At 61.7% G+C, this 111304-nt stretch carries 105 protein-coding genes, 3 tRNA genes and 2 pseudogenes (1 of these 110 only partly in view); 50 read left to right on the top strand and 60 right to left on the bottom strand.

What is annotated here, in order from left to right; genetic code table 11:
• Positions 1-213 precede the first annotated feature (213 nt).
• Complete coding sequence (locus tag ACF8RA_RS16770) at positions 214-684, top strand: Rsd/AlgQ family anti-sigma factor (RefSeq protein ID WP_021782559.1); 471 nt, start codon at positions 214-216, stop codon at positions 682-684.
• Between the two features lie 8 nt (positions 685-692).
• Here the strand turns inward: ACF8RA_RS16770 and ACF8RA_RS16765 are convergent, their stop codons facing one another.
• Complete coding sequence (locus tag ACF8RA_RS16765) at positions 693-1331, bottom strand: FKBP-type peptidyl-prolyl cis-trans isomerase (RefSeq protein WP_392519372.1); 639 nt, start codon at positions 1329-1331, stop codon at positions 693-695.
• Positions 1332-1509: 178 nt separating this feature from the next.
• Here ACF8RA_RS16765 and ACF8RA_RS16760 point away from each other — a divergent pair, with 178 nt between their 5' ends.
• Positions 1510-2544, top strand: coding sequence for an AlgP family protein (locus ACF8RA_RS16760; RefSeq protein ID WP_392519371.1), 1035 nt, complete (start codon positions 1510-1512; stop codon positions 2542-2544).
• On the opposite strand, the gene ACF8RA_RS16755 is transcribed toward ACF8RA_RS16760, so the two are convergent.
• Complete coding sequence (locus ACF8RA_RS16755) at positions 2523-3002, bottom strand: TIGR02444 family protein (protein WP_176685281.1); 480 nt, start codon at positions 3000-3002, stop codon at positions 2523-2525. The two genes, ACF8RA_RS16760 and ACF8RA_RS16755, sit on opposite strands and share 22 nt — an antisense overlap.
• Positions 3003-3052: 50 nt before the next feature.
• On the opposite strand from ACF8RA_RS16755, the gene ACF8RA_RS16750 reads away from it, so the two are divergent.
• From ACF8RA_RS16750 to ACF8RA_RS16740, 3 genes and pseudogenes are all read left to right on the top strand, one after another.
• The gene (locus tag ACF8RA_RS16750) at positions 3053-4963 is read left to right on the top strand and encodes an ATP-binding cassette domain-containing protein (protein ID WP_176685280.1); all 1911 of its coding nucleotides are present in this window, start codon (positions 3053-3055) and stop codon (positions 4961-4963) included.
• Positions 4963-5546, top strand: a pseudogene (locus ACF8RA_RS16745) (mechanosensitive ion channel domain-containing protein). The gene ACF8RA_RS16750 and the pseudogene ACF8RA_RS16745 overlap by 1 nt, the downstream one beginning before the upstream one ends.
• A gap of 194 nt (positions 5547-5740) precedes the next feature.
• Entirely contained in the window at positions 5741-6373 is a 633-nt protein-coding gene (locus ACF8RA_RS16740) for a LysE family transporter (RefSeq protein WP_021782565.1), read from the top strand.
• 45 nt (positions 6374-6418) lie between these two features.
• Here ACF8RA_RS16740 and ACF8RA_RS16735 read toward each other — a convergent pair whose 3' ends face one another.
• Positions 6419-7171, bottom strand: coding sequence for a slipin family protein (locus ACF8RA_RS16735; protein WP_176685279.1), 753 nt, complete (start codon positions 7169-7171; stop codon positions 6419-6421).
• Between the two features lie 2 nt (positions 7172-7173).
• Positions 7174-8520: a nodulation protein NfeD gene (locus ACF8RA_RS16730; protein WP_176685278.1), complete on the bottom strand. Its 1347-nt coding sequence runs from the start codon at positions 8518-8520 to the stop codon at positions 7174-7176.
• A gap of 99 nt (positions 8521-8619) precedes the next feature.
• On the opposite strand from ACF8RA_RS16730, the gene ACF8RA_RS16725 reads away from it, so the two are divergent.
• From ACF8RA_RS16725 to ACF8RA_RS16715, 3 genes are all read left to right on the top strand, one after another.
• On the top strand, positions 8620-9078 hold the full coding sequence (locus tag ACF8RA_RS16725) for an aminoacyl-tRNA deacylase (RefSeq protein ID WP_049588045.1): 459 nt from the start codon (positions 8620-8622) through the stop codon (positions 9076-9078).
• A 61-nt stretch (positions 9079-9139) separates the two neighbouring features.
• Entirely contained in the window at positions 9140-9382 is a 243-nt protein-coding gene (locus ACF8RA_RS16720) for a DUF2789 domain-containing protein (RefSeq protein WP_103470272.1), read from the top strand.
• 69 nt (positions 9383-9451) lie between these two features.
• Entirely contained in the window at positions 9452-10090 is a 639-nt protein-coding gene (locus ACF8RA_RS16715) for an NADH:ubiquinone oxidoreductase subunit N (RefSeq protein WP_176685277.1), read from the top strand.
• A gap of 6 nt (positions 10091-10096) precedes the next feature.
• On the opposite strand, the gene ACF8RA_RS16710 is transcribed toward ACF8RA_RS16715, so the two are convergent.
• The 3 genes from ACF8RA_RS16710 to ACF8RA_RS16700 all read right to left on the bottom strand — a co-directional run bounded on the left by ACF8RA_RS16710 (position 10097) and on the right by ACF8RA_RS16700 (position 12673).
• A complete protein-coding gene (locus ACF8RA_RS16710) occupies positions 10097-10534 on the bottom strand; it encodes a CBS domain-containing protein (RefSeq protein WP_176685276.1) in 438 nt (145 codons plus the stop codon).
• 169 nt (positions 10535-10703) lie between these two features.
• A complete protein-coding gene (locus ACF8RA_RS16705) occupies positions 10704-12434 on the bottom strand; it encodes a dipeptidase (protein ID WP_392519370.1) in 1731 nt (576 codons plus the stop codon).
• 162 nt (positions 12435-12596) lie between these two features.
• Positions 12597-12673: transfer RNA gene (locus tag ACF8RA_RS16700), tRNA-Arg, on the bottom strand.
• Between the two features lie 30 nt (positions 12674-12703).
• Between ACF8RA_RS16700 and ACF8RA_RS16695 the strand changes: the two genes are divergently transcribed.
• From ACF8RA_RS16695 to ACF8RA_RS16680, 4 genes are all read left to right on the top strand, one after another.
• On the top strand, positions 12704-12922 hold the full coding sequence (locus tag ACF8RA_RS16695) for an aryl-sulfate sulfotransferase (RefSeq protein ID WP_392487997.1): 219 nt from the start codon (positions 12704-12706) through the stop codon (positions 12920-12922).
• 219 nt (positions 12923-13141) lie between these two features.
• On the top strand, positions 13142-14584 hold the full coding sequence (gene gabD / locus ACF8RA_RS16690; protein WP_176685274.1) for an NADP-dependent succinate-semialdehyde dehydrogenase: 1443 nt from the start codon (positions 13142-13144) through the stop codon (positions 14582-14584).
• A 182-nt stretch (positions 14585-14766) separates the two neighbouring features.
• Complete coding sequence (gene gabT, locus ACF8RA_RS16685; protein ID WP_110744842.1) at positions 14767-16044, top strand: 4-aminobutyrate--2-oxoglutarate transaminase; 1278 nt, start codon at positions 14767-14769, stop codon at positions 16042-16044.
• A gap of 138 nt (positions 16045-16182) precedes the next feature.
• Positions 16183-17442, top strand: a complete 1260-nt coding sequence (locus tag ACF8RA_RS16680; protein WP_392460620.1) for an HDOD domain-containing protein — start codon at positions 16183-16185, stop codon at positions 17440-17442.
• A 144-nt stretch (positions 17443-17586) separates the two neighbouring features.
• On the opposite strand, the gene ACF8RA_RS16675 is transcribed toward ACF8RA_RS16680, so the two are convergent.
• Positions 17587-18573: a sensor domain-containing diguanylate cyclase gene (locus ACF8RA_RS16675; protein WP_176685272.1), complete on the bottom strand. Its 987-nt coding sequence runs from the start codon at positions 18571-18573 to the stop codon at positions 17587-17589.
• Between the two features lie 141 nt (positions 18574-18714).
• On the bottom strand, positions 18715-19899 hold the full coding sequence (gene desA / locus ACF8RA_RS16670; RefSeq protein WP_010951599.1) for a delta-9 fatty acid desaturase DesA: 1185 nt from the start codon (positions 19897-19899) through the stop codon (positions 18715-18717).
• 146 nt (positions 19900-20045) lie between these two features.
• Between desA and dibA the strand changes: the two genes are divergently transcribed.
• Entirely contained in the window at positions 20046-21941 is a 1896-nt protein-coding gene (dibA, locus tag ACF8RA_RS16665; RefSeq protein ID WP_339443434.1) for a phosphodiesterase DibA, read from the top strand.
• Positions 21942-21968: 27 nt separating this feature from the next.
• Here the strand turns inward: dibA and ACF8RA_RS16660 are convergent, their stop codons facing one another.
• From ACF8RA_RS16660 to tcyJ, 9 genes are all read right to left on the bottom strand, one after another.
• Entirely contained in the window at positions 21969-22613 is a 645-nt protein-coding gene (locus tag ACF8RA_RS16660) for a methionine ABC transporter permease (RefSeq protein ID WP_252461681.1), read from the bottom strand.
• A complete protein-coding gene (locus ACF8RA_RS16655) occupies positions 22603-23712 on the bottom strand; it encodes a methionine ABC transporter ATP-binding protein (protein WP_339443435.1) in 1110 nt (369 codons plus the stop codon). The genes ACF8RA_RS16660 and ACF8RA_RS16655 overlap by 11 nt, the downstream gene beginning before the upstream one ends.
• Position 23713: 1 nt before the next feature.
• On the bottom strand, positions 23714-24514 hold the full coding sequence (locus ACF8RA_RS16650; RefSeq protein ID WP_392487995.1) for a MetQ/NlpA family ABC transporter substrate-binding protein: 801 nt from the start codon (positions 24512-24514) through the stop codon (positions 23714-23716).
• The gene (locus tag ACF8RA_RS16645; protein ID WP_176685267.1) at positions 24507-25892 is read right to left on the bottom strand and encodes an LLM class flavin-dependent oxidoreductase; all 1386 of its coding nucleotides are present in this window, start codon (positions 25890-25892) and stop codon (positions 24507-24509) included. The genes ACF8RA_RS16650 and ACF8RA_RS16645 overlap by 8 nt, the downstream gene beginning before the upstream one ends.
• Positions 25892-27073 (bottom strand): SfnB family sulfur acquisition oxidoreductase, encoded by a 1182-nt coding sequence (locus ACF8RA_RS16640; RefSeq protein ID WP_392519368.1) that lies wholly within the window; start codon positions 27071-27073, stop codon positions 25892-25894. The genes ACF8RA_RS16645 and ACF8RA_RS16640 overlap by 1 nt, the downstream gene beginning before the upstream one ends.
• Positions 27074-27214: 141 nt before the next feature.
• Positions 27215-28456 carry an SfnB family sulfur acquisition oxidoreductase gene (locus ACF8RA_RS16635; protein WP_176685265.1) on the bottom strand — a complete coding sequence of 414 codons (1242 nt, stop codon included), beginning with the start codon at positions 28454-28456 and terminating at the stop codon, positions 27215-27217.
• Between the two features lie 318 nt (positions 28457-28774).
• Complete coding sequence (gene tcyN, locus ACF8RA_RS16630) at positions 28775-29533, bottom strand: L-cystine ABC transporter ATP-binding protein TcyN (RefSeq protein ID WP_172287944.1); 759 nt, start codon at positions 29531-29533, stop codon at positions 28775-28777.
• A 2-nt stretch (positions 29534-29535) separates the two neighbouring features.
• Entirely contained in the window at positions 29536-30204 is a 669-nt protein-coding gene (gene tcyL / locus ACF8RA_RS16625) for a cystine ABC transporter permease (protein WP_176685264.1), read from the bottom strand.
• Positions 30201-30995, bottom strand: a complete 795-nt coding sequence (gene tcyJ / locus ACF8RA_RS16620) for a cystine ABC transporter substrate-binding protein (RefSeq protein ID WP_176685263.1) — start codon at positions 30993-30995, stop codon at positions 30201-30203. The genes tcyL and tcyJ overlap by 4 nt, the downstream gene beginning before the upstream one ends.
• A 241-nt stretch (positions 30996-31236) precedes the next feature.
• On the opposite strand from tcyJ, the gene epsC reads away from it, so the two are divergent.
• The 10 genes from epsC (at position 31237) to ACF8RA_RS16570 (ending at position 42009) form a co-directional block, all read left to right on the top strand.
• Positions 31237-32169, top strand: coding sequence for a serine O-acetyltransferase EpsC (gene epsC, locus ACF8RA_RS16615; RefSeq protein ID WP_176685262.1), 933 nt, complete (start codon positions 31237-31239; stop codon positions 32167-32169).
• A 311-nt stretch (positions 32170-32480) separates the two neighbouring features.
• A complete protein-coding gene (gene betT / locus ACF8RA_RS16610) occupies positions 32481-34442 on the top strand; it encodes a choline transporter BetT (protein ID WP_176685299.1) in 1962 nt (653 codons plus the stop codon).
• A gap of 484 nt (positions 34443-34926) precedes the next feature.
• Positions 34927-36273: an OprD family porin gene (locus tag ACF8RA_RS16605; RefSeq protein WP_392519367.1), complete on the top strand. Its 1347-nt coding sequence runs from the start codon at positions 34927-34929 to the stop codon at positions 36271-36273.
• Positions 36274-36438: 165 nt separating this feature from the next.
• A complete protein-coding gene (locus tag ACF8RA_RS16600; protein WP_003255836.1) occupies positions 36439-37077 on the top strand; it encodes a peroxiredoxin in 639 nt (212 codons plus the stop codon).
• A gap of 219 nt (positions 37078-37296) precedes the next feature.
• Positions 37297-37890 carry an NADPH-dependent FMN reductase gene (ssuE, locus tag ACF8RA_RS16595; RefSeq protein WP_392519366.1) on the top strand — a complete coding sequence of 198 codons (594 nt, stop codon included), beginning with the start codon at positions 37297-37299 and terminating at the stop codon, positions 37888-37890.
• Between the two features lie 85 nt (positions 37891-37975).
• Positions 37976-38941, top strand: coding sequence for a sulfonate ABC transporter substrate-binding protein (locus ACF8RA_RS16590; RefSeq protein ID WP_392519365.1), 966 nt, complete (start codon positions 37976-37978; stop codon positions 38939-38941).
• Positions 38942-39000: 59 nt separating this feature from the next.
• A complete protein-coding gene (gene ssuD / locus ACF8RA_RS16585; protein WP_392519364.1) occupies positions 39001-40149 on the top strand; it encodes an FMNH2-dependent alkanesulfonate monooxygenase in 1149 nt (382 codons plus the stop codon).
• A gap of 10 nt (positions 40150-40159) precedes the next feature.
• Positions 40160-40957, top strand: coding sequence for an aliphatic sulfonate ABC transporter permease SsuC (gene ssuC / locus ACF8RA_RS16580; RefSeq protein WP_176685257.1), 798 nt, complete (start codon positions 40160-40162; stop codon positions 40955-40957).
• On the top strand, positions 40954-41766 hold the full coding sequence (ssuB, locus tag ACF8RA_RS16575) for an aliphatic sulfonates ABC transporter ATP-binding protein (RefSeq protein WP_176685256.1): 813 nt from the start codon (positions 40954-40956) through the stop codon (positions 41764-41766). Before ssuC ends, ssuB begins: the two co-directional genes overlap by 4 nt.
• A gap of 27 nt (positions 41767-41793) precedes the next feature.
• Positions 41794-42009, top strand: a complete 216-nt coding sequence (locus tag ACF8RA_RS16570) for a molybdopterin-binding protein (protein WP_008095172.1) — start codon at positions 41794-41796, stop codon at positions 42007-42009.
• 43 nt (positions 42010-42052) lie between these two features.
• On the opposite strand, the gene ACF8RA_RS16565 is transcribed toward ACF8RA_RS16570, so the two are convergent.
• The 4 genes from ACF8RA_RS16565 to ACF8RA_RS16550 form a co-directional block, all read right to left on the bottom strand.
• Entirely contained in the window at positions 42053-42685 is a 633-nt protein-coding gene (locus tag ACF8RA_RS16565; RefSeq protein ID WP_176685255.1) for a TetR/AcrR family transcriptional regulator, read from the bottom strand.
• Positions 42685-44277: a glutamate--cysteine ligase gene (gene gshA, locus ACF8RA_RS16560; protein ID WP_392487991.1), complete on the bottom strand. Its 1593-nt coding sequence runs from the start codon at positions 44275-44277 to the stop codon at positions 42685-42687. Before gshA ends, ACF8RA_RS16565 begins: the two co-directional genes overlap by 1 nt.
• A gap of 138 nt (positions 44278-44415) precedes the next feature.
• A complete protein-coding gene (locus ACF8RA_RS16555; protein ID WP_021782595.1) occupies positions 44416-44799 on the bottom strand; it encodes a PaaI family thioesterase in 384 nt (127 codons plus the stop codon).
• Positions 44799-47123, bottom strand: a complete 2325-nt coding sequence (locus tag ACF8RA_RS16550; RefSeq protein ID WP_176685253.1) for a Tex family protein — start codon at positions 47121-47123, stop codon at positions 44799-44801. Before ACF8RA_RS16550 ends, ACF8RA_RS16555 begins: the two co-directional genes overlap by 1 nt.
• Before the next feature lie 217 nt (positions 47124-47340).
• On the opposite strand from ACF8RA_RS16550, the gene ompR reads away from it, so the two are divergent.
• Positions 47341-48081: a two-component system response regulator OmpR gene (gene ompR / locus ACF8RA_RS16545; protein WP_176685252.1), complete on the top strand. Its 741-nt coding sequence runs from the start codon at positions 47341-47343 to the stop codon at positions 48079-48081.
• A gap of 13 nt (positions 48082-48094) precedes the next feature.
• The gene (locus ACF8RA_RS16540; RefSeq protein ID WP_176685251.1) at positions 48095-49408 is read left to right on the top strand and encodes an ATP-binding protein; all 1314 of its coding nucleotides are present in this window, start codon (positions 48095-48097) and stop codon (positions 49406-49408) included.
• A gap of 90 nt (positions 49409-49498) precedes the next feature.
• On the opposite strand, the gene rimK is transcribed toward ACF8RA_RS16540, so the two are convergent.
• Together rimK and ACF8RA_RS16530 are read right to left on the bottom strand one after the other, a co-directional pair.
• Positions 49499-50404 (bottom strand): 30S ribosomal protein S6--L-glutamate ligase, encoded by a 906-nt coding sequence (gene rimK, locus ACF8RA_RS16535; RefSeq protein ID WP_021782598.1) that lies wholly within the window; start codon positions 50402-50404, stop codon positions 49499-49501.
• Complete coding sequence (locus ACF8RA_RS16530; protein WP_028697326.1) at positions 50401-50883, bottom strand: ATP-dependent zinc protease; 483 nt, start codon at positions 50881-50883, stop codon at positions 50401-50403. The genes rimK and ACF8RA_RS16530 overlap by 4 nt, the downstream gene beginning before the upstream one ends.
• Positions 50884-50992: 109 nt before the next feature.
• Here ACF8RA_RS16530 and ACF8RA_RS16525 point away from each other — a divergent pair, with 109 nt between their 5' ends.
• Positions 50993-51394 carry an RNA-binding S4 domain-containing protein gene (locus tag ACF8RA_RS16525; RefSeq protein WP_176685298.1) on the top strand — a complete coding sequence of 134 codons (402 nt, stop codon included), beginning with the start codon at positions 50993-50995 and terminating at the stop codon, positions 51392-51394.
• A 27-nt stretch (positions 51395-51421) separates the two neighbouring features.
• Here ACF8RA_RS16525 and ACF8RA_RS16520 read toward each other — a convergent pair whose 3' ends face one another.
• Entirely contained in the window at positions 51422-52216 is a 795-nt protein-coding gene (locus tag ACF8RA_RS16520; protein ID WP_176685250.1) for a phosphatase PAP2 family protein, read from the bottom strand.
• A gap of 119 nt (positions 52217-52335) precedes the next feature.
• Between ACF8RA_RS16520 and hslO the strand changes: the two genes are divergently transcribed.
• The 3 genes from hslO to ACF8RA_RS16505 all read left to right on the top strand — a co-directional run bounded on the left by hslO (position 52336) and on the right by ACF8RA_RS16505 (position 55678).
• Positions 52336-53235, top strand: coding sequence for an Hsp33 family molecular chaperone HslO (gene hslO / locus ACF8RA_RS16515; RefSeq protein WP_103443305.1), 900 nt, complete (start codon positions 52336-52338; stop codon positions 53233-53235).
• A gap of 179 nt (positions 53236-53414) precedes the next feature.
• Entirely contained in the window at positions 53415-54956 is a 1542-nt protein-coding gene (locus tag ACF8RA_RS16510) for a phosphoenolpyruvate carboxykinase (protein WP_392460613.1), read from the top strand.
• Between the two features lie 281 nt (positions 54957-55237).
• Positions 55238-55678 (top strand): thioesterase family protein, encoded by a 441-nt coding sequence (locus ACF8RA_RS16505; RefSeq protein WP_176683646.1) that lies wholly within the window; start codon positions 55238-55240, stop codon positions 55676-55678.
• Positions 55679-55730: 52 nt separating this feature from the next.
• On the opposite strand, the gene ACF8RA_RS16500 is transcribed toward ACF8RA_RS16505, so the two are convergent.
• From ACF8RA_RS16500 to fdhD, 3 genes are all read right to left on the bottom strand, one after another.
• On the bottom strand, positions 55731-56213 hold the full coding sequence (locus ACF8RA_RS16500; protein ID WP_104960602.1) for a glycine zipper domain-containing protein: 483 nt from the start codon (positions 56211-56213) through the stop codon (positions 55731-55733).
• Between the two features lie 196 nt (positions 56214-56409).
• Positions 56410-58755, bottom strand: coding sequence for an FdhF/YdeP family oxidoreductase (locus ACF8RA_RS16495; RefSeq protein ID WP_176683645.1), 2346 nt, complete (start codon positions 58753-58755; stop codon positions 56410-56412).
• Positions 58756-58760: 5 nt separating this feature from the next.
• Complete coding sequence (gene fdhD / locus ACF8RA_RS16490) at positions 58761-59591, bottom strand: formate dehydrogenase accessory sulfurtransferase FdhD (protein WP_176683644.1); 831 nt, start codon at positions 59589-59591, stop codon at positions 58761-58763.
• Between the two features lie 175 nt (positions 59592-59766).
• On the opposite strand from fdhD, the gene lysM reads away from it, so the two are divergent.
• Positions 59767-60207 (top strand): peptidoglycan-binding protein LysM, encoded by a 441-nt coding sequence (gene lysM / locus ACF8RA_RS16485; protein ID WP_176683643.1) that lies wholly within the window; start codon positions 59767-59769, stop codon positions 60205-60207.
• 50 nt (positions 60208-60257) lie between these two features.
• On the opposite strand, the gene yrfG is transcribed toward lysM, so the two are convergent.
• The gene (gene yrfG / locus ACF8RA_RS16480) at positions 60258-60920 is read right to left on the bottom strand and encodes a GMP/IMP nucleotidase (protein ID WP_176683642.1); all 663 of its coding nucleotides are present in this window, start codon (positions 60918-60920) and stop codon (positions 60258-60260) included.
• A gap of 64 nt (positions 60921-60984) precedes the next feature.
• Between yrfG and nudE the strand changes: the two genes are divergently transcribed.
• Positions 60985-61551 (top strand): ADP compounds hydrolase NudE, encoded by a 567-nt coding sequence (nudE, locus tag ACF8RA_RS16475; protein WP_003255794.1) that lies wholly within the window; start codon positions 60985-60987, stop codon positions 61549-61551.
• Entirely contained in the window at positions 61548-62366 is an 819-nt protein-coding gene (cysQ, locus tag ACF8RA_RS16470; protein WP_176683641.1) for a 3'(2'),5'-bisphosphate nucleotidase CysQ, read from the top strand. The genes nudE and cysQ overlap by 4 nt, the downstream gene beginning before the upstream one ends.
• Positions 62367-62469: 103 nt before the next feature.
• Here the strand turns inward: cysQ and ACF8RA_RS16465 are convergent, their stop codons facing one another.
• From ACF8RA_RS16465 to rfbC, 4 genes are read right to left on the bottom strand one after another with little or no spacing between them, the layout of a single operon-like run.
• A complete protein-coding gene (locus ACF8RA_RS16465; RefSeq protein ID WP_176683640.1) occupies positions 62470-62925 on the bottom strand; it encodes a YiiD C-terminal domain-containing protein in 456 nt (151 codons plus the stop codon).
• A complete protein-coding gene (locus ACF8RA_RS16460; protein ID WP_176683639.1) occupies positions 62925-64331 on the bottom strand; it encodes a sigma-54 dependent transcriptional regulator in 1407 nt (468 codons plus the stop codon). Before ACF8RA_RS16460 ends, ACF8RA_RS16465 begins: the two co-directional genes overlap by 1 nt.
• Positions 64328-66142, bottom strand: a complete 1815-nt coding sequence (locus ACF8RA_RS16455) for an ATP-binding protein (RefSeq protein WP_176683638.1) — start codon at positions 66140-66142, stop codon at positions 64328-64330. The genes ACF8RA_RS16460 and ACF8RA_RS16455 overlap by 4 nt, the downstream gene beginning before the upstream one ends.
• Before the next feature lie 42 nt (positions 66143-66184).
• Entirely contained in the window at positions 66185-66730 is a 546-nt protein-coding gene (rfbC, locus tag ACF8RA_RS16450; protein ID WP_176683637.1) for a dTDP-4-dehydrorhamnose 3,5-epimerase, read from the bottom strand.
• A gap of 277 nt (positions 66731-67007) precedes the next feature.
• Between rfbC and aguA the strand changes: the two genes are divergently transcribed.
• Positions 67008-68114, top strand: a complete 1107-nt coding sequence (gene aguA, locus ACF8RA_RS16445; RefSeq protein ID WP_019438876.1) for an agmatine deiminase — start codon at positions 67008-67010, stop codon at positions 68112-68114.
• A 193-nt stretch (positions 68115-68307) separates the two neighbouring features.
• Positions 68308-68505 (top strand): hypothetical protein, encoded by a 198-nt coding sequence (locus tag ACF8RA_RS16440; protein WP_252461657.1) that lies wholly within the window; start codon positions 68308-68310, stop codon positions 68503-68505.
• 67 nt (positions 68506-68572) lie between these two features.
• On the opposite strand, the gene ACF8RA_RS16435 is transcribed toward ACF8RA_RS16440, so the two are convergent.
• Positions 68573-70642, bottom strand: a complete 2070-nt coding sequence (locus tag ACF8RA_RS16435) for a TonB-dependent receptor (RefSeq protein ID WP_392460610.1) — start codon at positions 70640-70642, stop codon at positions 68573-68575.
• A 474-nt stretch (positions 70643-71116) separates the two neighbouring features.
• On the opposite strand from ACF8RA_RS16435, the gene ACF8RA_RS16430 reads away from it, so the two are divergent.
• Positions 71117-72436: an OprD family porin gene (locus ACF8RA_RS16430; protein ID WP_392460609.1), complete on the top strand. Its 1320-nt coding sequence runs from the start codon at positions 71117-71119 to the stop codon at positions 72434-72436.
• A gap of 151 nt (positions 72437-72587) precedes the next feature.
• On the opposite strand, the gene ACF8RA_RS16425 is transcribed toward ACF8RA_RS16430, so the two are convergent.
• The 3 genes from ACF8RA_RS16425 to ACF8RA_RS16415 all read right to left on the bottom strand — a co-directional run bounded on the left by ACF8RA_RS16425 (position 72588) and on the right by ACF8RA_RS16415 (position 76515).
• The gene (locus ACF8RA_RS16425; RefSeq protein WP_392460608.1) at positions 72588-74258 is read right to left on the bottom strand and encodes an FMN-binding glutamate synthase family protein; all 1671 of its coding nucleotides are present in this window, start codon (positions 74256-74258) and stop codon (positions 72588-72590) included.
• Positions 74259-74426: 168 nt separating this feature from the next.
• Positions 74427-75794, bottom strand: a complete 1368-nt coding sequence (locus ACF8RA_RS16420; protein WP_392487985.1) for an ATP-binding protein — start codon at positions 75792-75794, stop codon at positions 74427-74429.
• Between the two features lies 1 nt (position 75795).
• The gene (locus ACF8RA_RS16415; RefSeq protein ID WP_176683632.1) at positions 75796-76515 is read right to left on the bottom strand and encodes a response regulator; all 720 of its coding nucleotides are present in this window, start codon (positions 76513-76515) and stop codon (positions 75796-75798) included.
• Positions 76516-76655: 140 nt separating this feature from the next.
• On the opposite strand from ACF8RA_RS16415, the gene ACF8RA_RS16410 reads away from it, so the two are divergent.
• Complete coding sequence (locus tag ACF8RA_RS16410) at positions 76656-78953, top strand: TonB-dependent siderophore receptor (protein WP_176683631.1); 2298 nt, start codon at positions 76656-76658, stop codon at positions 78951-78953.
• 165 nt (positions 78954-79118) lie between these two features.
• Here the strand turns inward: ACF8RA_RS16410 and ACF8RA_RS16405 are convergent, their stop codons facing one another.
• Positions 79119-79325: a DUF3079 domain-containing protein gene (locus ACF8RA_RS16405; protein WP_176683630.1), complete on the bottom strand. Its 207-nt coding sequence runs from the start codon at positions 79323-79325 to the stop codon at positions 79119-79121.
• A gap of 58 nt (positions 79326-79383) precedes the next feature.
• Here ACF8RA_RS16405 and ACF8RA_RS16400 point away from each other — a divergent pair, with 58 nt between their 5' ends.
• On the top strand, positions 79384-79875 hold the full coding sequence (locus tag ACF8RA_RS16400) for a type II toxin-antitoxin system HigB family toxin (RefSeq protein WP_256122343.1): 492 nt from the start codon (positions 79384-79386) through the stop codon (positions 79873-79875).
• Positions 79876-79916: 41 nt separating this feature from the next.
• Positions 79917-80390 carry a type II toxin-antitoxin system HigA family antitoxin gene (locus ACF8RA_RS16395; protein ID WP_176683629.1) on the top strand — a complete coding sequence of 158 codons (474 nt, stop codon included), beginning with the start codon at positions 79917-79919 and terminating at the stop codon, positions 80388-80390.
• Between the two features lie 4 nt (positions 80391-80394).
• Here the strand turns inward: ACF8RA_RS16395 and ACF8RA_RS16390 are convergent.
• The 4 genes and pseudogenes from ACF8RA_RS16390 to ACF8RA_RS16375 all read right to left on the bottom strand — a co-directional run.
• Positions 80395-80646: pseudogene (locus tag ACF8RA_RS16390) on the bottom strand (hypothetical protein); the annotation flags it as partial.
• Positions 80647-80699: 53 nt separating this feature from the next.
• Entirely contained in the window at positions 80700-81023 is a 324-nt protein-coding gene (locus ACF8RA_RS16385) for a helix-turn-helix domain-containing protein (protein WP_176683628.1), read from the bottom strand.
• A 287-nt stretch (positions 81024-81310) separates the two neighbouring features.
• Positions 81311-81386: transfer RNA gene (locus tag ACF8RA_RS16380), tRNA-Thr, on the bottom strand.
• A gap of 98 nt (positions 81387-81484) precedes the next feature.
• A complete protein-coding gene (locus ACF8RA_RS16375) occupies positions 81485-81733 on the bottom strand; it encodes a hypothetical protein (protein WP_176683589.1) in 249 nt (82 codons plus the stop codon).
• A gap of 524 nt (positions 81734-82257) precedes the next feature.
• On the opposite strand from ACF8RA_RS16375, the gene ACF8RA_RS16370 reads away from it, so the two are divergent.
• Positions 82258-82548 carry a DUF3077 domain-containing protein gene (locus tag ACF8RA_RS16370; protein WP_003255753.1) on the top strand — a complete coding sequence of 97 codons (291 nt, stop codon included), beginning with the start codon at positions 82258-82260 and terminating at the stop codon, positions 82546-82548.
• Between the two features lie 292 nt (positions 82549-82840).
• Here ACF8RA_RS16370 and ACF8RA_RS16365 read toward each other — a convergent pair whose 3' ends face one another.
• The 5 genes from ACF8RA_RS16365 to ACF8RA_RS16345 all read right to left on the bottom strand — a co-directional run bounded on the left by ACF8RA_RS16365 (position 82841) and on the right by ACF8RA_RS16345 (position 87131).
• Positions 82841-84046 carry a methyltransferase gene (locus ACF8RA_RS16365; protein ID WP_176683588.1) on the bottom strand — a complete coding sequence of 402 codons (1206 nt, stop codon included), beginning with the start codon at positions 84044-84046 and terminating at the stop codon, positions 82841-82843.
• A 111-nt stretch (positions 84047-84157) separates the two neighbouring features.
• Entirely contained in the window at positions 84158-84847 is a 690-nt protein-coding gene (locus ACF8RA_RS16360) for an ABC transporter permease (RefSeq protein ID WP_014589362.1), read from the bottom strand.
• Positions 84844-85539, bottom strand: a complete 696-nt coding sequence (locus ACF8RA_RS16355) for an ABC transporter permease (protein WP_103443351.1) — start codon at positions 85537-85539, stop codon at positions 84844-84846. Before ACF8RA_RS16355 ends, ACF8RA_RS16360 begins: the two co-directional genes overlap by 4 nt.
• Before the next feature lie 54 nt (positions 85540-85593).
• On the bottom strand, positions 85594-86346 hold the full coding sequence (locus tag ACF8RA_RS16350; RefSeq protein WP_176683587.1) for an ABC transporter substrate-binding protein: 753 nt from the start codon (positions 86344-86346) through the stop codon (positions 85594-85596).
• An 11-nt stretch (positions 86347-86357) separates the two neighbouring features.
• Positions 86358-87131 (bottom strand): ABC transporter ATP-binding protein, encoded by a 774-nt coding sequence (locus tag ACF8RA_RS16345; RefSeq protein ID WP_176683586.1) that lies wholly within the window; start codon positions 87129-87131, stop codon positions 86358-86360.
• A gap of 630 nt (positions 87132-87761) precedes the next feature.
• Here ACF8RA_RS16345 and gabP point away from each other — a divergent pair.
• Positions 87762-89147, top strand: coding sequence for a GABA permease (gene gabP / locus ACF8RA_RS16340; protein ID WP_176683585.1), 1386 nt, complete (start codon positions 87762-87764; stop codon positions 89145-89147).
• A 242-nt stretch (positions 89148-89389) separates the two neighbouring features.
• Here the strand turns inward: gabP and ACF8RA_RS16335 are convergent, their stop codons facing one another.
• A complete protein-coding gene (locus ACF8RA_RS16335) occupies positions 89390-89833 on the bottom strand; it encodes a hypothetical protein (RefSeq protein ID WP_021782628.1) in 444 nt (147 codons plus the stop codon).
• A 239-nt stretch (positions 89834-90072) separates the two neighbouring features.
• Between ACF8RA_RS16335 and ACF8RA_RS16330 the strand changes: the two genes are divergently transcribed.
• A complete protein-coding gene (locus tag ACF8RA_RS16330) occupies positions 90073-90300 on the top strand; it encodes a hypothetical protein (protein ID WP_176683584.1) in 228 nt (75 codons plus the stop codon).
• A gap of 189 nt (positions 90301-90489) precedes the next feature.
• On the opposite strand, the gene ACF8RA_RS16325 is transcribed toward ACF8RA_RS16330, so the two are convergent.
• From ACF8RA_RS16325 to ACF8RA_RS16310, 4 genes are all read right to left on the bottom strand, one after another.
• Positions 90490-90565, bottom strand: a tRNA-Phe gene (locus ACF8RA_RS16325).
• 90 nt (positions 90566-90655) lie between these two features.
• Positions 90656-90928, bottom strand: a complete 273-nt coding sequence (locus tag ACF8RA_RS16320) for an oxidative damage protection protein (RefSeq protein ID WP_003255742.1) — start codon at positions 90926-90928, stop codon at positions 90656-90658.
• Positions 90925-91992, bottom strand: a complete 1068-nt coding sequence (gene mutY / locus ACF8RA_RS16315; RefSeq protein WP_064615102.1) for an A/G-specific adenine glycosylase — start codon at positions 91990-91992, stop codon at positions 90925-90927. The genes ACF8RA_RS16320 and mutY overlap by 4 nt, the downstream gene beginning before the upstream one ends.
• Positions 91989-94235, bottom strand: a complete 2247-nt coding sequence (locus tag ACF8RA_RS16310) for an AsmA family protein (protein WP_339534212.1) — start codon at positions 94233-94235, stop codon at positions 91989-91991. Before ACF8RA_RS16310 ends, mutY begins: the two co-directional genes overlap by 4 nt.
• A 268-nt stretch (positions 94236-94503) precedes the next feature.
• Between ACF8RA_RS16310 and ACF8RA_RS16305 the strand changes: the two genes are divergently transcribed.
• From ACF8RA_RS16305 to hisF, 6 genes are all read left to right on the top strand, one after another.
• Positions 94504-96165, top strand: coding sequence for an OFA family MFS transporter (locus tag ACF8RA_RS16305; protein WP_392519361.1), 1662 nt, complete (start codon positions 94504-94506; stop codon positions 96163-96165).
• Positions 96166-96350: 185 nt separating this feature from the next.
• Positions 96351-96944, top strand: coding sequence for an imidazoleglycerol-phosphate dehydratase HisB (gene hisB / locus ACF8RA_RS16300; RefSeq protein ID WP_003255736.1), 594 nt, complete (start codon positions 96351-96353; stop codon positions 96942-96944).
• Complete coding sequence (hisH, locus tag ACF8RA_RS16295; RefSeq protein WP_176683582.1) at positions 96945-97583, top strand: imidazole glycerol phosphate synthase subunit HisH; 639 nt, start codon at positions 96945-96947, stop codon at positions 97581-97583. It abuts the gene before it with no gap.
• Complete coding sequence (locus ACF8RA_RS16290) at positions 97584-97844, top strand: DUF2164 domain-containing protein (protein WP_021782634.1); 261 nt, start codon at positions 97584-97586, stop codon at positions 97842-97844.
• Between the two features lie 27 nt (positions 97845-97871).
• The gene (gene hisA / locus ACF8RA_RS16285; RefSeq protein ID WP_003255731.1) at positions 97872-98609 is read left to right on the top strand and encodes a 1-(5-phosphoribosyl)-5-[(5-phosphoribosylamino)methylideneamino]imidazole-4-carboxamide isomerase; all 738 of its coding nucleotides are present in this window, start codon (positions 97872-97874) and stop codon (positions 98607-98609) included.
• A gap of 10 nt (positions 98610-98619) precedes the next feature.
• Complete coding sequence (gene hisF / locus ACF8RA_RS16280) at positions 98620-99390, top strand: imidazole glycerol phosphate synthase subunit HisF (protein ID WP_176683581.1); 771 nt, start codon at positions 98620-98622, stop codon at positions 99388-99390.
• 117 nt (positions 99391-99507) lie between these two features.
• Here hisF and choV read toward each other — a convergent pair whose 3' ends face one another.
• From choV to ACF8RA_RS16265, 3 genes are all read right to left on the bottom strand, one after another.
• Positions 99508-100686 carry a choline ABC transporter ATP-binding protein gene (choV, locus tag ACF8RA_RS16275; protein WP_176683580.1) on the bottom strand — a complete coding sequence of 393 codons (1179 nt, stop codon included), beginning with the start codon at positions 100684-100686 and terminating at the stop codon, positions 99508-99510.
• Positions 100683-101531 (bottom strand): choline ABC transporter permease subunit, encoded by an 849-nt coding sequence (choW, locus tag ACF8RA_RS16270; RefSeq protein WP_176683648.1) that lies wholly within the window; start codon positions 101529-101531, stop codon positions 100683-100685. The genes choV and choW overlap by 4 nt, the downstream gene beginning before the upstream one ends.
• 81 nt (positions 101532-101612) lie before the next feature.
• Positions 101613-102560: a choline ABC transporter substrate-binding protein gene (locus ACF8RA_RS16265; protein ID WP_176683579.1), complete on the bottom strand. Its 948-nt coding sequence runs from the start codon at positions 102558-102560 to the stop codon at positions 101613-101615.
• Between the two features lie 453 nt (positions 102561-103013).
• Here ACF8RA_RS16265 and ACF8RA_RS16260 point away from each other — a divergent pair, with 453 nt between their 5' ends.
• Complete coding sequence (locus tag ACF8RA_RS16260; protein WP_176683578.1) at positions 103014-104390, top strand: L-serine ammonia-lyase; 1377 nt, start codon at positions 103014-103016, stop codon at positions 104388-104390.
• Positions 104391-104891: 501 nt separating this feature from the next.
• The gene (locus ACF8RA_RS16255) at positions 104892-105998 is read left to right on the top strand and encodes a GlxA family transcriptional regulator (RefSeq protein ID WP_176683577.1); all 1107 of its coding nucleotides are present in this window, start codon (positions 104892-104894) and stop codon (positions 105996-105998) included.
• Between the two features lie 119 nt (positions 105999-106117).
• On the opposite strand, the gene ACF8RA_RS16250 is transcribed toward ACF8RA_RS16255, so the two are convergent.
• Positions 106118-106375: a hypothetical protein gene (locus ACF8RA_RS16250; RefSeq protein WP_003255717.1), complete on the bottom strand. Its 258-nt coding sequence runs from the start codon at positions 106373-106375 to the stop codon at positions 106118-106120.
• Between the two features lie 338 nt (positions 106376-106713).
• Here ACF8RA_RS16250 and ACF8RA_RS16245 point away from each other — a divergent pair, with 338 nt between their 5' ends.
• The gene (locus ACF8RA_RS16245) at positions 106714-108294 is read left to right on the top strand and encodes a zinc-dependent metalloprotease family protein (RefSeq protein ID WP_392519359.1); all 1581 of its coding nucleotides are present in this window, start codon (positions 106714-106716) and stop codon (positions 108292-108294) included.
• A gap of 99 nt (positions 108295-108393) precedes the next feature.
• Here the strand turns inward: ACF8RA_RS16245 and ACF8RA_RS16240 are convergent, their stop codons facing one another.
• From ACF8RA_RS16240 to choX, 4 genes are all read right to left on the bottom strand, one after another.
• Positions 108394-108864, bottom strand: a complete 471-nt coding sequence (locus tag ACF8RA_RS16240) for a thioesterase family protein (protein WP_176683575.1) — start codon at positions 108862-108864, stop codon at positions 108394-108396.
• Positions 108865-108874: 10 nt separating this feature from the next.
• A complete protein-coding gene (locus tag ACF8RA_RS16235; protein WP_020193114.1) occupies positions 108875-109840 on the bottom strand; it encodes an L-carnitine dehydrogenase in 966 nt (321 codons plus the stop codon).
• 162 nt (positions 109841-110002) lie between these two features.
• The gene (locus ACF8RA_RS16230; protein WP_339444654.1) at positions 110003-110887 is read right to left on the bottom strand and encodes a 3-keto-5-aminohexanoate cleavage protein; all 885 of its coding nucleotides are present in this window, start codon (positions 110885-110887) and stop codon (positions 110003-110005) included.
• Between the two features lie 123 nt (positions 110888-111010).
• A protein-coding gene (choX, locus tag ACF8RA_RS16225) for a choline ABC transporter substrate-binding protein (protein ID WP_014589378.1) crosses the window boundary here: on the bottom strand, positions 111011-111304 show its 3' end. Its footprint extends 651 nt past the window's final position; only the last 294 of its 945 coding nucleotides appear in the window; its start codon lies beyond the right edge, outside the window — the gene reads right to left on this strand; it ends in the stop codon at positions 111011-111013.

Here is a 111304-nt window from a genome sequence, read left to right as displayed (position 1 = left end):
CATTAGCGCGACCAATGGTGATGTAACAGGGTATTAAACGCTTGTATGAACTTTGTGTGCTGCGTACCTTGAAGGGCAGCACGCGCGGGAATAATCTCCCAGCACGCATACCGGAAAAACAACTGCTCGATGCCGTCCTGCTGATGTCACCTTTGTGCTGCGCGGTCGTAGTACGAGGTGCAGCGGCATCTACCCAGAAGGGAAGAGATCGCCATGCTCGATAGTTGTCAGAACGCCCAGGAACGCTGGGGTGGGGTTCACAAGCTGATCGACCGTTGGCTGGAGGAGCGCCAGGAACTGGTGCAAGCTTTTCGCGCCCTGCGCGATGTGAAGCCAGCCTTCGCCGACAAGGACACCAACGGGGACTTTTGCTCACTTCTGGTCGACTACGTTTCGGCGTGGCACTTCGAAGTCTGCGAGCAACTGGTCAGCGAGGCCAAGGCGTTCGGAGACGAGAAGGCGCTGAAGCTGGCCGAAGAGATCAACCCACGGATCAACGACAGCACTCAGATCGCACTGGCCTTCAATGACCATTGCGCCAAAGGGGAGTGCAAGGACACCGAACGCTTTGCCGAGAAGCTGGCCAAGTTGGGCGGGCTGTTGCATGAGCGCTTCGAGCTCGAAGACTGCCTGATCGAAGTGCTGCACAACGCGCACAAGGAAGAGGGTGCAGTGCAGGCCTGAGGTTGGCGTCAGTCGCCAACCGCCAGCAGTTCGATCTCGAATACCAAGGGGGTGTAGGGTGCAATCAGGTCTCCCGCCCCCTCGGCGCCATAGGCTTGCGCTGAAGGAATTACCAGGCGCCATTTGGCGCCGGTGTGCATTTTCGGCAAGGCGACCTGCCAGCCTTCGATAACCGAATCCAGGTTGAACCATTGGGGGGTCTGGTTCTGGTCGAATATTGAGCCGTCCGGCAATCTGCCCACATAGCGCACTTGCACTTTGCCGCCCGCTTTTGGCTGTGCACCCGTGCCTGCCTGCAATTCGCTGTACAGCACACCTTCCGTTAGTTCGTGCACCCCATAACGCCCACGTTCATTAGCCATGAAACGCGTTTCGGCGGCCTGCAGCTTTTGCGCAGCGGCGTCACCTTCCTGGGCTTCATGCTGCTGCAGCACTGCCTGCATGTGTGCCTTGTCGAGCTTGAGGGGTTGCCCCTGATAGGACTGTTTCAGGCCTTCGACCAGTGCATCCAGTTGCAAGCCCGGCATCTCCTGGCGCAGGCGTTCACCCAGGCTGGCACCCAGGCTGTAGGCCAAATCGTGGTCGTCGTTGTCGGCCAAGGCGAGGGAGGCCATCAGGCATAAACCTAAAACAAGATATCGAGGCAACGCCTGACTCCCAAATGCCAGCAATGATTAATTCAGCAACTACACTTTCACGCAGCTGCAAGATAACAACTTTGCCCAGGCATGCAACGCGGCGTAAATGTTACGGTCAACATGCCCTAGCGGCGGTAGCAGCAGAAGCATAGTATGAGCCGCAATCTCGTCAGCCAGGAGGTAAACCATGTCGGCCAAAAAGAAGCCAGTAAGTACGCCGTTACACCTGCTCCAGCAACTTTCGGGCAGCTTGCTCGAGCACTTGGAAGAGGCCTGCTCGCAAGCGCTGGCTGATGCGGAAAAACTGCTGGCGAAGTTGGAAAAGCAGCGTGGCAAGGCGCAGGAAAAACTGCACAACGGTCGCCTGAAACTGCAAGACGCGGCCAAGGCAGGTAAAGCCAAGGCGCAAACCAAGGCGCAAAAAGCCATCGGTGAACTTGAGGAACTGCTCGATTCTCTCAAGGAACGTCAAACCCAGACTCGCTCTTACATTCAGCAACTCAAACGCGATGCACAGGACAGTCTCAAGCTGGCCCAGGGTGTAGGCAAGGTACGCGAAGCTGCAGCCAAGGCCCTTGATCAGCGTGCAGCCAAACCGGCTGCCAGGGCGACCGCTGCAGCCAAGTCTACGGCCAAACCAGTTGCCAGGGCGACCGCTGCCGCCAAGCCTGCGGCCAAACCAGCTGCCAAGTCGACCGCTGCCGCCAAGCCTGCGGCCAAACCGGCTGCCAGGGCGACCGCTGCCGCCAAGCCTGCGGTCAAACCAGCTGCCAAGTCGACCGCTGCCGCCAAGCCTGCGGCCAAACCGGCTGCCAGGGCGACCGCTGCCGCCAAGCCTGCGGCCAAACCAGCTGCCAAGTCGACCGCAGCAGCCAAACCTGCGGCCAAGCCAGCTGCCAGGGCGACCGCTGCCGCCAAGCCTGCGGCCAAACCGGCTGCCAAGTCGACCGCTGCAGCCAAACCTGTGGCCAAGCCAGCTGCCAGGGCGACCGCTGCCGCCAAGCCAGCGGCCAAACCAGCTGCCAAGTCGACCGCCGCAGCCAAACCTGCGGCCAAGCCAGCCGCAAAACCAGCTGCCGCCAAGGCACCTGCACGCACGGCCGTCAAACCTGCCGACGCCAAAGCTGCTACGCCAGCCGCCGCCACCAACTCGGAGAGTCCGGCCCCGGCAGCACCGTCTGCACCTTTGAGCAGTCCGGCTCAGGCACCTTCGGCGTCCTGAAGCGCAGCGGCCGCGACGCGCAACTGAACTAGCGCGTCATGATGTAGAGCCTGGTCCGGTGCCAGCCGGGCCAGCCAGTCATCCGCGGGCTCATGGGAGCCCGCGGGCCACTGTCGCGAGCGCTCCTGCAAGCGCTCCAGCAGAGTTTTTTCTGCCCGCAATTCCAACCCTTTCACCTGTTCACGCAACGCCGCCAGTTGTGCATCATCCGATGCTTTCGCTCGCCATTGCTGGCGCAGGCTGCGTAGTGGGGCGACCACTTCACGTTGCCAGGGCTCGGCAAGTTCTTGCAGTGCTTGCGCGCGTTCGCCCAGTACGGCCACGCCACGTGCTTGCAGCCAAGTTGCGCACAGCAGCAGGCAGACATCACCGCCCAGTGCCTGCAGTTCAAGGCAGGCGGCTTGCACGCCGGGCCTGGCATACAGGGTCAGGGCGTAATTCCACAGGTCGGTGTGCATGGTTCCACTCGCGCTATGGGCCGAGGAAGCTGGTAGACTCCGCGACCATCATGATCAGACTATCCAACCTCACTTTACAGCGTGGTCCGCAGCGCTTGCTAGAAGGCGCCGAGATGACCCTGCACGCCGGTCACAAGGCCGGCCTGATCGGCGCCAACGGCGCCGGAAAATCCAGCCTGTTCGCCTTGCTGCGCGGTGAGCTGTCGCCCGATGCCGGTGACTGCCAACTGCCCGGCGACTGGCGCATCGCCCATATGCGCCAAGAGGTCGACACCCTCGATCGCCTGGCTGTGGACTATGTGCTTGATGGCGACGTGCGCCTGCGCAAGGTCCAGGCCGAATTGGCCGCGGCCGAGCAGGCCCACGACGGCACCGCCCTGGCGCGCCTGCACAGTGAGCTGGAAAGCGCCGACGGCTATACCGCCGACGCCCGTGCGCGCAAGTTGCTGGCTGGGCTGGGCTTCACCAACGAGCAGATGGACCGCCGTGTCGGCGATTTCTCTGGTGGCTGGCGGATGCGCCTGAACCTGGCCCAGGCACTGATGTGCCCGTCCGACCTGTTGCTGCTCGACGAGCCCACCAACCACCTCGATCTCGACGCTATCCTGTGGCTGGAAGACTGGCTCAAGGGCTACCCCGGCACGTTGTTGCTGATCTCTCACGACCGTGACTTCCTCGATGCCGTGGTCGACCATGTGCTTCACGTCGAGCAGCGCAAGCTCAACTTGTACAAAGGCGGCTATACCGCCTTCGAGCGCACCCGTGCCGAGCGCCTGGCGCAGCAGCAGCAGGCCTACGAAAAGCAGCAGGCGCAGCGCGCGCACATGGAAAAGTACATTGCCCGCTTCAAGGCTCAGGCCACCAAGGCCCGTCAGGCGCAAAGCCGGATCAAGGCCTTGGAGCGCATGGAAGAGCTGTCGGCGGCGCATGTCGATTCGCCGTTCGACTTTGTCTTCCGTGAATCGCAGAAAATTTCCAGCCCGTTGCTGAGCCTTTCCGAAGGTTGCCTGGGTTATGGCGACAAGGCCATCCTCGACAAGGTCAAGCTGCAGCTCACCCCGGGTGCTCGTATTGGTCTGCTCGGGCCCAACGGCGCCGGCAAGTCGACCCTGATCAAGAACCTTGCAGGTGAGCTGGCGCCGTTGTCGGGCCGTCTGGTTCGAGGCGAGAACCTGGCTGTAGGCTACTTTGCCCAGCATCAGCTGGACTCGCTGGACGACAAGGCCAGCCCGCTGCTGCACCTGCAGCGCATCGCCCCTACCGAGCGTGAGCAGACGCTGCGCGACTTTCTCGGCGGCTTCGATTTCCACGGTGCCCGTTGCGACGAGCCGGTGGTGAACTTCTCCGGTGGCGAAAAGGCTCGCCTGGCACTTGCGCTGATTGCCTGGGAGCGGCCAAACCTGCTGCTGCTTGACGAACCGACCAACCACCTGGACCTGGAAATGCGTCTGGCACTGACCATGGCCTTGCAGGAGTTTGCCGGTGCCGTGGTGGTGGTATCCCACGACCGTCATTTGCTCAAGAGCACCACGGATGACTTCCTGCTGGTGGCCGACGGCAAGGTCGACACCTTCGACGGTGACCTGGAAGACTACAGCCGCTGGTTGGTCGAGTACCGCCAGCGCAGCGCGCCGGCCAGTACTGCACCGGCCAACCCGGACAAGACCGACAAGAAAGCCCAGCGCCAGGCTGCCGCAGCCTTGCGCCAGCAGTTGGCACCGCACAAGAAGGCTGCCGACAAGCTGGAAGCCGAGCTTAACCAGGTGCACGCACAATTGGCCGAGATCGAGACCGCGCTGGGTGATGGTGGCCTTTACGACGCGGCGCGCAAGGACGAGTTGCGCGACCTGTTGGCGCGCCAGACCCGGCTCAAGCAACGCGAAGGCGAACTGGAAGAGGCCTGGATGGAAGCGCTGGAAACCCTTGAAAGCATGCAGGCCGAACTCGAGGCCTTGTCCTGATGGAGGAACTGCGTTCGCTGCTGCCAGGGCAATGGATGGACACCTTCTGGCTGGGCTTGCAGATCCTCTTGATCCTGGTAGCGGCGTTCATCCTGCAGCGTATCGTCGCCCGTGGGCTTGGCCGACTCGGCCAGCGTTACCCGTTGCCGCCGGAGTTGCTGGTGCCCGTTCGCGGTGGCCTGCGCTGGCTGATCATGGGCAGCGCGCTGCTGTTCGTGCTGGAGCGCCTGGGTGTTTCGGCGACTGTGTTGTGGACAGCACTTTCCGGCTTCGTCGCGGTAGCGGCGGTGGCCTTCTTCGCCATGTGGAGCGTGCTGTCCAACCTTGCGCGGTGTTGATCTTCACGGTTGGGCCGTTTCGCATCGGCGATGTGGTCGAGCTGGTCGACACCCTCGACAAGCCCGGCGTGAAAGGCCGGGTGATCGCCATCAACCTGCTGTTCACCACGCTGCTGGAAATGCCCGAAGCGGGTGGGGCGCTTGTGCAGGTGCCCAATAGCCAGTTCTTCCAGAAGTCGGTACGACGCTGGCGCGGGGCCGAAGTACAGGCCCTGCACAAAGAAACAGCTGCCGAAGCTGACTGAACCTGTACTGGCCCCTTCGCGGGCGCGCCCGCTCCCACAGGTATCCCACCGTCTGAAGATGCACTGGGCGTGGGAGCGGGCGTGCCCGCGAAGAAGTCAGGTCAGACACCACAAATCCATCAGAAATCACTGGTTATTTTTTCGCCAAAACCTTAGCTTAACGTTTTGCAACAAATGTTCGAGCGAGGTGTGTGATGTCGATGGAAGTATGGTTGGGCTTCTTTGCTGCCTGCTGGGTGATCAGCCTTTCACCTGGTGCCGGGGCGATTGCCTCGATGTCCAGCGGCCTGCAATACGGCTTCTGGCGTGGTTACTGGAACGCCTTGGGCCTTCAGCTGGGCCTGATCATGCAGATCGCCATCATCGCCGCCGGCGTCGGTGCCATCCTGGCCGCCTCGGCCACGGCGTTCCAGGTCATCAAGTGGTTTGGCGTCGCCTACCTGGTGTACCTGGCCTACAAGCAATGGCGTGCACTGCCGATGGACATGAGCGATGAATCAGGCGTGCGCCCGATCGGCAAGCCGCTGAGCCTGGTGTTCCGTGGTTTCCTGGTCAACGTCAGCAACCCCAAGGCGCTGGTGTTCATGCTGGCGGTGCTGCCGCAGTTCCTTAACCCGCATGCGCCGCTGCTGCCGCAATATGTGGCGATCACCGTGACCATGGTCACTGTCGACCTGCTGGTGATGGCGGGGTACACCGGGTTGGCTTCGCATGTGTTGCGCATGTTGCGCACACCCAAACAGCAGAAGCGTTTGAACCGCACTTTTGCCGGGTTGTTCATTGGTGCGGCCACCTTCCTCGCTACCTTGCGCCGTGCGCCGGTCTGACAGACCGTATACGGGCCAATCGCGGAGCCCGCGATTGGTCCATCACTATTTCTCCTTGCCAACCAACCCTTTCAGCAAATCTATCGGCAGCGGGAAGACGATGGTCGAGCTCTTGTCACCGGCAATCGTCCCCAGCGTCTGCATATAGCGCAACTGCATCGCCCCCGGCTCCTTGCTCAGCATTTGCGCGGCCTGCATCAGTTTTTCCGACGCCTGCAGTTCACCCTCGGCATGAATCACCTTGGCCCGACGTTCGCGCTCGGCCTCGGCCTGGCGGGCGATGGCGCGCACCATCGACTCGTTCAGGTCAACGTGCTTGATCTCGACGTTGGCCACCTTGATGCCCCAGGCATCCGTCTGTGCATCCAGCACCTGGCGGATGTCCAGATTCAGTTGCTCGCGTTCGGCCAACAGCTCATCCAGTTCGTGCTTGCCCAGCACCGCTCGCAGGGTCGTCTGGGCCAACTGGCTGGTCGCCACCAGAAAATCCTCGACCTGAATGATCGCTTTCTGCGGGTCGAGCACGCGAAAGTACAGCACTGCATTGACCTTGACCGAAACGTTGTCGCGGGTGATCACATCCTGCGGCGGCACATCCAGTACCACTGTACGCAGGTCGACCCGTACCATTTGCTGAATCACCGGGATCACCAGGATAAGCCCCGGCCCTTTGACCTGCCAGAAGCGCCCCAGCTGGAACACCACGCCGCGCTCGTATTCGCGCAGGATGCGAAACGCCGACAGTACCAGCATGGCCAGCACGATCAGCACAGCGCCGAAACCGAATTGCATGAACATGGTCATTCTCCTTGCGTCGCAGGGGCGGCGGCGCTCACTTCCAGCATCACGCCATGGCGCGCGGTCACCCGTACGTTCTGGCCAGTTTGCAGCGGCGTTGCGCACCGCGCTTGCCATGGCTCGCCCTGAGCCAGCACGACGCCACAGAATGGGTCGCTTGCCATCACCTGGGTGACGGTGACCAGGCTGCCGACCAGGCCGGCGTCGCCACTGACCAGTGCCCGTTGGCGGGCCTTGAGAGCCATGCCCAGCACGCCACCGATCAGTAATGCCGAGAGCAGCGCCAGGGTGCCGATCAAGGCCAGAGGGATGCCGAAACCGGGAGCGTCGGTGTCGATCAGGATCAACGCGCCGACCACAAAGGCAACGATGCCGCCGAAGCCGACCACGCCGAAACTGGGCAAGAAGGCTTCGGCGATCATGAAGGTAATGCCAAGCAGGATCAGCGCCACCCCGGCGAAACTCACCGGCAATAGCTGCAGCGCATACAGCGCCAGCAGCAGGCAGATACCTCCGACCACACCACCCACCGCAGAACCGGGGTTCATGAATTCGAACAACAGGCCGTAAACGCCGATCATGATCAGGATCAGTGCCACGCTGGGGTTGGTGATCACTGCCAGAACCCGTGTGCGCCAGTCCGGCAGATGCTCGATCACGCTGGCGCCTGCGGTCTGCAACTGGCGTGGCTGGCCGGCCACCTGGAGCGTTTTGCCGTCGAGCTTGCGCAGCAGGTCAGGCAGGTCATCGGCTACCTGATCGATCACGTTCAGCCGCAAGGCCTCGCTGGCGGACAGGCTGACCGCCTCGCGCACGGCCTTCTCCGCCCAGTCGGCGTTGCGGCCGCGCATTTGCGCCAGGCCACGGATGTAAGCGGCGGCGTCGTTGACCTGTTTGCGTGCGAGGGCTTCATCGTCGCCGCCTTTGGCCTTGTCCTCATCGGGCGTGCCAGGCGGGCCGCCGATCCGCACCGGTGTGGCAGCACCCAGATTGGTCCCGGGCGCCATCGCCGCAATATGGCTGGCGTAGAGAATATAGGTGCCGGCGCTGGCGGCGCGGGCTCCGCTGGGGGCAACGTAGCTGGCGACCGGTACAGGGCTGGCGAGAATTGCCTTGATCATCTGGCGCATGGCGCTGTCCAGCCCGCCCGGGGTATCCATGCGGATAACCACCAGTTGCGCGCCTTGTGCCTGGGCCTGGCCGAGGCTGCGTACCAGGTAGTCGGCGCTGGCCGGGCCGATGGCGTCGTCGATGCCCAGCACCCACACCGCGCCGGGCGCGGCCTGGCCACTTGGCGTGATGCCAAGCAACAACAGCAGCAACAGCCAGCGCGAGCAGTGGGCGATCACCTGTCGTCACCTCATTTGCGCGTATTTACACAAGTTTAGCCCCGACCACTCGTACCCGGCCTAAAATTGAAAATTGGGGGGCGAAACCGGAGGTGCATCATGCGTATGGCAAAGACCCTGCAGGCCAGCCTGGACAAGGCCAACTGCGACTACGACATCATTCCCCACCCACATTCGGCCACCAGCCTGGAGTCAGCCCGTATGGCCGGCGTGCCCGCAGAGCGGGTCGCCAAGGCGGTGATGGTCGATGATCGTCACGGCAACTACATCATGGCCGTGCTACCGGCCAACCGGCATCTGGACATGGACAAGGTGCGTATGTCCGGGGCCTGGCATCTGACCCGTGAAAGCGGTCTGCCGAGCCTGTTCAATGACTGCGAGCGCGGTGCCGTGCCGGCCCTTGGCGATGCTTACCAGATAAAAATGCTGCTCGACCCGAGTCTCACCCGCCAAGGCGATGTCTACCTGGAGGCGGGTGACCACGATCACCTGATTCACATGAGCATGGAGCAGTACATGAAACTGGTGCCGCACGCCGAAGTGCGCGAGCTGTGCTGATGTTTTCAAACCAATGCCAGGCGGGCGTCGTGGACGGCTTGCCTGGCGCTCAGGAGGAACCATGGAAGCGCCGATCCATCCCTTTGCCGAGCTGTTCAAGCAGCTGGGCTTGCCCGACGATCCCAAGAGTATCGATCAGTTCATCACCAGCCATTCCCCGCTGAAGAACGAGATCAAGCTGGTGGATGCGCCGTTCTGGAACGACTCTCAGCGTGCATTTCTCAAGGACAGCATCATTGAAGATTCCGATTGGGCTGTGCCCTTCGATCAACTCAACGAAGCATTGCGCCGCCCCCGAAAATAAAGCGCCGAGTGGCACCTGACGAGTGATCGGCCGTTGCTATGCTCAGGAAAACAATAAGGGGATAGCGCGATGAAAGATCCCTACGCACCAGGTTTCTGGTGTTCCGTGACGATCCTGGGCACTCTGACGGCCAGTTACTTCTATGGCATCAGGCAGACGCAACAGATGACCCAGGCGGTGCATTTCCTGTATGCCGCTGCCGCGGTCACTGTGGCGGTTGCACTGGTGGCGCTGACATGGATCGCCTGGCAGCAGCTGCGCCTGAACAAGCGCGAAGTGGTGCAGGGGCGAACGTTGCTGACCATCTGGAACACCAAGGTTGCACTACGCCGCGTCGAGACGGTTTTCGACCGCTATTTCTGGGGCAGCTACTGGCATTCGGGGCGTACTTTCGAAGAGGTCATGGGCGAGCTCAGGGGTACACCGCTGGAGCAGAGCCTGGATGCGCTTAAGCGCCAGTGCCGGGTGCTCGACCGCGAAATCCATGACCGCCAACACCACTGGCTGGCCAATGCTCGCGACCTGTCCAGCGTGGCCCAGGCTATGGCCCGTGAACGCTACCAGCTGGACCTCGGTGAGCCGACGCACAGCGGGCACGGCAATACGGCAGTGCTCAACCGTGACCTGGAAGTGCTGGTGTACACCTGGTCGGCGCGCTTGCGTAGCTTCGACCATCAGCTGGACGAGCTGGAGCGCGCCTACCATTGAGGCGCTTCATTCGCCGCGGATGTACTGCTCCATTTGCTTGATCAGGCTGGCCTGTTCGGCGATGGTTTCCTTGACCAGGTCACCGATCGACAGCAGGCCGAGCAATCTGCCGTTTTCGACCACCGGCAGGTGACGCAGGTGGCGGTCGGTCATCAGGTTCATGCAGAAATCGAGCTTTTGCTTGGGGGCCACGGTGACCACCGGTTCACTCATTATTTCGCGCACCGGCGTGGCCGCGGAAGAGCGGCCCTTGAGGACCAGTTTGCGCGCATAGTCCCGTTCGCTGACGATACCCACTACCTGGCCACCCTCGACGACAGGCAGCGCACCGACGTTTTTCTCCGCCAGCATTTTCAGGGCGTCGAGCACCGAGTCATCCGGGCCGATGGTGTAGACGGTCTGGTGCTGGGACTTGGTCTTGAGGATTTGTTCGACGGTCTTCATACGGGCCTCTGCGGGTGAAAAAAGCACTGTCTCGGAGTAACTAAAGCATCCGGTACGGCGCTCTGCACGGCAATGCAGGAAACGGCATGGAGGCGATTGAAAAACGTCATTGCTGTTCGCTTGTAGCGGCCTTTTCGCGGCTAAAGCCGCGAAGAGGCCGTACTGCCCATCAAAGCTTCGGCATCTGCCCGAGCCGCGCCACCATCTCGCTCACTATCTGCAGGTCCAGCATGAACTGTTCCACGGTCTTGAACTCGTTGTCGTTGTGCCCGGTGTACTTCACGTCCGGCATCGCCAGGCCAAATTGCACACCGTTGGGAAGATCGTGCACCGAAGTCGCGCCGGCCGAGGTACCGAACTCATGCTTCATACCCAGGTTCTCGGTGGCCACGGCGAGCAGGGCCTGGACCCATTCGCCTTCAGGGTTACGGTACATCGGTTCGTCCAGGCTGTAATCGAACGCCACCGAGGTGTTGCTTTGCCGGGTCCATTTGCCCAGTTTGTCGGCCAGTTCGTCTTTGATCGTGGCGATCGGCTTCCCCTTGGGTATGCGCAGGTTTACCGCCAGCTTCAAGCCTTTGTCATCCACCCCGACAAAGGTCAGCGAAGTGGTCAGCGGGCCCATGAACGGGTCCTTGAAGGCCACGCCGAGCTTGTTGCCCAGGTAGTCCAGGCCCCAGTTGTCTGCGGCATAGCGGGCAGCGTCGGTAAAGTGGTTGTGCTTGAGCGACACCTGCTGGCCGAGGCCATTGATGAAGTCGAGCATACGCGCCACCGGGTTGATGCCGGATTCCGGCTCCGAAGAGTGTGCGGAAACACCGGTCACGGTGAGCAAGACTTGCTTGCCGTCGGCCTTGGCGTCGATGCTGAAGTCGCCTCCATACTGCTTCACATATCTGGCGCCGGCTTGCTGCAGGTGCTTGGCCAGCTGTGCCGGGTTGTCAGAAATCAGGGTCGCTACCGAAGTTGTCGGGATCTGGTTGGTCGCCAGGCCACCGGTCAGGTTGACGATCTCGGTACCCTTGCCGCTGGCCGGGCGCTTGTTGAAGCTGGCCATGACCGTGCCGTAGCCTTTCTCGGCAATCACTACCGGGTAGCCGCCGTCGAGGGCCAGGTTGTAATCGGGCGTAGGGTTGCGCTCGAAGTAGTAGGGAATGGCATCACCGCTGGTTTCTTCGGTGGTGTCGATCAGCAGCTTGAACTGCCGGGCGAGCGGCAGGTTTTCGTCCTTGGCCACTTTCAGCGCGTACATCGCCACCACGATGCCGTTCTTGTCGTCCTCGGTGCCGCGGCCGTACATGCGGTCACCCACCAGGGTGACCTTGAACGGGTCAAGGCGCGTACCATCGGCCAGCTTCCAGTTGTCCGGGTTGACCGGCACTACGTCAGCGTGGGCATGGATGCCGATCACTTCCTTCCCGCTGCCCAGCGAGATCTCGTACACCCGGTTGTCGATGTTACGGAAGGCCAGGCCGAAGCTGTCGGCCAAGGCCTTGATCCTGTCGGCGATCTTGAGGAATTCAGGGTTTTCGTACTGCGGCGTACCCTCGACGTTGAAGGTGGGGATGGCTACCAGTTCACGCAGGGTTTCGGTAGCGGCCTTGCCATACTTGATGCGGGTATACAGGCCGAGCAGGCGGTTGATCTCGTCTTGTTGCCCGGCGGCCAATGGCTTGTTGGCCAGGTAGGCGTCGACGGTTGCCTCGAGGTTGTCGGCCTTGCCCAGGTCGCTGCCTTTGAGCTTGCCGAGGAATTGCTTGAAGTCGCTTGGGTCGCTGCCGTCGAAGGCTTTGACGATAGCTGCGGACTGCTGTTGGGTGAGGTTGGCCTGGGCAGGCTGGGTGAACAGGCCGATGCTGGCCAGCAACAGGGTGGTGGCGGTGAGTTTTCTCAGGTGCATGGTTGTGCGCATTCCTTCGCCAATCATTGTTATGGGTTACCCGTTCGGAGAACGGGAAGACGCCCACGCTAACATCAATGACCCGTGGCACGGGAGTACCAGAAAGGTGACATGGCGCACAAACGAAAAAGCCCCGGGCTCAGGCCCAGGGCTTTCTTGATATGGCGCACTCGGCGGGATTCGAACCCACGACCCCTGCCTTCGGAGGGCAGTACTCTATCCAGCTGAGCTACGAGTGCAACGCGCACGCATGATACCCATCTGTATCGTTGACGTCCATCGCCTTGATCTGTAGCTGTTTTTACCGTGTTGGCTGTGCAGATCCCCGGGGCCGGATACACGACAATACCGATCAAACTGTCGGCCAGGGTGGAACCGGCCGTAACTGGACCCACGTCAATGCCGTCGATTACGCTGCCGATGGCGACAGCATCATCGTTTCAGCCCGCCATCAAGGTGTGTTGAAGATTGGCCGTGACAGGCAGTGAAACGAACTTTGGCTTCGCCCCGCGTCCAGCCGCAGCATCGTCTACCCTTTAGCGGCCATTCTGCGGGCGATTTCAGATGGGCTGTTCAACCATTCGTTCTTTTTTTCGAACAGCCTATTGTCCAACACCCCAGCAGCCGCTTAGCATTCGTTTGAGATTTCAAACGCTCGATGCCCTGCCTTGGGCGCTTTTCAACAATCAACAATTCGGGAAGCCGACATGCAGCTCAAAGACGCTCAGTTGTTCCGCCAGCAAGCCTATATCAATGGTGAGTGGCTGGATGCGGACAACGGCCAGACCATCAAGGTGACCAACCCGGCCACCGGCGAAGTCATCGGTACCGTGCCGAAGATGGGCACCGCGGAAACTCGCCGTGCCATCGAAGCCGCCGACAAGGCCCTGCCGGCCTGGCGCGCCCTGACTGCGAAAGAGCGCTCGGCCAAGCTGCGTCGCTGGTTCGAACTGATGATCGAGAACCAGGACGACCTGGCTCGCCTGATGACCACCGAACAGGGCAAGCCGCTGGCCGAAGCCAAGGGCGAAATCGCCTACGCCGCCTCGTTCATCGAGTGGTTCGCCGAAGAAGCCAAGCGCATCTACGGTGACACCATCCCGGGCCACCAGCCAGACAAGCGCCTGATTGTCATCAAGCAGCCAATCGGCGTTACCGCGGCCATCACTCCGTGGAACTTCCCGGCCGCCATGATCACCCGTAAAGCCGGCCCGGCCCTAGCCGCTGGCTGCACCATGGTGCTCAAGCCGGCTTCGCAAACCCCTTACTCCGCTCTGGCCCTGGTCGAGCTGGCCCACCGTGCCGGCATCCCGGCTGGCGTGCTGAGTGTGGTTACCGGCAGCGCCGGCGAAGTGGGCGGCGAGCTGACTGGCAACTCCCTGGTACGCAAGCTGTCCTTCACCGGCTCGACCGAAATCGGTCGCCAGCTGATGGAAGAATGCGCCAAGGACATCAAGAAAGTTTCCCTGGAACTGGGTGGCAACGCCCCGTTCATCGTGTTTGACGACGCCGACCTGGACAAGGCGGTCGAGGGCGCGATCATCTCCAAGTACCGTAACAACGGCCAGACTTGCGTTTGCGCCAACCGTATCTACGTGCAGGACGGCGTCTACGACGCGTTCGCCGAGAAGCTGGCCGCTGCAGTTGCCAAGCTGAAGATCGGTAACGGCCTGGAAGACGGCACCACCACTGGCCCGCTGATCGACGGCAAGGCTGTCGCCAAGGTCCAGGAGCACATCGAGGACGCTGTCAGCAAAGGTGCCAAGGTGCTGTCCGGTGGCAAGCTGATCGAAGGCAACTTCTTCGAGCCGACCATCCTGGTTGACGTACCGAAGACCGCTGCTGTCGCCAAGGAAGAGACGTTCGGCCCACTGGCGCCGCTGTTCCGCTTCAAAGACGAAGCCGAAGTCATCGCCATGTCCAACGACACCGAGTTCGGCCTGGCCTCGTACTTCTACGCCCGTGACATGAGCCGTGTGTTCCGTGTCGCCGAAGCCCTGGAGTACGGCATGGTGGGTATCAACACCGGCCTGATCTCCAACGAAGTGGCGCCGTTCGGTGGTATCAAGGCTTCGGGCCTGGGCCGCGAAGGTTCCAAGTACGGTATCGAGGACTACCTCGAAATCAAATACCTGTGCATCAGCGTCTGATCGCACGGTAAAGGCTTTACCTCTGCCAGCGGGGCGCGAGAGCGACGTCTCGCTGGCCTTTTTTACATTGCAGTACCTGGTGGCCAGGGCGTTCACGACAGTCGATCAACGAATACTGTTCGCGAGCACTCCCAGCCACCCCCGAATAAAAGCGCCATTCCTGACGGCGCAATGAGGGCATTATGAGCAAAACCAACGAATCCTTGATGCAACGTCGTGTAGCTGCCGTCCCACGTGGCGTCGGCCAGATCCACCCGATCTTCGTCGACACCGCGAAGAACTCGACCGTGATCGACGTTGAAGGCCGCGAACTGATCGACTTCGCCGGCGGCATCGCAGTACTGAACACCGGCCACCTGCACCCGAAAGTGGTTGCAGCCGTGCAAGAGCAGCTGACCAAGGTCAGCCACACCTGCTTCCAGGTGCTGGCTTACGAACCCTACGTAGAGCTGTGCGAAAAGATCAACAAGCTGGTCCCAGGCGACTTCGACAAGAAGACCCTGCTGGTCACCACCGGCTCCGAAGCCGTTGAAAACGCCGTCAAGATCGCTCGTGCTGCCACTGGCCGCGCTGGCGTCATCGCCTTCACCGGCGGTTATCACGGCCGTACCATGATGACCCTGGGCCTGACCGGCAAGGTCGTGCCGTACTCCGCTGGCATGGGCCTGATGCCAGGCGGCATCTTCCGCGCCCTGTTCCCGAGCGAACTGCACGGTATCAGCGTTGACGACGCCATTGCCTCGGTCGAGCGCATCTTCAAGAACGATGCCGAGCCGCGCGACATCGCCGCGATCATCCTCGAGCCAGTACAAGGCGAAGGTGGCTTCCTGCCTGCGCCGAAAGAGCTGATGAAACGCCTGCGCGCCCTGTGCGACCAGCACGGTATCCTGCTGATCGCCGACGAAGTACAAACTGGCGCTGGCCGTACCGGCACCTTCTTCGCCATGGAACAGATGGGCGTTGCGCCTGATCTGACCACCTTCGCCAAATCCATTGCTGGCGGCTTCCCGCTGGCCGGTGTGTGCGGCAAGGCCGAGTACATGGACGCCATCGCTCCAGGCGGCTTGGGCGGCACCTACGCCGGCTCGCCGATCGCTTGCGCCGCGGCCCTGGCCGTGATCGAAGTGTTCGAAGAGGAAAAACTGCTGGACCGCAGCAAGGCTGTGGGTGAGCGCCTGACCGCTGGCCTGCGCGAAATCCAGAAGAAGCACCCGATCATCGGCGACGTCCGTGGTCTGGGCTCGATGATTGCCGTCGAAGTCTTCGAGAAAGGCACTCACACCCCGAATGCTGCTGCTGTTGGCCAGGTTGTCGCCAAGGCTCGCGAAAAGGGTCTGATCCTGCTGTCTTGCGGCACCTACGGCAACGTCCTGCGTATCCTGGTTCCACTGACCGCCGAAGACGCGCTGCTGGACAAAGGCCTGGCCATCATCGAAGAGTGCTTCGCTGAAATCGCCTGATGTGACGTGCTTCAGAAAAAACCCGCCCAGGCGGGTTTTTTTTATGCCCAGCAAAGCCATGTGGCGCTATGGTTATCGAAGGACTGGCTTTGGAAGCTGCGACGGACTGTGTGTCAGGGTATTCAGGAGTAGTTGGCGATGAGCGCTGCAGCCCCCGCCCCACCAAACGTACTGATTGTCGAAGGCGATCCTTGGGTACGGGACATGCTCAGCGAGATGCTGCTCAGCGTGCGCTGTGACGCCCGCCTGCAGGTTTGCGCTGACGGCTCGCAGGCGTTCAGTGCCTTGTCCAGCAAGCCTGACCTGATCATCGCCGCCCGCGAGCTGGCTGGTGTCGATGGCCTCGACCTGCTGCGCGAGGTACGCGCCAAAGGGCCAGGGGTGCCGTTCATTCTCATGAGTAACCGCAATGACAGCGCCAGTGTGCGCGAAGCGCTGCCCTTGCACCCCACTGCTTACCTGAGCAAACCGTTGAACCTGGATAACCTGCGTAAGCGCCTGGAAGAGTTACTGCTGGGCGTTGGCGAGGAGGTTGCCTGCCCGGTACCGGCGTTGCAGGCGGGGGCCAGCCTGCCAGCCTACCTTGAGCAGCGCCGCGCCAGCGCCGATGGCGGGCCGCTGCTGGCCGATGTGCAGGTAGCGATCAATCGAGCGCTCAACCCCCAGGGCCTGAACCTCAGGGTGCTCGAAGAGGAGGTGTCTAACGACCCGCAAGTCACGGCGGTGCTGATCGCTGCCGCCAATAGTGCGGCACTGCACCGTGAAGCCCCGGTGCAGACGTTGCTGCAGGCCCTGAACAAGCTTGGCAGTACCCAAAGCATGAACCTGATCCTGGGTATGACTCTCAAGCGCAGCGCACGCCTCAGTGACCCGCTGTTGGCGGAGCACGCGACCCGTTACTGGGACCTGTCACTGCACACTGCCGAATATGGCCGCACCTTGGCGCGCATGCTCGAGCTGGACGAGGGGCGTTGTTATTGCGCGGGCTTGCTGCATTGCCTGGGCGACCTGGCGGTGTTGCGCTGCCTGCAAGAGTGGCGGTTGGCCGGGGGAGATCTGGACGAGCGCAATGTGCAGCAATCGCTGGAGGAGTTTGGTGCGGCGTTCGGCTCGGCGCTGCGTACTCGCTGGCGTTTGCCGCTGGCACTGCGCGAGTTGATCGCTGCGATCTACCAGTTGGGTGGTGGAGTTTACTCGCTGGAGATCCTGGCCATGAACCTGGCTGGGCAGTTGTCGCGGCTGCCGGCCGGGCAGGGGCTGGAGAAGGTGGCCAGCGGCAAGACGGCGCGCCTGCTCAAGCTTGGCCTGCCGGAGCTGAGCCGGCTGCGCAAGGTGGAGAGCCCGGAAGTAAAGCCGCAGGAAGAACCGCCAGCGGCTGAGGCCGAGGTTTCCAGCTGAGATTCCGGGGCCGCATTGCGGCCCTTCGCGGGCTTGCCCGCTCCCACAGGTGTGGCGCCGGGCCCGCGAAATGTGCGGTTTCTGTGGGAGCGGGCGAGCCCGCGAATACCGGCCAAAGCCGGTGCCCTACTCCGTGCCGCCTGATCAGCCGCGGACGATCTGGTTCTTGCCCTGGCGCTTGGCCCTGTACATTGCCGCATCGGCCCGCGCATACAGGCTGTCCAGCGTCACATCCTCATCGGTCAGCCCGGTCAGCCCCTGGCTCACAGTCACCCCGTACGTCTGCTGCCCATGGCTGAAGCTCAAGTGCTGAATCTGTCGCTGCAAGCGCTCGGCGATCTGCTCCGCGACCTGGGCGTTGCAGCCCGGAAAAACCGCCGCAAATTCTTCGCCGCCAATGCGCCCGAACAGGTCGCCCCGGCGTAGTACGGCCTTGCCGCTGTCGGCGATGTGTTGCAGCACCTGGTCGCCTTCCTGGTGGCCATAGCTGTCATTGATGCGTTTGAAGTCGTCGATATCCAGCAGCAGGAAAGCCAGCGGTGTACCGTCCTCGCGAGCACTGTCGAAGGCTTGCTGAGCACATTCGAAGAAGTGCCTGCGGTTACTGCTTTGGGTCAGCACGTCGGTGGTGGCCAGGCGCTGCAGTTCGCCTTCAAGCTGCTTCTTCTCGGTGATGTCTTCGGCGATACCGACAATGATTACCCGGTCGCTATCGTGCTGCTGGTTGATGTAGCACTTGTCGCTCAGCCAGCGTATTTGCCCGTCGGCATTGAGGATGCGGTACTCGCGGTCTTCCACCGCACCCTTGAGCAGGACCTGGGCCAGGCTACGCTCGGCGAACTCGAGGTCGTCGGGGTAGATGCTGTCACGCCATTCGTTGTAGTCAGCCAGCACCAGGCTGACCGGGCGGCCGAAGATGCGCTCGTAGGCTGGGCTCACGTACAGCACCTGACGGGTTTCCCAGTCGAAGGCCCAGAGCACAGCGTTGACGCTGTCGAGCAACGAGCTGAACAGCTGATCGCGCTCGCTCAGGCGGGCAACCTCGCCTTGGGCGTGGAGTAACGCCAGCAAGGTCTGGGCGGCTTCGGGAGGAGGGGTACCGGGAAATATCGTTGGAATGTTCTTGGCCATGTGCACGGAGCAGGTCTCAACGTGAAGGCGTGCGGCCAGCGTCCGGCCCGCCACGCAGGCGATATTCCAGATTCGAGTGGAGCGGTGGGGGCTAAGTTCCGAACGGCACGCCCCGCTGAGAGGCGTGCCGATCAACGGCGGTCAGGCGCCGGTCGGGCGCAGCGAGTAAGTCTTGAGTTGTGCTGCGAAGTCACGCAGTGCCTGGATGCCGCTGGTTTCGGCCTCGTGTACCCAGTCTTTCATGGCCGCCAGCATGTCGTGGCCGTTGGCGCTGGTGCGCGCCCAGATCTGCTGCAGGGCCAGGCGCTTTTCGTAGATGGTTTTCAGTGCCTGGCTGTGCGCGAGCATGGACTCGATGCGCACGTGGTGGCGATCTTCCAGCAGGCTGGTTTCGCGCGAGAGCAGCCGTTTGGCACGGCGGAAGCGGTGGCGCACCGAGGCGTCGACGCGGGCCAGTTCCTGTTTCACCAGCGGACCGATCACCAGCTTGCGGTACTGGGCCATGATCTGGAAGCGGTTGTTGAGGATGGCCATGGCGGTGTCCATGTCCAGGCTGGCCTTGCCGGCCACCCGGTGGGCGATGGGCGCCACGCGCTGCACCTTGGCCAGACGCAGCAGGCAGAACAGGCGGATCCACGCCCAACCCATGTCGAACTCCCAGCGTTTGACCGAGAGCTTGGCCGAGTTGGGGTAGGTGTGGTGGTTGTTGTGCAGTTCTTCTCCGCCGATGACGATGCCCCATGGCACCAGGTTGGTCGCAGCGTCGCGGCATTCGAAGTTGCGATAGCCCAGGGCATGGCCCAGGCCGTTGACCACACCGGCGGCCCAGAACGGAATCCACATCATCTGCACCGCCCAGATGGTGATGCCTATAGTGCCGAACAGCAGCAGGTCGATCACCGCCATCAGTGCGATACCGCCCAGTTTGTAACGCGAGTACAAGTTGCGCTCGATCCAGTCATCCGGGCAGTTCTTGCCATAAATGCGCAGGGTTTCGGGGTTGCGCGCCTCTTCACGGTACAGCTCGGCACCTTTGCGCAGCACTGTGCCCAGGCCCTTGTAAACCGGGCTGTGAGGGTCGTCGGGGGTTTCGCACTTGGCGTGGTGCTTGCGGTGGACGGCGGTCCACTCGCGGGTGTTCTGCGCCGTGGTCAGCCACAGCCAGAAGCGGAAGAAGTGCTTGAGCGCGCCGTTGAGCTCCAGGGCCCGGTGCGCGGAGTAGCGATGCAGGTAGACCGTGACGCTGACAATGGTCACGTGGGTCATCAACAGAGTGATGCCGACCAGTTGCCAAGCCGACAGGTCGAGCAGGCCGTTATACCACATAGGTGCAAATACCCTCGAAATGCAGGGGGAAGGGCTGATTATCCCTTGGCGGGGAAATAAAACCAGTCAACCGTTGAGATAGGAGGTCACGACATGTTTCAGCCTTTATAATGCCCACTCCTTTTTGATGGCCTTTCCCACCCGACATGTCTGTTTCCGTTCGCGACGCCTTGCGCATGGCTGCGCTGTATGTGGTGCTCTCGATCCTCTGGCTTGCGCTGGCGGAGGTGATGCTGCACAGCATGACTGACGACCCCTTGGCACTGACCGTGGGGCGGCAGATCAACGTGGTGGTCTGGGTGCTGCTCAGTGCCGTGCTGATCTACGTGTCGCGCGTGCGGCTGCTCAATTTCATCGGCCATGGCGCGCGTTTGCGTTGTGAAGACCGTGAACGGCTGCGCATGGCTGCCGCAGTGTTCGACAGTACCCTCGAAGGTGTGCTGGTGACCGACCGCCAGGGCCTGATCGTGCACGTCAATCGTGCCTTCATGCGCATCACCGGCTACCAGCAGGATGAGGTCATCGGCCAGCGCCCGAGCAAGTTCAAGTCCGGCCACCATGGCCTGGCCTTCTACCAGCAGGTTTTCGCCACCCTGGCCGAGAAGGGCGAGTGGAGCGGTGAAATCTGGAACCGGCGCAAAAGCGGTGAAATCTACCCGCAGTGGCAGACTATTTGCGCCATTCGCGATGACGAAGGTGAGCTCAGTCATTACGTGGCGGTGTTCAGTGACATCAGCGCCATCAAGCATTCGGAACAGGAACTTGCCTACCTGGCCCACCACGACCCGCTGACCGGCCTGCCCAACCGCCTGCTGTTTACCGACCGGGTAGAGCAGGCATTGGCGGCGGCGCAGGCCAACAAGCGCGGTTGCGCCTTGTTGCTGCTGGACCTGGATCATTTCCAGAGCATAAACGACGGCCTGGGCCATACCATTGGCGACCAGTTGTTGAAGCTGGTGGGCGAGCGTCTGGGCGAGGTGTTGGGTAATGGTATGACCCTGGCGCGCCTGGGCGGCGACGAGTTCGGCGTGCTGGCCGAGAACTGCCAACAGGTCGGCCAGGCGGGCAAGCTGGCGCAGTGCATCATCGAGCGCATGCGTGAGCCGTTTCAGTTCGAGGGCAATCGCCTGTTCATCAGCGCCAGCGTCGGAATCAGCCTGTACCCCAGCGATGCCTTGGGTGCCGAGCAGTTACTGCGCAATGCCGACTCGGCGTTGTACAAGGCCAAAAGCAACGGGCGGGCCTGCTATGCCCTGTACACCGAAGAGCTGACCGCCCATGCACAGCATCGGGTCGAGACCGCCGCTGAATTGCGTCGGGCCCTGGAGCAGGATGAACTGCGGGTGTACTTCCAGCCGGTACACGACCTGGCATCAGGCCGACAGGTCGGGGTCGAGACGCTGGTGCGCTGGCAGCACCCCAGGCGTGGCCTGGTACCGCCGGGTGAGTTCATCCCGATAGCCGAACGCACCGGCCTGATTGCCGAGATCGATACCTGGGTGCTGCGCCAGGCCTGCCGGCAAATGGTGCAGTGGCAGGCTGAAGGCCGGCAGCTGGCATTTGTGGGGGTGAACATCTCCAGCCGCCTGTTTGGCCAGCACGAACTGTATCAACAGGTAGCCGAAGTGCTGCACGACACCGGCCTGGCTCCGGCCTTGCTGGAGCTGGAAGTGACCGAAAGCGCGGTGATGGAAGACGCTGAAGTGGCACTGGAGCAACTGCACCGTTTGCGCGAGCTGGGGGTGACCCTGGCCATCGACGACTTTGGCACCGGGTATTCGTCACTGCTGCGGCTCAAGCGTTTGCCGGTGCAGAAGTTGAAAATCGACCAAGGGTTTGTAGCTGGGTTGCCACTGGATGAGGATGACATCGCAATTGTGCGGGTGATCATTGCCTTGGCCCGTAGCATGGGTATGCAGGTGCATGCCGAGGGCATCGAGCAGGCGGAACAGGCTACCTTCCTGTTGCAGGAGGCGTGCCAGTTGGGTCAAGGGTACTGGTTCGGGCGGCCAGTGCCGGCTGAGGATCTTCGCTGGGATTGAGAGCGGGCTGCAAAGCAGCCTCAGACCTCAACGCTTGTTCAAACCCTTCGCCAGGCGGTCCCCGCCCAACTGGATCAACGCCACTAACGCTACCAGCATGGCGATCACGGTCAGCATGATCTGGCTGTCGAAACGCTGGTAGCCATACCGATAGGCGATATCCCCCAGCCCGCCGGCACCAATCGCCCCGGCCATCGCCGACGAGTTGATCAAGGTCACCAAGGTAATGGTGAAGCCCCCGACGATCCCCGGCAGCGCCTCGGGCAACAGTACATGCCAGACGATGTGCCTGCGCCGGCAGCCCATGGCCTGTGCGGCTTCCACCAGACCATGATCGACTTCACGCAGGCTCACCTCGGCAATCCGCGCAAAGAACGGTGTGGCGGCAATGGTCAGCGGCACCACGGCCGCCCACACGCCATAAGTGGTCCCCACGACCAAGCGGGTGAAAGGAATCAGCGCAACCATCAGGATCAGAAACGGAATCGAGCGGAACAGGTTGACGAAGGCGCCCAGCACCCGGTTCAGCAGCGGCGCCTCGAAGATCCCGCCCTTGTCGCTGGTGACCAGCAGCACCGCCATGGGTACACCCGCCAGCAGGGCGATCAGTGACGAAACCCCAACCATCAGCAGCGTATCGAGCAAGCCTTCCAGCAGGCGATCAAACCACATGGCCCAGTACCTCCACGTCTTCGGCCCAACGGCGGGCACGTTCCTGCAATTGATGGGTGTCGTGCGGCGAATGTTGCACCGAGAGGATGAGTTGCCCCAAAGCCTGTTCGCCGATGGTTTCCACGCTGCCCTGCAGCAGACGCACACGCCCGCCGAGGTCGGTGAACAGGGCAGACAGCTCTGGTTCACCGAGCACAGTCAGTTTTAGCACTACGGCGCTGTTGCGGCTCGCCGCGCTGGCCTGGAGGCTGGCTTGCAGTGCGGCGGGTAGCTTGGCCTGCAAAGGGGCGAGCAGGGTGCGGGTGACCTCATGACGGGGTGAACCAAACACCCGCCAGACCTCGCCCTGCTCGACCACTGCGCCGCGTTCCAGCACCACTACCCGGTGGCAGATGTCGCGAATCACCGCCATTTCGTGGGTGATCAGCACGATGGTCAGGCCCAGGCGCTGGTTGATATCGCGCAGCAGCTCCAGGATCGAGGCGGTGGTTTCCGGGTCCAGCGCTGAGGTGGCCTCGTCGCACAGCAGGATCTCGGGGGTGTGCACCAGTGCCCGGGCAATGCCCACGCGCTGTTTCTGCCCGCCGGACAGTTGCGCCGGGTACACGTGATGTTTTTCCTGCAGGCCGACCAGTTCCAGCAACTCGCGCACCTTGCGCTGGCGCTCGGGCTTGGCCACGCCGGCCACCTTCAAAGGCAGTTCAACGTTCTGCCACACGGTCTTGGCCGACATCAGGTTGAAATGCTGGAAGATCATGCCGATGCGCCGGCGCAGGGCCACAAGGTGGTCCTTATCGAAAGGCGCGATATCCACCTGGTCGATCAGTACGCGGCCCTGGCTGGGTTGCTCCAGGCGGTTGATGGTGCGCAGCAGTGATGATTTGCCGGCGCCGCTGCGGCCGATGATGCCGAAAATCTCGCCATGGCGGATGTTCAGGTCGATGCCTTGCAAGGCCGGTTGCGCCTGGCCCGGGTAGGTCTTGCCCAGGCCTATGAAACGCACATGGGCTTCATTGACCTCGGGGCGCAGGGCCTGCTCCGTGGCCGTTGGCGGCAGTGCTTGTGGTGTAGGCGCGCCGAGCGCGCTGGCCTGGCTCATGTCAGCCTTCCCAGCCGGCTTGGTAGAGCTTGCCGTGAGCGTTGTCCAGCGCAGCGCGTACCGCTGGTGAATGCTGGTAGATGTCGACGAACTTGGCCAGGCGTGGATCGTCCTTGCTTTGCGGGCGAATGACGAACTGGATCACGTACTCCTTGTTTTCCAGCCCGTCGAACAGCAACGCCGAGGTGGCATCGAAGGTATTGGCCAGGCGGATGTAGGCCGGGTAACCCTGCACCAGGTCGGCGTCGTCGTAGGCACGTACCAGTTGCACCGCCTCGACCTGAAGGATCTTCAGCTTTTTAGGGTTGGCGACGATGTCATCCTCGGTGGCCTTGTAGCCCACGCCTGGCTTCAGGGTGATCAACCCGGCCTTGGCCAGCAGCAGCAGGCCACGGCCGCTGTTGATCGGGTCGTTGGCGATGGCCACGCTGGCGCCTTCGGGCAGCTCGGCAAAGCTTTTGTACTTTTTCGAGTACAGGCCAACGTTGTTGATGATGCCCGGGGCGTAAGGCACGAGGTCGAAGCCTGCAGCAGCCTTGGCGTTTTCCAGGAACGGGATGTGCTGGAAGTAGTTCACGTCGATGTCGCCGCTGTTGAGGCTGACATTGGGCGCAATCCAGTCGCTGAACTCGATCAGCTTCACTTCCAGGCCTCGCTTGTGGGCTTCCTCCACTGCGGCTTCCAGCGGAATGGCAAAGGCCGAGGTGGTACCGATCTTCAACGGTTCGGCAGCAAGGGCTCCGGCGCACAGGCCGAGGGTGGTGGCCATGGCCGCGACGGGCCGGAACAGTTTCTCAAGCATGGTGCAGGGCTCCAGTCGGGGTAGGGGTAAAGCGGTAAGCCGAGCCAGGGTGGTCGGCGGGTAAGTGCGGGTGGTCGGTATGGAACAGTTTTTCGCGCAGGGTGCCTTCGGTGTAGGCCGTCTTGTAGCGGCCACGCTGCTGAAGTTGCGGGATGACCAGCTCTACGAAGTCCTCGAAGCTTTCCGGGGTGACGGTGCGGGTCAGGTTGAAACCGTCCAGGCCGGTTTCATCGATCCACGCGATCAACTGCTTGGCCACCTGTTCAGGCGCGCCGACCAAGGTTACGTAGCGGCCGCCCAGGGCGTGCTGCTGCAACAGGCGCCGGCGGGTCCAGGCGCTGTCTTGCAACTGGCGCGTGGCTGACTGGATGGCGTTGCCCTGGCTGAAGGCAATGGGTTGGTCCAGTTCATAGGCGGCGAAGTCGATGCCCGTGGACGCGGCGAAGTGCGCGACCCCCGCTTCGGCGCTGGCGTGACGCAGGTATTCGGCGTGTTTGGCCTGGGCCTGCTGCTCGGTGGCCGCAACAATCACCGTGATGCCCATGAACACTTTGACTGCCTGCGGGTCGCGGCCGGCGGCCTGGGCGGCCGCGCGAACCTTGTCGACCTGGGCGCGGGTGGCCGCCTTGTCTTGGCCACTGATAAACACGCATTCGGCATGGTTGCCGGCGAAGGCCAAGCCACGCTGCGAGCTGCCGGCCTGGAACAGCACCGGAGTGCGCTGCGGGGAGGGCTCGCACAGGTGGTAGCCTTCGACCTTGTAGAACTCGCCCTGGTGCTGAACCTTGCGCACCTTGTCGGGCGTGGCATAGACGCGATGCTGGCGGTCGGCGACCACTGCATCATCGGCCCAGCTGCCTTCCAGCAGCTTGTACAACACCTGCAGGTATTCATCGGCCTGGTCGTAGCGGCGATCATGCGCCGGTTGCTGCGCCAGGCCCATGGCCCGGGCGGCGCTGTCGAGGTAGCCGGTGACGATGTTCCAGCCCACTCGGCCATTGCTCAGGTGGTCGAGTGTGGAAAGTCGCCGGGCGAACAGGTACGGCGCCTCGTAGGTGAGGTTGGCGGTAAGGCCAAAACCCAGGTGACGGGTGACCGCAGCCATGGCGGACACCAGCAGCAGCGGGTCGTTGACTGGCAGCTGGATCGACTCCTTGAGGGTGACGTCCAGTGACTGGCCGTAGATGTCGTAGGTACCGACGATGTCGGCAATGAAAAGCCCGTCGAACAGACCGCGCTCCAGCAGGCGTGCCAGGTTGGTCCAGTAGTCCAGGGTCTTGTACTGGGTCGAAGTGTCCCGTGGGTGGGTCCACAGGCCGTGGTTGATGTGTCCGACGCAGTTCATGTTGAAGGCATTGAGCAGAATCTGCTTGGCCATCAGATGGTCCCCCGGCGTGGCGGGTTGGCATCGTTGAGGTAGTAGTTGCCGATGGCGTGGTACTTCCAGCGCACCGGGTCGTGCAGGGTGTGCACGCGAGCGTTGCGCCAGTGGCGGTCGAGGTTGTGTTCGGCCAATGTTGCCTGGCTGCCGCCCAGTTCGAACAGGGTGGTACCGGCGGTGAGGGAAATTTCGGTGCTGATGGCGCGTGCTTCGGCCACGGCAATGGAGGCGGCGGCCACGTTGTCGGCAATGCTGTCGTCGCGGGCGCGGTCGAGGTATTCGCCTGCACGCTCCAGCAGGGCTTCGGCCGCATGCAAGCGGACCGCCAGATGGCCGAAGCTTTTCAGCGTCAGCGGGTCATCCGTGGCGTTGTCCAGGCCGGAGTCGACCCACGGACGGCTGCGGGTGCGCACGAAGTGCTGGGCGTCTTCATAGGCGGCGCGGGCAATGCCGGTGTCGATGGCGGCATGGAGGATCTGCGCCAGCGGGCCGACCGGGGTGGGGCGCTCGAAGGCGCTCTGGAACGGCACCACGTCGGCTGCGCTGACGTACACGTTATCGAACACCACCGAACCGCTGCCGGTGGTGCGCTGGCCGAAGCCGCTCCAGTCGTCGATCACCTGCAGCCCCTGGCTGTCGGCCTGGACGAAAGCCAACTGCTGGATGCCTTGCTCATCCACGACTGAGGTTGGAATGCGCTGGGCATAGATGGCGCCTGTGGAATAGAACTTGCGCCCGTTGATGCGGAAACCGTCGCCGTCACGGCTCAGGCGGGTGGTGCGCTCGTGGGCGGTCTTGGTGCCCAGCTCGGCCAGGGCATTGCCGAAACGGCGGCCGGCCAGTACCTCGGCGTACAGGCGCTGTTTCTGTTCGGGGCTGCCGTTTATCCGCAGCACTTCCAGACCGTAGAAATGATTCTGCGGAATCTGCCCGAGCGAACCGTCGGCCTGCGCGATACAGGCGATGACCTTGGCCAGGGTGACGTTGGACACGCCGGCACCGCCGAAGGCTTTGGGCACGCTGATGGCCCACAGGCCGGAACGGGTGAACAGCTCGAGTTCGGCGAGCGGCAGGCGGCGCTCGCGGTCGCGCAAGGCGCTGTCGCGGCGCAGTTGCTGGGCGATGTCTTCGGCGACGGCCAGGGCTTGGGCGTCGCTGGTGATGATAGCGATTGTCATGGAGTTCTCCGGGGGCCGCTTCGCGGCCCTTCGCCGGCTTGCCCGCTCCCACAGGTAAAGTGATGCCAGTTCAGGCGGTGGCAATCCTGTGGCAGCGGGCAAGCCCGCGAAGGGCTGCGCAGCAACCCCAAAGGCAGCAAATCAGATCCAGGAATGCCGTGCAGGCAGGGTGCCGTTAAGGTGGTAAGCGCCCACCGCGTGGTACTTCCAGCGCACCGGGTCGTGCAGGGTGTGCACCCGGGCATTGCGCCAGTGGCGGTCGAGGTTGAACTCGGCAAGGGTGGCGCGGCTGCCGGCCAGCTCGAACAGCTTTTCGCTGGCCTGCAGGGCAATCTCGGTGGTCAGCACCTTGGCTTCCGCCACCGCAATCGAGGCACGTGCCGCGCTGGCTGCGTCGATAGGCGCAGCATTGACCTCGTCGAGTACCCGAGCAGCTTTGCGCAGCAGCGCTTCGGCGGCGTGCTGCTCGAGTTTCAGGCGGCCGATGTCGGCAATTACATAAGGGTCGTCACTGGCACGGTCGACGTTGGCGTCAATCCACGGCCGGGACTTTTCGCGCACGAACGTGATCGCATCATCGATAGCTGCTTCGGCGATGCCGGCGTCGATCGCCGCCTGGATCAGCTGCGAAGCGGCGCCCTGAGTGTTGGGGATATCGCGCTGGCGCCAGTTGTCGATCACCAGTTCCGCGTCTACCGGCACCTGGTCCAGCAGCACGGTACCGCTGGCGGTGGTGCGCTGGCCGAACCCGGACCAGTCATCGACAATGCGCAACCCCGGGCTCCCCCGGCGCACGAATGCCAGGCGCTGGCGGCCTTCGTCGTCGAGGGCTTTTACCGTCACCCAATGGGCGAACAAGGCACCGGTGGAGTAGAACTTCTCGCCACTTATGCGGTAGCTGTTTCCGGCGCGCGTGATTCGGGCCTTGAGGGTGAGGGTGTCCTTGGTGTCACGCTCAGGCCCGGCATTGCCGATGCGCCAGCCGTCGAGCACGCTGCGGAAGATCAGCGCTTGCTGCGCCTCGCTGGCCGTCAGGCGCAGCAGCTGCAGCATGCCGAACTGGTTCTGCGGGATCTGCCCCAGGGCGGGGTCGGCGGCGCTGATCAGGCGGAACACTTCGGCGACGGTTTCGAACGACACGTCGGCGCCACCGTAGGCCTTGGGTACGCTGATGCTGCCCAGACCGCTGCGGGTAAACAGTTCGATTTCGGCCCAGGGCAGTTTGCGTTGCTGGTCGCGGCGGGCAGCGTGTTCGCGGGCGACCTTGGCCAGTTCGCGGGCGGCTTGCAGGGCTTCGGCGTCGTTGCGCAGTACCTTGGCCGGCAGCAGCGGGGGCGAGCTGTCGAGATCGCTATGGAATTGGGTGTTGGCTTGGCTGGGCATCAGTACCGCTCCTTGGCTGCACTCAATGCCCTGGCGCTACGCACTGGGGTGATCGTGATCCTGACCATTCCTGACCTCACAAAAATAATGATGTCGCTGCAGTTGATTGCGACAGATGTGTGCTGGTCCGGTGGTCCGGTTTATATACCCTAATGATTTATAAAAATTTTATGAACTAACTTTTTGGAATATTTATAGAAGGAGGGATTTGTTACGGGCGTGCCGGCCTCTTCGCGGGTAAACCCGCTCCTACAGATGCCTCAGGATCTGTGCATTCACTGTAGGAGCGGGTTTACCCGCGAAAGGGCCGGGACAGGTCTACTCGGAGGCAGCAGTCCCGAGGAACTTGCGCAGGAACTGCCGCGTACGCTCTTCCTTTGGCGCCGCAAACAGGGCCTTGGCCTCGCCCTGCTCCACGATCACGCCCTTGTCGAAGAAGATCACCCGGTTCGCCACATCCCGGGCAAAGCTCATCTCGTGTGTGACGATGATCATGGTGCGCTTTTCCTCGGCCAGGCCGCGGATGGTCGCCAATACTTCACCGACCAGCTCCGGGTCCAGCGCCGAGGTCGGCTCGTCGAACAGGATTACCTCCGGTTCCATGGCCAGGGCACGGGCGATGGCCACCCGTTGCTGCTGGCCGCCGGACAGGCGCCGTGGGTAGGCGTCTTCCTTGCCCGCCAGGCCGACTTTGGCCAGCAGGCGCCGGCCAAGCTCGATGGCCTGCTCGCGAGGCGTCTTCTTGACGATCACCGGTCCCTCGATCACGTTCTCCAGGGCGGTGCGGTGGGGGAACAGGTTGAAGTTCTGGAACACGAACCCGGCCTGCTGGCGCAAACGGCGAATCGCACTCTGCTGCCCGCCCAAAGGGCGGTTGGCATCGATGCTGATGGCGCCGATCTGGATCTGCCCGGCATCGGGAGTTTCCAGCAGGTTCAGGCAGCGCAGGAAGGTGGTTTTACCCGAGCCACTGGGGCCGATGATGGCCACCACTTCACCGGGCCGCACGGTCAGGTCGATACCGTTGAGCACGGTCTGGCCCTTGAACCGCTTGGTCAGGCCTTTCACTTCAATCATGCTCAATGCTCCTGGTCATGCTGGTTGACCCGCGCTTCCATGCGGTTCTGGAAGTGCGCAAGGATGCTGCACAGCACCCAATAGATGACCGCGACCGCCACGTACATGGTGAACACTTCGAACGTGCGCGCGGTAATCAGCTGGGCTTGGCGGAACAGCTCGGGCACCTGGATGGTTGCCGCCAGGGCGGTGTCCTTTACCAGCGAGATGAAGCTGTTGCCCAGCGGTGGCAACGCGGTGCGCAGGGCCTGTGGCAGGATCGCCCGGCGCATGGCTTGCACGCGAGTCATGCCGATGCTGGCGGCTGCTTCCCACTGGCCGCGGTCGATCGAGGAAATCGCTGCGCGCAGGATCTCGCAGATGTAGGCCGCCATGTTCAGCGACAGGCCGATCAGTGAAGCGGGGATCGGGTCCAGCTCGATGCCGATTTGCGGCATGCCGAAATAGATCACGAACAGCTGCACCAGCAGCGGCGTGCCGCGGAAGAACGACACGTAGACCCGCGCCAGCCAGTTCAGCGGCAGAATCTTCGACAGCCGCATCAGTGCCAGGGCAAAGCCCAGCACCAGGCCGAAGAACATGCCGCCGACACTGAGCAGCACTGTATAACCCGCGCCCTTCAGCAGGAAGGGTGCGGAGTCGATAACGAGTTGCAGGCTTTCAGCAATCATTTGGTGACATCGGCACCGAAGTACTTCTCGGACAGCTTGGCCAGCGTGCCATCAGCTTTGAGCTTGTCGATGGCCTTGTTGATGGCTGCCAACAGTTCCGGCTCACCCTTGCGCATGGCCACGCCGCTTTCCAGGCGCGAGAAGGCATCGCCGGCAAGTTCGGTGTCCTTGGCTTTTTGCGCGTATTCCAGCGCGGCCAGGCGGTCGATCAGAATGGCGTCGATACGGCCGTTGCGCAGGTCAGCGAACTTGCTTGGGTCGTCTTCATAGGTGCGCACATCGGCTTGCGGTACGTCCTTTTTCACCCACTGCTCGTAGTTGGTGCCAAGGCCTACGCCGACCTTTTTGCCGGCCAGGTCCTGCGCGCCCTTGATGTTCAGCTGCTCGGCTTTCTTCTTCAGGATCAGCGCCTGGATGCCGGAGATAGTGTAGGGCTCGGAGAAGTCGTACTTTTTCTTGCGCTCTTCGGAAATGGTCACCTGATTGACCACCACATCCAGGCGCTTGGATTCCAGCGCGGCAAGGATGCCGTCCCACTTGGTCGGCTGGATCTTGGCCTTGACCCCCAGCTCCTTGGCCAGCAGCTCGGACAGCTCCACTTCGAAGCCGGTCAGTTTGCCGTTTTCGTCCTGGAAGCTGAATGGCGGGTAGGTGCCCTCTAGGCCGACGTTGATGACGCCTTTTTCCTGGATGGTCTTCAATTGCTCGCCGGCGAACGCCTGGCTGAGCAGGCCGGCACCCAGCAGGAGGGCCAGGCTGGCGTTGAGTAGCGGTTTGGCGAATTTCGACATTTCAGAGCCCCGCGCGTGTTGTCTAGGTAGTGAGGTGGCGACTATAGGATTGGCTGCTTTGAGGGTAGGTGACGATCCCCACCCCGTCATCGCGGCTTATGCCTGACTTAGCGCAGGATGGAATAAAGCGTTGTTTTTTCCAAGCCTTGGATTTGCCGTAAAGTGGACTGCATGTAGGCAGGTTCGGTCCTTTCGCGGGCCTGGCGACAAAATCAGATGGCCTATACGGCAGGAGAAAACCGTGAGCGAACAACCTTCATCCGCGCATTGGCAGTTGCAGAGCATTGTCACTGGCCTGCGCGGGGCCCGTGAGCAATGGCGCACCCGCAATGGCCGCAGCATTGGCGAGCAGGGCGGGCGCGAACTGCCGTCGCGCGAAGCGATGCGGCAAATTCTGGAGCAACTGTGCGGCGCGCTGTTCCCCATGCGCCTGGGGCCAGTCGACCTGCGCGAAGAAAGTGAAGACTTCTACGTCGGTCATACCCTGGATGCCGCGCTGACCGCCCTGCTGGCCCAGGCTCGTCTTGAACTTCGCTATGCGGCACGACAGAGCAAGGCTGAGCTGGCTGGGGTCGACGCCCGTGCGCTGGGCCTGATCCAGGGCTTTGCCGCTGCGCTACCGGAACTGCGTGTACTGCTCGACACCGATGTGCTGGCCGCCTACCACGGTGACCCGGCGGCGCGCAGCGTCGATGAAGTGCTGCTGTGCTACCCGGGCATCCTGGCGATCATCCACCACCGGCTGGCGCACCACCTGTACCAGGCTGGCCTGCCGCTGCTGGCGCGGATCAGCTCTGAGCTGGCGCATTCGGCCACCGGCATCGACATTCACCCGGGCGCGCAGATCGGCCCGAGCTTCTTCATTGACCACGGCACCGGTGTGGTCATTGGTGAAACCGCGATCATCGGCGAGCGCGTGCGCATCTACCAGGCGGTGACCCTGGGCGCCAAGCGTTTCCCCAGCGATGAGTCGGGGACTCTGCACAAAGGCCTGCCACGGCACCCGATCGTCGAGGATGATGTGGTGATCTATGCCGGGGCCACGGTGCTGGGGCGCATCACCATCGGCAAGGGTTCGACCATTGGCGGTAATGTGTGGCTGACCCGCAGTGTGCCGGCAGAAAGCAACATTACTCAGGCCAACCTGCAGCTGGATTGCCAGGACAAGAACTGATCCCGCATTGCAATTGCCTGTGCTGGCCTCTTCGCGGGCAAACCGCTCCTACAAAGAACATACCAATGTAGGGGAGGGCTAACCCGCGAAAAGGCCGGAGCAGGACGACACCAATCAGCGCCCCAATTCGCATTGAAATCCGATCCATGTTTAACTTGAACGCTTGTTCAATGAAAAAACGCTGGTCCGCTGCCGGTGTTCAACAGGAGGATTCCTTTGCTGAACCCGTTCATTCCGAACCTCACGTCATTCGACGAGGTGCACGCCCGATGAGTGCACCGAACCCTTCCCTTGCCAATGGCAAGATCCGCATGAACCCCCCGGTGTTCTACTTTGCGGCGAGTTTCATCCTTATCTTTGGCCTGGTAGTCATCTCCAACCCGCAAGCCGCAGGTGACTGGTTGCTGGCGGCGCAGAACTGGGCGGCCAACACGGTCGGCTGGTACTACATGCTGGCGATGACGCTGTATCTGGTCTTCGTGGTGGTCACCGCCTTGTCTGGCTACGGCAAGATCAAACTCGGTGCCGACCACGACGAACCCGAGTTCAGCTACCTGTCGTGGGCCGGCATGCTGTTCGCCGCCGGCATCAGCATCACGCTGTTCTTCTTCTGTGTCTCCGAACCGCTCACCCACATGCTGCAACCGCCCCAAGGCGAAGCAGGCACGGTCGAGGCCGGGCGCCAGGCGATGCAGATCCTGTTCCTGCACTGGGGCCTGCATGGCTGGGGGGTGTTTGCCTTCGTCGGCATGGCATTGGCCTATTTCGCCTACCGGCACAACCTGCCACTGGCTTTGCGTTCGGCGCTGTACCCGTTGATTGGCAAGCGCATCAACGGCCCGATCGGCTATGCGGTGGACGGCTTCGGCATCATCGCCACGGTGTTCGGCCTGGGTGCCGACATGGGCTTTGGGGTGCTGCATCTGAACGCGGGCCTGGACTACCTGTTCGGCATCAGCCACAGCCAGTGGGTGCAGGTGATCCTCATCACCCTGATGATGGGCGCGGCTGTGGCCGTCGCCGTGGCCGGGGTGGAGAAGGGCGTGCGGGTGATGAGCGATATCAACCTGTTCCTGGCCTGTGCGCTGCTGCTGTTCGTGCTGTTTGCCGGGCCTACCCAGCACCTGTTCAACACGCTGATCCAGAACCTGGGCGACTACCTGGGTGCATTGCCGCGCAAGAGCTTCGACGTGTATGCCTATGGTGAAAACCGTGGCTGGCTGGGCGGCTGGACCGTGTTCTATTGGGCCTGGTGGATTGCCTGGGCGCCGTTCGTGGGCCTGTTCATCGCCCGCATTTCCCGGGGCCGCACCATTCGCGAGTTCGTCTTTGGCGTGTTGCTGATCCCGCTGGGCTTTACCCTGGCGTGGATGTCTATCTTCGGCAACAGCGCCCTGGACCAGGTGATCAACCACGGCATGACCGCGCTGGGCCAATCGGCGCTGGATAACCCGTCGATGAGCCTGTACCTGCTGCTGGAAACTTACCCCTGGAGCAAGGCGGTAATCGCCACCACGGTGTTCATCAGCTTCGTGTTCTTCGTCACCTCGGCCGACTCGGGTACCGTGGTGCTGTCGACCTTGTCGGCCAAGGGTGGGGGAGCTGATGAGGATGGGCCGAACTGGCTGCGTATCTTCTGGGGGGCGATGACTGCGCTGATCACCAGTGCGCTGTTGTTCGCTGGCAGCATCGATTCGCTGAAGTCGGCAGTGGTACTGACTTCGCTGCCGTTCTCGCTGATTCTGCTGTGCATGATGTGGGGGCTGCACAAGGCGTTCTACCTGGAGTCGCAACGGCAGATCGCGCAGATGCACTCGCTGGCCCCGTTTGCCCAGTCACGCCGCGGCCGTGGCGGCTGGCGCCATCGCCTGAGCCAGGCGGTGCACTTCCCGTCGCGTGATGAGGTGTACCGCTTCATGGATGATGTGGTGCGCCCGGCGATTGCCGATGTGCGTGAAGTGTTCGAGCAGAAGGGCCTGGCACTGATTACCCAGGACGACCCTAGCCATGACAACGTCAGCCTGAAGATTGGCCATGGCGAGGAGCAGCCGTTCATTTACCAGGTGCAGATGCGTGGCTATTTCACACCATCGTTCGCCTTGGGGGGGCTGGGTACGCAGGAGTTGAAGAACCGCCGCTATTACCGGGCGGAGGTGCACCTGAGCGAAGGCAGCCAGAACTATGACCTGGTGGGCTACAGCAAAGAGCAGATCATCAACGACATCCTCGACCAGTACGAGCGGCACATGCAGTACCTGCATTTGGTCCGCTAGACCGACGGGGCCGCTCTGCGGCCCATTCACAGCACAAGGCTGCACATGCAGGTTAATGCTGCAGGACTGCCGTGCGTCGCGGTCATCCCATCCCGCATTTCACATCGCAATGCCGCTGGCCTACAGGGGATCGCCTCCGTAGGTCAGCCACTCCCGCGCTAATCAAGAACGAAACTCAGCAGGCTATAAGCAAACGTTTGCTTATAGCTAAAGGCTATTATTCGTTGCGATTCTATAGTGATCGGTAGTAAAAATTTCTAACATATTCCTTAAAAATCTTACAAATTCATAAAACGGTCATTTTGGTTTTATAGGATTGTCATTATCCTGTAGTGCAGGTGGCGTCTTAGACCAAAGTCGCGAAACGTTTAGAAACGATTGACTAGATGGTCACGCTTTGGGACTAAATCGCCCATCCCGGTGAGCGGGGCATCAGACCCCTCCGCCAGAGATACACAAAAATTAGAACGTAGAGGAGCAAAACATGTACAAGTCCAGCCTGGCTGTGGCCGTGGCACTGGGGGTTCTCGCCCAGCAAGCAGGCGCTGCCGGTTTCGTTGAAGACAGCAAACTGTCGCTCAGCTCGCGCACCATGTACTACGACAACAACAACCGTGAAGATCACGCAAAACCTGATGCGGAGCGCCCGGACCAACGTGAGTCGGGCCAGGGCTTCAAGCTCGACTACATCTCGGGCTTTACCCAAGGCACCGTAGGCTTTGGTGTTGATGCCCAAGCGCTGTGGGGTATCCACCTGGATGGTGGCCGTGGCTACCACAAAAGCGGCTTCATGCCAGACGACAGCAATGGCTCTTCTGTAAACCAGTGGGCTCGTTTCGGCGCTAACGCAAAAGCGCGCTTCTCCAAAACCGAAGTGCACTACGGTAGTGCGCTGGCGCCTAACCTGCCGATCCTGGTCGCCAACGACGGTCGTGTGCTGCCTCAAACCTTCGAGGGTGGCACCATCCAGTCGAAGGAAATCGACAACCTGACCATCAATGCTGGCCAGCTGACTCACGCCATGGGCCGTGCTTCGAGCAACCGTACCGGCCTTTCGGTCAACGGCGCCACTGCCGATAGCAACAAGTTCATCTACGGCGGTCTGGACTACAAGCTCACCCCTGACTTGACGCTGCAGTACTACTACTCGAACCTGAAGGACTTCTACAAACAGCACTTCCTGGGTGCGACCCACGTTTTCAAGATTGCTGATGATCAGTCCTTCAAAACCGACCTGCGCTACTTCGATAGCAGCAGCGATGGCAAGAACGGCGGACCAGGAGCGTATAACTTCAATAACAATGGCGGTTACGAGAAAAATGACGGCAAGGTCGATAACAAGACCTGGTCCGCAATGTTCACGTACACCTTGGGTGGTCATTCGCTGATGTTGGGCCATCAACAAGTCAGTGACGACGGTGGCTTTGTCTGGCTGAACCAGGGCTCGGTCCGCGATGGCAACAACCGTCCGGAAGGGGCCGGCGGCTCCAGCTTCTACCTGTTCACCGACAGCATGATCAACCAGTTCGCCAAGGCCGGTGAAAACACCACCTTCGGTCAGTACGCCTACGACTTCTCTCGCCTGGGCGTGCCAGGCCTGAAAGCGTCGGTTTCCTACCTGAAAGGTGAAGATGGCAAAAACGCCGTTGGCGGCGGCCACTTCAGCGAGTGGGAGCGTGACGCCCGGGTCGACTACGTTATCCAGGACGGCACCTTCAAGGGCCTGGGCGCCAGCCTGCGTCACGGCGTCTACCGTGGCACCGGCAGCAGCTCGCTGGCTGACCAGGACCAGACCCGCCTGATCTTCAACTACACTTACAACTTCCTGTAAGCCGTAGCTGAACAAGAAGCCTCGCCTGATGCGAGGCTTTTTTATGCCTGCAGATCATTATGTATTTTGGTTATAAATAAATTGTTATTTATTCCTTTTATTCTTTATCGATTGCAGGCACATTGAACCCCTACGGTACAGAACCCAGCCAAGGAGCCGCAGCCCATGAGCCTCAAACTCGGCGATATCGCCCCCGATTTCGAACAGGACTCCAGCGAAGGCAAGATCCGCTTCCACGAGTGGCTGGGCAACAGTTGGGGGGTGCTGTTCTCCCACCCGGCAGACTTCACCCCGGTGTGCACCACCGAGTTGGGCCTGACCGCCAAGCTCAAGGACGAATTTGCCAAGCGCGGGGTCAAGGCCATCGCCCTGTCGGTGGACCCGGTCGACTCGCATCACAAGTGGATCGATGACATCAACGAAACACAGAATACCGTGGTCAACTTCCCGATCATCGCCGACGCCGACCGCAAAGTGTCCGACCTGTACGACCTGATCCACCCGAACGCCAGCGACACCCTGACCGTGCGCTCGCTGTTCATCATCGACCCGAACAAGAAGGTGCGCCTGACCATCACCTATCCGGCCAGTACCGGGCGCAACTTCAATGAAATTTTACGGGTGATCGACTCGCTGCAGCTGACCGACAACCACAAGGTCGCCACGCCAGGTAACTGGCAGGACGGCGACGAGGTGGTGATCGTGCCTTCGCTTAAGGATGAAGAGGAGATCAAGCAGCGCTTCCCCAAAGGTTACCGGGCGGTCAAACCCTATCTTCGCCTGACCCCTCAGCCCAATCGTTAATGGAATCCTCGTTGCATTGCTCTTAGCCAAGCAGGGATTTTCGGGCCGTTTCGACGGCCCTTTTTTATGCCTGTAAAAAACCTGTGGGAGCGGGCGCGCCCGCGAAGAGGCCCTCGTGGATAAAGACAATAATGGAATAAACAAATGAATAAATATGATTTCTAGATATATGAGGCGGCTGTTAATGTTACCTCCAACAGAACACAAGGAAGCGCAGCAATGCTGGTCGTCTCAATCGGTGGTAGCCCAAGTCTCCGTTCACGCTCCGGCGTGCTGCTCGAGCGTTCGCGCCAGTGGCTGCAGGAGCGCGGCGTCGAAGTGGTGACCTTCCAGGTGCGTGACTTCCCCGCCGAAGACCTGTTGCATGCCCGTTTCGATAGCCCCCAAGTGCAACACTTCCAGCAGTTGGTGGCCCAGGCGGATGGCCTGATCGTTTCTACCCCTGTCTACAAAGCATCGTTTGCCGGTGCGCTGAAGACATTGCTCGACCTGCTGCCCGAACGCGCACTGGCCCACAAGGTCGTGTTGCCGATCGCAACTGGCGGCAGCATCGCCCACCTGCTGGCGGTGGACTACGCATTGAAGCCGGTGCTGTCGGCACTCAAGGCACAAGAGACCCTGCAAGGGATCTTCGCTGACGACAGCCAGGTGGCTCACGCAGAAGGCACAAAGCCCGCGCAGTTGGGGCAGGCGCTGGAAGAGCGCCTGCAGGACTCGCTGGAAACCTTTCACGCGGCCTTGGCCCGTCGGCCGAACCCCGTGGCGCCCGGCGTACTGAACGAACGTCTGATCAGCGCTCGCTGGAGCATCTGACCGGCATTACCCGCTTCACCACCTTACTCGCCCGTTAACGAGGCAAGCAGGTGCAACCCGAACCCCATTCGCACAGGAGAGCGCCATGCGCACAGTCTTCTTGCGTCGTGGTCTGGTCGCCCTGTTTGCGGCGGCTGTGTCCTTCGGCGCCATTACCCAAGCCCAGGCCGAGAGCCTGCGTATCGGTTACCAGAAATACGGCACCTTGGTGCTGCTCAAGGCCAAGGGCACGCTGGAGAAGCGCCTGGCCGAGCAGGGAGTACAGGTGCAATGGACCGAATTCCCCGGCGGCCCGCAGCTGCTTGAAGGTCTGAACGTCGGCTCCATCGATTTCGGCGTAACCGGCGAGACCCCGCCTGTGTTCGCTCAGGCCGCTGGCGCCGACCTGCTCTATGTCGCCTACGAACCGCCAGCGCCGCACAGCGAAGCGATCCTGGTGCCCAAGGGCTCGCCCATCCAGGCGGTGAAGGACCTCGAGGGTAAAAAGGTCGTCCTCAACAAAGGCTCCAACGTGCACTACCTGCTGGTCCGCGCCCTGGAAGACGCCGGCCTCAAGTACAGCGACATCCAGCCTGTCTACCTGCCGCCGGCCGACGCCCGCGCCGCCTTCGAGCGCGGCAGCGTGGATGCCTGGGTGATCTGGGACCCGTACCAGGCCGCCGCCGAGCAGCAGCTGCAAGCGCGCACCCTGCGTGACGGCAAGGGCCTGGTCGACAACCACCAGTTCTACCTCGCCACCCGCAACTATGCGACACAGCACCCTGCGGTGATCAACACCGTGATCGAGGAAGTGCGCGCCGTGGGTGAATGGTCCCAGGCCAACCCGCAGGAAGTGACCGACCAAGTCGCCCCGCTGCTCGGCCTGCCTGCCGACGTCACCCTCACCTCGGTCAAGCGCCAAGGCTACGGCGCTGCGCCGCTGACCCCGGACGTGGTGGCCGCGCAGCAGAAGATCGCCGACACGTTCCAGACGCTGAAGCTTATTCCCAAGCCGCTGAGCATCAAGGACGTGATCTGGACACCCCCGGCCAAGGTCGCTAGCGCGCCTTGATTGACTGCCTGTGCCGGGGCGCCGCTCCGGCTAGAGCCACCCTTGAGGAGACGACTCCAATGAGCCTTAACATTTTCTGGTTTCTTCCAACCCACGGTGACGGCAAGTACCTGGGCACTTCCGAAGGCGCACGAGCGGTCGATCACGGTTACCTGCAGCAGATCGCGCAGGCCGCCGACCGCCTTGGTTTTGGTGGGGTGCTGATCCCGACCGGGCGCTCCTGCGAGGACTCCTGGCTGGTGGCCGCGTCGCTGATCCCCGTGACCCGGCACCTGAAGTTCCTGGTAGCGCTGCGTCCGGGCATCATTTCGCCCACCGTGGCAGCACGCCAGGCGGCCACCCTCGATCGCTTGTCCAATGGCCGTGCGCTGTTCAATCTGGTGACCGGTGGTGACCCGGACGAGCTGGCGGGTGACGGCCTGCACCTGAACCACCAGGCGCGCTACGAAGCTTCGGTCGAGTTCACCCGTATCTGGCGCAAGGTGCTGGAAGGCGAAAACGTCGATTACGACGGTAAGCACATCCAGGTAAAGGGCGCCAAGCTGCTCTACCCGCCAATTCAGCAACCACGCCCACCGCTGTATTTCGGCGGCTCGTCCGAGGCCGCTCAGGACTTGGCGGCCGAACAGGTCGAGCTGTACCTGACCTGGGGCGAGCCACCGGCAGCCGTTGCCGAGAAGGTTGCTCAGGTGCGCGGAAAAGCAGCTGCTCAGGGGCGCGAAGTCCGCTTCGGTATTCGCCTGCATGTGATCGTGCGCGAAACCAACGAAGCGGCTTGGGCAGCCGCCGACCGCCTGATCTCACACCTGGACGATGACACCATCTCTCGTGCCCAGGCTTCGCTGGCGCGCTTCGACTCGGTGGGCCAGCAACGCATGGCTGCCCTGCACGGCGGCAAGCGCGACAACCTGGAAGTCAGCCCCAACCTGTGGGCGGGCGTTGGCCTGGTACGTGGCGGGGCTGGCACCGCGCTGGTGGGCGATGGCCCGACGGTGGCGGCGCGGGTGAAGGAATATGCCGACTTGGGGATCGATACATTCATCTTCTCGGGTTATCCACACCTGGAAGAGTCGTATCGGGTGGCTGAACTGCTGTTCCCCCACCTCGATGTGCAACGCCCGGAGCAACCGAAATCCGGTGGCTACGTAAGCCCGTTTGGCGAGATGGTGGCCAACGACATCCTGCCCAAATCCGTGTCGCAGAGCTGAGGGCCGGGCCATGAGTCGTGCAACTTCCTCCAACCTGACCCAGCGCCTGGCGCCGTGGGCGCTGCCGGTGCTGCTGTTGGCAATATGGCAGCTGGCCGTGAGCGCTGGCTGGCTGTCGACGCGTATCCTGCCGGCACCTAGCGCAGTGGTAAGCGCTGGCGTCGAGCTGGTGCGCAGCGGCGAAATCTGGACCCATCTGGCCATCAGCGGCTGGCGTGCAGGCCTGGGCTTTGTGATCGGCGGCAGCATCGGCCTGGTACTGGGTTTCATCACTGGCCTGTCGAACTGGGGCGAACGCCTGCTCGACAGCTCGGTACAGATGATTCGCAACGTGCCGCACCTCGCGCTGATCCCGCTGGTGATCCTGTGGTTCGGTATCGACGAGTCGGCAAAGATCTTCCTGGTCGCGCTGGGCACGCTGTTTCCGATCTATCTGAACACCTACCACGGCATTCGCAACGTTGACCCAGCGTTGGTGGAAATGGCGCGCAGCTATGGCTTGTCCGGCTTCGGCCTGTTCCGCCAGGTGATCCTGCCTGGGGCGCTGCCTTCGATCCTGGTGGGTGTGCGTTTTGCCCTGGGCTTCATGTGGCTGACGCTGATTGTTGCCGAAACCATTTCGGCCAACGCAGGCATCGGCTACCTGGCCATGAATGCTCGCGAATTTCTTCAGACCGACGTGGTCGTGCTGGCCATCGTCCTGTACGCCGTGCTCGGCAAGTTTGCCGACCTTGCCGCCCGAGGCCTGGAGCGTACCTGGCTGCGCTGGCACCCGGCCTATCAAGTTGCCAGGAAGGAGGGCGCATGACCGTGTTCAAGGAACAGCCGCCACGCCTGCTGCGTGGCATCCCGCTGGCCTCCAAGGGCCTGCGCAAGGCCTTTGGCCAGCGCGACGTGTTAAAGGGCCTCGACCTGCACATCCCGGCCGGCCAGTTCGTGGCTATCGTCGGCCGCAGCGGCTGCGGCAAGAGCACCTTGCTGCGGCTGCTGGCCGGGCTGGACCAGCCCACCGCTGGTCAGTTGCTGGCTGGTGCCGCGCCGCTGGAAGAGGCCCGTGAAGAAACCCGCCTGATGTTCCAGGACGCGCGGCTGCTGCCGTGGAGGAGGGTGATCGACAACGTTGGCCTTGGGCTGTCTGGCGACTGGCGCTCGCGTGCGCTGGAGGCCTTGGAGGCGGTTGGCCTGGCCGACCGCGCCAACGAATGGCCGGCAGCGCTCTCGGGTGGCCAGAAGCAGCGCGTGGCCTTGGCCCGAGCCTTGATTCACCAGCCCCGCCTGCTGTTGCTGGACGAGCCACTGGGTGCGCTGGATGCATTGACCCGTATCGAGATGCAGCAACTGATCGAACGCCTGTGGCGTCAGCACGGCTTCACGGTGCTGCTGGTCACCCACGATGTCAGCGAGGCGGTTGCCGTGGCTGACCGGGTGATCCTGATCGAGGACGGCGAGGTCGGGCTCGACCTCACTGTTGACCTGGCACGGCCTCGGGCGCGTGGTTCACACCGCCTGGCCGCGCTGGAAAGCGAAGTGCTCAACCGTGTGCTGTCCGCCCCGGGCACTGCGCCCGAGCCGGACCCTGTAGCCCCTCTGCCCACGCAACTGCGTTGGGCGCACTGAATCCCGGAAGCCAAAAGGAAGCAAACCATGACTATCAAAGCCATCAACGTTCGCAACCAGTTCAAAGGTACTGTGAAAGAAATTCTCGAAGGCCCGGTACTGTCGGAAATCGACGTGCAGACTGCCTCGGGTATCGTGACTTCGGTCATCACCACCCGCTCGGTAAAAGAGCTGGAGTTACAGGTTGGCAGCGAAGTGATTGCCTTCGTAAAGTCGACTGAAGTGTCTATTGCCAAGCTGTGATGCGGCTGCTCGATAATGGGGCCGTCAAGCGGCCCCAAATTTCTCAGCTGGAACGCTTGGCCAGATACGGCGGCAGATACAACCCCAGATACGCCTCGAACACCCGCTTGCCTTCCTCGGCCATGCGCGGGGTGATCGCCTCGTGCAACTGCACTGACCGCGCATACACCCGGTCGCTCAATTCCATGCCCAGGGCAAACACATCCACATCCAGTGGCATCACCGGCAGGTGAAAATGCTGGTCGAACAACTTGTACATCAAGTCGCCCAGTTCCATGTCGTGCTGCCGGTCGGCCTGCACCACCTCGCTCAGGCCATGCTGCGCCAGGATCAACTGCCGCGCTGCCGCATCCTCGTTATAGATATCAAGCATGCGTTCTTCGATCAGCCGTGACAGCTCGTGCCAGGTGCTGAACGCGCTGCTGTCGATCGGTGCGCTCAGGGCTTCGCGAAACGCCCGGTGTACATCCGCAGTCAGCGCCTCCAGCAAGGCCGGCACGCTGGCGAAGAAGTGATACACCGACGACGGTGGAATCTGCGCCCGCTCGGCCACGCTGTAGATAGAAAGTGCCGCCACCCCTTGCTCGGCCAACAGCTCACGCGCAGCCGCCAGGATCGCCTCGATCCTGGCCTGGCTGCTGGCGCGCGGTTTGCGCGGGGTGGTGGTGCGGTTCATCAACTGCTGATTGCCAGGATGCTGGCCTGGTAGGCGCCGACGAACAGGTCGAAGTCACCGACTTCTTCCTGCTCCAGCTCGGACTGCCTGGCGAGCGACTCGCGGGCCAGCGTCTCGAATGCCCGCTGTTTTTCGTTGCTCAGTGGTTGCTCGCGGAAAGTCTCGGCGTGCACACGGCTCTGGCGCAGCGAGAACTGGACGAAGCTCTCGTCATGCTCGGTCATGCGTGCCAGCACCTGGGCAGACGGGGTCAGTGAGGTGTCGTCGACCTTGGCCTGCTGGGCATCCAGGGCCTTGGCGTGCTCATCAGAGCCTTGCGCCTGGTCGAGCAGGTTGGCCAACTGGCGGATACGCTCGATCAGCTCGCTGGCCCAGTCCTTCAGGCTGATTGGCTGACCATTGCGGTGCAACTCCAGGCCCGGACGACGACCTTCCTTGACCACGGTCAGGAAGTTGCTGGTGCACTGGCCGCACTCACCGTTGTCCAGTTGCGGGCTGTCTTCCAGCGCGCAGAACAGCAGGAATGCGTCGAGGAAGCGTGCCTCGGTCAGGTCGATGCCGACCGGCAGGAACGGGTTGATGTCCAGGCAACGCACTTCCACATACTGCACACCGCGTGAAGTCAGGGCCTGGATCGGCCGTTCGCCGGAGTAGGTGACCCGCTTGGGGCGAATGTTCGAGTAGTACTCGTTTTCGATCTGCAGAATGTTGGTGTTCAGCTGAACCCACTCGCCATCCACATGCGTGCCGACTTCAACGTACGGCGGGTAGGGCGTGCCAACGGCCTTGCGCAGGCTGTCGGTGTAGCTGGCCAGGTTGTTGTAGCAGGGCGTGAGGCCGGCCTGGGCGTTGCTCTGGTAGCCCAGGTCGCTCATGCGCAGGCTGGTGGCGTAGGGCAGGAACAGGGTTTCGGCATCCAGCTCCTCGAGCTGGTGCGGGCGGCCACGCAGGAAGCCTTTGTCCAGTGCCGGCGAGGCGCCGAACAGGTACATCAGCAGCCAGCTGTAGCGGCGGAAGTTACGAATCAGCGCGATGTAGGCCGACGACTGGTAGTCGCGGTCATTTTCCGTATTGCCTTCGTCCTCGCGCAGCAATGGCCAAAGCGCTTCGGGCAGCGAGAAGTTGTAATGAATACCGGCGATGCACTGCATGGTGCGGCCATAACGCAGGGCCAGGCCTTTGCGGTAGACGTGTTTGAGCTTGCCGATGTTCGAGCTACCGTATTCGGCGATCGGGATGTCCTCCTCGGCCGGCAGTGTGCATGGCATCGACGGGCTCCACAGGTATTCGTCGCCCAGCTTGCTGTAGACGAAACGGTGGGTCTCCTCGAGGCTTTCGAGCACCTTGGCCGGGTCGGCCAGCGCCGGGGTGATGAACTCCAGCAGCGACTCGGAGTAATCGGTGGTGATCTGCTCGTTGGTCAGCGCCGATCCCAGTGCTTCCGGATGCGGGGTCTGGGCCAGGCGACCTTCGTCGGTCACGCGCAGGCATTCGCGCTCAATACCGTGCAGGCACTGCTTGAGCAGGGGGAGATTGGCGCCGAGCAGGCTCAGGCGGCGGTTGAGGAGGTCGCTCAAGATGTATTCCTTCACGCGTCAGTCGCCCCAATATGGGGGTAGAGATAACGGTCTACAAGGGTAGGAAGAAAGGAACTGGCGTTGTCGCCTGGTTTACGCGGTTCCAGCAGTGCCAGCGCACTGCTGAAAATACCGCAGATATTGCTTGGTGAGCTAGAGAACCGCGAAGGTTCCTTGCGCTTTGGCCACCAGCTTGTCGCCCTGGACTACGTCGGCGTCGACCACCAGCGTGCGCCGCCCGGCGTGCAGCACGCGGGCGGTACACAGCACTTCGCCGTCGCTGACGGCACGCATGTAGTTGATCTTGCACTCGATGGTGACGCTTTGCTGGTCAAAGCCATGGCTGGCCGAGCAGGCCAGGCCCATGGCGATATCCACCAGGCTGAAGATCGCCCCGCCGTGCAGCTTCTGGCCACGGTTGCGCAAATGTGGCTCGAGCGCCAGGGCTACCTCGGCAACACCGGTGTCCAGGTGTTGCAGGCGGCAGCCCAGAAGCTGGCTGAAGGCGCTTTCGACGTATTCACGTGGTACGTCCATTACTTCTTCTTCAACTGCTTTGCGTTGGCGAACAGGGCTGCCATGGCGTTGTTGGCCGGGGCGGCAGTGGCGGTTTCGCGCTGACGCGGTGCCTGCTGCTGGCGATTGCCGCCATTGCCACGGTTGCCACCGCGATTGCCTTCGACCTTCTCGCCCGGGGTGTCGCTCATGCGCATGGACAGGCCGACGCGTTTGCGCGGGATGTCCACTTCCATGACCTTCACCTTGACCACATCGCCGGCCTTGACCGCTTCACGCGGGTCTTTGACGAACTTCTCCGACAGCGCCGAGATATGCACCAGGCCGTCCTGGTGCACACCGATGTCGACGAAGGCACCGAAGTTGGTAACGTTGGTCACCACGCCTTCGAGGATCATGCCCGGTTCCAGGTCCTTGAGGTCTTCGACGCCGTCCTGGAAGGTGGCGGTCTTGAACTCCGGACGTGGGTCGCGGCCGGGCTTGTCCAGCTCTTGCAGGATGTCGGTGACGGTTGGCAGGCCGAAGGTTTCGTCGGTGAACTTTTTCGGGTCCAGGCGCTTGAGGAAGCTGCTGTCACCAATCAGCGAACGGATGTCGCGGTCGGTATCGGCAGCAATGCGCTGCACCAGCGGGTAGGCCTCAGGGTGCACCGCAGAGGCGTCCAGCGGGTTGTCGCCGTTCATCACACGCAGGAAGCCGGCGGCCTGCTCGAAGGTTTTCTCACCCAGGCGGCTGACCTTTTTCAGCGCTGCGCGGGTGGCAAACGGACCATTGGCATCGCGGTGGGCGACGATGTTCTGTGCCAGCGTGGCATTGAGGCCGGAGATGCGCGTCAGCAGCGCCACCGAAGCGGTGTTCACGTCCACGCCCACGGCGTTCACACAGTCCTCGACCACCGCGTCCAGGCCACGTGCCAGCTTCAGCTGGGAGACGTCGTGCTGATACTGGCCGACACCGATGGATTTCGGATCGATTTTCACCAGTTCGGCCAGCGGATCCTGCAGGCGGCGGGCGATCGACACGGCGCCGCGGATCGACACGTCCAGGTCCGGGAACTCGCGGGCGGCCAGTTCCGATGCCGAGTACACCGAAGCACCGGCTTCGGAGACCATGATCTTGGTGATTTTCAAGGCTGGATATTTCTTGACCAGCTCGGCCACCAGCTTGTCGCTTTCGCGGCTGGCGGTGCCGTTGCCGATGGCGATCAGTTCCACCGAGTGTTTGGCGCACAGTGCGGCCATGATGGAAATGGTGCGGTCCCAGTCGTTCTTCGGCGCGTGCGGATAGACCGTGGTGTGGTCCAGCAGCTTGCCGGTTGCATCGACCACGGCGATCTTGCAGCCGGTGCGCAGGCCCGGGTCGAAGCCCAGGGTAGCGCGCGGGCCGGCCGGGGCGGCCAGCAGCAGGTCGTGCAGGTTGTGGGCGAACACGTTGATCGCCTCGCCTTCGGCATTGTCGCGCAGTTCGCCGAACAGGTCGGTTTCCAGGTGGGTGTACAGCTTGACCTTCCAGGTCCAGCGCACCACTTCACCCAGCCACTTGTCGGCCGGTCGGCTGCGGTTTTCGATACCGACATGGTTGCCGATCATCAGCTCGCACGGGTGCAGCGTGCCGGGCAGTTCCTCGCCGACCTTCAGCGAGACGCTCAACACGCCTTCGTTGCGCCCGCGGAAGATCGCCAGGGCGCGGTGCGACGGCGCAGTACGCAGCAGCTCGTCATGAGCGAAATAGTCGCGGAACTTGGCGCCTTCTTCTTCCTTGCCGGCCACGACGCGGGCGCTGAGCACGGCTTCCTGCTTGAGGTAGCTGCGCAGTTTATCGAGCAGGGCGGCGTCTTCGGCAAAACGCTCCATCAGGATGTACTTGGCGCCCTCCAGCGCGGCCTTGACGTCGGTCACGCCCTTCTCGGCGTTGACGAAGCGTGCGGCTTCGCTTTCCGGGGCCAGGGCCGGGTCGTTGAACAGGCCATCGGCCAGTTCCCCAAGGCCGGCTTCCAGGGCGATCTGGCCCTTGGTGCGGCGTTTCTGCTTGTAGGGCAGGTACAGGTCTTCCAGGCGGGTCTTGGTGTCGGCCAGCTTGATCTCGCGGGCCAGTTCCGGGGTCAGCTTGCCCTGTTCCTCGATGCTGGAAAGGATGCTGGCGCGGCGCTCGTCGAGTTCGCGCAGATAACGCAAGCGCTCTTCCAGGTGGCGCAACTGAGTGTCGTCAAGGCTACCGGTCACTTCCTTGCGGTAGCGGGCGATGAAGGGCACGGTCGAGCCTTCGTCCAACAGGCTCACGGCCGCCTCGACCTGCTGTGGGCGTACGCCCAGTTCCTCGGCGATACGGCTGTTGATGCTGTCCATGTAAACCACCTGACATTTGTGAATACGGGGGTCGCCTGTGGGCTTTTTGCCCGGCGGCGCTGGATGAAAGCCGCGCATTATACCCATCGCAAACGGCTTGCGGTGATGGCGCCCGGCCAGCCGGAACTGGCGCCGGGGGAAAAATCTGCTAACAATGCTCACGCAACGTGCAGCAATGGCTACGCCATAATGCGCGGCGATATCAGAGGAGTTATTCATGACCGGCACGCCAAACACCACTGAAGGTGACAAGATTCTCATCGTCGACGACGATCCGGGGCTGAGCAGCCTGCTGGAACGTTTCTTCACCAGCAAGGGCTACCGTGCCCGTGCAGTGCCCAACACCGAGCAGATGGACCGTCTGCTGCAGCGCGAGGTGTTCAACCTGGTGGTGCTCGACCTGATGTTGCCGGGTGAGGACGGCCTGTCCGCGTGCAAGCGACTGCGCCAGCAGAACAACCAGATCCCGATCATCATGCTGACCGCCAAGGGCGACGAGCTCAGCCGCATCAAGGGCCTGGAGCTGGGCGCCGACGACTACCTGGGCAAACCGTTCAACCCGGACGAGTTGATGGCCCGGGTCAAGGCGGTGCTGCGCCGCCAGGCGCCGAGCGTGCCGGGAGCGCCGGGCAGCGAAGATGAATCGGTCACGTTCGGCGACTATGAACTGTCGCTGGCTACCCGCGAGCTCAAGCGTGGCGACGAAGTGCACATGCTTACCACTGGTGAGTTCGCTGTGCTCAAGGCCTTGGTGATGCACGCCCGCGAGCCGTTGACCCGCGACAAACTGATGAACCTGGCGCGCGGCCGCGAATGGGATGCGCTGGAACGTTCCATCGACGTGCAGATCTCGCGCCTGCGTCGCATGATCGAGCCGGACCCGTCCAAGCCGCGTTACATCCAGACTGTCTGGGGCGTGGGCTACGTGTTCGTACCGGACGGAAACGCCGGAAAATGATGCCTGGACGTCGATGAAAACACCGCTCTGGTTTCCGCAAAGTTTCTTCGCCCGCACCCTGTGGCTGGTGTTGATCGTCGTTCTGTTCTCCAAGGCGCTGACCCTGGTCTACCTGCTGATGAACGAGGACGTGCTGGTCGACCGTCAGTACAGCCATGGTGTAGCGCTGACCTTGCGCGCCTATTGGGCCGCCGACGAAGAAAACCGCGACAAGATCGCCGAGGCGGCAGGCCTTATCCGGGTGACCGGCTCGGGTGTGCCCGAAGGTGAGCAGCATTGGCCTTACAGTGAAATCTACCAACGGCAGATGCAGGCCGAGTTGGGTGAAGACACCGAGGTGCGGTTGCGCATTCATGCGCCTCCGGCGTTGTGGGTCAATGCGCCAAGCCTTGGCCCAGGTTGGCTGAAGGTGCCGCTGTACCCGCACCCCTTGCGCGGGCAGAAGATCTGGAACGTGCTGGGCTGGTTCCTGGCCATTGGTTTGTTGTCCACCGCCTCGGCGTGGATTTTTGTGCGCCAGTTGAACCAGCCGCTCAAACGCCTGGTGTTCGCCGCCCGCCAGCTTGGCCAGGGGCGCAGTGTGCGCCTGCCGATCAGCGATACCCCCAGCGAGATGACCGAGGTGTACAAGGCGTTCAACCAGATGGCCGAGGATGTCGAGCAGGCCGGGCGTGAGCGCGAGCTGATGCTGGCCGGGGTTTCCCACGACTTGCGCACACCACTGACACGGCTGCGCCTGTCGCTGTCGTTGCTGAACAGCGACAACGAGCTGAGCGATGACATGGTTCGCGATATCGAGGACATGGACGCGATTCTCGACCAGTTCCTGGCCTTCATCCGCGATGGCCGTGACGAGCCAGTGGAAGAGGTCGACCTTGCTGACCTGGTGCGCGAGGTGGTGGCTCCTTACAACCAGCCGGAAGAGCGCGTGCGCCTGTGCCTGGAGCCGATTCCACCGTTCCCGCTGCGCCGGGTTTCGCTCAAGCGCATGCTGGGCAACCTGATCGGCAACGCCCTGCACCATGCTGGCAAGGGGGTCGAGGTGGCTGCCTATGTGTCGGGGGATGAGAGTGCGCCGTATGTGGTGCTCAGCGTGCTGGACCGCGGTGCCGGTATTGACGAGTCGGAGCTGGAAACCATCTTCAACCCGTTCATTCGCGGTGACCGGGCGCGGGGTGGCAAGGGCACCGGGCTGGGGCTGGCGATCGTCAAGCGGATTGCTGCGCAACATGGCGGGAATGTGGAGTTGCGTAACCGGTCTGGCGGCGGGATCGAGGCGCGGGTCAGGTTGCCGCTGGGGCTGCTGCTGCCGCGTAATGCTGTGTGAGGCTCACTGGCCTCTTCGTGACTGAAGCCGCTACAGGGGTTGTGCAGTACCTGTGGGGCTTCAGCCGCGAAGAGGCCGGTACAGGCTGAATCAGCCTTTGCCCTTGGTCCGGGTCTGATTGGGCCCGCCATTCTTCTCCAGATGCTCGATGATCATCCCGGCCACGTTCTTGCCCGTGGTGACTTCAATGCCCTCCAGCCCCGGTGACGAGTTTACCTCCATCACCAACGGCCCGTGGTTGGAGCGCAGGATGTCCACGCCCGCCACGCTCAACCCCATCACCTTGGCCGCCCGAATTGCGGTAATGCGTTCTTCAGGGGTGATTTTTATCAGGCTGGCGACGCCACCTCGGTGCAGGTTGGAGCGGAACTCGCCCGGCTTGGCCTGACGCTTCATTGAGGCAATTACTTTATCGCCTACCACGAAGCATCGAATATCTGCACCACCGGCTTCCTTGATGTACTCCTGAACCATGATGTCCTGCTTGAGGCCCATGAATGCTTCGATCACCGACTCGGCCGCCTGGGGGGTTTCGCACAGCACCACGCCGATGCCCTGGGTGCCTTCCAGCACCTTGATCACCAGCGGGGCACCGTTGACCATCTGGATCAGGTCGGGGATGTCGTCCGGCGAGTGGGCGAAACCGGTGATCGGCAGGCCGATGCCGCGCCGCGACAACAGCTGCAACGAGCGCAGCTTGTCGCGCGAGCGGGCAATGGCGACCGACTCGTTGAGCGGGTATACGCCCATCATTTCGAACTGGCGCAGCACCGCGCAGCCATAGAACGTAACCGAAGCACCTATGCGCGGGATCACCGCATCGAAGCCTTCCAGCGGCTTGCCACGGTAGTGGATCTGCGGCTTGTGGCTGGCAATGTTCATGTAGGCCCGCAGGGTATCGATCACCACCATTTCGTGGCCACGCTGGGTACCGGCTTCGACCAGGCGGCGGGTGGAATACAGACGCGGATTGCGCGACAGCACAGCGATCTTCATGCAGCACCTGTGACAGGGGAAAGGGTGGCCGGGAAGGCCGGTTTGTCTTGTACGTATTTCAGGCCGGGGTTGACCACCAGTTGGCCGTGTATCAGAGCCTTGGAACCAAGCAACAGGCGGTAGCGCATGCTCTTGCGGCAGGCCAGGGTGAACTCCACCTCCCATACACCATCACCCAGCGCCAGTGACGTGCGGATGACATAGCGGGTCTGGGCGTGGCCGTTGGAGCTCTTGATGGTCTTCATGGTCACCAGCGGTGCCTCGCAGCGGCGGTGACGCAACTGCACCACCGAGCCCAGGTGCGCAGTGAAGCGAACCCAGGGCTGGCCGTCGCGCTCGAAAGGTTCCACCTCGGTGGCATGCAGGCTCGATGTGCTGGCACCGGTGTCGATCTTGGCGCGCAGCCCGGCCACGCCGAGGTCAGGCAGGGCGACCCACTCGCGCAGGCCGATCACAGTCAAATGGTCAAATGTCTTCACGAAGCGCACCCTGCGAATGAGGTGGTGAACTTTAAGCACGGCGGGGACTTTTTGCATCCGTATGTGAAGGTAGTACAGTTCGATGAAAGACAGAATCCGAGGTAACGGGATGGCACAAAAAGCCGAAGACGACGACAAGGTTCGCCTGGACAAATGGCTATGGGCGGCGCGCTTCTACAAGACCCGAGCGCTGGCCAAGGCGGCGATCGAGAGTGGCAAGGTGCATTGCCGGGGTGAGCGTTGCAAGCCGGGCAAGGAGCCGCGGGTGGGCGACGAGTTCGTACTGCGTACCGGGTTCGATGAGCGCACCGTGGTGGTGAAGGCGCTGTCGATGGTGCGTCGTGGTGCCCCGGAGGCGCAGGCGTTGTACGAGGAAACCGAAGAAAGTGTGCGTCGCCGTGAACAGGCCGCTGAGATGCGTAAGGCCGGGGCCATGGGCGTGACCACCGATGGCCGGCCGACCAAGAAGCAGCGGCGGCAGATCCACCAGTTGCATGGAAGTTACGATTGAATGGGGCTGCCGTGCAGCCCCAGGCATCTAACGGAACACCGCCATTCGCCCGACCAGCGGTAGCGTGGACAACAGCTTGAACAACGGCGCTGTCCAGCGCATCAACGCCTCGCTGCCTTTGGCCGCCAGCGGCGTGTAGTAGCTCCAGCCCAACGCCAGCACCGCCATCAGCAAGCCGCCGATGTAGTCGTCCTGCCCCCAGTGGGCACCGGCTACCAGGCGCGGAAGCATGAACAGCAGCGCCAACCCCCAGACAACCAGGTACTGCAAAAGGCCGCGGCTGAACACGCTCATGAACAGCGCCCAGACCAACAGCACCGAGGCGTGATCACCCGGGAAACTCTTGCTGGAACGGTCCTTCAGTTCCCAGGCAGCCTCCAGATTCGGGTAATAGTCACTCAGGTGCACGACGTCGTCGAAGATCATCGATGGGCTCTTGTGCTGCCACCCGGCTGCATCCACCCACTTGGAAAACAGCGCGCGAATCACCACTAAGAGGAGTAGCGTGACCAGAAAGCCGAAAAATGCCTGGCGAACCTGAGCGGCCTTGAACACCCAGTCACCGCGAATGAGCACAGCCAGCAGGATCAGACCGACGACGATATCGAACGGGCGCAGGCTGCCAAGTGCCCAGATATTACGCCAGGCAGTATTGTCTGCCAGTGGTGCGTTCAGGCTGCGGAACAGCCACTCGTCGAAAGTCAGGCACAGGATCTGGCCAATGGGCCATAACCAGAAACACAGTAGAGCGATGGGAAGCAGCGTACAGGCTGCCAGTGGCCCCCAGGACCACCTTGCTTGGAACAGTGGTCGATTGTCCATAAAATACCTCTATTGCAAACAGAAATCGGAGCGCCGTGTGAGCGCTCTGTCATGGGCTCTCGCAGGTTCGCGACAACCCTTGTAACCATTTTGTCATCATTTTCAGATAGCCAAAACCTATGAGCGAATTGCCTGATACCGATTTCACCCAACGTTTCATCTTCGACGAGCGCGATGTGCGCGGCGAGTGGGTGTCTCTCGATGACAGCTACGCCGCAGTGTTGGCGCGTCATGAGTACCCCCAGCCGGTCAAGGTGCTGCTCGGCGAGTTGATGGCCGCCACCGCCTTGCTGGTGGGTGCGATGAAGTTCGATGGCCTGCTGATTCTGCAGGCGCGTTCGGCTGGGCCGATTCCGCTGCTGATGGTGGAATGTTCCAGCGACCGCGAGATCCGCGGCATGGCCCGCTACGAAGCGGACCAGATTCCGGCGGGTGCCACCCTGTCGCAGCTGATGCCCGACGGCCACCTGACCCTGACCATCGACCCGGTCAAGGGCCAGCGCTACCAGGGGACCGTCGACCTCGATGGCGCCAACCTGTCGGAATGTTTCACCAACTACTTCGTCCAGTCGCAGCAGCTCAATACCCGTTTCTGGCTCAATGCCGAAGGCGGCAAGGCCCGTGGGCTATTGCTGCAGCAACTGCCGCGTGATCGCCAGCCGGATGATGAAGAGCGCGAAGACAGCTGGCAGCACGTAGTGGCCCTGGCCAAGACGCTCAAGCCGGAAGAGTGGACAGAGGGCAACGAAACCCTGCTGCACCGCCTGTACCACGAAGATGCCGTGCGCCTGTTCGATATTCAGCCACTGCGCTTCAATTGCAGCTGTTCGCGGGAACGCTCCGGCAATGCGTTGGTCAGTCTGGGCGAACACGACGCCAAGGCGCTGGTGGAAGAGTGTGGCGGGACGGTGGAGATCGATTGCCAGTTCTGCAACGAGCGCTACTTCTTCGATGCCAGCGATGTGGCGCAACTGTTTGCGGGTGGCGGTACTGACGTGGCCTCAGAAACTCGTCACTGAAACGTTAAAGCTCAGGATAATCTCCTGTCGAATTGCGCAAAAGCGCAGTTCTGACAGGAGGGGCCTACTTTTTTTGGGCGTTTCTGGCATAATCCGGCCACTTTTTTCGCTGTAGTAGTTTTTTCAAGACAACTACAAAACGTTTGGAGCACTCGGCCTCGGGCCGGATGGGGTATCTCATGACGCAAGCCAACAACACCGTGTACACCGACCTGAGCGTCGATGAGCTGGTAAAAGAAGCGCTGCAACGCGGTGAAGGCGTACTAGCCGATACTGGCGCACTGGTCGTGGAGACTGGTCACCGTACCGGCCGTTCGCCGGCTGACCGTTTCATCGTCGAAGAACCTTCCACCCAGGACGCCATTTCCTGGGGCCCGATCAACCGCAAGTTCCCGGCTGACAAGTTCGATGCCCTGTGGGCTCGCGTCGAGGCGTTCAACAACGCCCAGGATCACTTCGTTTCCTATGTTCACGTAGGGGCTGCAGCCGAGCACTACCTGCCGGTGAAGATGACCACCCAGACTGCCTGGCAGAACCTGTTCGGTCGTTGCCTGTTCATCAACCCGGAGCAGTTCAACCCGGCTGGCCGCGACCAGTGGCAGGTCCTCAACGTTGCCAACTTCGTGTGCGAACCTGAGCGTGACGGCACCAACTCCGACGGTTGCGTGATCATCAACTTCGCCCAGAAGAAAGTGCTGATCGCTGGCATGCGCTACGCCGGTGAAATGAAGAAAGCCATGTTCTCGGTGCAAAACTTCCTGCTGCCGGCTGTCGACGTACTGCCTATGCACTGCGCGGCCAACATCGGCGAAGAAGGCGATGTGACCCTGTTCTTCGGCCTGTCGGGCACTGGCAAGACCACCCTTTCGGCAGACGAAAGCCGTTACCTGATCGGTGACGACGAGCACGGTTGGGGCGAAGGCGTTGTCTTCAACATGGAAGGCGGCTGCTACGCCAAGTGCATCGACCTGTCCGAGAAGAACGAGCCGGTCATCTGGAAAGCCATCAAGCACGGCGCAGTACTGGAAAACGTCGTTCTCGACGCCAACAAGCACGCCGACTACACCGATGTCAGCCTGACCCAGAACAGCCGTGCGGCCTACCCGCTGGAGCACGTTGCCAAGCGTTCGGAAGCGAACCTGGGCGGCGAGCCTAATGCAGTGATCTTCCTCACCTGCGACCTGACCGGTGTTCTGCCTCCGGTTTCGATCCTGAACAACGAGCAGGCGGCCTACCACTTCCTGTCCGGCTACACTGCGCTGGTCGGTTCCACTGAAATGGGTTCGGGCGGCGGCATCAAGTCGACCTTCTCCACCTGCTTCGGCGCACCGTTCTTCCCGCGTCCGGCTGGCGAGTACGCCGAACTGCTGATCAAGCGTATCAACGGCTTCAACTCCAAGGTCTACCTGGTCAACACCGGCTGGACGGGTGGTGGTTACGGCGTTGGCAAGCGCTTCAGCATCCCCACTACCCGTGCCGTGATCGCTGCAATCCAGAGCGGCGCACTGGTCGGTGCCGAAACCGAGCACCTGGACATCATCAACCTGGACGTGCCGAAGGCTGTTCCGGGCGTTGAAGCCGAACTGCTCAACCCGCGCACCAACTGGGCTGACAAAGCGGCCTACGACGAGGCTGCCAAAGGTCTGGCCAAGCTGTTCATCGAAAACTTCAAGAAGTTCGAAGTTTCCGACGCCATCAAGGCCGCTGGCCCGCAGCTGTAAGCCGAGCTCAGCCGCAACGAGAAAGCCGCCCCCAGGGGCGGCTTTTTTGTGGGGGCGGGCTTGCCCGCGAAAGGGGCGGACCTGCTGGCCAATTTCCACCCGTGGTTCACCGTCGCAGCCGCCATCGTATTCGCGGGTAAACCCGCTCCTACACACTGATCGGTGGTGGGCGCAGGCCGTTGCAGGAGCGGGCTTGCCCGCGAAGGGGCCCGCATAGGCAGCGAAAGTCTGGTTTTTCTGTTTCACTGTCAGCATCCATTGCGAAGACAAGAGCCAGCCAGATGACCGAAGCCCCTCAGCGCACTGCCTTCTCCCACTTTCACCCGATCCTTACCCGCCCCCAGGACAACGACCTGAACGGCCACATCGCCGGTGCAACGGTGCACGGCTTCTTCGAAACCGCGATACAGGCGTTTCTCGTCGAGCAGGCGGAACTGGACCTGCGACACGGTGAACTGGCCGCCTTCGTGGTCAGTTCGGCTGCGGATTTCTATGCTCTGCCGGGCTTCCCGGATTTGCTGGAGGTGGGGTTGGGAGTGACGCGTCTGGCGGGCAGCACGGTAGAGTACCGGCTGGCGCTGTACCGTCCGGGCGAGCCGGACGCGTGCGCGGCAGGTACGGTGGTGCAGGTGTTCATCGAGCGCGCCAGTGGCCGGCCTGTAGCGTTGCCAGAGGCGCTGCAGGTGATCCTGTCCGGCCTTGTGCTGGAGCGACAGGCATAAAAAACCCCGCTGGCAGGGGCGGGGTTTTGTTGCCGGGGCAGGGCCCCAGGCGTTAGTCGCGCCAGTGGCGCTTGTGCTTGCGGTGGCCGTAGTGGCGGCCACGGTCCCAGTGACGACGGTCGTCGTCGTAACCGCGACGATAGCGGCGGCCATCGCGGTAATCGTCTTTGTCGGCCTCTTTGCCCAGGTAGTTACCCAGCGCACCACCGGCACCACCGCCGGCTGCCGCACCAATGTAGCTACCCGTGGTGCCGCCCACGGAGCGACCGACCACGTTACCACCTGCGGCGCCCAGCGCGCCGCCGATAGCGGCTTCACCACGCTGGCGTTTGTCTGCGCCCAGAGCGCCACCTGCCGCACCGCCCAGACCGGCACCAATGGCGCCGCCGGTGCTGCCACCGATGGAGTTGCCCACGACAGAGCCCAGTACCCCACCCAGTGCGCCGCCAATGCCGGCCTCGGTGGTGCCGCCTGCCATGGCAACGCCGCTGAGCAAGCTGAAAGACAACAACAGAATCGAGGAGTACTTCTTCATCAAGAGAGCCTCATAGGGATGACGAGGCGAATTTGAGGCTAAGAGGCGTGGCTGGCAACGGAAATCCGACGAGTAACACGAGTTGTACACAATTCTCTAACTTGCTGTATTTACTATGAAACTTTATCGTTTTTAGGCTGTCCCAGACTGTTATGACAAAGCCCTGAGCCGCCACGGAACAGGGCTTTTTTCATTTTTACAGGATGCGCCCGTCGTCCCGCGCTCGCTCCAGTTTGATGGCAATGAACTTCGATGTTGGCGTATGGCTACCAACGCCAATGCTCTCCAGCGGCACCAGCGGGTTCACCTCCGGGTAATACGCTGCCGCCTGCCCGGCAGGGATGTCGAAGGCCAGCAGGGTAAAGCCTTGCACCCGGCGCTCATGCCCATCCCCCCACAACGAAACGATGTCGACCTTCTGCCCCGGCTGGAAGCCCAGGCGGATGATGTCGGCTTCGTTGGCGAACAGCACCTCGCGCTGGCCGCGCACGCCGCGGTAGCGGTCGTCCAGGCCATAGATTGTGGTGTTGTACTGATCGTGCGAGCGCATCGACTGCATGATCAGGTCTGGCAACTGGCCGCTGGCGCGTACGCGTTCGTCAAGCAGCGTGTCGGGCAGCAGGTTGGCCTTGAAGTTGGCGCGGCCGGTGCTGGTCGCCCATTCGCGGCTGGCCGCGCTGTTGCCCAGATGGAAGCCCCCCGGATGACGCAGGCGCTGGTTGAAGCCGCTGAAACCGGCAATGGTATCGCCGATCAGGTCGCGGATACGGTCGTAGTCGGCCACCAGCCAGTGCCAGTCCACCGGTTGTTTGCCCAGCGTGGCGGCGGCGATGCCGGCGATCACCGCAGGCTCCGAGCGCATTTGCGTCGACAGCGGCTTGAGCTGACCGTTGGAGGCGTGGACCATGCTGAACGAGTCTTCCACCGTGACTGCCTGTGGCCCGTCGGCCTGCAGGTCGATGTCGGTGCGGCCCAGGCACGGCAGGATCAGTGCCTGCTTGCCATGGACCAGGTGGCTACGGTTGAGCTTGGTGCTGATGTGCACGGTCAGCTCGCAGTTGCGCAGCGCCTGGGCGGTACGCTCGGTGTCGGGTGTGGCTTGGGCGAAGTTGCCGCCCAGGCCGATGAAAACCTTGGCCCGGCCATCGAGCATCGCGTGGATGGCTTCGACGGTGTTATGGCCATTGCGCCGTGGCACGGGGAAGCCAAAGCGCTTTTCGATGGCATCCAGCAGTGCCTCTGGCGGGCGCTCGTTGATGCCCATGGTGCGGTCACCCTGCACGTTGCTGTGGCCACGCACCGGGCACAGACCGGCACCGGGCGCGCCGATGTTGCCGCGCAGCATCTGCAGGTTGACGATTTCCTGAATGGTCGGCACCGAATGACGGTGTTGGGTGATGCCCATCGCCCAGCACATGATCACCCGCTTGCCCCGGCAGTACATGCGCGCGGCCAGTTCGATGTCGGCCAAGGTCAGTCCGGACTGTGCCTGGATGTGCGACCACGGCGTGGCGTCCACCACGGCCAGGTATTCATCGACGCCATGGCCATGTTCGGCGATGAAGGCGTGATCGAACACGGCCGGTTCACCGTTGGCCTGGGCTTCGCGTTCCCATTGCAGGACGAACTTGGCCATGCCGCGCAACATCGCCATGTCGCCACCCAGGGCCGGGCGGAAGAAGGCGGTGTTGGTCGGACGGTCACTGTTGGTCAGCATTTCCAGTGGGTTCTGGGGGTGCTGGAAGCGCTCCAGACCACGCTCCTTGAGCGGGTTGATGCACACCACCTGGGCGCCACGTTTTACCGCATCGCGCAGTGGGTCGAGCATGCGCGGGTGGTTGGTGCCGGGGTTCTGGCCCCAGACAAAAATGGAATCGGCGTGCTCGAAGTCGTCGAAGGTGACAGTACCCTTGCCGACCCCGACGCTTTGCCCCAATGCCACCCCGCTGGCCTCATGGCACATGTTCGAGCAGTCAGGGAAGTTGTTGGTGCCGTAGGCGCGCACGAACAGTTGGTACAGGTACGCCGCTTCGTTGCTGGCTCGTCCTGAGGTATAGAACTCGGCCTGGTCAGGGTTGGCCAGCTTGTTCAGCTCGCGGGCGATCAGGGCGAAGGCGGCATCCCAGCTGATCGGCAGGTAACGGTCGCTTGGTGCGTCGTAGACCATCGGTTCGGTCAGACGCCCTTGGTACTCCAGCCAGTAGTCGCTCTGCTGCAGCAGCGAGGTGACACTGTAACGGGCAAAAAAGGCAGCATCGACACGGCGCTTGGTAGCTTCCCAGTTCACCGCCTTGGCGCCGTTCTCGCAGAACTTGACCATGCCGCTTTCCGGCGAATCGCCCCAGGCGCAGCCGGGGCAGTCGAAACCGCCGTTCTGGTTGGTCTTGAGCAGGGCGCGAATGTTCTTCAGCGCGTTATCGCTGCCGACCCAGGCCTTGGCCACGCTACGCAGCGCGCCCCAACCGCCGGCGGGGCCGTGGTAGGGCTTGTAGCGAGGGGGGGAGGCTGGGGTGTTGTCCGGAAGAGGTTGGTACGAGGTCACGACTGTTACGACTCCGCCGCTGGGCTGTAGACCCGCGGTGCGCTGTGCTTGGGCAAGTGGATAAGGTTGAGGTTGTGTTTGCGCGCCCATTGCAGGGCAAGGCCGGTGGGCGCTGACAGGCTGACCAGGGTCTGGATGCCGGCACGCAGTACCTTCTGGATCAGCTCCAGGCTGCAGCGGCTGGTGACAATCGCCAGGCCGCCCTGGCTGTCGATGCGCTGTCGCAGCAGGGCACCGATCAGTTTGTCGAGGGCGTTGTGCCGGCCGATGTCTTCGCGGCCGAGCAGCAGTTCGCCTTGGCGGTCCATGAACAGTGCTGCATGCACGGCGCCGCAATGCTGGCCCAGTGGCTGGAAGGCGTCGATGCGCTCGCGCAGGCCGACCAGCCACTGGGCCGGGGGCAGGGGCGCACCCGGCAACACGGCCAGGTCCGGCAGCGCCTGCTCCAGGGCTTCGACACCACACAGGCCGCAACCACTGGTGCCGGCCAGTTGGCGGCGCTGGTTTTTCAGGTTCCAGAACGCTCGGCTGGAAATTTCCAGGTCGGCGTACATTGCCGAACCGCCGCCGGAGAGCTTGAGGTCGTAGATTTCTGCGGTGCCTTCGACAATGCCGCTGCCGACGCTGAAACCGACGGCGAAGTCTTCCAGATCGGTAGGGCTGACCAGCATTACCGCCTGGTTGAGGCCGTTATAGACAATGGCCAGGGCCACTTCCTCGGCCAGCGGGGTGCTGTCGCGTTTGGCGTCGCTGAGCTGGACGTAATCGTAGGTGTTGCTGGCGGCGGGCATGGACAAGGGTGATGAGGCCGCGCAGACCGGAGGCTTGCTGTTCATCGGGGCGCTGAATACCGGCGGCTTTCTGATAGCACAAGCCTAGGCGTGCGGGCCGGCGGCGTCTAATCGCTAGGGTCTATGCCTTGATAGACCGCGTCGATTGGTCGCACCGGGCGGGAGTGGTAAAGCTGGCCTAGACTCCTGTGTCCGAGGTTTCGTCAACAAGGAGAGCGCAATGAGCCTGTTCAGTTTCGTGAAGGAAGCCGGCGAGAAGTTGATCGACCTGCTGACCCCTGGCAACGCCAATGCCGAAGAGCAGCTTAAGAAACACGTGGAAGATGTCGGCTTGGGCAACCCGAACATTAGCGCCACTGTAGAAGGAGACAAGATCATCCTCAAGGGTGAAGTGGCCAGCCAGGAAGAGAAGGAGAAGATCATTCTGGCGGCGGGCAATATCAGTGGCGTGGCCAGTGTCGAGGACCAGATCACCGTGACCGGGCCGATAGTCCAGGCGGCAAGGTTCGTCACTGTGAAATCGGGCGACACTCTTTCAGCCATTGCCATGGTCGTGTATGGCAATGCCGGCCAGTACAACAAGATTTTCGAGGCCAACAAGCCGATGCTCAAGCACCCGGACAAGATCTATCCGGGGCAGGTGCTGCGTATTCCTGACTGATCGCTAAAGTCTGTACCGGCCTCTTCGCGGGCATGCTCGCGAATGGGGCCTCACAGGCCTTCCAGTAACGCCCGGTAATCCACGACCGCTGCAAATTCTTCGGTATCTCGTGGTTGTGCCTGGCTATCGGGCTGGCGCACCGCCAACAGATGCCCCACACCAAACCGCCGTGCACTGCGCAGAATCGCCAGCGTGTCGTCGATGAACAGGCTGCGCTCCGGCTCGAAGCCGATATCCGCCTGCAAGGCATCCCAGAACTGCGGGCTTTCCTTCGGGTAACCATAGTCGTGCGAGCTGATCAGCCGCTCGAAGTACGGTGCCAGCTCCACCCGTTCCAGCTTCAGCGACAGCGAGTCTCGGTGGGCATTGGTGATCATCACGACACGCTTGCCGGCCTGGCGAATCGCCGCCAGGAAGGTATCGGCATCCGGGCGCAGGGCAATCAGGTCGGCAATTTCCCGTTTCAGCTCGCGAATGGGCAGGCGAAGCTCGCGGCTCCAGAAGTCCAGGCAGTACCAGTTCAATGTGCCGGCATTGCGTTCGAACAGCGGTTGCAGCTCCATTTCCGCCATGGCCCGGCTTACACCGTGCAGTTCGGCATAGCGCTGAGGCAGGTGCTCCAGCCAGAAGCGGTTATCGTAATGCAGGTCGAGCAGAGTGCCATCCATGTCCAGCAGGACGGTATCGATGGCAGACCAGGGAAGAACAGGCATGGGAAACTCTCGATCAGTCGGCAAGCCACGGTATAGTAACCCGTTCACGCCAAGGAGCCGCCCCATGCGCCAGAAACCCACCGTACTCAGCCGCGAGATTGTCGCCAGCAGCCGCCTGTTCCGCGTCGAAGCCGTACAGTTGCGCTTCAGCAATGGCGCCGAGCGCACCTATGAACGCCTGGTGGGCCGGGGTAACGGCTACGGCGCGGTGATGATCGTGGCCATGCTCGATGCCGAGCACGCCGTGCTGGTGGAGGAATACTGCGGCGGCACCGATGAATACGAGCTTTCGTTGCCCAAGGGCCTGATCGAACCGGGCGAAGACGTGCTGGCGGCAGCCGACCGGGAGCTCAAGGAAGAAGCCGGTTTTGGCGCACGCCAGCTGGAGCACCTGACGGAACTGTCGCTTTCGCCGGGCTACATGAGCCAGAAGATTCAGGTGGTGCTGGCCAGCGACCTGTATGAAGAGCGTCTGGAAGGCGATGAGCCCGAGCCGATGCGGGTCGACAAGGTCAACCTGCGTGAGTTGTCGGCCTTGGCCATGCATCCGCAGTTCACCGAGGGTCGCGCCTTGGCGGCGCTGTACCTGGCGCGTGACCTGCTGATTCAGCGGGGGCTGCTGGAGCTATGAACGACCTGCAACTGATGCACGAAGTGGTCAAGCTGGCGCTGACGGCGGGCGAGGCAATCCTGCCATTCTGGCGCGCCGATATCGCGGTAACCAGCAAGGCCGACGATTCGCCGGTTACCGCCGCCGACCTGGCCGCGCACCGGGTAATTGCCGATGGCCTGGTGGCGCTGGCACCGCACATTCCGGTGCTGTCCGAAGAGGACTGCAATATTTCACTGGCCGAGCGCCAAAGCTGGAGCCGCTGGTGGCTGGTCGACCCGCTGGATGGCACCAAGGAGTTCATTGCCGGCAGTGAAGAATTCACGGTCAACATCGCCCTGGTCGAGAACGGCGACGTGGTGTTTGGTGTGGTGTCGATGCCGACCAATGGACGCTGCTACTTCGGTGGGCGCGGCATGGGGGCCTGGCGTGCAGATGCCGGCGAGGCAGCCCAACCGATCCAGGTTCGCAACGCCCCCCCGGAGGGCGAGCGTTTTACCGTGGTTGCCAGCCGTCGGCATTCCAGCGCGGAACAGGAAGCCCTGTTGTCCGGGCTTGGGGCTGCGGTGGGAGAGCTGGAGCTGGCCAATATCGGCAGCTCGTTGAAGTTCTGCCTGTTGGCCGAGGGCAGCGCCGATTGTTATCCGCGCCTGGCGCCGACTTCGCAGTGGGATACTGCAGCGGCGCAAGGCGTGGTGGAAGGGGCCTGCGGCGAGGTGATCGGGCTGGATGGCTTGCCATTCCGGTATCCGCCGCGCGAGTCGTTGCTTAACCCGTACTTCCTGGCATTGCCCGCCAATGCTGCATGGCGCCAGTCCTTCCTGAACCTGATTTGACGGACTCTCACCCTACCCTGTGGGAGCGGGCCTGCCCGCTCCCACAGGTTTTACGCCAGCCTTTGGGTTTTGTGCAGCGCAGTTGCTTTCAGCGGCTGCTGGGCTAGCGGTGCAGGACGTACTGGCCGCTGAACCTCACCGCCGGCTCGTCACTGCCGTCATTGCTCACCGTTGTCTCCAACGTCAACCGCGCCCGCCCACGACGCTGGTACATGGCCAGGAATCGCTCCCAGGTCTTTTCGTCGGGCGCTGCACAACGCGCCACCGCCGCACCGGTAACCGGCAACGGGTAGCTGATCTGCCCTTCCTGGATGACGATATGCCCGTCATCGATCCCCCGTTCACGCAGGCGCAGGTGCAGCCAGCCCCAACCCACCAGCACTGCTGCGCAGTACAGGCTGCCGCCGAACATGGTGCTTTTGTGGTTGACGTTGGCCGCCAGCGGCAGTTGCAGGCGCAGGGTGTGCTGCTGCCAATCGATCACTTCCAGGCCCATCTGGCGGGTCAGGGGGATGTCGCTGTGCAGTACGGACTGCAGGTACTGGCTATCGGTGCTCATTAACGGTTGTCCTCTTGATCGTCATGCCCGCCGCTGCCGCCGTCGAAGTTCAAGCCGTGCTTGCGCAGCTTGTCATGCAGGGTTTTGCGGGGGATACCCAGTGCTTCGGCCAGGCTCCGCATGGAGCCATGTGGCTGGGCCAGTTCAGCAGCGATCAGCGAGCGTTCGAACTGCTCGACCTGCTCGCTGAGGTTGCCGCTCAGCATGGGTGCTGCCGGTGCTGCTGCCGAGGGGGCCTGGCTATCCAGTGCCAGTTCCAGGCCAAGGGCGAAACGCTCGGCGGCGTTCTGTAGCTCGCGGACATTACCTGGCCAGTCATGACGCAGCAGCAGGGCGCGTTGCGCTGGCTGCAGCGCATGCGGCGACAGACCATGGCGTTGGCTGGCAGCATCGGCGAAATGCTGGAACAGCACCAGTATGTCGTCCCCGCGTTCGCGCAGTGGCGGAATACGCAGCGGCGCGACGTTCAGGCGGTAATACAGGTCCGCGCGGAATCGCCCTTGGTCGGCAGACTGACGCAGGTCTTCCTTGGTGGCGGCAATGATGCGGATATCGAGCGGGATCAACTGGTTGCCACCCAGTCGTTCGACCACCCGCTCCTGCAGCATGCGCAGCAACTTCACCTGCACATCCAGGCTCATGCTCTCGATTTCGTCGAGGAACAGCGTGCCGCCGTTGGCAAATTCGAACTTGCCGATACGGCGCTTCTGCGCGCCGGTGAACGCCCCGGGCTCGTGGCCGAACAGTTCGCTTTCGACCACCGATTCGGCCAGCGCGCCGGCGTTGATCGCCACGAATGGCCCTTCGCTGCGGCTGGACAGGTCGTGCAGGGCGCGAGCCACCACCTCTTTGCCGGCGCCGGTCTCGCCCAGAATCAACACATCGGCGCGGGTGCCGGCCAAGGCACCGATCTGCTCGCGAAGGCGCAGCATGGCCGGTGAATGGCCGACCAGACGGGTTGCCAGTTGCTGGCGGTCGCTCAGTGCCAGACGCAGGCTACGGTTGTCCAGCACCAGCCGGCGCAAGGCCAAGGCACGGCGTACGCTGTCGAGCAGGGCGTCTGTGGCAAAGGGTTTCTCCAGGAAGTCATAAGCCCCGGCGCGCATCGCCTGCACCGCCAGCGGCACATCGCCATGGCCGGTAATCAGCAGCACCGGCAGCTCGCTGTCACGGCCGTGCAGTTGTTCCAGCAACTGCAGGCCATCGATGCCCGGCATGCGGATGTCGCTGACCACCACGCCGGGCCAGTCGGCCTCGATACGCTCGGCCAGGCCTTGAGCTTCGGCCAGGGCGACTACCTTGAGCCCAGCCAGGTCCAGGGTCTGGCTCAAGGCTTGGCGCAGGTGGGGGTCATCGTCCACCAGGATGACCTGGGCTCGGCTGTCGATCAGTGTCTCGGTGGTCATGCCGAGGGGTCCTCCGAATTGGGCAAAGTAGCGCCAGACGCGGCCACACGCAGCTGGAGGGTCAGCATTGCGCCACCTTCCGGGTGGTTGGCCAGCAGCAGTTCACCGCCCAGGGCGCGCATCAGGCTTTCACAGATGGCCAGGCCCAGGCCCAGGCCCTGGGTACGGGTCTTGGTTGTGAAGAACGGCTCCTTGGCGTGCTCCAGGGCCTGGCGGCTGAAACCGGGGCCGTTGTCACGGATGTACAGGTAGACGCAGTCATCACGCTGCTCGGCACTTAGCCACAGGCGACGCGGGTTGGCTTTTTCAGTCAGGGCGTCGAGGGCATTGGCCAGCAGGTTGCCTAGCACCTGGCGCAGGCGGGTCTCGCCGGCCTGTACCCACAAGGTGGCTTCCGGCAGGTCGCGGATCAGCTCTACGGCCATCGCCCGGCGGCGCTTGGCCAGCAGCGCCAGGGCATCGTCCAGGGCCGGCTGCAGGGCCACGCTCTCCGGGGCATGGCGGTCACGACGGGCGAAGGCGCGCAGGTGGGCAATGATCGAGGCCATACGCCCGGTCAGCTCGCCGATCAGCTTGAGGTTGCCGCGGGCGTCTTCGGTACGTTGGTGGTCGAGCAGGATTTCGGCGTTTTCCGCGTAGCTGCGGATGGCGGCCAGGGGCTGGTTCAACTCATGGCTGATACTGGCCGACATGGTGCCGAGAACCGACAGCTTGCCGGCCTGCACCAGTTCGTCCTGCGCGCGCACGGCCTCCTGCTGAGCGTTTTCGCGCTCCAGCACGGCATTTTTCAGGCGGGTGTTCAGGCCTTCAAGGTCGGCGGTACGTTCGGCCACGCGCTTTTCCAGTTCCTGGCGGCCGCGGGCTTCGAAGTCGATGCGGTCGATGTAATGGCGTCGCCGTTGCATCACCAGGCCGGCCAACAACATCAGTACAAGCAGCGTACCGGCACCGATGGCCATGACCGTCTGCACCGAGCGATCAACCAGCGTGCGCGGGGCGAGGATGCTGACTTGCCAGCCGGTTTCCTTGATGTCGCGGGTCTGGGTGATCCAGGCCTGCGGGTTGAGAACCAGCGGCTGTGGGGCCTGGGTCGGATAGGGCTGGATGGCGATGATGGCCTGGCGCTCGGCGTCGGTCAGCGTGCGGGTAGCACGGAAGCGCCAGTCGGGCCGCGAAGTCAGGATGACCACGCCATTGTGATCGGTCAGCAACAGCTGCTCGGGCGTACGGCCCCACAGGGTTTCGGTGTGGTCGAGATCGACTTTGACCACCAGCACGCCGACGATCCGCTCGCGGTCCCGCACGGCCGCGGCAAAGAAGTAGCCACGTTTGGCCGAGGTGGTGCCCTGGCCGAAGAAGCGGCCCAGGTGGCCGGCCATGGCTTCGTTGAAGTAGGGGCGGAAGGCGAAGTTTCTGCCGACGAAGGTGTCGTGCTTGTCCCAGTTCGAGGCGGCCAAGGTGTTGCCGCTGATGTCCATCAGGTACATCACCTCGGCACCGGTCTGTTGCACGATGTCCTTGAGCAGGCGGTTGGCGTTGGTCACCGCTTCCAGGCGGAAAGGATCGGCCAGTACATCACGCAGCGCCGGCAGGTCGCCGAGAATTTGCGGCAAGGTCTCGTAGCGGTGCAGGGTACCGAGCAAGTTGGCGACATACAGGTCGAGGGTCTGGCGGTTCTGCGAGGCCAGCTTTTCCTGGTAATAGCGCTCGGCCAAGTGATGCAGGGGCCACAACAATGGGGCCAGGCTCAGCGCCAGCAGGGCCAGGCTGCGCCAGCGGGGACGGCGTGGGGGCGTGGGTTTTGCAATCATCACGTAAATGCGCCAGAAAAGTCTGACGCAATTATGCGCTAGTTAAGGCAGCAGTTCCGCCTCTGCCAATGGCAGGCCTACCTTGTCCTTGTCCGATAACAGCGGTGGCTGCTGCAGCCCCCAGTCGATGTCCAGTTGCGGGTCGTCCCAGCGGATGCAGCGGTCGGCGTCAGGGTTGTAGTAGTCGGTGGTCTTGTAGAGGAACTCGGCCGATTCACTCATCACTGCAAAACCGTGGGCGAAGCCAGGTGGAATCCACAGCTGGCGATGGTTGTCGGCCGACAGGTGCACCGCGACCCATTTGCCGAATGTTGGCGAGCTTTTGCGCACGTCCACGGCGATATCGCGGATTTCCCCGTGTACCACGCGCACCAGTTTGCCCTGGGTGTTTGCCACCTGGTAGTGCAGCCCGCGGAGCACGCCCTTGATGGAACGCGAGTGGTTGTCCTGGACGAACTCCACGTTCACGCCGGTTTGCTGTGAGAACTCACGGGCGTTGAATGCCTCGAAGAAAAAACCACGGCTGTCAGCGAACACCTTTGGCTCGATGATCAGTACTTCAGGGATTGCTGTAGGGGTGATGTTCATAGCGGCTCGCTGGCCCGTCGCTCAAGTATTGACCCTAGTCGGCCTTGCCGGAAATTTCCGCGCGTAGCTGTAACAGGATGCATAAGGTGTGGCTATGGTAGACAGCAGGCCGCTCCTTTCACCAGACCAGCGCTGACGTTTGCCGATTGTTATCGATTTAAATTCGCTGAATTGCGCGGAATTCTTCGATTTTCAGGCTTCAAATATCGATATATATCGGTTATAAATTGAAAAACGCCCCAGCTCACCCGGCTCAGGGCCATCACAGAGGTCACCCATGAAAACCCTCAACTCCACGCCCCGTGCCGATGGTTTCCACATGCCCGCCGAGTGGGCTCCACAAACTCAGGTATGGATGGTCTGGCCGGAGCGCCCGGACAACTGGCGCCTGGGCGGCAAGCCGGCGCAGGCTGCCCACGTAACCCTGGCCAAGGCCATTGCCCGTTTCGAACCTGTGACCGTCGCAGCCTCCGCCGGCCAGTACGAAAACGCTCGACGCCAACTCGACCAGCCGAACATTCGTGTGGTTGAAATCAGCAACGACGATGCCTGGGTGCGTGACACCGGTCCGACCTTCGTCATCAACGACCATGGCGAAGTACGCGGTGTAGATTGGGGCTTCAATGCCTGGGGCGGCTTTGATGGCGGCCTGTACGCACCCTGGAACCGCGACGAGGAACTGGCCGCCAAGGTGCTGGAAATGGAGCGCTGCCAGCGCTACCAGACCGAAGGTTTTGTGCTGGAAGGTGGTTCGATCCACGTAGACGGCGAAGGCACCGTGATCACCACTGAGGAATGCCTGCTCAACCGCAACCGCAACCCTCACCTGAGCCGCGAGCAGATCGAAGCGGTGCTGCGCGACCACTTGGCAGTCGACACCGTGGTGTGGCTGCCCGACGGCTTGTACAACGACGAAACCGACGGCCACGTCGACAACTTCTGCTGTTACGTGCGCCCGGGCGAAGTGTTACTGGCCTGGACCGATGATTCCAACGACCCCAATTACGCGCGCTGCCACGCAGCCATGGACGTGTTGAAGAACACCCGCGACGCCAAGGGCCGCGAGTTCATCGTGCACAAGATGCCGATCCCGGGCCCGCTGTTCGCCACTGCCGAAGAGTGCGCCGGTGTCGACCAGGTCGCCGGCAGCCAGGAGCGTGACCCGTCGGTGCGCCTGGCGGGTTCGTATGTGAACTTCCTGATCGTCAACGGTGGCATCATTGCCCCAAGCTTCGACGACCCGGCAGATGCTGAAGCCAGAGCGATCCTGGCAAGGATCTTCCCCGACCATGAGGTGGTGATGATCCCGGGCCGCGAGCTGCTCTTGGGTGGCGGCAACATTCACTGCCTGACCCAACAGCAGCCAGCGCCGGTCAAGCGCTGAGCGCATAATGGATAAAGAGGCCCGTCACATGACGGGCCTCTTTTTTGCGCGAGCGACGCCCGGAGGCCGAGCTGGCATACGTTTTGTATTGTTTTTCAAACAGATAGCGAGATGGCACGGCCAGGCCGCGCCTTGGATCTGTAACAATACCTACGTAAATTAGCCACTCACGGGCCAGGGAGTACGTGTGGACATGAATGCAGCAAGTGAGTCGGCTTTGCGCCCATCGGCAGTTGATCGCCAATCGCTCAGGTTTGTGGCGAAGTGGTTGAAACACCATGGAAGCATCAGGGTCAGGACGACCGACCCACGACGTCTGCTTGCCGGGCGATACCCCCAAGGGTTGATCAGTGAAGCAGAGATGCAGGCGCTGATGGCGGTGTGGCACTGATCGATTGCACCTGTACCTGCCTCTCCGCGGGCATGCTCGCGAAGAGGCAGGTACAGGCAACTTAAAATCAGAAACTGTAGCTACCCGTCACCACAAGGCTACGCGGATCGCCCACCTGGATCTGCGCCGCACTGGTCGCCGAGCTGTAGTAGGTCTTGTCAGCAATGTTGCTCAATGCCGCCCGCACATCCCAGTCATGGGTCCGATACCCCGCCAGTGCATCCCAACGGCCATACCCTGGCAATACCGTGGTGTTCTGGTTGTCCGCATAACGTTCGCCCACCAGTGTCAGCCCGGTCTCGGCGTACCACCCCAATTCTGGCTTCCAGGTCACGAACAGGCTGCCATTGCGCTTGGCCACGTCATTGATGCGGTTGCCTTCCTGGCCGTTATTGTCCTTGACGATGATCGCATCCTGCAGGCCAATGCCGCCGCGTACATACCAGTTGCCGACGATGTTGCCGGTGGCCGTCAGCTCGATGCCGCGTGAACGCTGCATGCCGCTGAGCAAGATGATGTTCGGGTCGTTTGGGTCGCGGGTGCGGCGGTTGTAAAGTTCCAGCTCGTAGATGGCCAGGGTGGTGGTCAGGCGCTGGTCCAACCAGTCGCTCTTTACGCCTATTTCTTTCTGCCGGGTCTCTTCCGGGTCGGTTTTATTGGTGTTGCCCTGTGCCCCTGGGGTGATGCCGATCAAGCCGCCACCCACCGGTGAGAAAGTTTTGCTCCACGAGGCGTAGAACGAATGGTCGCGCCATGGCGTGTAGACCACGCCCAGGCGTGGGCTGGTGCTGTTGCTGTCCTGCGGTTCGCGCAAGCCATCCTTGTTGGTGGTTTCCACTTCGAACTGGTCAAAGCGCACGCCGGCGAGAACCTGCCACTGATCGTTCAGGCGAATCTGGTCCTGCAGATAAACCCCGCGGCTGTCGACCACGGTGTGGTTGTTGCTCGATACCGCCAACGCACCATTGTGCGGCTGGCTGGGTTTGCCCAGGCCTGGCAGGTCCTGTCTGCCAGCGCTGTACAGCAACGGGTCGCGCCGCTGGTTGCCGAACTCCAGGCCCAGCAGCAGCTTGTGTTCAAGGCCCAAGGTGTCGAAGTCGCCCTCGGCCTCCAGGTTGTTGAACAGGTTGCGGGTGTTCAGGTCCTGCTGCCAGCGTTGGCGGGTCAAGGTATTGGTGCCGGCGTCGTAGCCCGTGACATAGGTGTTGTCGAACTCGCTGTCGAGTTTGAACAGGCCCAGGGTGTGGCGCAGTTGCCAGGTTTCGTTCAGCTGGTAGTTCAGCCGCGAACGCAGCGACTGGGCGCGATCATCGATGTAGTCGCGCTGGTCGCCGTAGGTGGTGCCGCGGCTGACGTCGGCGGGGCGACCATTGACCCCAGGAATGCCACGGTCGGGCGTGCGGTTGTAGCGGCTGTATTCATACTGCACCAGCCAGTTCAGGTCGGGGGTGATCTGCCAGCTGATCGACGGGGCGAACAGTTGGCGGCTGCCGTCGATACCATCGCGGAAGCTGTTGTTGTCCTGGTTGCCCATGTTCAGGCGCAGGCTGACCGTGTCGCTGGGGTCGGCGCTGAGGTCGGCATACAGGCTGCGCAGGTCTTCGCTGCCGGCCTGTGCTTCGATGGTCGAGCGGCGACCCGGCTCCGCTGCCTTGCTGACCCTGTTGACGATGCCGCCCTGGCTACCACGGCCATACAGCACCGCTGCCGGCCCCTTCAACACCTCGACCCGCTCGATGTTGTGCAAGTCGCGGATGTACTGGCTGTCGTCGCGGATACCGTCCAGGTAGAAGTCGTTGCTGGCCTCGAAGCCGCGGATGCGTACGCTGTCAAAACGGGTGTCGGCGCTGCTGCTGACGTTTGGGATGCCCTCCAGTGCCTTGCCCAGTGTGTTGCTGCCGTAGTCCAGCACATTGGCGGTTTTCACCGTATCGATGGCCTGCGGCACATAACGCACAGGCGTCGAAGTGCGGGTTGCGGTGCTCACCTCCTTGACCCGCGGGTTGTCCTTCTCGCGCTCGCTGTCGGCGGTAACCGACGACTCCGGCAGCGTGGTGGTGGCGGCACTGGCCAGGCTGGCGCTGAAAAGCAGCGACAGGCCGAGCGTCAGGGGTGAAAGGCGGCAGGGTACAAGCATGGGCACATTCAGACCGGGCAGTTGAAAATAAGGTGCGAATGGTAATGCTTGCTATTTGCTCTTGCTTGGGTATTTGTAAAGGGTTGTCTTTACATATGTATCTGTTTGTAACAGTCTCTGCGGCCACGCTTTGCCTGCGCACAGGAAATTGTCCGTTTGATCAAAAGGCAATTTCCTACACAAGATAAATTGCCCGCTGATAGCGCAAACCTGCATGAAAATGCACCGGATACGCCGAATTTCTTGGTTATATCAACCTGCATTTCACGACTTTTTGACATTTGTAATCTCGCGCGGCTAGGATTCGGCCAACGCCTGCTGGCCATGGTATTGGCCAGGCTGCTGCCAAGGGCCGCCGTGAACTTACCGGTTGGCCCGCCCGGCTGGATCCGCATAGCGTCGAACCTACGAAGGGGCGTTGGTTCCCGGCGTCATATTGCAGCGCGTTTTTGATTAAGAAATAAGGAAAACAACATGTTGAAAACCAGGACCAGCCTGGTCGCCCTGGCGATGATCGCCGCGACCCAGGCTCAGGCCAATGACCAGGCTGACAGCAAGGGTTTCATCGAGGACAGCCACGCCAACGTCCTTCTGCGCAACGCCTACATCAACCGTGACAAGAAGCATGGCACCGACGACCAGATCGAATGGGGCCAGGCGTTCATCGCCAACTTCTCCTCCGGCTTCACCCAGGGCACCGTTGGCGTCGGTGTCGACGCATTCGGCCTGTACGCCGTGCGCCTGGATGGCGGCAAAGGCCACAACGGTGGTGGCGGCGTCGACTTCTTCAAACCGCACGAAACCACCAATGCCGAAGGCAACGCCAGCTCGCCGCACAACCTGGCCCGTGGTGGTGCTGCAGTGAAATTCCGCATTTCCAACACCGTGCTGAAGTACGGTGACCAGATGCCAGCACTGCCAGTGCTGCAGTACGACGATGCACGTCTGTTGCCAGAAAGCTTCACCGGCACCCTGATCACCTCCAAAGAGATCCAGGGCCTGGAACTGAACGCTGGCCGCTTCACCCAGGAAGCGCGCAAGAGCGCCGAGCGCCGTGATGGTGGCGGTCTGAAGTCGATCAACGTCTTCGGTGCCAGCTACAAGTTCACCGACAACTTCACCGCTTCGCTGTACACCGCCGACAACGAAGACGTGATGAAGAAGCACTACCTGGGCTTGAACTACGTCTTCCCGATCGCCAGCGACCAGTCCCTGACCCTGGACTTCAACGGCTACAAGTCGGATATCAACAACAAGTACGTAAAAGCCGCAGGCTTGAACGGCGACTCCAACACCATCTGGAGCCTTGCAGCCACCTATGCGTACGGTGCGCACTCGTTCACCCTCGCTCACCAGCGCAGCACCGGCAGCACTGGCTACAACTACGGCTTCTACCAGAACGCCGGTGGCGTGGGTGACGGTGGTTCCACCATCTACCTGGCCAACTCGTACTGGTCCGACTTCAACGCCGAAGACGAGCGCTCCTGGCAGCTGGGCTACGGCCTGGACTTCGGTGCCTACGGCATTCCGGGCCTGACCTACAAGCTGGCCTACGTGGTGGGTGACAACATCAACACCCGCAACGTCGCCAACCCGCAAGGCTTTGGCGAAGGTAAAGAGCGCGAGATCTTCAACCAGATCCGTTACGTGGTGCAGGACGGCCCGGCCAAGGACCTGTCGATCAAACTGCGTAGCTCGTTCTTGCGTACCAACAACGCCGTGCAGCAGAACGGTTACAACGACGACGGCAACGAAGTCCGCGTATTCGTCGAGTACCCGATCAGCATCTTCTGATCCGCAGTTCTTTGCATGAAAGCTGGGGCCGCGCTGCGGCCCTTCGCGGGCTTGCCCGCTCCCACAGGTAAAGCGCCGCCTTCGATGGCGCTGCAAATTGTGGGAGCGGGCACGCCCGCGAAGGGCTGCAGGGCAGCCCCAGGCATGTTTGTCATGCAGGTTCAGTCTCTTCGTGGCGCAGTCTTGATGCCACAGTTCGTGTTGCAGTGTCTCCCGTCTCCGGCGCAAAACTGTCGCTACGCGCCATCCGCCACATCCGCGCATAAAACTCGCTTTCGATCGAGCCACTGAGTAGCTCGCCCGGCTTTAGGAATGTGTGCAAGTCCGAAAACAACCCGATTTCGCTGGGGCTGATGCGCCGCGCCAGGTGCTTGGGCTTGAGCTCCGAAGGGTGCTCCAGGCCTGCGGCAGCCAGCATCTCGGCCAGTGCGTGCAGTGTGTTGCGGTGGAAGCTGGCCACCCGTTCGGCCTTGTCTGGTACCACCAGGGCGCGCTGGCGCAGAGGGTCTTGGGTGGCCACGCCAGTCGGGCACTTGTTGGTGTGGCAGCTCTGCGACTGAATGCAGCCAATGGCAAACATGAAACCGCGTGCCGAGTTGACCCAGTCAGCGCCGATGGCCAATACGCTGGCAATGTCGAAGGCGCTGACGATCTTGCCCGCCGCACCAATGCGGATGCTGGAGCGCAGGTTCAGGCCGACCAACGTGTTGTGCACGAACATCAGGCCTTCGCGCATCGGCACGCCCATGTTGTCGCTGAACTCGCGAGGTGCCGCGCCGGTGCCGCCTTCTTTGCCGTCGACAACGATGAAGTCAGGGGTGATGCCGGTGGCGAGCATGGCCTTGGCAATGCCCATGAACTCCCATGGGTGGCCCAGGCAGAACTTGAAGCCCACGGGCTTGCCGCCCGAAAGCTCGCGCAGGCTGGCTACGAACTGCAGCAACTCCACTGGTGTGCGGAAGGCGCTGTGCGCCGCCGGCGAGATGCAATCCTCGCCTGCACGTACGCCACGGGTCTCGGCAATTTCGGGGCTGACCTTGTGCCCCGGTAAAATGCCGCCGTGGCCAGGCTTGGCGCCCTGGCTGAGCTTGATCTCGATCATCTTCACCTGTGCCGAGCGGGCCTGTTCGGCGAAGCGCTGTGGATCGAAACGACCGTCCTCGGTGCGGCAGCCGAAATAGCCGCTGCCGATTTCCCAGATCAGGTCGCCGCCGTGCTCACGGTGGTACGGGCTGATGCTGCCTTCGCCAGTGTCATGGGCAAACCGGCCCATGCGCGCGCCGCGGTTGAGTGCGGCGATGGCGTTGGCGCTGAGGGCGCCGAAACTCATCGCCGAGATGTTGAAGATCGAGGCCGAGTAGGGCATTCGGCATTGCGGCCCGCCGATGGCAATGCGGAAGGAGGCAGGGTCTGGCGTGGCCACCGGCAGCATGGAATGGCTGATGAACTCGAAACCAGGTTGGTAGGCGTCGTTGAGCGTGCCGAATGCTTTCTCGGCGCTTTCGTTCTTGGCGCGGGCGTAGACCAGCGAGCGTTGCGAGCGGGAGAACGGCAGCTTGTCGTCGTCACCTTCGATCAGGTACTGGCGGATTTCCGGGCGGATGGTTTCGATCAGGTAACGGATATTGCCCAGGATCGGGTAATTGCGTCGCACCGCATGGTGGCTTTGGCGCAGGTCATTCAGACCGACCAGGCTGAGCAGCGCGGTGATCAGCGTTACCGGCCACAGCCAGGCATGTTGGGCCAGCAGGGGCAGGCTGGCGAAAGTGAAGACAAGGCAGAGTACGAGGCAGGCGTAGCGGCTGGGAAGAGAGTGTTTCATGGGTCCATCGCAGGCAGGATGACCGGGCATAGGATAGGCAAACGCAGGGGACGGAAAACCTGGGTAACCGGTAAAAGACTGTTACCTGATTGCGAATTCCCAGGCCTGCGCAGCCCTATGTTGTGGGCGGCCTTGTATCGCGATGGGCTGCTCCCACAGAAGATCGCGTTAGCCAGGCAGCAGTATGCTGACCCGCAATCCACCGCTCTCACGGTTCGACAGCATCAGCTCACCCCCATGGCTGGTGGCGATCCGCTGGGCAATGCTCAGCCCCAGCCCATATCCGCCGGATGCCTGGTTACGCGACCCCTCACCGCGCACGAACGGGTCGGTGATGGTCGGCAGCAGCGCAGGCGAAATCCCTGGCCCGCGGTCGTCGATGTGGATGAATACCCCTGTGGTGGTTCGCTCCAGCGTGACAGAAACATCCTTGGCATAACGCAACGCATTGACCAGCAAGTTCTGCAGGCAGCGCTGCAGCAGCAGGGCATCCCCCCGCAGGCTGTTCACCCGGCCGTGCACGGGCAGTGGTTCCTGGTCAGTCGCCAGGTCCGCACACTGGCGCGTCACCAGCCGGTCCAGGTCCACCTGCTGCAAATTCTGCTGCTCTCCGGCACGCAGGTAATCCAGAACCTGACCGATCATATCGTCCATCTGCGTGATGTTCTGCCGCAGGCGCTGGCGGTGTTCGTCATCGGGTAAGCGCTCCAGGCGCAGGCGCATGCGAGTCAGTGGGGTGCGCAGGTCGTGAGACACGGCGGCCAGGAAGTAGGCCTTGTCGTTGACCATGGCAATCAGCCGCTGCTGCATCGCATTGAACGCCTGCGCCGCCTGGCGCACCTCCTCCGGGCCATCCAGTGCCAGGGGAGGCTGTTCGAGGTTACTGCCCAGGCCGCGTGCGGCATCGGCCAGGCGCCGCAACGGGCGCAGGCACAGGCGCACGGCAATCAGGCACACCAGCAACACGGCGACAATACGCAGCGCATACACCCGCAGCAGGTAATCGCTGATCAGCACCCACGCCGACTCGCCGCTCCAGCCCTGCAGTTCCTGGCCCGCAATGGTCAGCCAGTAGCCATTGGCCAACGGCACCGCGAACTGGATATGCGCCTGGGCCGTGCGCAGGCCGAACAGGCTGCGCCAGACGATCGGTTGGCCCAGTTCGTCGGTGAGTTGCACGTTCATCAGGCGCACGTCCTGGGCATGCCCCAGTTCGTACTTCAGGGCCTGCTGCAGCAACAGCTCGACCCGCCTGCGCCCAGGGCGCTCGTCATGCTCTTGCGCAGGCAGGCTTTCGACGCAGCGAAGCTGGTAGTGGGCTGGCGCCTGCAATGTACCGCCGTGGCAGTCGATCTGGGCAATCAGGGGGGCGCTGCGTGCAGCAACCAGTCGCACGGGCACCTCTAGCGCCTGGGCGAAACGCACATCGAACCAGATGCTGCTCGACATCAACTGGATCACCAGCGTGCCACTGACCATGATCAGCAGCAGTTGACCAAACAAGGTGCGTGGCCACAGCCGGTGAAACCAGCGCATGTCAGGCCCCGGCCGCGAGGGTGGCGATACTCAGCAGGTAGCCCTCGTTGCGGATGGTCAGGATTTGCGCGGCCCCCGCCGGCGCCCGGCGCAGTTGCTGGCGCAGGCGGCTGACGCACATGTCCACCGAGCGGTCGTCGGGCAGGTGGTCGCGGCCGAACGCGCTGCGGGTCAGTTGATCACGCGAGACCACACGGTTGTTGGCTTCCAGCAGTTCGCGCAGCACGCGGTAGTCGGAGCGCGGCAGGGTCAGGGTCTCGCCATCCGGGCGGGTGAGCAGACGCTTGACGTGTTCCAGGCGAAAGCCAGCGAACAGCTGGGCGTCCACCACGGGCTCTTCGGCACAGGTGCCCAGGCGTTGCGGACGACGTAGTACGGCTTTGATCCGGGCAATCAGTTCGCGTGGTTCGAAGGGCTTGGCCAGATAGTCGTCGGCGCCCACTTCCAGGCCGATGATGCGGTCCAGCGTGCTGCCCTTGGCTGACAGCATGATCACCGCCAATCCGGGGGTGGCCTGCAACTGCCTGCACAGGCTAAGGCCGTCCTCACCGGGCAGCATCAGGTCGAGCACCACCAGTTCCACTTTGTGCCGGGCCAGCTGGTCGCGCATCTGTTCACCGTCGGCTGCGGCCAGCACGTTGTAGCCGGCATCGGTCAGGTAATCACAAAGAAGTTCGCGGATCTCGTCGTCATCATCGACAACCAGCAGGGTCGTGCTCATGCAGAAAAACACCTGTTAGGTGAGGGCCGGTGGCGCTCGTTACGTTCAATTACATCCCCGTACATGTCGGGTCTGGAGCCCGGAGGGCTGATCCCTAGAATCCTAACAAAAAATCATCTGCAAATACGAAGCCTTCCCAAATGAATCCCAAAAGCATCCCGACAGTGTTCACCCCCTTCAGTCAAAGTGGTAGTCGCCTCAAGCCGCTGGCCTTCTGCGTTGCCGTCGCCATCAGCGGTGGGGCAATGGCTGCCGACGGCAAACCCCTTGTACTGGACGCCACGCAGATCGAAGACAGCGCATTATTGCCTGCCGACGAGGCCGGCCAGTTGGGCTACACGGTCGAGAGCACCCGTAGCTCCACAGGCCTGGCACTGACACCACGGCAGACGCCGCAATCGGTTACCACCATCACCCGCCAGCAGATGGATGACCGCGACATCCACACCATCGAGCAGGCACTGGGAACCACCCCAGGCGTAACAGCCAACAAGTCCGAGGTGGGTGGGCGTACCGACTACCGCGCCCGTGGTTACTCGATCAGCAACTGGAAGGTCGATGGCCTGCAGACCCAGGGCGGTTCCGATTTCAGTGGCAGCGGCAATGCGCTGAACATGGACCTGTACGAACGCATCGACATCGTGCGCGGCGCCAACGGCCTGCTGGGCGGCACCGGCGACCCCTCGGCAACCGTCAACCTGATCCGCAAGGCACCCACCAAAACCTTCGGCGGCAGTGCCTATGCCACTTACGGCAGCTGGGACAAGCGTCGTCTGGGGGCTGACTTGAACCTGCCTCTGTCCGAAGATGGCCGCCTGCGTTCGCGCTTCGTGATGACCCAACAGGATGCCAACTCCTTCCGTGACAACCAGTCCGAGCGCTCCCGCGCCGCGTTGGCCAACTTCGAATTCGACCTGGACGACGCCACCACCCTGGGCGCCGGTTACCAGTATGAGTACAACAAGGTTGTGGGTGGCGGCTGGGGCGCGAACATCCCGATCTGGTACCGCGATGGCAGCAAGACCGACTTGCCGCGCAGCACCAACGTGGTGCCCAGCTGGAGCTTTGGCGAATACACCACCCGCACTGCGTTCGGTTCGCTAGAGCACCGCTTCGACAACGACTGGACCCTGGGCCTGAAAGCCGCCCAGGCCACCACCGAAGCCCTGAACCACCGGGGCCTTGCCAAGGTGAACTCGGCCGGGCGCGGCAGCTATGGTGGCTATTGGGACCAGGACGGCAGCGGCGCCGTACTGAACGGTTTGCACAGCTCCAGCGACACCACCCAGCAGTCGGCGCAGATCGACCTGTCTGGCCCATTCCAGCTGTTCGGCCGCACCCACCAGGCCATGGTCGGCTACAACGACAGCCGCACCGTCGGCTGGTCACCCCAGTACACCTGCACCATGGTCGGCGACGGCATGGCCAGCGCGCCTGCACTGGGCTGCCAGTTCCGCGCCAACAACGGCTTCCCGGTGACCGACTGGCATAATGGCGTGGATGACGACTACGACCTCATCGCCTCGCGCACCGGCCTTCACAGCAAGACCACCACCCGCCTGCAGGGCATGTACGCCGCCACCCGCCTGAGCATTACCGACCCGTTGTCGGTGATCGTTGGCGTGCGCACCAGCAACTATTCTTCGGTCACCCGCAGCGTGGCCGGCGAGCGCAGCAGCCAGGAAGAAAACGGCATCGTCACCCCCTACCTGGGCGCGGTGTATGACCTCAACGACAACTACTCGGTATACGCCAGCTACACCGATATCTTCACGCCGCAAACGTCTGAAACCAGCAGCGGCAGCAAGGTCGAGCCGATTCGTGGGCAAAGCTACGAAACAGGTATCAAGGGTGAGTGGTTCGATGGTCGCCTGAACGCCTCGGCGGCCTACTTCCGCACCAAGCAGGAAAACAAGGCTGTGCTGGACGGCGACCTGACCACCCCGACCGGCGGCAGCGCCTACAAGGCCGGCTCCGGGCAGGAAACCGACGGTATCGACCTGGAAGTCGCAGGCGCCCTGACCCCCAACTGGAACGTCTACGCCGGTTACACCTACCTGCACTTCCGCCGCGTCGACAGCGACGGCCGCAGCGACCCGTCGCACTTGTTCAAGGCCTCCACCACCTACCGCCTGAGCGGCCCGCTCGACCGCCTGACCCTGGGCGCCGGCGTGACTGCGCAGAGCAACATCCGCGCCATCTCCAGCCCGGCTGGCCAGCCCACCAACGGTGTGAGTAATGGTGCCACTGACGTGAACTGGTCCGGTTATGCCATCTGGAATGCCATGGCCAAGTACCAGTTGACCGATGAGACCAGCGTCAGCCTCAACGCCAACAATCTGTTCGACAAGCACTACTACACCCAGTACGGGTTCTATGCCGGGGCGATTTATGGTGACCCGCGTAACCTGTCGTTGACGGTAAGCACCGCGTTCTGATCAAGCCCTTCCACAAGGCCTGGCGCTGTACCTGTAGGAGCGGGTTCACCCGCGAACACCGGCGAAGCCGGTGCCTGCAACCGCATCGCCAGCGTCGCGGGCACGCCCGCACACGGAACCAGCGCTGGGTTCAAGGCCTGCGCTGGGCCGCCAAGCGGCCCTTTCTCACCTGGGCTCTGCCGCTTGCCCTGGCTCAACCGGCTTCTCCTGCTGGCCCTCGAAGCTATTCCAATCCTCACCAAACAGCTCCACCGGATGCATGGTCCGGTCTGCGCCATTGCCACAGGCTAGCGCCTTGGCAGGGCAGTAAAGGTCGCAACCCCAGCAGATACGCTCGGGGTGGCGAGGGTTTGTGGGGAATCTCTTGGCCATGCTCAACCTCCCTCAGGGCTACCTGATCTGAACGTAAACCCCTCGCCCTGCGCGTCGTTTGACGGGCATCAATCCATTGACGATCGCCAGGTCACCGTACATCGCGCATCCAGATATCTGGTTGATAGATATCTGGTTGATAGATATCTGGATCAGAGATATTTTCCACCCTATGTCGGTGCGCCGGGACAACACAATGCGGGTCATAACGAAAGCGGCGGTTACCAAGGCGATTGAAGCCCCCGACCAGTGGAAAGCGCCCCTAAGCCTGTGGCTGACGACCTTCGACAGGGCGACGCTGCGGTTTGAATCTTTTGAACAGTTGAGGCAGACGTGGGCCACGGTGTCTGGCTGGAATGTTGATCGCATCCCCCACTCAAAACTCAGGCCCGCCAGCCGCAAAGGGCCGCTTGATATCTACGTGTTCGATATCAAGAAAAACGAATGCCGCCTGATCGCGTGGCTCAATGCGCGAACGGGCACTCTCTACATCAAGGCCATTCTGTCGCAAGCCGAGTGCGACAAGTGGTGCAGAAGCGATATCAGGTAGCAACCTGGGCAGCGCGATATTTCAATTCGACAGGTGACAACATGAAGCGGGATAAAATCGAAGCCAATGGACGAGATGCCTTCATCGCTAATATTTCACCCATGCTCGATGGCCTGAACACTCAGATGGCAACCATGGCCCAGCTTCTGGCCGCCTGCCATGACCCCATCAAGGATGATGCCGAGCTTGAGGCACGCATGGCCTTGATCGACGAGCTCTACTCCCATGCGGACAGCGAAGGCCACGCTGCGGCACGCTTTGCCGAGATGGTAGCGGACCGCGTCTACGAGTATGAGAGTGAGTCTGTATTGGTGCCGTTCGCGAGCCAGGCCGAAGCGTTGGCCTTTCTGCTGTCGGACAGGGGCGTGAAGCAGAAGGACCTGTCGGCGATAGCGACCCAGAGCGCGGTATCCGAGATTCTGAACAACAAGCGGAAGATGACGGTTGCCCAGATAAAGGGCTTTGCTGAGTTTTTCAGCGTACCGGTTGAGTTCTTCATGCATGGGGTGGTTTGACAGGCTCGATAGCTGTCTCCGACCACAGCCCAGACTCGACCAGCGCACTGCACACCATGGCTCGGAACCCGTGGCCGCAGATATCCACCTTGGTGTCGTAGCCCATCGTCCTGAGTGCGGCAACCCCTGCGAACACCAAGTCAAATTGGCTAGTGATCGCGTGGATCTGCCCAAGCAAGGCCACTGCATGCGGCGGGTGTTGCATTCGTTCGTAAAAACGACCAACAGGTCCGACCGGCACGCGATGCAGGTCGCCGAACAGCGGATGAAGGAGTTGAAGCAAGAACTGAGAAAAATGGAATACAGGGTTTAGTTGCCAGGCGTTTGGGTGATCACGATCTGGGGCGGTGAACCGGCATCGTTCGAGGGCAGGGTCAGGGTTGTGCGAAAGCCGAGCTTGTCCAGCATGTCCATCATGGCGTCCAAGGTGAATTTCTCGATCTTGCCATTTGCAAGCTCGGATATGCGGGATTGGGTTACGTTCAGCTTGGCTGCGGCATCATGCTGTTTGAGGCCCATTTTTTTGATGCAGTCAGTGATGAAAATGGACAAGTCCATTTTCAAGGCCATTTTGCTGGCGGTATCTGCGTCGTGGGTGGCGTGGAAAGGGCTTTCGTGGAATTGAAGCGCCATCGGCTTGCCTCGGCAGAAATATCTAAAATTTACGATAAATCGTAGTGGGGATTGGTTGGCGAGTCAAAGCGTTTGTGTTGGAGGGTGTGTCTGTTTTTGAGCTGGGCTGTGATCAGAGAATTGCATCTGCTTGGGGGGGTGGGGCTGCTGCGCAGCCCATCGCAGGCAAGCCAGCTCCTACACCGATCGCGGTGGCTTCAGGGCATCTGTAAGGCAGGGGATTGGGGGCTGGGGGGGTTAAAACAAAAAAGGCCCACCTTTCGGTGAGCCTTTTTTGATACTGCGTATGGTGCCGGCACCAGGAATCGAACCCGGGACCTACTGATTACAAGTCAGTTGCTCTACCATCTGAGCTATACCGGCAATGGGGCGTCATTATAGCGATCGTTTGGCGCCTGTAAACCACTTCCTTGCGAATGTTCGCAAAAGACCTAAGTCACCGGCCCAAAAGAAGAATTTTCCTACCAGCCGCGGTGCATGGTGGTGACGCTAGGCTCGCTTTTACCCGGGTTGAAGAACAGCTTGTCGTTGTCGCAGCCGCGCTTGCGGCACGGGGCTTCTGCGCGCAGGGGCAGGCCGTTGTCGCCGCCCAGTTGCATGCCGGGGTGGTTCCAGCCCAGGTTGCTGTTGGGGTGGGGCGAGGTGCCGCCGGCGCAGCCGGTCAGGGCCAGGGCGAAGGTCAGCAGGGCGAGGGGGGTGGCTCGGGTCACGATGCTCAGGTCCGGTGGTCCATTGTTGGTTCTGGCGCAACGCCAGAAGGTCGCGGGGCTGGCGGGCAGCGCGCGACGTCACTTTTTAATGATTTGGGGGGCGGATGATACACCGTTGCGGCGGTGGAGCATTAGCCTTGTGTTGTCTGGTGTGGCCTCTTCGCGGGTGAACCCGCTCCTACACGGGGGCGGGTAAGCCGGGTTATCTGTGTAAGTGAATTCTGAACCATGGGGTCAAAAGCTTCAGGGTGTGGATGCTTCGGAAGTATCCTACGCCCGCCGCCGAAGTAACGCTGTTGTCGGGGAAGTGGCTCACGGATACCGTTTTCGGGTCGCTCTGCGACCGGGTGTGAGAACCCGACTTTGAACGTATCGGCTGCGTAATGGCGACTGTGCGCGGGCAGACCTTGGTCTGGCCGAGCTTCCTACGTTCACTCGGTTTCTCACCTCGTGCACGGTTGCCGCCTTTGTTCCGTGAGAAAGAATGAACACGGCAGCTCCTTTTGAACTAGGGAGTTTGAAAAGTGAAAACGATCGATTCTGATCCCAACAGCCCCAAACCAATCACAACCGCAGGCGTGGAAACCTTCCTCGCAGCCGGTAACCCATCCCTCAATCTCCTACGCGTAGAGCCCGGCGTCCCCGTCGACGCGGCCTACGAGCATGTCTCGATCCTGATGGGTTACATCAAGCACCTGGTGCGCGAGGGGGATATGGAGGACGACCATAAATTCCTGGGTGCAGCCGATTACCTGTGCGACATGGCCAAGGCGCTGATGAACGATATCGAGATTGCCAAGGGCAAGGCGCATTGAAAATGTGAGAGTGCGGGGGCTGCTTTGCAGCCCTTTCGCGACGCAAGGCTGCTCCCACAAATGACCGCGCAAACAGCGCTTGCGCTAACCACAAGAAATGTTTATGCACAAGTGGCATCGGCGACCTGAGCGAAAGGCATGCCGGATCGCTACGCCGCTTGTCTTTGCGCAAACGCCTGTTTTTACTGGGCTGCAGCCGCAAGCAGGAATAAGCCAAGCGCTTGAAATAGCGCTTGGATCCAACAGGTAATCACAAGCTTGTTCACAGACTTATCCACAGGTTGTGCTGCGGCTAACCGTCGCGTTCCGCAAGAATGAGCAGGTTGCGCGGGGTCAGTGGGTAATCGCAGAACAGGCCCAGGCGCACGTCATAGCCTTGTTCTTCGAGGAACAGGGCGCGATCGAGTACCAGCCACAGCTCCAGTGGCCGACGGAACAGGTTGCGTACGCGCTCCAGGTTCCGAACCTCGGCCAGGCGTTGCCAGCCCGCAGCTTCCAACATTGCCCAGTCCGGGTTGCCGCTCACTGGCAATTGCTTCAGTTCAGCCAAGTCACGGCAGTATTGCTCGAAGGGTTTCTCCAGCCAGGCCACCGGCAGGGAAGGCGTCGGCAGGTATTCATCGGTCTGGCGCTGCTGGCGTTGCAGCAGGTCGAAGCCCAGGCGCCGGGCCATCGAGGTGTCGCGCTGGCGCCGCACGCGGGCGCCGGCAGTGACGGTTTCGCTCAAGGGCAGGCCCAGGTCGTCCAGCGATAGCTGCAGGCTCGACGCCTGCGCGGCTGTGGATAACGCTTGGTACTGCTGCGCCGCGATGCGGTTGTAGCAGCAGGGGGCTATGGCCAGTTGCCGGCAACCTTGCTGGCTGGCCAGTTGCATCAGGCGTACATGCAGATCGCCACAGGCATGCAGGGCAACCACGCTTTTATCGTCAGCCAGGTGGCGAGCGCTGTCGCTGGCCATCACGTCCTGATGTACGTGCTGTGCTTGCAAGTGGTGGTGTGCACTCAGGGCCTGACCAGCAGCGACCAGGTCGGCGTCGTACTCCAGGCAGGTCAGGTGTTGACCGGGTTGCAGCAGGCGACGGCCGAGGTGGCCTTTGCCAGAACACCAGTCCAGCCAGTGCCGGGGCTGCTCGCGGAAGGCCAGGTGGCTGGCGAAGGCTTCGATCTGCTGCCATTTGCGGCCGGGGACGGCGACGTCCAGGCGGTGGGCGGCAGGCGGTAGATTGGTTTGCGCAAGGCTGCCGAGCGTGGCGAGCTGTCGGGCTTGTTCGGCCAGTTGCGGGAATGGGGCAGGCAAGCGGTCAATGGCGCTGTCGGCTTCGGCGTCTGCCAGGGAACATTGGCGCAGGTGGGCGGCAAGCGCTGGGTGGGTGGTTTCCCAAGGCAGTTGCAGGGTGGTGAAGGGGCGGGGTTTCCACAGCTGTTGGTGCTCGATCAGGAACTGGTCGAGGGCCTGGAAGCGGGTGCTGAGGTGGTGGCTGTGGAGGGGGCTGGGCATGGGGATGTGTGTTGGGGTTGAGGGCCTGTCCGCGGGGAAACCCGCTCCTACGAAGGTTCAGCATAGGCCTGTTGTAGGAGCGGGCGTGCCCGCGAAGATGGCTAGGAGATGTCAGCGGCCTTGGCAGGCATCCACGCGCAACCAGCGCTCCAGCAGCTTGAAGCCTTGCACCAGCATGAACGAGATCACCAGGTAGAACACGCCTGCAGCGAAGAAGATTTCCACCGGCAGGTAGGTGCGGGCGATGATGGTACGGGCCATGCCGGTCAGCTCCAGCAGGGTCACGGTACTGGCCAGGGCACTGGCCTTGAGCATCAGGATCACTTCGTTGCTGTACGCCGGCAGGCCGATGCGTGCGGCGCGTGGCAGCATGATGTAGAACAGCGCCTTGCCCCGCGACATGCCCAGCGCCCGCGCCGCTTCGATCTCACCTTTGGGGATCGACTGCAGTGCGCCGCGCAGGATCTCGGCGATGTAGGCGGCGGTGTGCAGGGTCATGGTCAGCACCGTGCACCAGAACGGGTCGCGCAGGTACGGCCACAGCGAGCTGGAACGAACTGCATCGAATTGCGCCAGGCCGTAATAGACCAGGAACAGTTGCACCAGCAGCGGCGTGCCGCGGAAGAAGAAGATGTAGCTGAACGGCACGGCGCGCACGTACCAATGGCGCGAGGAACGGGCGATGCCCAACGGGATGGCCAGGATCAACCCGGCAACCACGGCAATGGCCACCAGTTCCAGGGTCAGGACTGCACCCTCGGCCAGGCGTGGCAGCCATTTGAAGATGACTTCCCAATTCATTGTTCAGCCCTCGCAAAGCCGCGAGCGGCACGTTTTTCCATGAAATGCATACCGGTCATGGCAATGACGGTCAGGCCCAGGTAGATGCAGGCCGCAACCATGTAGAAGGTGAACGGCTCTTTGGTCACGGTCACGCCGATTTGTGCGTGGCGCATGATTTCTTCCAGGCCGATTACCGACACCAGGGCGGTGTCCTTCATCAGGATCATGAACAGGTTGCCAAGGCCGGGCAGGGCGATGCGCCACATCTGCGGCAGGATGATCCGCGAGAGGATGCGGGCCTTGGACAGGCCTAGCGCCAGGCCAGCTTCACGGTGGCCTTTGGGGATCGCCAGGATGGCGCCACGGAACACTTCGGTGGCGTAGGCGCCAAAGCACAGGCCGAGGGCGATGACGCCCGCAGCGAAGGCGCTGAGCTCCAGGCCCGGCATGTTCAGGGCTTCGCCGAGGCTGCTCATGAGCCCGACGGTACCGAAATAGATAAGCAGCACCCAGAGCAGTTCGGGCACGCCGCGCACCAGGGTCGAGTAGAAGCCGCCAAGCCATTGCAGCGGCTTGAGCGGAGAGGTCTTGGCCAGGGCGCCGAGCAGGCCCAGGACCAGCCCCAGCAGCAAGGCGCAAAGCGCCAGTTTTACGGTCATCAGGGTGCCGGCCATCATGGCCGGACCGAATCCGTGCAGGTCGATATTCATGGGCAGGTCATTTTAGGGACTGGCGCGCCGCAAGGGCGCGCCGGTCAGGGCGGATCATTCGATGCTGAACGGGAAGTACTTGTCGTTGATTTTCTTGTACGTACCGTCGGCTTTGATTTCTGCCAGGGCTTTGTTCAGGTCGTCGCGCAGCTTGGTGTCACCTTTGCGCACGGCAATGCCGATCTTGTCGCTGTCCATCACCGGCTCGCCCTTGAACTCGAAGTTCGAGCCGTCTTTGCTTTTCAGCCACTCGTACTGCACGTACTTGTCGGCGAGGATGCCGTCGATACGACCGGAAACCAGGTCAAGGTAGGCGTTTTCCTGGGTGTCGTAGAGTTTGACATCGACATCCGGGTAGTTGTCTTCAAGGTAGGTGCCGGCCAGGGTGGCGCGCTGGGTGCCGATGACCTTGCCCTTAAGCGACGCTTTGTCGGTCTTGAAGTCGACGTTTTTCGGCGCGATGAACTGCAGCTTGTTGGAGTAGTACGGATCGGTGAAGTCCACAGCCTGCTTGCGTTCGTCGGTGATCGACAGCGACGACACCAGGAAGTCGAACTTCTTGGCGTTCAGGGCCGGGATGATGCCGTCCCAGTCGGAGGTAACGACCGAGCACTCGACTTTCATCTTGGCGCACAGGGCGTCGCCAATGTCTTTGTCGAAGCCAACCACGTTACCGCTGGCATCCTTGTTGTTGAACGGTGGGTAGGCGGCTTCGATGCCCATGCGCAGTTTTTCTGCGGCCATGGCGTTTGCCGACATTACCAGCGTGGCAGCAGCTGCCAGGAGAAACTTCTTGTAGGTGTGCATGTATTGCTCCGTTAGCGGTGGCTGGACATGAATTGCTTGCAACGCGCCGAGGTCGGGTTCTCGAAGACCTGCTGCGGCGATCCCTGCTCTTCGACCAGGCCCTGGTGCAGGAAGACGACTTCACTGGACACATGGCGGGCAAAGCTCATCTCGTGCGTCACCAGCAGCATGGTACGGCCTTCTTCGGCCAATGCGCGGATAACGTTAAGCACTTCCTGGACCATTTCCGGATCGAGGGCCGATGTAGGCTCGTCGAACAGGATGACCTTGGGCTTCATGGCCAGGGTACGGGCAATGGCGGCGCGCTGTTGCTGGCCACCGGAAAGCTGGGCGGGGTAGCTGTGGCGTTTGTCGTAGATGCCGACCTTGTTCAGCAGCGCTTCGGCTGCTTCGATGGCCTCGGCCTTGCTTTGGCCGAGCACGCGGCGTGGCGCCTCGATGATGTTGTCGAGGATCGACATGTGTGGCCACAGGTTGAAATTCTGGAAGACAAAGCCGATTTCGCTGCGCAGGCGATTGATCTGGCGGTTGTCGGCAGCGATCAGGTCGCCATTCTTGGAGGCCTTGAGCTTGAGGGCTTCGCCGGCGACCAGGATTTCGCCCTGGTGCGGGTTCTCGAGCAGGTTGATGCAGCGCAGCAGGGTGGACTTGCCGGAGCCGGACGACCCCAGGATGGAGATCACGTCACCGTCGCGAGCGGTCAGCGAAATGCCCTTGAGAATTTCCTGCTCGCCGTAGCGTTTGTGCAAATTGCGGATTTCCAGCGCGGGCGTGGCCTGAGCCATGTGCGGTCCTCATGTGTTCGGGTGCGTTCCCAGCTGTTGGCGGCCTTCCTGGCGTGCGCCAAGCTAGCATAGCGGCATTATGACGGCCAACAGGGTCGCCGGGGACTGGGGGCACTGGTGGGGCAGTTTGTCGCATCGCTACAGCGTAACGTCGCGCAGATGTCCGCGAAGGTGTCGCCCAGCACCAGAGCCTTGATGAAAAAAGGCGCGATGGTGCCAGCTTTGGCCGGCTCATGGAAGCTGTTTTGGCCCATTGGAGGGGTAAACCCGACCTTTTGGCCGTAGGAACGGGTTATCCCGCGAATGCCTCTTTGAGATCATGAGGTTGTACCCATGGGTTGCACTTTTTGTATTGCGCTGGTGCAAAGGTGTTACCGAGGAGCACCTTTGGTGCGTTTGTAAGTGGGTATTTCAGTAATCCGCTCATTTGATGCCCTTTCGGTCAGGCATTGGCCGAAAGCCCTCCAAGCCCTCTCCTGAAAGGCCTGTAGAATTTTCTGACGAATGCATTTAGCACCTGGCGCGTTTATTGCCAGCAGGAAACCGCCGATTGCAGCGACGCCTAGGTCAACCCTTGGCGCGCTCTGTATCCGCAGTCGGCGTGGTCCACTCCTTACAAAGGTAGTTTCAATGAGCGGTAACAATTCCAATGACCTCGCTCAGGGGCTCAAGCAACGGCATGTGACCATGCTGTCCATCGCTGGCGTTATCGGTGCCGGCCTGTTCGTAGGCTCCGGCCACGCCATCGCAGCTGCCGGCCCTGCCGTGCTGCTGGCTTACGCTGCCGCCGGTACGCTGGTCGTGCTGGTGATGCGTATGCTGGGTGAAATGGCAGTCGCCTCGCCTGACACTGGTTCGTTCTCTACGTATGCCGACCGCGCCATCGGGCGCTGGGCCGGTTTCACCATTGGCTGGCTGTACTGGTGGTTCTGGGTGCTGGTGATTCCGCTGGAGGCCAACGCCGCCGCGGCCATTCTGCATGCCTGGTTCCCGGCGGTTGACCTGTGGGCGTTCTCCCTCATCATTACCCTGGCACTGACACTTACCAACCTGTGCAGTGTGAAGAACTACGGTGAGTTCGAATTCTGGTTTGCCCTGCTCAAAGTGCTGGCGATCATCGGCTTCATCGCCGTGGGCTGTGCTGCCTTGTTCGGCTTTGTTCCGAACAGCCAGGTGAGCGGTGCCAGCCACCTGTTCGATACCCAGGGCTTCATGCCCAACGGCCTGGGCGCAGTGCTGGCAGCCATGCTGACCACCATGTTCTCGTTCATGGGTACTGAAATCGTCACCATTGCCGCTGCCGAGTCGAAGGACCCGGGCAAGCAGATCAGCCGTGCCACCAACTCGGTAATCTGGCGTATCTGCCTGTTCTACCTGGTGTCGATCTTCCTGGTCGTGGCCCTGGTGCCGTGGAACGACCCGGCCCTGGCCGAGGCTGGCTCTTACCAGACCGTGCTGAGCCGTATCGGTGTGCCGAATGCCAAGTTGATCGTCGACATCGTCGTGCTGATTGCCGTGACCAGCTGCCTGAACTCGGCGCTGTACACGTCTTCGCGCATGTTGTTCTCGCTGAGCAAGCGTGGCGACGCCCCGGCTATCGCCCAGCGCACCACCAAGGCGGCGACCCCGCATGTGGCGGTACTGCTGTCCACCGCAGCGGCATTCCTTTGCGTGTTCGCCAACTTCGTGGCACCGGCCCAGGTATTCGAGTTCCTGCTGGCCAGCTCTGGCGCCATTGCGCTGCTGGTGTACCTGGTGATCGCTGTGTCGCAACTGCGCATGCGCGCCCAGCGTGAAGCCCGTGGCGAAAAGATTACCTTCAAGATGTGGCTGTTCCCGGGGCTGACCTGGGCGACCATTGCATTCATCGTTGCCATTCTTGCGGTAATGGCGCTGCGTGAGGATCACCGTGTAGAGATCATTGCGACTGCGCTGCTGAGTATTGCTGTGGTGGCGGCTGGCTTGCTGGTGCACCGCAAGCGCGAGGCTGCCGGGCGGGCGGCGCTGGACAGCTGATCTGCGCTGGCTGAAATGAAAAGGCCGCGCCCAGTGAAGGGTGCGGCCTTTTTTTGCCCCGGCCCTTTCGCGGGCAAGTCCGCAGGTTCACCACAGGCCCGTAGGAGCGGGTTTACCCACGAAAGGGCCGGGCCTGCTGGCCAATTTCCCTGGCTGATTACCGTCGCAGCCGCCGTCATATTCGCGGGTAAACCCGCTCCTACAGGGGGCGCGCAGAGGCCACAACAGGTTACATGGCCCTGTCAGCCAAACTGCTTCTGCTGTTGCTGCTGTTTGGCCACGAGTTCGGAAGCGGCGATATAGGCTTCCTGGAACTCATCACTCTCCAGCCAGGCCATGGTGGTCTCTTCGTCAGCGCCGTCCAGCCATTTGCGGTAGGCGTTGAACACCAGCACGATGTAGTCGGTAGCGTGTTCTTCCTTGTGTCCCTTGAGCACCAGGGCGAGCAGCGGATCTACCAGGAACACCGAGATCATTGGCACCAGGCCGCCTTCCTGGGCTTCCTTCATCTTGTTGAACATCGCGTCGTAGCTGCCCGACTCCATGGCCTTGTTGTACACCTGCTCGACGCTTGCGCTGTCGCCGGCGCTGGCCTTGACCGCTTGGCCGCTGCGTACCATGCGGTTCTGCTTGGCCTTGCTGGCGGCGCGCTTGGCGCGTTTCTGTTGCTTGGTAGGGGTGGCCATGGGCAAATCCTTGGGTGTGTCTGAAAGTGCGCGTATTGAAGCGCAATTGCCCGATAAACCCAAGCAGTGCTCCCGGGCGCTGCCGCTTGAGATGTCTGTGGGATACATATCCAGATTATGCGAACCGTGGGCCCTGCGTAGCTTCTCTCCCGCTGCCAGCCATGCTGGCTGGCAGCCTGTCACCGCGCCAATTCGGCGTCTGTGAGTGATGCGCACGTTTGCGCTGCAAAGGAGGAGTCATGAAGCACTTTTATCTGGTCACCCTGTACGGCTACACGGACGATGGCAGGGTTTACTATCCAACCGGTTTCGCCGGTTGCGACGAACAGAGGATTACAAAGGCTGACATCGCTGCCGTCATCGAAAAAGGCAAGCAACACGGCCACCTTCGGTTGCACAGCATCTCCTACCTCGGGCACATGACCGAGGATGCATTCGAGCATCTTCGTTCCATGTCGGACGAGTAAGGTTCGACCCGCAGTCTGCTTATGGCTGCGGGTTTCTCGATTGCATGGCGAGCCTTCAGGTTGCGTTGTGAAATCGGGTGTTCTTCGAAGTCGCGTGAAGTTAAAAAATCATAGGCAACAAAAAACCCGCACTAGGCGGGTTTCTTGTTGTCGCTTCGGGTAACTTTGCAACCACCAGAAGCTTGAAGGTGGTGCCCAGAGACGGAGTCGAACCGCCGACACGAGGATTTTCAATCCTCTGCTCTACCGACTGAGCTATCTGGGCGACGAGGTGAATTAAATAGATTTCCGGACCGCTCGTCAACGACTTTTTGAAAAAATTTTAAATTAATTCCGTCGCTTACGATTTTTGGGGTCATTCGGCCGGTGGAACGTAGCCTTCGGCCTGGGCGTATTCTTCGCCGGCGAAAAACTTGTCCATTTCGGCCTGGAGGAATTTGCGGTCCTCGGCGTTCATCATGTTCAGGCGCTTTTCGTTGATCAGCATGGTCTGGTGCTTCTGCCAGTCGGCCCAGGCTTTCTGCGAGATGTGTTCGAAGATGTCCTGGCCCTTGGCGCCGGGGTAGGGCGGGCGTTCCAGGCCGGGTAGTTCTTCTTGGTACTTGCGGCACATCACGGTGCGAGTCATCGGGCGTCTCCTGCAATCAGTTCGTCGGTCGCGCGTTCAAGCAGCTTTTTCACCGGGGCGGCGAGGCCCAGACGCGGCGGGGTGGCGAGGTTATACCAGAGCCAGTCGGCCTCGGCCACGTGCTCGCCGACCGGGTCGACGCGTACTAGCCAGGGTTCGATTGCCAGCTGGAAGTGGCTGAAGGTATGGGTCAGGCCGTCCATGGCGTGGCGGCCAGCCAGGCGCAGGCCATGCTGGTAGGCCAGGTCGTCGAGCTGGGCGATGTCGTCCAGTTCCGGGAGGCTCCACAAACCACCCCACAGGCCGCTGGAAGGACGGCGGTAAAGCAGGATGGCGCCTTCGTGGTTGGCCAGCAGTGGCATCAGTGTGCGCCGTTGCGGTAACGCCTTGCGCGGTTTGGGCTCGGGGTAGCGGGTTTCTTCGCCGTGCAGGTGCGCTTCGCAGCCGCGCTGCAACGGGCAGATCAGGCAGCTGGGCTTGCTGCGCGTGCACAGCGTGGCGCCCATGTCCATCATCGCCTGGGTGTAGTGGTTGGCGCGTTGTTGCGGGGTGAAACGCTCGGCGGTGGCCCATAGCTGGTTGGCAACTTTGGGTTCGCCGGGGTAGCCGGCCTGGGCGGTGTAGCGTGCCAGCACGCGCTTGACGTTGCCGTCGAGGATCGGTGCGCGGATGCCCATGCTGATGCTGGCGATCGCGCCGGCAGTCGAGCGGCCGATGCCGGGCAGCTCGGTAAGCTGCTCGACACTGCGCGGGAATTCGCCGCCATGTTGCTCGACGACGACCTTGGCGGCTTTTTGCAGGTTGCGTGCGCGGGTGTAGTAGCCCAGGCCCGTCCACAGGTGCAGCACTTCGTCCTCCGGTGCCTCGGCCAGGGCTTGCACGGTTGGCAGGGCCTGCATGAAGCGGTCGAAGTAGTTGAGCACGGTGCTGACCTGAGTCTGCTGCAACATGATTTCCGACACCCACACGCGGTACGGCGTGATGCCCTGTTGCCAGGGCAGGTCGTGCCGGCCGTGCTCGTCATACCAGTCCAGCACAGCGCTGGAGAACTGCTCGGGGCTCATCGGTTGAACAGCCCCTTGAGCGCGTCTTTCAGTTCCGGGCTCACTTTGTCTCCAAGTTTTTCATCAAGTTTTTCATCGATCTTGTCTTTCAGGCGGTTGCCGGCCAGCTTGGCGGCAACCTTGCCCAGGCCGTTCTGGTCCAGGCGGCAGGCCTTCGCGCCGAGTTCCAGCGGGCCACGGCAGCGCAGGGGCACTTCAACACCCACATAGCGTTCGTTGACCTGGCAAGCCGGGTCCGGCATGGCACGCTGGTCGCCTTCGACGATTACGCCGATGTTGTAGTCCATGCCCAGCACGCGCAGGTCGAGGTCACCATGGCCGTTGACGGTCAGGCCAGGGATGCGCGCCTTGAGGTCCGGGTTGCTGGCGACGCCATTGCGCACCACCAGGCTGCCGCGCAGTTCCTGGAACGGGGTGTCCTTGCCACGTGGCTCGCTGTTCAGCGTCTTGCGATTGAGCGTGGCGATGGCCTGGCACAGCTGCTGTTCCAGGTTGGCATTGACCAGCACGCCGTCGTTGATGGTGAAGTTTGCGCTGCCGTTCAGGGTGTCGACCAGTGCCTTCTGGCTGTTACCGGTGGCTGTCATGTCACTGGTCAGGGTCAGCAGGCCCTTGACCGGTGGTGTCTGCTCCTTGCCTTCGGTCTTGATGAAGTGCTCCACCGGCACCCGCTGGATGTTGGTGCTCACACCCAGCTGTGGCACGGCAGGGCGTACGTCGACCGTGCCCTTGGCTTCGAAGGTGCCGTTGTACAGCTCTCCGCGCAGGGTTTGCAGAGTCAGCAGGCCGCCTTGGCCAACGGCCTTGAGCTGGGCGCCTTCGATCGGCAGCTTGTCCAGGGTCAACGAGCCGAAGGCCAGGTCAGCCTGCAGGTCGAGGGCGCGCAGCCGGTCGATCGGCAGCAGTTTGTCGTCGCTCCAGGCCACTTGCGTTGGGGCGTTGGGCAGTGGTGTGGTGCCGGCACTGGCTACGGCGCTGGCCTCTTGTTGCTTGACCTCGGCCTGGCGCGCAGCGGTGGCGCCCTTGGCCTCTTCGCTCTTGGCCGGCAGGTAGCGGTCGGCGTCGAAGGTGTCGCCCTTAAGCTGCAGGCGCAGGGCTTGTTTGGCGAAATCTTCGACGGCCACGCGGCCGCTGAAGGTGCTGTCGTCCAGCTTCACTGCCAGGTCTTCCAGGGCCAGGCTGCTGGGCGTGCCCTGCAGGCGAGTGACCAACTCCAGCTTGGCGAAGGCGGCCGGATCGTTGGTGGCCGGCAGCGGGCGACCAATGCTTTCAAGGAAGGCGCGCAGGTTGAACTGGGCGATGGACAGGCCGCCGCTCAGCTGGGGTGCCTTGTCCAGATCGCGCAGGTTCAGCTCCCCGAGGGCGCGCAGTTGGTTGGCCGAGACTTTCAGGCCGTTCCACGAGGCGACATTGGCGGCCAGGTCGACCAGCAATTGGCCTTGGGCGGCGAAGGTCACGGTCTTGCCGCCGGTAGGCTCCCCCGAGGTTTCGCCCGACAGGCGCATGTCTTCGAAGTTGTAGCGCTTGAGTTTGCGGTCGAAGCGCAATTCGCCGGCCAACTCGGTACGGGCCTTGATGCTCGGCTGGCTGGCGCTGATGAAGGCACTGGCCTTGAGCGGGATGTTTGCGCCTTCATGGATCGGGCCGGTGCTCAGCTGGATGCTTTCGGCGCTGTAGCTGTGGCCGGTCTTGGCATCGGTGTACTGCACGCGGGCGTTGTTCACGGTCAGGCTGTCGATGTCCAGCTTGATGGCGCGGTCGTTGCTTTCGGCGGTCGCAGGCTTCTGCTCGGCAGGAGCCTGTGCGGATGCATCGGTGCTTGCGCCGTTCTGCGCGGGCAGCGGCTTGCCGATGTCTTCCCAGTTGCCATGGCCCTGTTCGTCACGCGTCAGGGTCAGGTTCAGGCCTTCGACACGTACGTCGCTCATTTGCACTTCGCGGCGCAGCAGCGGCAGCACACGGACCGAAAGCCCAAGCATCTGCAGGTCGGCGAACGGCTCCTTGGGGTTGTTCAAGGTAGCGATGCTGGCTTCGTGCAGCTCCAGGCCCAGCCATGGGAACAGGCTCCAGCCGATGTCACCGTTGAGGGTCAGTTCGATGTGAGCCTTGTCGCGTGCCAGCTGGCGAATCTCGTCTTTGTAGTCGTTGGGATCAAAGAGGTGGGTCAGGGCGAAGCCCAGCGCCACGATGATCAGCAGTAACCCGAGAAGCCCCAGTCCCAGGATTTTGCCGAACGCTTTCATGGGCGAGTCCTTTTAGTCCGTTAGTGAGTTCAGGCGGCAGAGTATAACGCTGTAGCGGTTACCCCTGCTTGTACGACTAGAGATGTAGGAAATTCCTACGCCTGTATCAGATCGTACGGCTTTCGACAGCCTAGTATTGAGCGGGTGCCGGGAACATGACCGTTTCAGTCAGGCAAAATTGAACGATGGCAGATTGCTTTCATGCTGCTTGATGCTGCTACCCTTGCGCCGCTTCGCGAGCACCCTCCCAATAACAAGGATCAGATCCATGACCAGTACTGTCGCGACGGGAACCTCGGCCAGTGCGCCAGGCTTTCTGTCGAAGGAACGCATAATCGCCGGCCCAGGCTTCAACCGCTGGCTGGTCCCGCCAGCCGCCCTGGCCATTCATCTGTGCATCGGTATGGCCTACGGCTTCTCGGTATTCTGGCTGCCTTTGTCGCAAGCCCTTGGGATCACCGCCCCCGTCGCCTGTGCGGCAGACATGGGCTTCATGGCCCGAATGTTCAGCGCCGAATGCGACTGGCCAATCTCGATGCTGAGCTGGATCTACACCCTGTTCTTCGTATTCCTCGGCTGCTCGGCGGCGGTGCTGGGCGGTTGGCTGGAGCACGCCGGCCCGCGCAAGGCTGGCCTGGTCTCGGCCTTGTGCTGGTGCGGCGGCATGCTGCTTTCGGCGATAGGTGTGAAAACCCATCAGCTGTGGCTGATGTGGCTTGGCTCCGGCGTAATCGGCGGTATCGGCCTGGGCCTGGGCTACATCTCGCCGGTATCGACCTTGATCAAGTGGTTCCCGGACAAACGCGGCATGGCCACCGGTATGGCGATCATGGGCTTCGGCGGCGGGGCCATGGTAGGGGCGCCGCTGGCCACCGCGCTTATGGGGCATTTTGGCAATGAGCACGAAGTTGGCGTATGGCAGAGTTTTGTCGCCATGGCGGCGATCTACTTCGTGTTCATGACCGCTGGCGCACTGGCGTATCGCGTACCTCCGACCGGCTGGAAGCCTGAAGGTTGGGCTGCACCGTTGAAGAATGCCAGTAACGCCATGGTCACCGACCGCCACGTGCACGTCAGTGTGGCCTGGAAGACTCCGCAGTTCGCACTGATCTGGCTGGTGCTGTGCCTGAACGTGTCGGCGGGCATCGGCATTATCGGTATGGCTTCGCCGCTGCTGCAGGAAGTGTTCGCCGGTAAATTACTGGGCAACGAACTGACCTTCAGCCAGCTGAGCACTGCGCAGTTGGCGCAAATTGCCGCGATCGCCGCCGGATTTACCGGCCTGCTGAGCCTGTTCAACATTGGCGGCCGGTTCTTCTGGGCATCGTTCTCCGACTACATAGGCCGCAAGAACACCTACTTTGCCTTCTTCGCCTTGGGTGTGGGCTTGTACAGCCTGGTGCCGAACATGGGGCACCTGGGCAACGTGGCACTTTTCGTGGCCGCGTTCTGCATCATTCTGTCGATGTATGGCGGTGGCTTTGCAACGGTGCCGGCCTACCTGGCGGACCTGTTCGGCACGCAGATGGTGGGTGCCATCCATGGTCGCCTGCTGACCGCCTGGGCGGCAGCGGGGGTGCTGGGGCCGGTGCTGATCACCTACCTGCGCGAGTATCAACTGGCGGCAGGTGTGGAGCGGGCAGCGGCTTATGACATGACCTTGTACATTCTCGCGGGTTTGCTGGTGCTGGGCTTTATCTGCAACATGCTGGTGCGCCCGGTGGCCGACAAGCACTTCATGAGTGATGCCGAACTGGCGGCCGAGCGCGCGTTGAGCCATGACAAGGGCGCCGATGGGGCGCGGTCGCTGGAGTGGACAGCGGCGCCAGGCAGCCTGCCACTGGTGCTGCTGGCCTGGGCGGTGGTGGTTGTGCCGTTGGCCTGGGGTGTCTGGGTGACCTTGCAGAAGACCGCTGTGCTGTTCCATTGATCAGCAGGGGCGCGCGTTGCGCCCCTTTCGCAGATGCAGGAGCGGGCCGTTGTGGTTGTATAGACCTGTAGCGGTATCCAGTCCGCATAAATCCTGGCTTTGCCATATGTCATCCGCGTTTCAAGCTGGCGCGTTCTGGGCCTATAATGAAACCCTTTTCGCCCAATGATTTTGCGGAGCTGGTGATGGTTGAACGTAAGGCTTCCGTCGAGCGCAATACCCTGGAAACCCAGGTCAAGTGCTCGATCAACCTCGATGGCAGTGGCAAGGCCCGATTCGATATCGGTGTGCCCTTCCTTGAACACATGCTGGACCAGATCGCCCGCCATGGGCTGATCGATCTGGATATCGAGTGCAAGGGTGACACGCATATCGACGATCACCATACCGTCGAAGACGTCGGCATCACCCTGGGCATGGCATTCGCCCAAGCCATCGGTGACAAGAAAGGTATCTTCCGCTACGGCCACGCCTACGTGCCGCTGGACGAAGCGCTGTCACGCGTGGTCATCGACTTCTCTGGCCGCCCAGGCCTGCAGATGCATGTGCCGTATACCCGTGCCAGCGTTGGCGGCTTCGATGTCGACCTGTTCCAGGAGTTTTTCCAGGGCTTCGTCAACCACGCCCTGGTAACCCTGCACATCGACAACCTGCGTGGCCACAACACCCACCACCAGATCGAAACCGTATTCAAGGCTTTCGGCCGCGCCCTGCGCATGGCCATCACCCTCGACGAGCGTATGGCCGGGCAGATGCCTTCCACCAAAGGGTGCCTGTAAATGCAAACGGTAGCCGTAATCGACTATGGCATGGGTAACCTGCACTCGGTGGCCAAGGCACTTGAGCACGTAGGTGCCGGTAAAGTGCTGGTTACCAGCGATGCCTCAGTGATCCGCGAGGCCGACCGTGTGGTGTTCCCGGGCGTGGGCGCGATTCGCGATTGCATGGCCGAGATCCGCCGCCTGGGCTTCGACAGCCTGGTGCGCGAAGTCAGTCAGGACCGCCCGTTCCTCGGCATCTGCGTCGGTATGCAGGCGCTGCTCGAGCACAGTGAGGAAAACACCGGCGTCGACTGCATCGGCCTGTTCCCTGGCCAGGTGCGCTTTTTCGGCAAAGACCTGCAAGAAGACGGCGAGCACCTGAAGGTGCCGCACATGGGCTGGAACGAAGTCGCCCAGACCATCGATCACCCGCTGTGGCACGACATCCCTGACCGCGCACGTTTCTACTTCGTGCACAGCTACTACATCAATGCCGGCAAACCGGGCCAGGTGGTGGGGCGCGGTCACTATGGCGTCGACTTTGCCGCAGCGCTGGCCGACGGTTCGCGTTTTGCCGTGCAGTTCCACCCGGAGAAGAGCCATACCCATGGCCTGCAGTTGCTGCAGAACTTCATTGCCTGGGACGGGCGCTGGTAAATGAGCAGGTCGAAGACCAAGGCCCCGAGCATCACCCTGGCCCCCGAGCAGGAGCGCGAAGCGCTCGACACCTTGAAGCGCTTCCTCGAAGACCGCTTCGAACTGCAGTTGGGGTCGTTCGAGGTGGCCGAGGTCCTCGAGCTGTTCAGCAAAGAGATTGCACCCCATTACTACAACAGGGCGATTGCCGATGTTCAGCTGCACCTCAAGGAGCGGTTCGAGAGCATCGAAAGCGACCTGTGGGCACTCGAGAAGCCCTGAAACCCAACAAATAGACAGGTTCCCAAGATGCTGATTATCCCCGCTATCGATCTGAAGGACGGTGCTTGCGTGCGCCTGCGCCAGGGCCGCATGGAAGACTCTACGGTATTTTCCGACGACCCGGTGAGCATGGCTGCCAAGTGGGTCGAGGGTGGTTGCCGCCGCCTGCACCTGGTCGACCTCAACGGCGCCTTCGAAGGCCAGCCAGTCAATGGTGAAGTGGTTACCGCCATCGCCAAACGCTACCCGAACCTGCCGATCCAGATCGGCGGCGGTATCCGTTCGCTGGAAACCATCGAACACTACGTCAAGGCTGGCGTCAGCTACGTGATCATCGGCACCAAGGCCGTCAAGCAGCCCGAGTTCGTCGCTGAAGCGTGCAAAGCCTTCCCGGGCAAGGTCATCGTCGGCCTGGACGCCAAGGACGGCTTCGTTGCCACCGACGGTTGGGCCGAAGTCAGCTCGGTGCAGGTCATCGACCTGGCCAAGCGTTTCGAGGCCGATGGCGTCTCGGCGATCGTCTACACCGACATCGCCAAGGACGGCATGATGCAGGGCTGCAACGTGCCCTTCACCAAGGCACTGGCTGAAGCCACCCGTATCCCGGTGATCGCCTCGGGTGGCATTCACAACCTGGGCGACATCAAGGCCCTGCTGGACGCCAAGGCCCCGGGCATCATCGGCGCCATCACTGGCCGTGCCATCTACGAAGGCACCCTGGATGTCGCTGAGGCCCAGGCCTTCTGTGACAACTACCAAGGCTGAGGACTGAACCATGGCACTGGCCAAGCGCATTATCCCTTGCCTGGACGTGGACAACGGCCGTGTGGTCAAGGGCGTCAAGTTCGAGAACATCCGTGATGCCGGCGACCCGGTGGAAATCGCCCGTCGCTACGACGAGCAAGGTGCCGACGAAATCACCTTTCTCGACATCACCGCCAGCGTCGATGGCCGCGACACCACACTGCATACCGTCGAGCGCATGGCCAGCCAGGTGTTCATCCCGCTGACGGTAGGGGGTGGCGTGCGTACCGTGCAGGACATCCGCAACCTGCTCAACGCCGGTGCCGACAAGGTCTCGATCAACACCGCCGCGGTGTTCAACCCAGAGTTTGTCGGCGAGGCGGCGGACCGATTCGGTTCGCAGTGCATCGTTGTCGCCATCGATGCCAAGAAAGTGTCCGGGCCAGGTGAAGTGCCGCGCTGGGAGATTTTCACTCACGGCGGGCGCAAGCCGACCGGGCTGGATGCAGTCGAGTGGGCGAAGAAGATGGAAGGCCTGGGCGCTGGCGAGATCCTGCTGACCAGCATGGACCAGGACGGCATGAAGAACGGCTTCGACCTGGGAGTCACCCGCGCTATCAGTGATGCGCTGGGCATTCCGGTGATTGCCTCGGGGGGTGTGGGTAACCTGCAGCACCTGGCAGACGGCATTCTGGAAGGGCACGCCAGCGCGGTGCTGGCAGCCAGCATCTTCCACTTTGGCGAATACACCGTGCCTGAGGCCAAGGCCTATATGGCTTCGCGCGGAATCGTCGTTCGCTGATCCATTGATCGGGGCTGCTTTGCAGCCCTTCGCGGGCACGCCCGCTCCCACAGAGATCTCAGCAAACCTGTTGGAGCGGGCGTGCCCGCGAAGGGCCGCGAAGCGGCCCCAATTGCCTCAGCCGAGGGTCTTGCCGAGCAGCGCGTGGTAAAGCTCGGTATCCCCGAGAATCCCCACTACCTTGTCGTTATCCTGCAGCACCAGCTTGTTGCCGGTTTGATAACGAATCTGCAGCGCATCACGCATGCCGATGTCGGCGTGCACCACGGTCGGCCTGCGTTCCAGCAGCTCCACATCTTGCCCCGGTGCCCATTTCTGCATGTCCAGACCGTTCTGGCCCTGGCGTGCACGCTTGAGCGCGCCGCCTTCGCCAAGGTCCAGCCACGAATCGATACCTGGATCCAGGCACACCGAGCCATTGACCCGTTTGCAGTTGTCCAGGCTGCGCATCAGGCTGCGGCCGCACAGCACGTTCAGCGGGTTGGTATGGGCGACGAAGGTGCGCACGTATTCGTCGGCCGGGTTCAGCACGATCTCCTCCGGCTTGCTGTACTGGATGATCCGCCCGTCTTTCATGATCGCAATGCGGGTACCCAGTTTCAGCGCCTCGTCCAGGTCGTGGCTGACGAACACGATGGTTTTGCTCAACTTAGCCTGCAGGCCAAGCAGCTCATCTTGCAGGCCTTGGCGGATCAGTGGATCCAGGGCCGAGAACGGTTCGTCCATCAGCAAGATGTCGGCATCCATCGCCAGCGCCCGGGCCAGGCCCACGCGCTGTTGCATGCCGCCAGAAAGCTCATCCGGCCTCTTGTTGCGCCACTGGGTCAGGCCCACCAGCTCGAGCTTCTCGTCGACCAGCTTGCGCCGTTCCTTTTCCGGACGACCCTGCATTTCCAGGCCAAAGCTGATGTTCTCGCGCACCGTCAGCCAGGGCATCAGGGCAAACTTCTGGAACACCATGGCAATGCGCTTGGTACGCATCATCTTCAGCTCGGCCGCGGAGCAGTTGGCAATGTCGATGTGCTTGCCTTCGTGCTCGACGAACAACTTGCCGCGGCTGACGGTGTTGAGGCCGTTGATGCAGCGCAGCAGGCTCGACTTGCCCGAGCCGGACAAGCCCATCAGCACGCAGATCTCGCCTTTGTTGATATCGAGGTTGGCCTTTTCGACACCCACCACCAGGCCGGTCTGCTTGAGGATCTGCTCGCGGGTCTGGCCTTGGTCCAGCAGCGCCAGTGCCTCGCGCGGCTTGTTAGAGAAGATGACGTCGACGTCTTCGAAACGAATGATGCTCATGCCTCACCCCTTACCGGCAGTTCCGGTTGCTTGCAGATACGGTCGAGCATGATTGCCAGCAGCACGATCGCCAGGCCCGCTTCGAAGCCCAGGGAGATATCGGCGGTGTTCAGTGCGTTGACCACAGGTTTGCCCAGGCCGTCAGCGCCGACCAGAGCGGCAATTACTACCATCGACAGCGACAGCATGATGCATTGAGTGACACCGGCGGCGATGCTTGGCATCGCGTGCGGCAGTTCGATACGGGTAAGCAGCTGGCGACGCGAGCAGCCAAAGGCCTTGCCGGCGTCCATCAACTCTTGCGGCACGTCGCAGATACCCAGGTAGGTCAGGCGGATGGGCGCGGCAATGGCGAACACCACGGTGGAGATCAGCCCCGGTACCACGCCCAGGCCGAACAGGGTCAGGGTAGGGATCAGGTAAACGAAGGTGGGTACCGTCTGCATCAGGTCGAGCACTGGGCGCATGGCGGTATAGAACATCGGTTTGTGCGCGGCGAGGATGCCCAGTGGCACGCCGATCAACACACACACCACCGTGGCGAAGGTGACCTGCGCCAGGGTTTCCATGGTTTCCTGCCAGTAACCCAGGTTGAGGATCAGCAGGAACGACAGGGCAACGAACGCGGTCAGCGCCCACTTGCGCTGGATCAGGTGCGCCAGGGCGGCGAACAGGGCGATGAGAACGAGCGGGTTGAACCAGGTAAGGGTATTGGTGACCCCGTAGATCATGAACTCCAGGCCTTGCGCGATGGCGTCGAAGTAATTCGCGCCATGCTGGGTCAGCCATTCGACGAACGACGCGATGTACTGGCCCAAGGGTATTTTCTGATCGATAAGCATGATAGCGAGCTTCCACCTGCATAGATTGAAATCAACCCGAGGCAGGCACGGTCCTGCCCCGAGGTAGCGCTACTGCGTAGTTCGTTATTGCGTAAGCTTGGCCTTGGCCGCCTCCAGGCCGGGTTTGCCATCAAAGGTGGTAACGCCGGCCAGCCAGGCATCCAGCTTGCCTGGGTTGTCCTTGATCCATTTCCTGGCGGCGGCTTCGGGTTTCATCTTGTCGTCCAGGACATAGCCCATCATGGTGCTTTCATCCTTGAGCTCGAACGACAGGTTTTTAAGCAGTTGGCCAACGTTGCTGCATTCCTGCGTATACCCCTTGCGGGTGTTCGTCAGCACGGTGGCCTTGCCGAAGTCAGGGCCGAAGAATTCGTCCCCGCCGGTCAGGTACTGCATCTTGAAGCGGGTGTTCATCGGGTGTGGTTCCCAGCCCAGGAACACCATTGCCTCGCCGCGTTTCTGCGCGCGGTCAACCTGCGACAGCATGCCCGCCTCGCTGGACTGCACGATCTTGAAACCGGCGTCCTTCAAGCCAAAGGCGTTCTTGTCGATCATGCTCTGGATGGTGCGGTTGCCGTCGTTACCCGGTTCTATGCCGTAGATCTTGCCGTTCAGTTCCTTCTTGAACTTGGGGATGTCGCTGAAATCCTTCAGGCCCTTGTCATACAGCGCCTGGGGGACTGCCAGGGTGTACTTGGCGTTTTCCAGGTTGGCGCGCACGGTTTCTACCGTGCCGGCATCGCGGTACTGCTTGATGTCGTTTTCCATGGTCGGCATCCAGTTGCCGAGAAACACGTCCAGGTCCTTGCCGGTGGCCAGCGACTTGTAGGTCACCGGTACCGAGATCATGGTGGTGTGGGTCTTGTAACCCAGGGCTTCGAGCACAACGCTGGTGGTCGCGGTCGTGACTGTGATGTCGGTCCAGCCGACATCGGAGAAGCGTACAGTCTGACACTGCTCGGGTTCGGCTGCCTGGGCCAGCAATGGCGCGGACAGCAGCGCAACCAGCAACAGCGAGGGTGAACCTTTCATGGATGGACTCCTGAGATATTGTCTTCGGGTTCGCGTGGGTCGCCGGGCTTTCTGAGGGTCCGGTCGACCAGGCCTGCAGAGGGCAGGATGCGTGGCCGTGCTTTACGAGTCGCTTTCGATAATCCTCCAGCGCCGGGCAATCGCCTACTGGTGGGGTCGTATCCAGTACGGAACGGGTCGTATCCAGTATGGGCGATGTCGCTTATGGATTTTTCCACCCCCTCACACGCATTTTTGCGTCACCAGGCCGCTGGAAAACGGCGTGGTGGGCACAGTGCCTTGGCTGAAAACAGTGCGGCGCTGCTGGACAAAAGTACGTCGGTTGCAGACGGCGAGGTGGGCGGTAAAAGCCCGATGATGCTGGCATTCAAGGCGGCCCGCTGTTTGAGCCTAGCAGCTACCCCGCCCTGCGCATGGCGCGCAGAGACAAGCCCAGCAAGAGGTGATTCGACAATGGCCATCAGCGTGTTCGACCTGTTCAAGATCGGTGTCGGGCCCTCCAGCTCCCACACCGTCGGCCCCATGCGTGCTGGCGCCCTGTTCGTACAGGGCCTGCGAGAACGCGGCGAGCTGGAACGTGTAAAACGGATCGAAGTGCGCCTGTATGGCTCGCTGTCGGCCACCGGTATCGGTCATGGCACCGACAACGCCACCATCATGGGCCTGATGGGCGAGTGGCCTGACGCCATTGACCCGACCCAGATCGTGCCGCGTATCGCCGACCTGCGCGAAACCAACACCCTGCAACTGGATAGCCGCTTGCCCATCGAGTTCGTCTGGGCCCGCGACATGCTGCTGCTGGACGAGAACCTGCCGTATCACCCCAACGCCATGACCCTGATTGCCGAAGGCGAGCAGGGCGAGTTGCACCGCGACACCTATTACTCCGTGGGCGGCGGCTTTGTGGTCGATGCAGCCCAAGCCGCCAGCGGTGTGCTGGATGCTGACCAGACGGTGCTGCCGTACGACTTCAACAGCGCCGCCGAACTGCTGCGCCTGTGCAAGCAAAACGACCTCAGCGTGTCGCAATTGATGATGGCCAACGAGAAGGTCTGGCGCAGCGAGGAAGAAATTCGCGCTGGCCTGCACAAGCTCTGGGAGGCCATGCAGGAATGCGTCAACAACGGCCTCAAGTACGAGGGCACGCTACCCGGCGGGCTTAACGTGCGCCGCCGCGCCGCCAAGCTGCACCGCAGCTTGCAGGAAATCGGCAAGCCCAACGTGATCGGCTCGACCATGAGTGCCATGGAATGGGTCAACCTGTTCGCCTTGGCGGTCAATGAAGAAAACGCCGCCGGTGGGCGCATGGTGACCGCGCCTACCAACGGCGCGGCGGGTATCATCCCGGCGGTGCTGCATTACTACATGCGATTCAGCGATGCGGTTGATGAATCCAGCGTTGTCGATTACTTCCTGGCCGCCGCCGCCGTGGGCATCCTGTGCAAGAAGAACGCCTCGATCTCTGGTGCCGAAGTGGGCTGCCAGGGGGAAGTCGGCTCGGCCTGCGCGATGGCAGCAGCGGGTCTTGCCGAAGTGCTTGGTGCCACCCCGCCACAGGTTGAGAACGCCGCTGAAATTGCCCTGGAACACAACCTTGGCCTGACCTGCGACCCGGTTGGCGGGTTGGTGCAAGTGCCCTGCATCGAGCGCAACGCAATTGCTGCGGTGAAGGCCATCAACGCGGTGCAGATGGCGTTGCGTGGTGATGGTGAGCACTTCATTTCCCTCGACCAGGTAATTCGCACCATGCGTGATACCGGGGCCGATATGCACGACAAGTACAAAGAGACCTCGCGCGGCGGCCTGGCGGTCAGCGCTATCGAGTGCTGATTTACAGGTCTGATCTCCAGGGCATCTTCGCGGGCAAGCCCGCTCCTACAGGAACTGTGCAATCCCTGTAGGAGCGGGCTTGCCCGCGAAGATGTCCTTGAGGCTGTTGCAGGTGCAGCACAGCCGGCAATGCCTCTTTATGGTGCGATGATGGGCGCCCCGCCTACCGATCGTCGGATGTCGCGATCAGTGTTGGCGTTGTCGGTGACACTTAAGGGTGTCGCTTCTGGGAAACCCACGCGGCGCGTGTCACTAAACTGCTCAACCGTTACAGGCAACGCGCTAGCTCGCCTGTTCTGGACGATTGGCCAACACGTTGCAAGTACTTGAAATGCCCAATAAAGGCGTCGTTTTCAGGTTTTTTTGGATGGCCGTTCAAGTTTAGGCACGGCGTTTGCGTTGAGATTGGCAAGCCTACCCCCGGAAAATGACCGAGGGGTCATAACAAGAAGTAAGTGCCCGCCTGAGGCACACCCTGCATTTGTGTGAGGAGAAATCGCGATGACGTCGTACAACTCCGGGAATCCAACCCAGAACCGCACAACACCCCAGTCCATCGGGTTTCTTCTATTGGACAATTTCACCCTGATTTCCCTGGCCTCGGCAGTCGAGCCGCTGCGTATGGCCAACCAGCTGTCTGGCCGCGAGCTGTATCGCTGGCACACGCTGACGGTCGATGGCGGTCAGGTGTGGGCCAGCGATGGCCTGCAAATCACACCGGATGCCGCAATCAGCAATGCTCCGCCCATCGACACCGTGATTGTCTGTGGTGGTGTTGGCATCCAGCGTTCCGTCACCCGTGAGCACGTCACCTGGTTGCAAGCCCAGGCCCGTCAGTCGCGCAGGTTGGGCGCCGTGTGCACCGGCAGTTGGGCACTGGCCTGCGCTGGCCTGCTCGATGGCTTCGATTGCAGCGTGCACTGGGAATGCCTGGCCGCAATGCAGGAAGCCTTCCCGCGGGTGAACATGAGCACCCGTCTGTTCACCCTTGACCGCAACCGCTTCACCAGCTCCGGTGGCACCGCGCCGCTGGACATGATGCTGCACCTGATCAGCCGTGATCACGGCCGCGAGCTGTCGGCGGCGATCTCCGAGATGTTCGTCTACGAGCGTATTCGCAACGAGCAGGACCACCAGCGTGTGCCGCTCAAGCACATGCTTGGCACCAACCAGCCGAAGTTGCAGGAAATCGTCGCGCTAATGGAGGCCAATCTGGAGGAACCGATCGACCTGGACGAACTGGCGGTGTATGTGTCGGTTTCGCGACGCCAGCTGGAGCGCCTGTTCCAGAAGTACCTGCACTGCTCGCCGTCGCGCTACTACCTGAAGTTGCGCCTGATCCGTGCGCGGCAGTTGCTGAAGCAGACGCCGATGTCGATCATCGAAGTGGCATCGGTGTGCGGCTTCGTGTCGACCCCGCACTTCTCCAAGTGCTATCGCGAGTACTTTGGCATTCCGCCGCGTGACGAGCGCGTGGGCTCCAACACCGCGCAGCAGGTGGCCATGATGCCGATTCCGCAGGCCATGACCCTGTCGCCGCACAGCGGGCCGATGGCGGCCCTGAGCCAGGCGCGCAACGAGTCGACATTTGCCAGTGTAAGGCTCTGATACCGCGCCAGCCTCTTCGCGGGCACGCCCGCTCCCACAGGTCACCCGCTGAGCTTGAGCCAGCGGTGATCTGTGGGGGCGGGCTTGTTCCGCGAAGGGGCCGGTCCTGGGTAAATGGATTACGCGCGTTTGTTGAACTGCGCCAACGCTGGCAACAGTTGCTTGTCGATGGCTTGGCGCACCGCAGGCAGGATCGTCGCACTACCGGTGTACATCTGCTCCACCATCCCCTTCAGCGCCCGCGCATTGGGCTCGGTCAGCCCACGAACCACCGCTTCACACGCCTGTTCGGCACTGGCCCCGGCAGGAATATCGAAACCGCGCGCGCGCAGGTGGCCGGCGAGGTCGTCCTGATCAATCAAATCCGCATGCATCATGGCTGTTGTCCCTTTTATCGCTAAGAGAGTGCTGCTGTGATTTACGACCGATTCTGTGACGTGCGCGACAGCCTCGCAAGGACAGAATGTCGCCATGGCTGCTTTGGCTAAGAACAGGTCGTTTACGACTAAATCCCCTGCCAGGCAAGCACGCACACTGAAGCCATTCACGGTACAGAGGGTTTGGTCACCCTCGCTCACACGCAGTGGATGTTGCTCGCTCTTGGCCCCGGTAGCTCACGGCTTTCCGGGGTTATTTTTTTGCAACTGTTATTTATGTCAGTTGTTGGGAATCGATGCCCGTGGTCCAGTAAAGCTCCGATATCTGGAGCATGAACATGAACCGGAAACAATTGAAATTCTGCTTGCTAGGTGCTGTGTTTCTTTTTGGAGGATGCACCGCTTCGGACGCTACAAACTATCTCGACAGTTCGGCGGATACGCTGTTTCAGATCAAGCCAGACCAGAACCTCGCCGCCCTTGAGCGGCAATCGGGTACTGACCAGTATTTGAAGCTTTTGTTGAGTGTGGCAGAAGACGCTGAAGTTAAGGAAGTGCAGGTCAGTCCTGGGCTTGTATCGAAAGATACGGCGATGCTATCAATGCCTCTTACTGACGGCCGAACGGTGAGTTTCAAGTTGTCAAGAAGCGATAGTGTTGCTTCGGGAATGGTAGGGTGGGTTGGCGATTTGCCTTCCAATCGCAGACAACTCTACCCCTCATCTGCGGAAATCGATATGGATCCGCTCAACTGGGTTTCGTTGGTGAGTGACGGCAACCTGGTCGTTGGGGATGTCCGGGTGGATGGGCAGCTCTACCGGTTAACGGCGGTTGGCAAAGGCCAGCAAGTTTTGGTCAAGGTGGATGAATCAAAATTACCACCAGAAGCAGCGCCGATAGCTGTTCCTGTGCAAGCGCAGGCAAAAACCAAGTCACTCAGTACGTCTCAGTCGCCAAAAAGCACTATTAGGGTGCTATTCGTTACAACGCAGCAGTCGAGGGCCACGTTTCCGAATTACAAGCTCGAATTGGCTCAGGCGTTACAGAACGCCAACCAATACTTGATCAATAGTAAAGTCGATGCCGTGTACGAGCTGTCGAATATTTACGACTCTGACTACGATGAAACAGGCAAAGAACCCAGTACTCAGCTTAATGATATGATAGCCGATAGACCATTAGGGGCGAAAATTCATATCGAACGTGAAAAAGTGCGCGCCGATCTGGTATCTATGCTTTCTACGTATAGTATTTACTGCGGTATAGCGAAGATGCCAGCGTACAGGGAGACGGCTTTCTCGTCCATTAGTTGCTTTGGTGCGTTAGGTCACGAGTTAGGGCATAACATGGGGGCTACGCATAGTGACGAGTTTCCCGCTGAGGACATACCCGCTTATGCTTATGGCTACAAGCATACAGCACCAAATTTTCATACGCAGATGCGAACGTCGCATGGCGCCATTCCCTATCATTCAAACCCGCGGTTGCAGTATCAAGGGGTTCCGATGGGTACGGTGGATAAGAATGATGTGGCACGAACTTTCAATGAAAATCGGGACACTGTTGCCAATTTTTATCCGGACCCTGCTCATCGCGTTCGTTTGTGGTTGTACGGGTCGAACCGGGGTTGCTTCATTGATTTGAAGCCGGGTGAACAAGCCTTGCTCTCATGGTATACAGAATGCAAGGATAATGATGTCGACCCCGTACGGGTTGAGGTAAAAGACTTCTACAGTGGTTCGACCCCGAGAAAATTATGCTTCGCCAACATTTTGTACACGGTAAAGAGCTGCTATACGGGAAGTAACTTTTCTGGGGATTTCGTCATCACGAGTGTACATTCTGGCGGTGGTAAACCAGAAGGGTTCACATTTACAAGAAGGCTGATAGGGCCAGTCTATAGAGTTTCATACGAGTGATCGTCATGGTTGTCCGCTTCTGTTCTGTCTGATAGTTGCGAGTGAAGGCGCCAGGGTGCTTCGTATCTATGGAGACCGTGGCGCCGGCTCCCTGATCATTCAAGAAGGAAGTTTTAGGGTGCGCCCGATGTATTGCGGCGCCGGCGCCCCCTCCTGTTGCTCTACCAAGTGGTTCAATTGGCAAACAGTCGTGTGCCCAAAAGGCGCTGACTGCGGCCCCGCCAGGTCCACGTGCAGTAACATCTGCTCGCTTGCCGCCAGCACCTCGTCGAACCCTGCCCGGTGCAGGCTGTGATACACGTGAAGACGCTTGCGATCAAAGCCGATGATCTGCGTCTGCACCCATACCTCGGTACCCAGCTTCACCTCGTGCAAATAATTGATATGCGCCTCCAGCGTGAACAGTGAATTACCGCTTTGCCCGCGGCTGTCGGCGTCCAGGCCAATGCGCTCCATCAGGGCATCGGTCGCGTAGCTGAAGATCAGCAGGTAGAAGGCATCGCGCAGGTGCCCGTTGTAATCGACCCAGTCCTCCTGGACCGTGGTGCGGTAGGTGATCAGAGCGGGCATCGTGGCCTCCTTAATCGCTGAATGACAGGCCGTGGCTGGCCTTGCTGGTTTTCACCGCTTCCAGTACCGCCAGCAGGGTGTCGTCACGGTAGCGCTCCAGTGCAGCGATACTGCGCTCGCCCTGTTGCTCAGAGGTGCCGCTCACCACATCGTCGATCAGCTTGTCGGTCAGTTCCGGTGCTGGCAGGTACGTCCAGGGCAGCTTCAGGGCCGGGCCGAACTGTGACATGAAGTGGCGCATGCCGGCATCGCCACCGGCCAGGGTATAGGTCAGAAACGTGCCCATGAACGACCAGCGCAAGCCTGCGCCGAAGCGAATCGCGTCGTCGATTTCGCCCGTGGTGGCAACGCCGTCGTTGACCAAGTGCAGGGCCTCGCGCCATAGCGCCTCGAGCAGGCGGTCGGCGATGAAACCTGGCACTTCCTTGCGCACATGCAGCGGGCGCATGCCGAGTGCGGTGTAGATGGTTTTGGCAGCTTCAATGGCCTCGGGTGAGGTGCGGCTGCCGCCGACGATCTCGACCAGCGGCAGCAGGTACACCGGGTTGAACGGGTGGCCGACGACGCAGCGTTCAGGGTGAGTCGACGACTCGTAGAACTCGCTGGGCAACAGGCCCGAAGTGCTTGAGCCGATGATTGCATCAGGCTTGGCTGCGGCGCTGATTTTTGCGTGCAGGTCGAGCTTGAGGTCCAGGCGCTCTGGTGCGCTTTCCTGGATGAAATCGGCGTTGCGTACGCATTCCTCGATGGTCGCCACGAACTTCAGGCGGTCTTGCGATGCGCCAGGGGCCAGGCCTTGTTTTTCCAGTGCCGGCCAGGCGTTGGCGACACGTTTGCGCAGTGCCTGCTCGGCGCCGGGCGCCGGGTCCCAGGCCACCACGTCCAGGCCATGGGCAAGGGCTCGGGCAACCCAGCCGCTGCCGATCACGCCGCTACCCAGGGCGGCGAAAGTTTTGATTTCAGTGATAAAGGGCATAGCTAGTCCTCAGGGTAAAACACAGTCATCAGGGCTCATGGCTAACCCTGTGGGAGCGGGCATGCCCGCGAACACCGGCGCGCCCGGTGCCATCCATCGCGTTGCCTGCTTCGCGGGCACGCCCGCTCCCACAGGGTTTTCGGCGCATTTGCGATCGTTGGATCAGCGGCGCTTGAGGTTCATTTTTTCCCGGCCTTCTGCCGGGCTGAGCACGCGGCCACCCATGCGGGTGATGATCTCGCTTGCGCGTTCCACCAGTTGGCCATTGCTGGCCAGCACGCCACGGTCCAGATACAAGTTGTCTTCCAGGCCCACCCGCACATTGCCGCCGAGCAACACGGCCTGCGCGGCCATGGGCATCTGCATGCGGCCGATGCCGAAGCCGGCCCAGGTGACGTTGGCAGGCAGGTTGTCGACCATGGCCTTCATGGTGGTGGTGTCGGCCGGTGCGCCCCACGGGATGCCCAGGCACAGCTGGAACAACGGGTCTTCGAGCAGGCCTTCCTTCATCATTTGCTTGGCGAACCACAGGTGGCCGGTGTCGAAGATTTCCAGCTCGGCCTTCACCCCCAGTTCGGTAATGCGCTTGGCGCCGGCGCGCAGTTGGGCCGGGGTGGACACGTAGATCGAGTTGCCGTCACCGAAATTGAGGGTGCCGCAATCGAGGGTGCAGATTTCCGGCAACAGTGCTTCGACATGGGCCAGGCGCTCCAGCGGGCCGATCAGGTCGGTGCCCGGGCCGAACGCCAGCGGCGTTTCACCCGGGCCGATTTCCAGGTCGCCGCCCATACCGGCGGTGAGGTTGACGATGATGTCCACGTCGGCTTCGCGGATACGCTCCATGACTTCGCGGTACAGCGCCACATCGCGGCTGAAACGGCCGGTCTGCGGGTCGCGGACGTGGCAGTGGACCACGGTGGCACCTGCTTTGGCGGCTTCCACGGCGGCTTCGGCGATCTGCTTGGGGGTAACCGGGACCAGGTGGCTTTTCGAGGCGGTGTCGCCTGCGCCGGTAAGGGCGCAGGTGATGATGACGTCGTGGTTCATGGTGCAGTTCCTTGTGATGTCGGTGTTGGCTTTTTCGCGGGCATGCCCGCTCCCACAGGATCAATGTGATCCCGAGTGTGGCGCTTTACCTGTGGGAGCGGGCTTGCCCGCGAATGGGCACTGTCAGTTGGCGGTAAGCTTGAGGTTGTCCGCAGCCGGCTTGCCATCGAAGGTGGTCACACCCTCAAGCCAGCGGGCCTTGTCCTCTGGGTGGTCCTTGAGCCACTGGCGGGCTGATTCCAGCGCGTCCTTGTGGTCGAGCAGTGGCTGCATCATGCGGCTCTCGTCCTCGGCGCTGAACTTCAGGTTGGCCAGCAGGCGGTGGGCATTGGGGCAGCGTTCGGCGTAGTCCGGCGCCGTCACCGTCCACACCGTCGCACGGCCCTCGTCAGGGCCGAGCGCATCCTGGCTGTCACC

Origin of the sequence: Pseudomonas sp. FYR_5 (assembly GCF_043106315.1) — a bacterium.
GTDB lineage: Bacteria > Pseudomonadota > Gammaproteobacteria > Pseudomonadales > Pseudomonadaceae > Aquipseudomonas > Aquipseudomonas putida_Y.
The sequence above is the reverse complement of the archived record's forward strand: the minus strand, read 5'-3'. Positions and strand labels throughout refer to the sequence as shown.

What these genes read in the sequence shown, in the direction of transcription:
- ACF8RA_RS16770 (WP_021782559.1), top strand. Translation starts at nt 214, where the DNA reads ATGCTCGATAGTTGTCAGAACGCCCAGGAACGCTGGGGTGGGGTTCAC.
- ACF8RA_RS16760 (WP_392519371.1), top strand. Translation starts at nt 1,510, where the DNA reads ATGTCGGCCAAAAAGAAGCCAGTAAGTACGCCGTTACACCTGCTCCAG.
- ACF8RA_RS16755 (WP_176685281.1), bottom strand. Translation starts at nt 3,002, where the DNA reads ATGCACACCGACCTGTGGAATTACGCCCTGACCCTGTATGCCAGGCCC.
- ACF8RA_RS16750 (WP_176685280.1), top strand. Translation starts at nt 3,053, where the DNA reads ATGATCAGACTATCCAACCTCACTTTACAGCGTGGTCCGCAGCGCTTG.
- ACF8RA_RS16740 (WP_021782565.1), top strand. Translation starts at nt 5,741, where the DNA reads ATGTCGATGGAAGTATGGTTGGGCTTCTTTGCTGCCTGCTGGGTGATC.
- ACF8RA_RS16735 (WP_176685279.1), bottom strand. Translation starts at nt 7,171, where the DNA reads ATGTTCATGCAATTCGGTTTCGGCGCTGTGCTGATCGTGCTGGCCATG.
- ACF8RA_RS16725 (WP_049588045.1), top strand. Translation starts at nt 8,620, where the DNA reads ATGCGTATGGCAAAGACCCTGCAGGCCAGCCTGGACAAGGCCAACTGC.
- ACF8RA_RS16720 (WP_103470272.1), top strand. Translation starts at nt 9,140, where the DNA reads ATGGAAGCGCCGATCCATCCCTTTGCCGAGCTGTTCAAGCAGCTGGGC.
- ACF8RA_RS16715 (WP_176685277.1), top strand. Translation starts at nt 9,452, where the DNA reads ATGAAAGATCCCTACGCACCAGGTTTCTGGTGTTCCGTGACGATCCTG.
- ACF8RA_RS16710 (WP_176685276.1), bottom strand. Translation starts at nt 10,534, where the DNA reads ATGAAGACCGTCGAACAAATCCTCAAGACCAAGTCCCAGCACCAGACC.
- ACF8RA_RS16705 (WP_392519370.1), bottom strand. Translation starts at nt 12,434, where the DNA reads ATGCACCTGAGAAAACTCACCGCCACCACCCTGTTGCTGGCCAGCATC.
- gabD (WP_176685274.1), top strand. Translation starts at nt 13,142, where the DNA reads ATGCAGCTCAAAGACGCTCAGTTGTTCCGCCAGCAAGCCTATATCAAT.
- gabT (WP_110744842.1), top strand. Translation starts at nt 14,767, where the DNA reads ATGAGCAAAACCAACGAATCCTTGATGCAACGTCGTGTAGCTGCCGTC.
- ACF8RA_RS16680 (WP_392460620.1), top strand. Translation starts at nt 16,183, where the DNA reads ATGAGCGCTGCAGCCCCCGCCCCACCAAACGTACTGATTGTCGAAGGC.
- ACF8RA_RS16675 (WP_176685272.1), bottom strand. Translation starts at nt 18,573, where the DNA reads ATGGCCAAGAACATTCCAACGATATTTCCCGGTACCCCTCCTCCCGAA.
- desA (WP_010951599.1), bottom strand. Translation starts at nt 19,899, where the DNA reads ATGTGGTATAACGGCCTGCTCGACCTGTCGGCTTGGCAACTGGTCGGC.
- dibA (WP_339443434.1), top strand. Translation starts at nt 20,046, where the DNA reads ATGTCTGTTTCCGTTCGCGACGCCTTGCGCATGGCTGCGCTGTATGTG.
- ACF8RA_RS16660 (WP_252461681.1), bottom strand. Translation starts at nt 22,613, where the DNA reads ATGTGGTTTGATCGCCTGCTGGAAGGCTTGCTCGATACGCTGCTGATG.
- ACF8RA_RS16655 (WP_339443435.1), bottom strand. Translation starts at nt 23,712, where the DNA reads ATGAGCCAGGCCAGCGCGCTCGGCGCGCCTACACCACAAGCACTGCCG.
- ACF8RA_RS16650 (WP_392487995.1), bottom strand. Translation starts at nt 24,514, where the DNA reads ATGCTTGAGAAACTGTTCCGGCCCGTCGCGGCCATGGCCACCACCCTC.
- ACF8RA_RS16645 (WP_176685267.1), bottom strand. Translation starts at nt 25,892, where the DNA reads ATGGCCAAGCAGATTCTGCTCAATGCCTTCAACATGAACTGCGTCGGA.
- ACF8RA_RS16640 (WP_392519368.1), bottom strand. Translation starts at nt 27,073, where the DNA reads ATGACAATCGCTATCATCACCAGCGACGCCCAAGCCCTGGCCGTCGCC.
- ACF8RA_RS16635 (WP_176685265.1), bottom strand. Translation starts at nt 28,456, where the DNA reads ATGCCCAGCCAAGCCAACACCCAATTCCATAGCGATCTCGACAGCTCG.
- tcyN (WP_172287944.1), bottom strand. Translation starts at nt 29,533, where the DNA reads ATGATTGAAGTGAAAGGCCTGACCAAGCGGTTCAAGGGCCAGACCGTG.
- tcyL (WP_176685264.1), bottom strand. Translation starts at nt 30,204, where the DNA reads ATGATTGCTGAAAGCCTGCAACTCGTTATCGACTCCGCACCCTTCCTG.
- tcyJ (WP_176685263.1), bottom strand. Translation starts at nt 30,995, where the DNA reads ATGTCGAAATTCGCCAAACCGCTACTCAACGCCAGCCTGGCCCTCCTG.
- betT (WP_176685299.1), top strand. Translation starts at nt 32,481, where the DNA reads ATGAACCCCCCGGTGTTCTACTTTGCGGCGAGTTTCATCCTTATCTTT.
- ACF8RA_RS16605 (WP_392519367.1), top strand. Translation starts at nt 34,927, where the DNA reads ATGTACAAGTCCAGCCTGGCTGTGGCCGTGGCACTGGGGGTTCTCGCC.
- ACF8RA_RS16600 (WP_003255836.1), top strand. Translation starts at nt 36,439, where the DNA reads ATGAGCCTCAAACTCGGCGATATCGCCCCCGATTTCGAACAGGACTCC.
- ssuE (WP_392519366.1), top strand. Translation starts at nt 37,297, where the DNA reads ATGCTGGTCGTCTCAATCGGTGGTAGCCCAAGTCTCCGTTCACGCTCC.
- ACF8RA_RS16590 (WP_392519365.1), top strand. Translation starts at nt 37,976, where the DNA reads ATGCGCACAGTCTTCTTGCGTCGTGGTCTGGTCGCCCTGTTTGCGGCG.
- ssuD (WP_392519364.1), top strand. Translation starts at nt 39,001, where the DNA reads ATGAGCCTTAACATTTTCTGGTTTCTTCCAACCCACGGTGACGGCAAG.
- ssuC (WP_176685257.1), top strand. Translation starts at nt 40,160, where the DNA reads ATGAGTCGTGCAACTTCCTCCAACCTGACCCAGCGCCTGGCGCCGTGG.
- ssuB (WP_176685256.1), top strand. Translation starts at nt 40,954, where the DNA reads ATGACCGTGTTCAAGGAACAGCCGCCACGCCTGCTGCGTGGCATCCCG.
- ACF8RA_RS16570 (WP_008095172.1), top strand. Translation starts at nt 41,794, where the DNA reads ATGACTATCAAAGCCATCAACGTTCGCAACCAGTTCAAAGGTACTGTG.
- ACF8RA_RS16565 (WP_176685255.1), bottom strand. Translation starts at nt 42,685, where the DNA reads ATGAACCGCACCACCACCCCGCGCAAACCGCGCGCCAGCAGCCAGGCC.
- ACF8RA_RS16555 (WP_021782595.1), bottom strand. Translation starts at nt 44,799, where the DNA reads ATGGACGTACCACGTGAATACGTCGAAAGCGCCTTCAGCCAGCTTCTG.
- ACF8RA_RS16550 (WP_176685253.1), bottom strand. Translation starts at nt 47,123, where the DNA reads ATGGACAGCATCAACAGCCGTATCGCCGAGGAACTGGGCGTACGCCCA.
- ompR (WP_176685252.1), top strand. Translation starts at nt 47,341, where the DNA reads ATGACCGGCACGCCAAACACCACTGAAGGTGACAAGATTCTCATCGTC.
- ACF8RA_RS16540 (WP_176685251.1), top strand. Translation starts at nt 48,095, where the DNA reads ATGAAAACACCGCTCTGGTTTCCGCAAAGTTTCTTCGCCCGCACCCTG.
- rimK (WP_021782598.1), bottom strand. Translation starts at nt 50,404, where the DNA reads ATGAAGATCGCTGTGCTGTCGCGCAATCCGCGTCTGTATTCCACCCGC.
- ACF8RA_RS16525 (WP_176685298.1), top strand. Translation starts at nt 50,993, where the DNA reads ATGGCACAAAAAGCCGAAGACGACGACAAGGTTCGCCTGGACAAATGG.
- ACF8RA_RS16520 (WP_176685250.1), bottom strand. Translation starts at nt 52,216, where the DNA reads ATGGACAATCGACCACTGTTCCAAGCAAGGTGGTCCTGGGGGCCACTG.
- hslO (WP_103443305.1), top strand. Translation starts at nt 52,336, where the DNA reads ATGAGCGAATTGCCTGATACCGATTTCACCCAACGTTTCATCTTCGAC.
- ACF8RA_RS16510 (WP_392460613.1), top strand. Translation starts at nt 53,415, where the DNA reads ATGACGCAAGCCAACAACACCGTGTACACCGACCTGAGCGTCGATGAG.
- ACF8RA_RS16505 (WP_176683646.1), top strand. Translation starts at nt 55,238, where the DNA reads ATGACCGAAGCCCCTCAGCGCACTGCCTTCTCCCACTTTCACCCGATC.
- ACF8RA_RS16500 (WP_104960602.1), bottom strand. Translation starts at nt 56,213, where the DNA reads ATGAAGAAGTACTCCTCGATTCTGTTGTTGTCTTTCAGCTTGCTCAGC.
- fdhD (WP_176683644.1), bottom strand. Translation starts at nt 59,591, where the DNA reads ATGAACAGCAAGCCTCCGGTCTGCGCGGCCTCATCACCCTTGTCCATG.
- lysM (WP_176683643.1), top strand. Translation starts at nt 59,767, where the DNA reads ATGAGCCTGTTCAGTTTCGTGAAGGAAGCCGGCGAGAAGTTGATCGAC.
- yrfG (WP_176683642.1), bottom strand. Translation starts at nt 60,920, where the DNA reads ATGCCTGTTCTTCCCTGGTCTGCCATCGATACCGTCCTGCTGGACATG.
- nudE (WP_003255794.1), top strand. Translation starts at nt 60,985, where the DNA reads ATGCGCCAGAAACCCACCGTACTCAGCCGCGAGATTGTCGCCAGCAGC.
- cysQ (WP_176683641.1), top strand. Translation starts at nt 61,548, where the DNA reads ATGAACGACCTGCAACTGATGCACGAAGTGGTCAAGCTGGCGCTGACG.
- ACF8RA_RS16465 (WP_176683640.1), bottom strand. Translation starts at nt 62,925, where the DNA reads ATGAGCACCGATAGCCAGTACCTGCAGTCCGTACTGCACAGCGACATC.
- ACF8RA_RS16460 (WP_176683639.1), bottom strand. Translation starts at nt 64,331, where the DNA reads ATGACCACCGAGACACTGATCGACAGCCGAGCCCAGGTCATCCTGGTG.
- ACF8RA_RS16455 (WP_176683638.1), bottom strand. Translation starts at nt 66,142, where the DNA reads ATGATTGCAAAACCCACGCCCCCACGCCGTCCCCGCTGGCGCAGCCTG.
- rfbC (WP_176683637.1), bottom strand. Translation starts at nt 66,730, where the DNA reads ATGAACATCACCCCTACAGCAATCCCTGAAGTACTGATCATCGAGCCA.
- aguA (WP_019438876.1), top strand. Translation starts at nt 67,008, where the DNA reads ATGAAAACCCTCAACTCCACGCCCCGTGCCGATGGTTTCCACATGCCC.
- ACF8RA_RS16440 (WP_252461657.1), top strand. Translation starts at nt 68,308, where the DNA reads ATGAATGCAGCAAGTGAGTCGGCTTTGCGCCCATCGGCAGTTGATCGC.
- ACF8RA_RS16435 (WP_392460610.1), bottom strand. Translation starts at nt 70,642, where the DNA reads ATGCTTGTACCCTGCCGCCTTTCACCCCTGACGCTCGGCCTGTCGCTG.
- ACF8RA_RS16430 (WP_392460609.1), top strand. Translation starts at nt 71,117, where the DNA reads ATGTTGAAAACCAGGACCAGCCTGGTCGCCCTGGCGATGATCGCCGCG.
- ACF8RA_RS16425 (WP_392460608.1), bottom strand. Translation starts at nt 74,258, where the DNA reads ATGAAACACTCTCTTCCCAGCCGCTACGCCTGCCTCGTACTCTGCCTT.
- ACF8RA_RS16420 (WP_392487985.1), bottom strand. Translation starts at nt 75,794, where the DNA reads ATGCGCTGGTTTCACCGGCTGTGGCCACGCACCTTGTTTGGTCAACTG.
- ACF8RA_RS16415 (WP_176683632.1), bottom strand. Translation starts at nt 76,515, where the DNA reads ATGAGCACGACCCTGCTGGTTGTCGATGATGACGACGAGATCCGCGAA.
- ACF8RA_RS16410 (WP_176683631.1), top strand. Translation starts at nt 76,656, where the DNA reads ATGAATCCCAAAAGCATCCCGACAGTGTTCACCCCCTTCAGTCAAAGT.
- ACF8RA_RS16405 (WP_176683630.1), bottom strand. Translation starts at nt 79,325, where the DNA reads ATGGCCAAGAGATTCCCCACAAACCCTCGCCACCCCGAGCGTATCTGC.
- ACF8RA_RS16395 (WP_176683629.1), top strand. Translation starts at nt 79,917, where the DNA reads ATGAAGCGGGATAAAATCGAAGCCAATGGACGAGATGCCTTCATCGCT.
- ACF8RA_RS16385 (WP_176683628.1), bottom strand. Translation starts at nt 81,023, where the DNA reads ATGGCGCTTCAATTCCACGAAAGCCCTTTCCACGCCACCCACGACGCA.
- ACF8RA_RS16365 (WP_176683588.1), bottom strand. Translation starts at nt 84,046, where the DNA reads ATGCCCAGCCCCCTCCACAGCCACCACCTCAGCACCCGCTTCCAGGCC.
- ACF8RA_RS16360 (WP_014589362.1), bottom strand. Translation starts at nt 84,847, where the DNA reads ATGAATTGGGAAGTCATCTTCAAATGGCTGCCACGCCTGGCCGAGGGT.
- ACF8RA_RS16355 (WP_103443351.1), bottom strand. Translation starts at nt 85,539, where the DNA reads ATGAATATCGACCTGCACGGATTCGGTCCGGCCATGATGGCCGGCACC.
- ACF8RA_RS16350 (WP_176683587.1), bottom strand. Translation starts at nt 86,346, where the DNA reads ATGCACACCTACAAGAAGTTTCTCCTGGCAGCTGCTGCCACGCTGGTA.
- ACF8RA_RS16345 (WP_176683586.1), bottom strand. Translation starts at nt 87,131, where the DNA reads ATGGCTCAGGCCACGCCCGCGCTGGAAATCCGCAATTTGCACAAACGC.
- gabP (WP_176683585.1), top strand. Translation starts at nt 87,762, where the DNA reads ATGAGCGGTAACAATTCCAATGACCTCGCTCAGGGGCTCAAGCAACGG.
- ACF8RA_RS16335 (WP_021782628.1), bottom strand. Translation starts at nt 89,833, where the DNA reads ATGGCCACCCCTACCAAGCAACAGAAACGCGCCAAGCGCGCCGCCAGC.
- ACF8RA_RS16330 (WP_176683584.1), top strand. Translation starts at nt 90,073, where the DNA reads ATGAAGCACTTTTATCTGGTCACCCTGTACGGCTACACGGACGATGGC.
- ACF8RA_RS16320 (WP_003255742.1), bottom strand. Translation starts at nt 90,928, where the DNA reads ATGACTCGCACCGTGATGTGCCGCAAGTACCAAGAAGAACTACCCGGC.
- mutY (WP_064615102.1), bottom strand. Translation starts at nt 91,992, where the DNA reads ATGAGCCCCGAGCAGTTCTCCAGCGCTGTGCTGGACTGGTATGACGAG.
- ACF8RA_RS16310 (WP_339534212.1), bottom strand. Translation starts at nt 94,235, where the DNA reads ATGAAAGCGTTCGGCAAAATCCTGGGACTGGGGCTTCTCGGGTTACTG.
- ACF8RA_RS16305 (WP_392519361.1), top strand. Translation starts at nt 94,504, where the DNA reads ATGACCAGTACTGTCGCGACGGGAACCTCGGCCAGTGCGCCAGGCTTT.
- hisB (WP_003255736.1), top strand. Translation starts at nt 96,351, where the DNA reads ATGGTTGAACGTAAGGCTTCCGTCGAGCGCAATACCCTGGAAACCCAG.
- hisH (WP_176683582.1), top strand. Translation starts at nt 96,945, where the DNA reads ATGCAAACGGTAGCCGTAATCGACTATGGCATGGGTAACCTGCACTCG.
- ACF8RA_RS16290 (WP_021782634.1), top strand. Translation starts at nt 97,584, where the DNA reads ATGAGCAGGTCGAAGACCAAGGCCCCGAGCATCACCCTGGCCCCCGAG.
- hisA (WP_003255731.1), top strand. Translation starts at nt 97,872, where the DNA reads ATGCTGATTATCCCCGCTATCGATCTGAAGGACGGTGCTTGCGTGCGC.
- hisF (WP_176683581.1), top strand. Translation starts at nt 98,620, where the DNA reads ATGGCACTGGCCAAGCGCATTATCCCTTGCCTGGACGTGGACAACGGC.
- choV (WP_176683580.1), bottom strand. Translation starts at nt 100,686, where the DNA reads ATGAGCATCATTCGTTTCGAAGACGTCGACGTCATCTTCTCTAACAAG.
- ACF8RA_RS16265 (WP_176683579.1), bottom strand. Translation starts at nt 102,560, where the DNA reads ATGAAAGGTTCACCCTCGCTGTTGCTGGTTGCGCTGCTGTCCGCGCCA.
- ACF8RA_RS16260 (WP_176683578.1), top strand. Translation starts at nt 103,014, where the DNA reads ATGGCCATCAGCGTGTTCGACCTGTTCAAGATCGGTGTCGGGCCCTCC.
- ACF8RA_RS16255 (WP_176683577.1), top strand. Translation starts at nt 104,892, where the DNA reads ATGACGTCGTACAACTCCGGGAATCCAACCCAGAACCGCACAACACCC.
- ACF8RA_RS16250 (WP_003255717.1), bottom strand. Translation starts at nt 106,375, where the DNA reads ATGATGCATGCGGATTTGATTGATCAGGACGACCTCGCCGGCCACCTG.
- ACF8RA_RS16245 (WP_392519359.1), top strand. Translation starts at nt 106,714, where the DNA reads ATGAACCGGAAACAATTGAAATTCTGCTTGCTAGGTGCTGTGTTTCTT.
- ACF8RA_RS16240 (WP_176683575.1), bottom strand. Translation starts at nt 108,864, where the DNA reads ATGCCCGCTCTGATCACCTACCGCACCACGGTCCAGGAGGACTGGGTC.
- ACF8RA_RS16235 (WP_020193114.1), bottom strand. Translation starts at nt 109,840, where the DNA reads ATGCCCTTTATCACTGAAATCAAAACTTTCGCCGCCCTGGGTAGCGGC.
- ACF8RA_RS16230 (WP_339444654.1), bottom strand. Translation starts at nt 110,887, where the DNA reads ATGAACCACGACGTCATCATCACCTGCGCCCTTACCGGCGCAGGCGAC.